Here is a 109951-nt window from a genome sequence, read left to right as displayed (position 1 = left end):
TGCTGGATGAAGCCGGGTTGTTCTACTTTTTCGAGCACAGCCTCGAAGGCCACACCTTGGTCATCGGTGACGACTCCACCGTGCTAGACGCGCTTCCCGAGCAGCCGCAGATCCGCTTTCACAGCGCCTCGGTCACCGAAACCGCCGACTCGATCACCCAATGGTGCGGCCACCGCCAGCTGCAGGCCGGCAGCATGGCGGCGCAGACCTTCGACTACCGCCAGCCACGCAACCGCCTGCCAGTGGCGATGCGCAGTATCAACCAACAGGGTGAGGTGCAGCGCTTCGAGGTCTATGACCCCGGCCAGTACACCCACAGCACGTCTGACGAAGGCGAAGCGTGGATGCGCCTGCGCATCGAGGCGTTGGAGCTGACCGGCAAACGGTTCGAGGGCACCAGCAACTGCCGCGCGATGCGCCCCGGCTACAGCTTCGAGTTGCTGCAGCACCCTGGCCATGAGCGTGGCCCGCTGGAGGAGCGCGAGTTCCTGCTGATGGAGGTGAACTGCGAAGGCCACAACAACTACCTCACCGGCCAGCAGGCCAGCTACTTCAACGCCTTCACCTGCGTGCGCAAGAAGATCCCATACCGCCCGCCGCTGGGCACGCCAAGGCCGACCATCAGCGGCCCGCAGACCGCCATCGTCGTCGGCCCGCCGGGCGAAGAAATCTTCACCGACGAACTGGGCCGGGTGAAGGTGCAGTTTCACTGGGACCGCCATGGCGGGTTCAACGAGCAGAGCTCCTGCTGGGTGCGCGTGGCACAGGCTGGGGCCAGCGGTGGGTTTGGCAGCATCCAGATCCCACGGGTAGAGGATGAGGTGGTGGTGGTGTTTCTCGACGGCAACCCGGACCGCCCACTGATCATCGGCAGCCTCTACAACAGCAGCAATACCCCGCCCTGGGCGCTGCCGGCGAACAAAACCCAAAGCGGTTTGTTGACGCGCTCGATCAAGGGCAAAGGGTCGAATGCCAATTACTTGCGCTTTGACGATAAGGGGGGCGCTGAGCAGGTGATCCTGCATGCCGAGCGCAACCTGGATACCGAAGTCGAGGCTGATGAAAAACGCGTGGTGGGTGGCAATCGGTCCATCACGGTCGGAGGCAAGCACGAGGAAACCATCCGGTTGGAAAGCAGTATTGCCGTGGAAGAAGGGTCGTATCTGGTAACCGTCGACCAAGGAGCGGTGCGGATCAGGGCGGCCACGTCCATCACGCTGCAAGTGGGGAGCAGCACTCTGGAAATGACGGCAGATGGCAAGGTCATCCTCTCTGGGGTTGAGTTGGATCTCGCCGGAAGCAGCATCATCAATCTGAACAAAAACTAGTTAGGGACAAGGAACAGTCTTATGCATCGTCCGAGCATTTATGACCGGCTTTCACAGCGGCGTGAACAACAAGAGCGACTTGAGCGTGAGCGGTTGGAACAGGAGGCATTAAAAGCAGTTCCGTCTCCGCGCTTTCTCACCAATGAGTTGAGTTTTGTTCGTCCGGAGAGATTGAAAGATCAAACTTTTCAGGTCTTTTCGATGATTGAAAGCGGACCTGGCTCATTATCGGTTGTCATAAGCAGGTCGCCAGTTGAGGTTGATTCAAAACTGGAAGAGAGGGTGCAGCAACTGCTTGGCGAAATAGATAAATCGCTATCGCACTTGCAGTGGATCGAATTCCCGAAAGTCGTAGAGGTCGCTGGAACGGATGCGAGGCGTTTGGAGTTTAAGTGGCGCCAACAAGGGCAGCCCGTACACCAGATTCAGTTTGTCTTTATCGTGCGCGATGAGTATGGGCTGTTTTTGCTTATGCAGATAACGGCGACTAGCAGCAGTCTACACGGCATGTCTCTGGATGATAGGCAGCTCTTTGAGTCGATTGTGCAAAGCGTGCAGTGCAGGGTCAGTAAAGACGGTGCGGAAGCAGGGAGGTCTGATGAGTGAGGCTGCTCGGGTGGGGGATCCGATTGAGCACACCGCAGCACTAGGTGGGCTCCTAGCAGGGTTGGCTGTCGGAGCAGTTGCGTCTGCTTTAATAGTTGGGACAGGTGGATTGGCTGCTGTGGCATTTGTTGGTGCAGGGGCAGCATTAGGAGCCGGAATTGGCCAGCTCATTGGCGGTCTGAATTATTTTGCTGACAACGCTGGAAAGATCTTATCTGGGTCGAAGGATGTCTATATAAACGGATTGCCTGCAGCGCGAGCGAATATTGATATCGTCGGTTGTGATGAACACAGCAGCGCCCCGAAAAATATCGCCCAAGGCAGCGATTCGGTTTATATCAACAGCATGCCAGCGGCGCGGGTTGGTGATAGGGCTGTATGTGATGGGAGAATATCTTCAGGCTCGGCCAATGTCTTCATAGGCGGTGGAACAGTCACGACAGATGCAATAGATCCGGAAGTAGAAGAATGGTTAGAGGTGGCGATTTATGTTGTGGGTCTCGGCTGCGCGGTGGCACTGACCGGCCCAGTCGTAGTGTCCGTTGCCTTGGCGGGAGGCTACATTGGTAACAATGTTGGAGAGTGGGCGGGAGGAGAGATTTTTGGCAACACCTCTGATGGTCAGAAGATCACAGCTTTAGCTGGGGGCTTGATTGGTGGTGGTGTGGCTGCCAGAGGAATGGTCGGATTTGAACGTAAGCATATATTCACGAGTAGAGGCTTTGGGTCGAATTTAGGCGGCGCTGGGGTTCGACCTAAAACGCTGGAAGATAAGCCTTCGAATTGGTCAGGCTTCAAATACCGGCGAGGCAAATTTCGTAAGGGTGTCCGTGAAAAGGTATGGGAGAATGCAAAGAATGAGAGCCCTGATAGACTCGTAAGGGATCCCTTGACTCAAGTTACCATGAAAAGAGTAGAGCCTTGGGACATGGGGCATAAGCCAGGGCACGAACACTGGAAGCATGTCAGAAGTGCGGAAGCTAGGGGGCTCACTAGAAAAGAGTTTCTTGACGAGTTTAATCGGGCCGGTCAGTATAGGCCGGAGCTTCCCTCTTCGAATAGAAGTCATGCGGGAGAAATAAAATCTGATTTATATTTAGGGCCATGATGAATATTCCAAGTGCGCAGTGCAAAGAAGTGGCTAAACACGCTCTAAAAATTTTTGGGGGCGACCTTAAGGTTCAGGCATTTTACAATGATACCAAAAGTGTCTCAGTGGATGTGCTGACCACGCTCGACTCTGTTCATGTTGGCGTAAAATCGATAGGAACAATAGGGCTTTCTGAAATACCGCTTTTTACAGAGGATGGACATGAGTTTGCTACGAGAGTAGAGTTGTGTGCAGGTGCGCTGACTGAAGAGATTTTCTGGGAAAAGGCAATAGCTTCCGTCGCCTTTTATGTGAGAAGGCATCAGCGAGCTGTAATGCCAGGAGACGTTGTGGTTGATGTGCTTAGTGAGTATGTCGACCATCCTAGGATGCCTCACGTGTATTTGACTATTCCTTTTATGTGGAATGACGCCTTCTTTCCAGAGCTAGGCTTTTCATCGCTCAGAATAAATTGGCTGCAATGCATTTCGATTTATGAGGAAGAGCGGGTATTCATAGAAAAATTTGGGGGAGATGCGTTTGATGACTTACTTTCCGAGCAGGAAATAAATACGCTTGATTTCAATCGCATGCCAGTTAGCTTGCCGCCGTTCATGGGTGATTAAAATTAGGCGAGTATCCAATTCTCAGTGGGGTCTAGGAAGCCAGTCTGTTAGGCTGCATTTGTGACTTGGTTATTACTCTGCGCGAATTTCAAGGCTTGCCCACAAAGCAACCCTGAACTATCCTCCGACCCGGCCATACTCATGGCTATTCATCACCCACGGACGATCATCACGGAGTTCCCCATGGAAGGTATCCCGCAATCCCAATCCACCTCTGCCAACCTCAAGCCGATATGGCAAGAGCGTTTCGCCTTCTTCGATCAGCACGGCGCGCCGACCTCCGAGTCTTACAAAGCTGCTTTCCGTGCCTTGCCTTTTCGCAAGAAGCTGCTGATCAACAATAACTTCATCGGCTTTTTCTTCGGCCCGATCTACTGGTTCGTGCTGGGGTTGTGGAAGAAGAACCTGGTCATGCTGGCGATCATGATCGCCCTTGGGTTGCTGCTGGGTGTCGTCGAGGCGGTGACGGGGAGCGAGATTCCGCGTCCGGTGGATAACGGGATCAGCATGGCGTTTGCGTTTCTTTATAGTTTCTTGAGCAACCGGGCTTATTACCTGAAGCAGACCAAAGGGCTGAATGGCTGGAACCCGTTTGAGGGGCAGCGGTTTATCTGAGTTTTTGATGGTGACAGGGTTGGCAGGAGCTTGGCGAGAAAGATCCAGTGCCTGTGAGATCGAGCGCCGCCCGCGCGGCGCATCGCGGATAAATCCGCTCCTACATCTGTTTCGGGCCAAAGGTTCCTGTGAGGGCAGCGCTGTCCGTCTTGTTTGTAGGGCTCAAGACATATGCAAAGGCGGGCAACCATGGCGTAACAGGTTCGGTACGTTGCAGCATCGCGGATAAATCCGCTCCTACATCTGTTTCGGGCCAATGGTTCCTGTGAGGGCAGCGATGTCTGCCTTGTTTGTAGGGCTCAAGACATGTGCCAAGGCGGGCAACCATGGCGTAACAGGTTCGGTACGTTGCAACAAATGTAGGAGCGGATTTATCCGCGATGCGCCGCGCGGGCGGCGCTCGGTCTCACAGGCGCAGAAATCCTCCGCCAGGCCCCCCAAGCCACCCCCTCACTTCGGATAAAGCGGCGGCAAGCTCCCACTCTCACCAGCCGGCAACAACACCTGTTCCGCCGGCGGAATCGTGCCGATCGCCCGCCACAGATCCTCACCCTGCCAATACTGCCCACTCTCGCTGTACAACGCCCCGTTCAACCCATCCAGCGCATCCGACAGCGGTACGAAACGCGCCGCCATCTCGGCCAGGGTCTCCGGCTGCTGCCGCGCCCAGGCATCGAGCGCCTGGCGGGTGGCCTGGGGGTCGTTGGCCTGGCACGCGCGCTTGAGGTCGTCCAGCAAGGTGCGTGGGCTCGGGCCGTTCTGCGCAGCACGCAACACCGCCGGTTGCGAGCGGGCGCGCCACCACAGGGCGAAGCCGAGCACCGTGGTCAGGGCGAAAAGCAGGGTGGCCAGCTGCCAGGGCCAGAGCAGGTGGCTGGCACCGCTGCTGTCGCCGACCGGGGTGTCGGCGCTCAGTGCCGGGTTGTCCTGCACGTCCAGTGTGCGCGCCGGCAGGCTGCTGTGCTCCAGGTGGTCTTCGCGGGTGTTCCACCAAGTGACTTCCACTGCCGGCAGGGCCAGATTGCCGCTGTGGGTCGGCACCAGCGCTTCGCGCTCCTCGCGGTTGGCAGTCATGCCGCGTTCGCTGATCTCGTTGCGCAGCACCGGTTGGTCCGGGTAGCGGCGCAGGCCGACGATTTCGGTGGCAGGCAACTGCGGCAGTTGGGTGCTCGACAGGCCCTCGGCGCGCAGGGTGATACTGCGCGTCAGCGAGTCGCCAATCTGTGGCTGCTGGTTGGTCGGGTCGGGATTCCAGTGCTCTTCCAGGGTCAGCTCACGTGCCGGCAGCCAGGGCACGTTGGCAGGCCAGGCTGCGGGGATGGGGCGTACGGACAGGCGTAGCGGCAATGAACTGACCTGCACCTGGCGGCCAGCCCGGGCGGTACCGGCGGGTTGCTGGCCGTTGTCGGCGGCGGTGGCGGTAAAGGTCAGTGGTGGAATCTCCAGGCTGCCGCTCTGCTGCGGGTACACCGCGTAGCGGGTTTCGATCACCCCGTGGCGCACGCCGTTGATTTCTTTTTCGTAGGTGCGCGATTCGCCCAGCGGTTCGACCTTGGCGTTCTCCAGCTGCAGCGGGCTCAGGCTGCTGTCATCGTACAGCGACACCGAATGGTAGATGCGCAGGGTCAGCACGGCCTGGGCCTGCACGTACACGTCGTTGCTGTCCAGGGTGGCCTCGACGAACACCTGCGAGGCGGTCTCCGGGCGGCTGGCGTCGGCCTGCAGCACTTGCAGGTCGATGGCCTGGCTGAACGACTGGCCCAGTTGCAGCTCGGGGATGCGCAGGCTACCGCTGCGCCGTGGCAGCAGGGTGATGATCCAGCGGGTGCTGGCGCGGGTTTCGCCGTCGAGGGTGTGCAGGCTGTTCAGCTGGCGGGTGCCGCGCACTTCGAAGTCGCTGTCCAGGGCGTGCAGGTCGGGCTTGCCGAACTGGGTCACGTCCTGGCTTTCGAGGGTCAGCTCAAGGGTTTCGCCGGCCTCCAGGCGCGTGCGGTCGACGCTCGCCTGCAGCGTGGGTAGGGCCTGGGCCATGACGGCCCACAACAGGCTGAGAACAAAGACGCCGAAGCGACTCATGGTGATTTTTCCTGATGCAATTGCTGTTCATACCAGAATTTGCGCCGCAACAGCTCCGCCGGGTTGTCGGGGATCTCACGCAGCCATTGTTCCAGGGCCTGGCGCTGTTCAGCATCGAGGTTGGTCGATACCGGGCGCGGTGGGGGCTGGGTGATGCTGTCGTCATCGCCGCCCTGGTTGCCAGGCGCCGCCTGGCTGTTGTTGTTGCCTTCACCGGGTTGCTCGGTGCTGGCTTGCTGCTCACTGCCTGGCGTGCCTTGTACGGGGCTGCTGGCCGAGCTGCTGTTGCCTTCGGTTTCGCTGCCCGGGGTACCTTGGGCCTCGCTGTTGGCCGGTTGTTCCTCGGCCTGGGCATCGCGTTGCTGCAGCAATTGCTGTACCAGCGCCTGGTTGGCCAGTGCCGGTTGCAGGTCGGGCTGGCGCTCCAGCGCCTGTTCATAGGCGTCCAGGGCAGCTTCCAGTTCGCCGCTGCGGGCCAGGGCATTGCCTCGATTGTAGTGGGCCGCGGCGCTGTCGCTGTGGGCGAAGGCCTCGGCGGCACCGGCGTAGTCACCGGCCTGGTACAGCGCCATGCCGCGCCACTGCGGGTCCTGGAAGTGCCGGGCGGCATCTGCCGGGCGTTGCTTGCGCAGCAGCATCTGGCCTTGTTGATCGGGGCGTAGCCACAGGTCGTTGAACTCGAAGGCCTGGCTGGGTTGCGGCAGGGCCAGCAGCAGCGGCAGGCAGAACAGCCAGCCGCGGCGCCCGGCACAGGCGGCCAGCAGCAACAGTGGTAGCAACAGCCAGTAACCCTGGTCGGCCCAGCTGTCCAGTTGCAGGGTCTGGCCGGCATCACGCAGGTGGCGCGGGTTGTCGAACAGGCCCAGGCCGCGCAGGTCTAGGTCGTCGATGCGAGCATGGCGGTAGCGCCCGCCGGTGCCACTGATGAAGGCTTTGAGGCTGGCGCTGTCGAGCCGCGGCAGGAGGATGCCACCCTGGTCATCCTTGAGGTATTCGCCATTGGCCTGGCGTACCGGCGCGCCGTCGCTGGTGCCGATGCCGAGCATCAGCAGGCTCGGGCCCTGGCGGCCGAGGGCCTGGGTGATGCCCTGGCGTTCCGGCGCGCTCAGTGCCGAACCGACCAATAGCAGGCGGCCTTGGCCCAGGCCGCTCTGGGCCAGCAGGGCCAGGCCTTTCTGTACGGCCAGGTCGGCGCGCTGGCCGGGCTTGGGCATGATCGACGGGTCGATGGCCTCCAGCAGGTTGCGCGTGGTACCCAGGTCGTCCGACAGCGGCACCAGGGTATGCGCACTGCCGGCATAGACGATCAGCGCGGTCTGGCTGTCGCTGCGGTGTTCGAGCAGGTCGAGGATCTTGCGCCGGGCCTGTTCCAGGCGGTTGGGGGCAACGTCTTCGGCGAGCATCTGCGGGGTCAGTTCGAGCAGGATCACCAGCGGGTCGGCCGGGCGCTGGCGGGTTTCTTCCAGGCGTTGCCAGCTCGGCCCGAGCAAGGCCAGCACCACCAGCAGCCAGGCCAGGCCCAGGGCTACCCATGGCAGCTTGCTGTTGCTACCGCTGCCGCCGCCGAGCAGCACCGGGTGGAAGGCCGGCGGCAGGATCATCTGCCAGCGCCCGGCGCGCTTGCGCCGGTGCCACAGCTTGAACAGCAGCCAGCCGAGCAGGGGCACGACCAGCAACCAGAGCGGGCGCAGCCATTGTGGCCAGAGATCGATCATCGCCGTTTCCTCAGGCGCAGGCGTTTCAGGCGCTGGCGCCATTCCGGATGAGGCTGCAGGAAGCGCGGTTTGCGCAGCACCTTGTGCAGCAGGTTGTCGGGCCATTGTGCCGCCACCACCAGCAGCACGCTGAGCAGCAGGGCCAAGGCCAGCGGCCAGGCATACAGGGCTTTGGCGGTGCGCGCCTGGGTCGGTTGCTGCGCCACCGGCTCAAGCTGGTCGAGAGTATCGCCGATGGCGTTCAGCTCGGCGCCGTCATGGGCGCGGAAGTAGGCGCCGTGGGTGATGTCGGCAATTTCCTTGAGCGACGCTTCGTCGAGGTCCAGGCTCGGGTTCAGGCCGAGCAGGCCGGGCGTGCCGCTGGCCTCGGGGTTGGCGCCGATGCCGATGGTGTAGATGCGCACGCCTTCCTGGGCTGCCAGGCGGGCGGCGGTCAGCGGGTGGATCTGCCCACCGTTGTTGGCGCCATCGGTGACCAGCACCAGCACCCGGCTTTGTGCCGGGCGTTGACGCAGGCGCTTGACCGCCAGGCCGATGGCGTCGCCGATGGCAGTGTTCTTGCCGGCGATGCCGATCTGCGCCTCGTCGAGGAAGGTGCGCACGGTGCGCCGATCGAAGGTCAGCGGTGCTTGCAGGTAGGCCTGGCTGCCGAACAGGATCAGGCCGACACGGTCGCCTTGGCGGTCCTGCAGGAAATCGCCGAGCAGGGCCTTGACCAGGTCGAGGCGGCTGATGTCTTCGTCTTTCCACTGCATGTCGGGGAAGTCCATCGAACCCGAGACATCCACCGCCACCAGCAGGTCGCGGCCGCTGGCAGCCACCGGCACTGGTTCACCGAGCCATTGCGGCCGTGCGGCGGCCAACAGCAGCAACAGCCAGATCAGCACATACGGCGCCTGCTGGCGCAGGGTGGGCAGGTTCAGGCGGGCGCGGCGCCCGGCCAGGCCTTCCAGTTCATCGAGAAAGCCAACCTTGAGCACCGGTTCACCACTGTCGGCGGCAGGCAGCAGCAGGCGCGCCAGCCACGGCAGCGGCAGCAGCACGAAGATCCACGGCCAGGCCAGTTCAAACATGTTTGCGAATCCAGGTTTCGACAGCCTGGCTGAGCCCGACGATGGCCTTGTCGTCGAGCTTGCACTCGGGCTTGTAGGCGCCTTCGACCAGCACCATCCAACGGGTCAGGCCGGCTGCCGGGCAGCGGTTGTCGAGAAACGCCAGCCACTGGCGACCGTTCAGGGTATGGCTGTTGGCGCCAGGGTAGTGGTTGCGGCACAGGCGCTTGAGCAGGGCGTTGATCTGCTGCAGCCAGGCGCCGGCCGGGGCGCCGTCGTAGGGGCGCGGCAGGCGGGCGAGTTCGGCCAGGGCTTCCAGGCGCACCGGATCGAGCGGCAGCTCGGCGCGTACCACCGGGTGCTTGCCCGGGCGCCAGCGGCGCAACCGCCACAGGCCCCAGACCAGCAGCGGCAGCAGTGCGAGCAGCAACCACCAGCCCGGTGCCGGTGGCCACAGGCCGATCGCCGGCGGTGCGATCAGCGGTTGCAGCTGGTCCAGCGGAGTCATTGACTGCTCCTGGGGCGCTGGGCGTTCAGGTACTCGCGCAGTTGCTCGATCATTTCGCTCTGGGTGCTCAGCGGCATCAACAGCACGCGCAGTTTCTGCGCCATCAGCTCCCAGCGCTCGATGCGCGCTTCGGCCTGTTGGCGGTAGGCCTGGCGCAGGTTGGCGTCGAGGGTATCGAGTTCCAGCTGGGCGCCGCGCTGGGCGAAACGCAGCAGGCCGGCAGCGGGCAGGGCGTGGTCGAGCGGGTCGGATACCGGCATCAGCAGCAGGTCGCAATGGCGCGAGAGCATGGCCAGGTGTTGCTCGGCCTGGGTGCTGAGCGAGCGTTCGTCGCAGATGACGATGGCCAGGCTACCGGGGCGCAGCACTTCACGGGCGCGGCGCAGGGCCAGGCCGAGGCTGTCGGTCTGGGGCGCGGCTTCGGTGTGCAGGGCCTGGTTGACCTTGGCCAGGCGGTTGAGCAGTTGCAGCAGGCTCTGCTTGCTGCGCCGGGGTTTGATCTCGTGGTGCTCGTTGTCGCCGAACACCAGCCCACCGATGCGGTCGTTGTGGCCCAGCGCGGCCCAGCCGAACAGCGCGGCCGCTTCGGCCGCGAGCACCGACTTGAACATCAGCCCCGAGCCGAAGAACAGGCGCTGGCTCTGTTCGACGAGGATGAAGATCGGCCGCTCGCGTTCTTCGTGGAACAGCTTGGTGTGCGGCTCCTGGGTACGTGCGGTCACACGCCAGTCGATGTTGCGCACATCGTCACCGGCCTGGTACACGCGCACCTGGTCGAAGTCCACGCCTCGCCCACGCAGCTTGGAATGGTGCAGGCCGACCAGCGGGCTGCGCTGGCCGGGGCGGGAAAACAGCTGGATCTCGCGCACGCGGTGGCGCATGTCGATCAGTTCGGCGAGGCCGATGCGGATGCCGGGTTCGGCCTGCTGCGCGGTGGGCATGGGTCAGGCGACGGCCACGACGTCGAGGATGCGCTGGACCACGCGGTCCTGGTCGATCCCCGCCGCTTCGGCTTCAAACGACAGGATGATGCGGTGACGCAGCACATCGAACAGCACTGCCTGGATGTCTTCGGGGCTGACGAAGTCGCGCCCGGCCAGCCAGGCATGGGCGCGGGCGCAGCGGTCGAGGGCGATCGAGCCCCGCGGGCTGGCGCCATAGGCGATCCAGTCGGCCAGCTCGGCGTCGAACTTGGCCGGGGTGCGGGTGGCCATGACCAGCTGCACCAGGTATTCCTCCACGGCATCGGCCATGTACAGGCCGAGGATTTCCTTGCGCGCGGCAAAGATCGCCTGCTGGCTGACCCGGCGCTCGGGCTTCACTTCACCGCCCAGCGCTTCGCCACGGGCCTGGGCCAGGATGCGGCGTTCCACGGCGGCATCGGGGAAGCCGATCTTGACGTGCATCAGGAAGCGGTCGAGCTGGGCTTCGGGCAGTGGGTAGGTACCTTCCTGTTCGATCGGGTTCTGCGTGGCCATGACCAGGAACAGCGGCGACAGGTCATAGGTGCTGCGGCCCACGCTGACCTGGCGCTCGGCCATGGCTTCGAGCAATGCTGACTGGACCTTGGCCGGGGCGCGGTTGATTTCGTCGGCCAGCACCAGGTTGTGGAAGATCGGCCCCTGCTGGAACACGAAACTGCCGGTTTCCGGGCGATAGATCTCGGTGCCGGTGATGTCGGCCGGGAGCAGGTCGGGGGTGAACTGGATGCGATGGAACTGCGCTTCGATGCCTTCGGCCAGCTCTTTGATGGCCTTGGTCTTGGCCAGGCCCGGCGCACCTTCGACCAGCATATGGCCGTCGGCCAGCAACACGATCAACAGCCGCTCGACCAGCTTTTCCTGGCCTAGGATCTGGGAGGAAAGAAAAGTGCGTAGCGCGATCAGCGCTTCACGGTGTTCCATCGGCGGCGGTTCCTGGGTCTGGGCCAGGTCGCGGGCGACCTGGCTGGGGGGGATACTTTAATCTATCCGTGATGCCGCGTCGAAATCTGCGCTCGTGGTTTGCAGTGTTCTTCGATTTTCTACCCCACCGAAGGGGTGTTTGTCTGGTGCCTTCTAAACCGGAAGGAGCATGACCGTGAACAAGCATCAGCGCATTGTGCGGATGGGGCTGTTTTTCGATGGCACCAGCAACAACCAGAACAACCTGGCACCTGTCGATGACGATGGCCGCAACTTCAATGACGACAGCTACGCCAATGCGCGGAGCAACATAGCCTTGCTGCACGCGCTCTATCCCTGCGGGGATGTCGGGCAGCAGGTGTTTTTCAAGCTTTACGTGGAGGGGATCGGCACCCTCGCCGGGGAGGCCGACACGCTTTTTGGCAAGATTACAGGAAGAGGCGCAACCGGGGTGCAGGCGCGGGTCGAGCAAACCTTGCTGAAGGTGGGTGAGCTGTTGCGCGACTACCTGGGCGACGAGCCGCAGGCCGTGCCGGAGCGGGTCGAGTTCGACCTGTTCGGTTTCAGTCGCGGGGCGGCGGCGGCCAGGCACCTGGCCAATCGGTTGGGCGCGGGCGAGCCGGGCCTGCCGGTTGAATTGCAGGTGGAGCGGCAAATCAACTTCATCGGCCTGTTCGACACGGTGGCAGCCATTGTCGCTCCGCTGCAGGGTAACTTCAGCCCTGCCAACACAGACTACGGTGGCTTGCGTCTGGGCCTGGGCAGGCATGTCGCGCGGCAGGTGGTACAGCTGGTGGCAGGGCATGAACAGCGGCATAACTTTCCGCTGGTGAGCAGTGCAAACGATATCGTTGTGCCCGGCGTGCACTCGAATATCGGCGGTGGGTACCTGGAAACCATGCGCGAGCACGTCTTGCTGTGCAAGCCGCATGTATGCCGTGTTTCGCGTACGAAGCCGGTTGAACAGACAAGTGCCTGGGCGGCAGCCAATACCCTGTTGGCATCAGCGTTCGCTGACGTGGCTGAACCACGTGCGCAGCTGCTGACCTGGGAAGAGCCGGTAGCCGGAGGCCGGGCGAGGCGTGAAGACCTGGAAAAGCTGGTGTACGCCGCCGTGTATCGTGAGCGAGAGGTGAGCGGGCACTTGTCACGCGTGTACCTGAGCATCATGCGTGAGCTTGGCGTGCGAGGCGGAGTGCCTTTCATGCCGTTGGGCGATGATGAGGCCCACCGGTTGCCGGACGAGTTGGGGGGGATCAGCGCGAAACTGCATGACCATGTGCTGGGCGCCAAGGGCGGGCCAGTGCTTTCAGCTGACGAAGAGGCGTTGCTGCAGTGGAAATATGTGCATCACTCGGCGAACTGGAACGCGCCGGGTAGTATGCGGGGCAGTCCGCTGGATGTGATTTACGTCAACCGGCCAGCGGAGGGGGGCAGGGTGGTTCATGAGAACCCGGTTGACTGAAGGGGGCTGCCTTCCTGGCGGTCCACAGGTACTCCCACTGTGCGCAAGGCTTGTGGATTCTCTGTGGCGCCGCCAGCACGGGCTTCAGTTCTTCGAGGTTGAATGCTTGCGCCCCTGGTCGCACAGGGCGAACACCACCACCAGCACCCCGGCAATCGCCAGGATCAGCGCCACGCCATCGGTGGAATGGGTCGCCGACCCGGCCACCAGGGCCAACCCGCCCAGCGGCGCCAGGCCGCCGGCTACCGCCGTGCCGATCTCGCGGCCGGTGCCAAAGCCGGACGAGCGTGTCTGGGTCGGGAACTGACGGCTGAGGAACGAACCCTGCGGGGCGAACATCATCGGCGCGAGGATGCCGGTCCCGATCGCGATGGCGATGTAGATCTGGGTGGGCTCACCGGTGCTCAACAGCTGCAGGAACGGGTAAGCGAACAGTGCCGACAGCACTCCGCCGAGCATCAGCACGGTTTTGCTGCTCCAGCGGTCGCACAACCAGCCGAAGAACGGCACGGCGAAGATCGCCACCAGGCTGGCGATGGTTACCGACAGCGAGGTGACATGCGCTTCCACGCCCTTGAACTGGGTCAGGTAGGCCAATGAGAAGGTCTTGAAGATGTAGCTCAGGGCGTTGTAGCCGATGGCCACGAAGAACACCACGGTCAGGCCCTTGAGGTCGTTCCTGAACAGCAGCTTCAACGGCGACACTTGCGGCTTGCTGCTGTCTGCCTTGTCCAGCTCTTTGAAATCCGGTGTCTCGGGGATGCTCTTGCGTACCCACAGGCCGATCGCCACCAGGGCGATGCTGGCAATGAACGGGATGCGCCAGCCACCGGCGAGGAGGAAGTCATTGCTATTCATGGTCAGCAGGTAAACGGTCAGCGACGACAGCAGCAGCCCCAGGTTCAGCCCCAGCGCCGGCCAGGCGCCCTGGCTGCCGCGCTTGCCTTCACTGGCATGTTCGTAGGAGGTGACTGCCGCGCCGGACAGCTCGGCACCTGCACCCAGGCCCTGGATGATGCGTATCACCACCAGCAGGATCGGCGCCCAGATGCCGATACTGGCATAGCTTGGAATCAGCCCGATCAGCGCCGTGCACACACCCATCATGCAGAAGGTGATCACCAGCACATGCTTGCGACCGAAGCGGTCACCCAGGTAGCCGAACAGGACGCCGCCGAAGGGGCGGGCGATGAAGCCAATGGCGAAGGTGGAGAAGGCCAGCAGCGAGGCCACCGCGGGGTCGCTGGCATCGAAGAAGATCTTCGAGAACACGATCGCCGCCATGGTCGCGTAGAGGTAGAAGTCGTACCACTCCAGCATCGAGCCGAAGATGGTCGCCGCCGCCACCTTGCGCAGGCGCTTGCGTTGCTGTTGCGGGGTCTCGTGCGCGGCCGGGGCCGCCTCATGTACCGACATGGGGGGTTCCTTATTGTCTTTGTAGTTGTGGGTGTTGCGGGTTTCAGCGGGCCTTGAGGATCTTCTCGGCGATCATCTGGCCGATGGGAATGGCCGAGGTGGCAGCCGGCGACGGGGCATTGCAGACGTGCACCATGCGTGGGGTCTCGGCGAACAGGAAGTCGTGCACCAGGGTGCCGTCGCGCATCACTGCCTGGGCGCGGATACCGGCTTCGTAAGGCAGCAGGTCCGCCACTTCCAGCGATGGGCAGTACTTGCGGCACTGCTCCAGATATCCGCGTTTGAACAGCGAGTTCTTCATCTCGGCGGTGCCGGAGCCGAGGTTGTTCCAGAGGGTCTTCCAGAAACCTGGGAAGCGCGCGTACTCGGCCACGTCGCGCCAGTTGATCGAAAACTTGCGGTAGTTCTCCCGGCCGAAACCGAGCACGGCATTTGGGCCGACGGTGACACTGCCGTCGATCATGCGCGTCAGGTGCACACCGAGAAACGGCAACTCCGGGTCAGGGATCGGGTAGATCAGGTGGTTGACGATCTGGTTCTTGCTGGCCGGCAGGCGGTAATACTCGCCGCGGAAAGGGATGATCTGGTGTTCGATCTTCACCCCGGCAAGGCGCGCCAGGCGGTCGGACTGCAGGCCGGCGCAGGCGACCAGCTGGCGGGCGCGCCAGGTCTGGCTGTCGGTGCCGATGGCGACGTGGTCGGCATGCTCCTGGATGGCGCGCACGCTGGTCGACAGGTGCACCTCGCCGCCGGCCTGACGGATCACCTTGGCCATGGCGTTGCACACCTGCGTGTAGTCGACGATGCCGGTGGCATCGAGGAACAGTGCGCCCTTGCCGACGATGTTCGGTTCACGTTCAGCCAGCGCAGCGGCATCCAGGCGCTCGACCTTCAGCCCGTTCTGCTGCGAGCGCTCATACAGCGCCTGCATGCGCTGCACTTCCAGGTCGTTTGAGGCCACCAGCAGCTTGCCGCAGACCTCGAAGGCAATGCCATGTTCGCTGCAGAAGTCCTTGGTCGCCTGGGCGCCGCGCTTGCACAGTTCAGCCTTGAGGCTGCCCGGTGCGTAGTAGATGCCCGCATGGATCACGCCACTGTTGTGGCCGGTCTGGTGGCGGCCGAGGCTGGCTTCCTTTTCCAGAATCAGCAGGGATGCGCCTGGGCGTTGCTGGAGCAGGGCCATCGCGGTGGCGAGGCCGACGATGCCGCCGCCGATGATGCAGTAGTCGTAAGTCATGCAGGGGTACCTTGGTGTTCTTGTCGGTGGATCTGCTTATCAGGTTGTCAGACTAAGTGGTGCGTAAAAAGGCCCGCGCCGGGCTGCGCCTGTATCTCCGGGGTCAGTCGAGGGCGGGGAGGTCGATCTTCAGGCGTTTGGCCGAAGCGCGCAGGTGCGCTTCGGCGCAGGCTGCGGCTGCCTGGCGGTCGCCCGCGGCAATGGCCTGGTACAGCGCCTGGTGTTCGCGGTTGGCGTCGGCAGAGCCACCCACCGAGTGAGCGGCGGAGTTTTCCCAGGCGGTGCGCCTTGCGCTGGCCAACTGGCCGCCCAGGAAGTCGTGGAAGGCCACGAAGTAATCGTTCTTGCTGGCTTCGGCAATGGCTCGGTGGAAGGCCACGTCGGCAGCCGAGGCGGTGGCGAAATCGCTGCGCTTGTCGAGCATCACTTGCAGGGCCTTGGCCATGTGGGCTAGGTCCTGTTCGTCGCGGCGGCGGGCGGCGATGGCGGCGGCCTGGGTTTCGATCCACAGGCGCATCTCGAACATCTGCACCAGGTCCGGCTTGCGGCCATGGCTGCCGGGGAAGCGGAACACGGTACCGGCAGGTGTTTGCGAGATGTAGGAACCGAGCCCGCGACGGGCGATCAGCACGCCGTCGGCCTTGAGCTGCGCCACGGCCTCGCGCACCACCGAACGGCTGACGTTCAGTTGTTCGGCCAGTTGCTGTTCGGTGGGCAGGCGCGATTCGGCGGCCAGGCGGCCGGAATCGATCTCGGCGCGGATGGCGCTGACGACCCGCTCGACCAGGGTGTCGGGGCGCTGGAGCTCTAGCATGGAAACGGTTGCCTAGTTATCAGGTTGTCAGACAATGCCTGTGGTGGGGCTGGGCTGTCAATGGTGCGTTGGGGCTGGGGTGAATGTCTGGAGAGATTCATTGCCTTTGAGATCGAGCGCCACCCGCGCGGCGCATCGCGGATGAATCCGCTCCTACATTTGTTGCAACGTGCCGAACCTGTCAGGCCATGGTTGCCTGCCTCGCGCACGTCTAGAGCCTTGCAAACAAGGCTGACAACCATGACCTCACAGGCATGGCCACGTTGCAACAAATGTAGGAGCGGATTCATCCGCGATGCGCCGCGCGGGCGGCGCTCGATCTCACCGGCGCTGAAAATCTACCGGCATGCACCCCTCAGCCTCAAAAATCTCAAAGCTCGCTGACAAAGGTACCCGTGCCATCGAGAATGTTGCGCAAGGTCAGCGCCACTTCCTCAAGGTCAGTCCCCGCCGAAGTCAGCACGATCTCCAGCGCCTCATCCCCTTTCAGCGCATCGCGATCCCCGGCCGCCACTTCGATCAGCAAGCGTTGCGCGCTCAAGGTCACCTTCAACCCATCCAGTGTCGACGGCTCGTCATCCAGGGTCAGGTCGACGGTGTCTTCGTCCGGGTAGCGGGTCAGCAGAAACATCTGCCCCTTGTCACTGTGGCAGCACAGGGTCGCCATGTTGTCCTCCTCGTCATCGCAAGGGGTGGCGAACAGCAGGGCGGTCTTGATTTGCATGGCTACAACTCAGTTCGAGGGAATGAGAGGGAATTCTGACAGCCTTGCACACATCCATAAACGTAAAGTTGCCGCCCCTTGACCGAAATTGTCGCAGCGTTGCAAGCGGTGATGACCCATCAGTCGTTAAGCTTCCGCGAGCCCTGAACTTTACGTCCGGCTTGCCATGGGTTGGCTATCGTTGATCCGTACATGGCGGACGTGCGCGACGCTTCAACTATTACAAAGCCCAAGCGGAGTACCACAGATGGCGTTCTTCACCGCAGCCAGCAAAGCCGACTTCCAGCATCAACTGCAAGCGGCCCTGGCGCAGCACATCAGCGAACAGTCCCTGCCACAAGTGGCGCTGTTCGCCGAGCAGTTCTTCGGCATCATTTCTCTGGACGAACTCACCCAGCGCCGGCTTTCGGACCTGGCCGGCTGCACCCTGTCGGCGTGGCGCATCATCGAGCGTTTCGACCCCGAGTACCCGCAAGTGCGGGTGTACAACCCCGATTACGAACGCAATGGCTGGCAATCGACCCACACCGTTGTCGAAGTACTGCACCACGACCTGCCGTTCCTGGTCGACTCGGTGCGTACCGAGCTGAACCGCCGCGGCTACAGCATCCACACGCTGCAGACCACGGTGCTGAGCGTGCGCCGAGGCGCCAAGGGCGAACTGCTCGAACTGCTGCCCAAAGGCACCCAGGGCGAGGGCGTGCGTCATGAGTCGCTGATGTACCTGGAGATCGACCGCTGTGCCAATGCCGCCGAGCTGACCGTGCTGGCCCGCGAGATCGAGCAGGTGCTGGCCGAAGTGCGCGTGGCGGTGGCCGATTTCGAGCCGATGAAAGCCAAGCTGCGGGAGGTCGTCGCCGAGGTGGAGAACACCGCCTATGGCCCGGTCCAGCATGAAAAGGGCGAGGTCAAGGCCTTCCTCGAATGGTTGCTGGACAACCACTTCACCTTCCTCGGCTATGAAGAATTCACCGTCCAGGCCGACAGTTCCGGTGGCCAGATGGTCTACGACGAACAGTCGTTCCTCGGCCTGCCGCGCCGCCTGCGGGTGGGCCTGACGGCGGAAGAGCTGCGCATCGAAGACTACGCCGTGGCCTACCTCAACGAGCCGCTGCTGCTGTCGTTCGCCAAGGCCGCGTTGCCCAGCCGTGTGCATCGCCCGGCTTACCCGGACTACGTGTCGATCCGCCAGCTGGATGCCGACGGCAAGGTCATCAAGGAACACCGTTTCATGGGCCTGTACACCTCGTCGGTGTATGGCGAGAGCGTGCATGCCATCCCTTACATCCGTGTGAAGGTCGCCGAAGTCGAGCGCCGTTCCGGCTTCGACCCGAAAGCGCACCTGGGCAAGGAGCTGGCCCAGGTGCTCGAAGTGCTGCCGCGCGACGACCTGTTCCAGACCCCGATCGACGAGCTGTTCAGCACTGTGATGTCGATCGTGCAGATCCAGGAGCGCAACAAGATCCGCGTGTTCCTGCGCAAGGACCCGTACGGGCGTTTCTGCTACTGCCTGGCCTACGTGCCGCGCGAGATCTACTCCACCGAAGTGCGGCAGAAGATCCAGCAGGTGCTGATGGAGCGCCTGAAGGCCAGCGACTGCGAGTTCTGGACGTTCTTCTCCGAATCGGTGCTGGCGCGCGTGCAGCTGATCCTGCGGGTCGACCCGAAGAACCGCATCGACATCGACCCGCAGCAGCTCGAAAACGAAGTGATCCAGGCCTGCCGCTCGTGGCATGACGACTACTCGGCGCTGGTCATCGAAAACTTCGGCGAAGCCCAGGGCACCAATATCCTCGGTGACTTCCCCAAAGGCTTCCCGGCGGGCTACCGCGAGCGCTTCCCGGCACACTCGGCCGTGGTCGACCTGCAGCACGTGCTGGCGCTGTCCGAGAGCAAACCGCTGGCGATGAGTTTCTACCAGCCGCTGACTCGCCTGGGCGAACGCCTGCTGCACTGCAAGCTGTACCACGCCGACACCCCGCTGGCGCTGTCGGACGTGCTGCCGATCCTGGAAAACCTTGGCCTGCGCGTGCTTGGCGAGTTCCCTTACCGCCTGCGCCACGCCAGCGGGCGTGAGTACTGGATCCACGACTTCGCCTTCACTTACAGCGAAGGCCTGGACCTGGACATCCAGCAGCTCAACGACATCCTGCAGGATGCCTTCGTCCACATCGTCAATGGCAATGCCGAGAACGACGCTTTCAACCGCCTGGTCCTCACTGCCGGCCTGCCATGGCGTGACGTGGCGTTGCTGCGTGCCTATGCCCGCTACCTCAAGCAGATCCGCCTGGGCTTCGACCTTGGCTACATCGCCAGCACCCTGAACAACCACACCGACATCGCCCGCGAGCTGACCCGGTTGTTCAAGACCCGCTTCTACCTGGCGCGCAAGCTCACCACTGAGGACCTGGACGACAAGCAGCAGCGCCTGGAGCAGGCGATCCTCACGGCCCTCGACGAGGTCCAGGTGCTCAACGAGGACCGCATCCTGCGGCGCTACCTGGACCTGATCAAGGCGACCCTGCGCACCAACTTCTACCAGCCGGATGCCAACGGCCAGAACAAGTCGTACTTCAGCTTCAAGTTCAACCCCAAGCTGATTCCCGAGCTGCCCAAGCCGGTGCCGAAGTTCGAGATCTTCGTCTATTCGCCACGGGTCGAAGGCGTGCACCTGCGCTTTGGCAACGTCGCCCGCGGCGGCCTGCGCTGGTCGGACCGCGAGGAAGACTTCCGCACCGAAGTGCTGGGCCTGGTCAAAGCCCAACAAGTGAAGAACTCGGTGATCGTGCCGGTTGGCGCCAAGGGCGGCTTCCTGCCGCGCCGGCTGCCGCTGGGCGGCACCCGCGACGAGATCGCCGCCGAAGGCGTGGCGTGCTACCGCATCTTCATTTCTGGCCTGCTCGATATCACCGACAACCTCAAGGACGGTGGCGTGGTGCCGCCGGCCAACGTGGTGCGTCACGATGATGATGACCCGTACCTGGTAGTAGCAGCCGACAAGGGCACCGCGACCTTCTCCGATATCGCCAACGGCATCGCCATCGACTACGGCTTCTGGCTCGGCGATGCGTTCGCCTCGGGTGGCTCGGCCGGTTATGACCACAAGAAGATGGGCATCACTGCCCGTGGCGCCTGGGTTGGCGTGCAGCGTCACTTCCGCGAGCGTGGCATCAACGTGCAGCAGGACCCGATCACTGTGATCGGCGTCGGCGACATGGCCGGTGACGTGTTCGGCAACGGCCTGCTGATGTCCGACAAACTGCAGTTGGTGGCGGCGTTCAACCACCTGCATATCTTCATCGACCCGAACCCGGACCCGGCCACCAGCTTCGTCGAGCGCAAGCGCCTGTTCGACCTGCCGCGCTCGGCCTGGAGCGACTACGACAGCAGCATCATGTCCGAAGGCGGCGGTATCTTCCCGCGCAGTGCCAAGAGCATCGCCATCACCCCGCAGATGAAGGAACGCTTCGCCATCGAGGCGGACCGCCTGACCCCGACCGAACTGTTGCACGCGTTGCTCAAGGCGCCGGTGGACCTGCTGTGGAACGGCGGCATCGGCACCTACGTGAAGGCCAGCAGCGAAAGCCACGCCGATGTCGGCGACAAGGCCAACGACGCCCTGCGGGTCAATGGCAACGAGCTGCGCTGCAAGGTGGTGGGCGAGGGCGGCAACCTCGGCATGACCCAGCTCGGCCGTGTCGAGTTCGGCCTGCACGGCGGCGCCACCAACACCGACTTCATCGACAACGCCGGTGGCGTGGACTGCTCCGACCACGAGGTCAACATCAAGATCCTGCTCAATGAAGTGGTGCAGGGTGGCGACATGACCGAGAAGCAGCGCAACCAGCTGCTCGGCAGCATGACCGACGAAGTGGCCGGCCTGGTGCTGGGCAACAACTACAAGCAGACCCAGGCGCTGTCACTGGCCGCCCGCCGCGCCCGCGAGCGGATTGCCGAGTACAAGCGCCTGATGGCCGACCTCGAAGGCCGTGGCAAGCTGGACCGGGCCATCGAGTTCCTGCCGTCCGAAGAACAGCTGGCCGAACGCTTGGCCGCCGGCCAGGGCCTGACCCGCGCCGAGCTGTCGGTGCTGATCTCGTACAGCAAGATCGACCTCAAGGAGCAGCTGCTCAAGTCGCTGGTGCCGGACGACGACTACCTGACCCGCGACATGGAGACCGCCTTCCCGCCGTCGCTGGTCAGCAAGTTCGCCGAAGCCATGCGCCGTCACCGGTTGAAGCGCGAAATCGTCAGCACCCAGATCGCCAACGACCTGGTCAACAACATGGGTATCACCTTTGTCCAGCGCCTGAAGGAGTCGACCGGCATGAGCCCGGCCAACGTCGCTGGGGCCTATGTGATCGTGCGCGACATCTTCCACCTGCCGCACTGGTTCCGCCAGATCGAGGCGCTGGACTACCAGGTGCCAGCGGAAATCCAGCTGACCCTGATGGACGAACTGATGCGCCTGGGCCGCCGCGCCACCCGCTGGTTCCTGCGCAGCCGGCGCAACGAGCAGGATGCCGGGCGTGACACCGCGCACTTCGGGCCGAAGATCGCCCAGCTGGGGCTCAAGCTCGACGAGCTGCTGGAAGGCCCGACCCGCGAACGCTGGATGGTGCGTTACCAAAGCTTCGTCGACGCCGGTGTGCCGGAGTTGCTGGCGCGCATGGTGGCCGGTACCACCCACCTGTACACCCTGCTGCCGATCATCGAAGCCTCGGACGTGACCGGGCATGACCCGGCGCAGGTGGCCAAGGCGTTCTTCGCCGTGGGCAGTGCCCTGGACCTGACCTGGTACTTGCAGGAAATCAGCAACCTGCCGGTGGAAAACAACTGGCAGGCCCTGGCCCGCGAGGCGTTCCGCGACGACATCGACCTGCAACAGCGGGCGATCACCATCTCGGTGTTGCAGATGGCCGATGGCCCGGAAGACATGGACGCCCGCGTGGCGCTGTGGGCCGAGCAGCATCGGGTGATGGTCGAGCGCTGGCGCGCCATGCTCGACGACCTGCGCAATGCCACCGGCACCGACTATGCGATGTACGCGGTGGCCAACCGCGAGCTGGTCGACCTGGCACTGAGCGGGCAGGCGGCGGTGGTGCCGTCCTGAGTCAGGTAGTGAGGTAAAAAAAGCCCCGGCAGCGATGCCGGGGCTTTTTTTGTACACCTGTGCCGGCCCTTTCGCGGGCAAGCCCGCTCCCACAGGATCTGCACCTCAGCTGATGTCGGCGCAATACCTGTGGGAGCGGGCTTGCCCGCGAAAGGGCCGGTGCAGGCTTACTTGAACCTGCGCTCCACACCTTTTTCCACGAGGATCTTCGCCGAAATCTCTTCCACCGAAAAATGCGTGGAGTTGATGTTGGGAATGTTCTCGCGACGGAACAGGTTCTCCACCTCGCGCACCTCGAACTCGCACTGGGCAAAGCTCGAATAGCGGCTGTTGGGCTTGCGCTCGTGGCGGATGGCGGTCAGGCGGTCGGGGTCGATGGTCAGGCCGAACAGCTTGTGATGGTACTTCTTCAGTACCGCCGGCAGCTGCAGGCGCTCCATGTCATCCTCGGTCAGCGGGTAGTTGGCTGCGCGGATGCCGAATTGCATGGCCATGTACAGGCAGGTCGGGGTCTTGCCGCAACGCGACACGCCGACCAGGATCAGGTCGGCCTTGTCGTAGTAGTGGGTGCGCGCGCCGTCGTCGTTATCCAGGGCGAAGTTGACCGCCTCGATCCGTTCCATGTAGTTGGAATTGCCGCCGATCGAGTGCGATTTGCCCACGGAATACGACGAATGGGCAGTCAATTCCTGCTCAAGCGGGGATAAAAACGTCGAAAAGATGTCGATCATGAAGCCGTTCGATGTCGCCAGGATCTCGCGGATGTCCTGATTGACGATGGTGTCGAAGATGATCGGCCGCATGCCATCGCGCTCAGCGGCCGTGTTGATCTGCTGCACCATGGTCCGCGCTTTTTCAGGGCTGTCGATGTACGGACGGGTGAATTTATTGAACGGAATGCTTTCGAATTGAGCGAGCAGGCTCTGGCCCAGTGTTTCGGCGGTGATGCCGGTGCCATCGGAGATGAAGAACGCGGTTCGTTTCATTTGCGATCTGGGCCTTAAGCTGATGACGTTTCTTGGATATGATAGGTTCGGTTTGCCGAATGCGGCTGTCGGCATTCTGCCATATTTTGCGAGTCTATTTTCCAGGTACAGGCCACAAGCGTCCGGCCCAGTCAACGAAGGCAGGCGGGCGCCCTTGAGCTTTTCCAATACAGTTAGTGGAGAGATCACCTTGGTAGAGTACGTAGTTTCCCTCGATAAGCTCGGCGTCCATGATGTGGAGCATGTGGGGGGCAAGAACGCATCCCTGGGCGAGATGATCAGTAACCTCGCCGGTGCCGGCGTGTCGGTGCCGGGCGGCTTTGCCACTACGGCTCAGGCGTACCGTGACTTTCTCGAACAGAGTGGCCTGAACGACAAGATTCACGCCGCGCTCGATGCCCTGGACGTGGACGACGTCAACGCCCTGGCCAAGACCGGCGCGCAGATTCGCCAGTGGGTGATGGAGGCCGAATTCCCAGCGCGTCTGGATTCGGAAATCCGTACGGCCTTCGCAGAAATGTCCAAGGGCAACGACAACATGGCCGTGGCCGTGCGTTCCTCGGCCACTGCCGAAGACCTGCCGGACGCCTCGTTCGCCGGCCAGCAGGAAACCTTCCTCAACATCCGTGGCGTCGACAACGTGATCCGCGCGGCCAAAGAAGTCTTCGCTTCGCTGTTCAACGACCGTGCCATCGCCTACCGCGTGCACCAGGGCTTCGACCACAAGCTGGTGGCCCTGTCCGCCGGCGTGCAGCGCATGGTCCGCTCGGAAACCGGCACCGCCGGCGTGATGTTCACCCTCGACACCGAGTCGGGCTTCCGTGACGTGGTGTTCATCACCGGCGCCTACGGCCTGGGTGAGACCGTGGTGCAGGGTGCGGTCAACCCTGACGAATTCTACGTGCACAAACAGACCCTGCAGGCCGGTCGCCCGGCCATCCTGCGCCGCAACCTGGGCAGCAAGGCGATCAAGATGGTCTATGGCGACGAAGCCAAGGCCGGTCGTTCGGTCAAGACCGTCGAGGTCGACCGCGCCGAACGCGCCCGCTTCTGCCTGAGCGACGACGAAGTCAACGAACTGGCCAAGCAGGCGATGATCATCGAGCAGCACTACCAGCGCCCGATGGACATCGAATGGGCCAAGGACGGTGACGACGGCAAACTGTACATCGTCCAGGCCCGCCCTGAGACGGTGAAGAGCCGCGCCAGCGCCAACGTCATGGAGCGTTACCTGCTCAAGGAAAAAGGCACCGTGCTGGTCGAAGGCCGCGCCATCGGCCAGCGCATCGGCGCCGGCAAGGTCCGCGTGATCAACGACGTGTCCGAGATGGACAAGGTGCAGCCGGGTGACGTACTGGTCTCCGACATGACCGACCCGGATTGGGAGCCGGTAATGAAGCGCGCCAGCGCCATCGTCACCAACCGTGGCGGGCGTACCTGCCATGCGGCGATCATCGCCCGTGAGCTGGGCATTCCGGCCGTGGTCGGTTGCGGCAACGCCACCCAGGTGCTCAAAGATGGCCAGGGTGTGACCGTATCCTGTGCCGAAGGCGATACCGGCTTCATCTTCGAGGGTGAGCTGGGCTTCGACGTCAAGCAGAACTCGGTAGATGCCATGCCGGAGCTGCCGTTCAAGATCATGATGAACGTCGGCAACCCGGACCGCGCCTTCGACTTCGCCCAGCTGCCTAACGCAGGTGTGGGCCTGGCGCGCCTGGAATTCATCATCAACCGCATGATCGGCGTGCACCCCAAGGCGCTGCTGAACTATGCCGGCCTGCCGCCGGAGCTGAAAGAAAGCGTCGACAAGCGCATCGCCGGCTACAACGACCCGGTCGGCTTCTATGTCGAAAAACTGGTCGAGGGCATCAGCACCCTGGCTGCGGCCTTCTACCCGAAAAAGGTCATCGTGCGCCTGTCGGACTTCAAGTCCAACGAGTACGCCAACCTGATCGGCGGCAAGCTGTACGAGCCGGAAGAAGAAAACCCGATGCTGGGCTTCCGCGGTGCCTCGCGCTACATCAGCGAATCGTTCCGTGACTGCTTCGAGCTCGAGTGCCGTGCGCTGAAGCGTGTGCGCAACGAGATGGGCCTGACCAACGTCGAGATCATGGTGCCGTTCGTGCGCACCTTGGGCGAGGCCAGCCAGGTCGTCGACCTGCTCGCCGAAAACGGCCTGGCCCGCGGCGACAACGGCCTGCGCGTGATCATGATGTGCGAGCTGCCGTCCAACGCGATCCTCGCCGAAGAGTTCCTCGAATACTTCGACGGTTTCTCGATCGGCTCCAACGACCTGACCCAGCTGACCCTGGGCCTGGACCGCGACTCGGGCATCATCGCCCACCTGTTCGACGAGCGTAACCCGGCCGTCAAGAAACTGCTGGCCAACGCCATCCAGGCGTGCAACAAGGCCGGCAAGTACATCGGTATCTGCGGTCAGGGCCCATCGGACCACCCGGACCTGGCCAAATGGCTGATGGAGCAGGGCATCGAAAGCGTGTCGCTGAACCCGGACTCGGTACTCGAGACCTGGTTCTTCCTGGCCGAAGGCCAGGGCGCGGCCTGATGCGGTAAATTGCGGGGGCGCGTCTGGCGCGCCCCCGCCTGGTTTTTTCCAGGGCGAGTTCCAGTGATGGATCCCGCCCTTTTTTGTGCACCAAGCAACCTTATGCAAAGCAGCAGCAACCTTTTTCCCGTGGCCTTGCTCAGTGCCGAGCGCCGCGGCGACCTCAGCGAAGACGTGTACCGGATCAAGGCCGGCAACAGCCCTGACCCTAGCGTCGAACTGGCCGTGACCCGCCTGGGCCTGGCTGATCAATGCCGGCCCCAGGGAGTGCCGGTGATTCTGCTGCATGGCAGTTTCTCCAACCGACGTTTCTGGTACTCGCCCAAAGGCATCGGCCTGGGTGCATATTTGGCGCGGGCCGGGTTCGATGTGTGGATCCCGGAGATGCGCGGCCATGGCCTGTCGCCGCGCAATATCGCGTGGAAGCACAACAGCGTTGCCGACTATGCCCGCGATGACCTGCCATTGATTGGCGCGTTTGTGCGCGAACAGTCTGGCCAGGCGCCGCACTGGGTCGGCCACTCCCTGGGTGGAACCACCCTGGTGGCGGCTTTGGGTGGCGGCTTTCTCAAGGCTGAACAGATGGCCAGCGTGGCGCTTTTCGGTACGCAGATCAGTCGTGTCTACTGGCCGCTGAAAGTGCCGCCGCTGACCTGGGGAGCGAAATTGCTGCTCAAGCGCTGGGGGCAGATTTCCGGGCCGCGTTTCAAGCGTGGGCCGGAGGATGAGCCAATCGGCCTGGCCCTCGAAAGCATGCGCTGGCATGGCCTGTTCGGCCGTTTTGGCGACAAGCAGGGCGACTGGTGGGCGGGGTTGGCCGAGGTGGATGTACCGCTGCTGGCGGTGGCGGGTGCCGGCGACTTCCAGGACCCGGTGTGGGCCTGCCGCAAGCTGTTCGATCAGCTTGGTGGTGCGCGCAAGCAGTTCCTGCGCCTGGGGCGCGAAGAAGGCTTCGAGGCCTTCGGGCATGTCGACATGCTGGTGAGCAAGGCGGCGCAGGCGCAGGTCTGGCCGCTGGTGGAGCGTTGGTTGCGCGATCCGCTGTTGCCGGTGCATGAGTCGACGGTGGTGTGCGAGCCTGTGCCTGCCAACTGAATCTTTTTCGCCTGTACCGGCCTCTTCGCGGGTGAACCCGCTCCCACAGGTACATCACCGTCCTCAGGACCTGTGGGAGCGGGTTTACCCGCGAAGAGGCCGGTACAGGCTGAATACACAACTGACTGCCTGGTCCCGGATGACTGCGATGGCATCTACGGTGTAGCCTTGGCCGATACCCGCTTTCGTTGTGACTGACAGGAGCTTCCCATGCAGCATTACGTAACGCCCGACCTGTGTGACGCCTACCCGGACCTGGTTCAGGTGCTGGAGCCGATGTTCAGCAACTTCGGTGGCCGCGATTCCTTCGGTGGCCAGATCGTCACCATCAAGTGCTTCGAAGACAACTCGCTGGTCAAGGAGCAGGTCGAGCTCGATGGCAAAGGCAAGGTCCTGGTAGTCGATGGCGGTGGCTCGCTGCGCCGTGCGCTGCTCGGTGACATGCTCGCGGAAAAGGCCGCGAAAAATGGCTGGGAAGGCCTGGTGATCTATGGCTGCGTGCGTGACGTCGATGTGCTGATCCAGACCGACGTCGGCGTGCAGGCCCTGGCCAGCCATCCGATGAAAACCGACAAACGCGGCATCGGCGACCTCAACGTGGCCGTGACCTTTGCCGGTGTCACCTTCCGCCCGGGTGAGTACCTGTACGCCGACAACAACGGCGTGATCATCTCGCCAAGCCCGCTGAAAATGCCGGAGTGACGCGCAGTACGCGCTGATGGAGCTTTGATGTTCGAGGAAGACAACGCGCAGTGGGGGCTGGTGCATGCCCTGGTGCTCGATGGCAAAGGGGGCGCGCGCTCGATTGCCCGGACCGAGCTGGACGACCTGCAGTTGCAGCCACAGGAAAGCCTGTGGCTGCACTGGGACCGCAGCCATCCGCAGACCCGCACCTGGCTGTTGCAGGACAGTGGCCTGAGCGAATTTGCCTGCGACCTGCTGCTGGAGGAAAACACCCGGCCGCGGTTGTTGCCGCAGCCGGGTGAGCAGCTGCTGTTGTTCCTGCGTGGGGTCAACCTCAACCCAGGCGCCGAGCCCGAGGACATGGTCTCGGTACGCATCCATGCCCAGCCGCAGCGGGTCATTTCGCTGCGCTTGCGGCCGTTGCGTGCCAGCGATGAAGTCCTTCAGCAGCTCGATGAGGGCAGGGGGCCGAAATCGGCGTCCGAACTGTTGCTGCTGATGGGCGAGTTGCTGACCGAAAAGGTTCAGAGCCTGGTCAGCGACCTTTCGGAACTGGTCGACCTGGAAGAAGAAAAGGTTGAATCCGACGAACGGTATACCCCTGAGCAGGGCAGCCTGCAGCAGATCCGTCGCCGCGCCGCAGGTTTGCGTCGCTTTCTGGCGCCACAGCGGGAGATCTATGCCCAGCTGTCGCGCAGCAAGTGCAGCTGGTTCTGCGATGCCGACGCCGATTACTGGAACGAGCTGAACAACAGCCTGATCCGTTACCTCGAAGAGCTCGAGCTGACCCGCGAACGGGCGGCGCTGGTGCTGGAGAGCGAAGACCGCCGGCGCAGCGAGCGGATGAACCGGACCATGTACCGCTTCGGCATCATCACCTGCATCTTCCTGCCCATGAGCTTCATCACCGGGCTGCTCGGCATCAACGTCGGCGGCATTCCGGGGGCGAGCAACCCGTATGGCTTCCTGCTGGCCTGCATCGTCGTGCTGGCGCTGGCGGTGGGGCAATGGTGGCTGTTCAGGCGGTTGCGCTGGGTATGAAGGTGCCGACTCCTCTTGAAACATTCGTTCCATGGCGATGTGTGACCCATCGCCCGGCCATCTCGTCTCTGAGTGACACTGCGCGAGGTGCCCATGCACGATCCGTTTGAACAATCCCTGCGCGACCTGCTCAAGGCGTCACCCTCCGGTGAGGAGCGCGATGATGCCGCATGCCTGGGTCGCGTGCTGAAAACCGCCAACCGCCAGGTCGGCGCCGGTGATCTGTTCAGCCTGCTTGGCCGTTGGAGCCAGGCGCTGCTGATTGCCGTGAACAATGGCTCGGCGCACGTTGCGCCGGTGCGTCGACACTCTACCCGCAACGCTGCCAATGGCAGCAAAGCAGATAAGGCCGATTGAATATGGAACTCGATCTCTGGACCCAGAGCCTGGTCACTGCGATGACCGCCCTATGGACCAAGGTAGCGAACTTCATCCCCAACCTGTTCGGCGCGCTGGTCGTGGTGCTGCTCGGTTTCGTGGTGGCCAAGCTGCTCGACACACTGCTTTCCAAGCTCCTGGCCAAGTTCGGTCTGGACCGCCTGATGGCCGGCACCGGGCTGACCAAGATGCTTGGCCGGGTCGGCATCCAGGTGCCGATCTCGACCCTGATTGGCAAGATCGTCTACTGGTTCGTGTTGCTGATCTTCCTCGTCTCGGCCGCAGAGTCACTGGGCCTTGAGCGGGTTTCGGCAACGCTCGACATGCTCGCCCTGTACCTGCCCAAGGTCTTTGGCGCAGCCCTGGTGCTGCTGGCTGGCGTGCTGCTGGCACAGGTGGCCAACGGCCTGGTGCGTGGCGCTGCCGAAGGTATTGGCCTGGAATACTCCGCAGGCCTGGGGCGTATCACCCAAGGCCTGGTGATCATCATCAGCATCTCGGTGGCCATCAGCCAGCTTGAGGTCAAGACCGACCTGCTCAACCACGTGATCGTCATTGGGCTGATTACCGTTGGTCTGGCCGTTGCGCTTGCCATGGGCCTTGGCAGCCGCGAAATTGCCGGGCAGATTCTGGCCGGCATCTACGTTCGCGAACTCTACCAGGTCGGCCAGCAGGTGCGGATTGGAGAGGTTGAAGGAATGATCGAAGAGATCGGCACGGTCAAGACGACGCTGTTGACCGATGATGGCGAACTGGTGTCGCTGTCCAATCGCGTGCTCCTCGAGCAGCGAGTCAGTAGCCGCTAACCGCACAAAAGCTGTTAATGTATGCCGCCGCGAAAATCGCCCCATGGGGCTGAGCGGCGACATTGACCTGACTGTCGGCCAGATCCGTTTTGAATAAAGTTCATTCGCCGCCCATGCGTTATGACCCCCGCGAACTCACCGACGAGGAGTTGGTGGCGCGTTCGCATGAGGAGCTGTATCACGTAACCCGCGCCTATGAGGAACTCATGCGGCGCTACCAGCGGACCCTGTTCAACGTCTGTGCGCGTTACCTTGGGAACGATCGCGACGCTGATGATGTCTGTCAGGAAGTGATGCTGAAGGTGCTGTACGGTCTGAAGAACTTCGAGGGCAAGTCCAAGTTCAAGACCTGGCTCTACAGCATTACCTACAACGAATGCATTACCCAGTACCGCAAGGAGCGTCGTAAACGCCGGTTGATGGATGCCTTGAGCCTGGACCCTGTAGAAGAGGCGTCCGAAGAGAAGGCACCGAAGCCGGAAGAAAAAGGCGGGCTGGACAAGTGGTTGGTGCATGTGAACCCGATCGATCGGGAAATTCTGGTGTTGCGCTTTGTCGCTGAGCTGGAATTTCAGGAGATCGCCGATATCATGCACATGGGCTTGAGCGCTACGAAAATGCGCTACAAGCGCGCGCTAGACAAGCTTCGCGAGAAATTTGCAGGTCTGGATGAAACTTAGTCCCTTGTAAATATCTCTAACGGATCGGCGAGTTCTGCTAGACTTGCCGTCGAGTTGTCCCCCGGATGTTGGTGGGACTGCTTAACTATCACCAGATGGGGATTTAACGGATGAAATTGAAAAACACCTTGGGCTTGGCCATTGGCTCGCTCGTCGCTGCTACTTCGTTCGGCGTTATGGCTCAAGGCCAGGGCGCAGTCGAAATCGAAGGTAACGTAACCAAGCAGTACTACGACAGCGAGCGTAACTTCAAGAACGACGGCACCAATCCTGGTGTTCGCCTGGGTTACTTCCTGACTGACGACGTATCCCTGGACCTGGGCTACAACGAGACTCACAACGCTCGTGGCGAAGTCTTCAACAAGGACATCAAAGGTTCCAAGGCCAAGCTGGACGCTACCTACCACTTCGGTACCGTCGGCGACGCTCTGCGTCCGTACGTTTCCGCTGGTTTCGCTCACGAGAGCCTGGGCCAGGCCACTCGTAGCGGCCGTGACCACTCCACCTTCGCCAACGTTGGCGCTGGCGCCAAGTGGTACATCACCGACATGTTCTTCGCCCGTGCCGGCGTAGAAGCCATGTACAACATCGACGACGGCAACACCGAGTGGGGTCCGACCGTTGGTGTGGGTCTGAACTTCGGTGGCAGCGGCGGCAAAGTTGCTGCAGCTCCTGCTCCAGTTGCTGAAGTCTGCTCCGACTCCGACAACGACGGCGTTTGCGACAACGTCGACAAGTGCCCAGACACCCCAGCCAACGTTACCGTTGACGCTGATGGCTGCCCGGCTGTTGCCGAAGTCGTTCGCGTTGAGCTGGACGTCAAGTTCGACTTCGACAAGTCGGTCGTCAAGCCAAACAGCTACGGCGACATCAAGAACCTGGCTGACTTCATGAAGCAGTACCCACAGACCACCACCGTGGTTGAAGGTCACACTGACTCCGTCGGCCCAGACGCTTACAACCAGAAGCTGTCCGAGCGTCGTGCCAACGCTGTCAAGCAGGTCCTGACCCAGCAGTACGGCGTAGAAGCTAGCCGTGTTGACTCGGTTGGCTACGGCGAAACCCGTCCGGTTGCCGACAACGCCACCGAAGAAGGCCGCGCTATCAACCGTCGCGTTGAAGCTCAGGTAGAAGCCCAGGCCAAGTAATTGGTTTGAAGCTTCCATGAAAAACCCGGCCTCGGCCGGGTTTTTCTTTGCCTGGAGTTTCTATTGCCTGTGCCGGGCATTACCCGGCCTCTGCTATCCATTCCTGAATAACCTGCTCCCCTACCACCTCGCCGATTACCAGGATTGCCGGGCTGCACAGCCTGAATACCCGGGCATCCTCGACCATCCCCGACACATCGCTGCGGCATTCCCGCTGCGCTGGCAACGATGCATTTTCTATCATCGCCACCGGCATCCCCGGCAACATGCCACCCTCCAACAGCCCGCGGCGGATCTGCTCCAGGCGCGCCACCCCCATGTACACCACCAACGTCGTGCCGCCCTGTGCCAGTGCTGCCCAGTTCAGCTCGCTGTCATCCTGGGTGTGTGCGGTCACCAGCGTCACCCCACGGCTGACGCCACGCGAGGTCAGCGAGATTCCGCACTGAGTGGCACCGGCCAAACCTGCGGTTATGCCGTTGACCAACTCCACGTCGATACCGTGGCCCTGCAGCCACAGTGCCTCCTCGCCGCCGCGGCCAAAGATGCACGGGTCACCGCCCTTGAGCCTGACCACACAACGCCCCTGCCGTGCATGACGCAGCATCAGGCGCTGGATGAAGGCCTGGGGCGTGGAACGACAACCGCCGCGCTTGCCTACGGCAATTACCCTGGCTTGCGGACAATGCTCCAGTATGGCCGGGTTGACCAGATCGTCGATCATCACCACCTCGGCCTGTTGCAGCGCGCGCACGGCCTTGAGCGTGAGCAGTTCAGGATCGCCAGGGCCGGCACCGACCAGCCATACTTTTGCATTCATAAACGTTTCCTCATGGACAAGGTGCTCAACCCTTGAGCAGGGCAAACAGCAGCATCAGGTTGAACAGCAGAGACAGCAGGGCCAGGGTCCGCCAGACCTTCAGCGGCTCGCGTTCGAGCAGCGGGCGCGGGCGGCTGGGCAGTTCCTGACGGTCACCGCGCTCGAGCAGCAGTAGCCACTGTTCGGCGGTTTCAAAGCGTTGCGCCGGGTCTGTTGCCACGGCTTGCAGCAGGTTGTGCTGCAGCCATTCGGGCAGGTCGGGGCGATAGCGGGATGCATTGATCGCCTGGCCGAAGCGTGGGCGCTGGAAGGCCTCGATCTCGCCGTAGGGGTAGTGCCCGGTCAGCAGCAGATAGAGCGTGACGCCGACCGCGTACAGGTCCTGGCGCGGGCTCGGCGGCTGGCCCTCAAAGGCTTCCGGGGCAATGAACGAAGGCGTGCCGGGCAGCTCGTGCAGCGGCTCCGGGGAAAGGCCGGGGCAGTATGCCAGACCGAAGTCCAGCAGGCGCAGCTGGCCGTCATCACCCAGGTGCAGGTTGTCGGGCTTGATGTCCCGGTGCAGCAGGTTGCGCCGGTGCAGTACGCCGACCGCTTGCAGCAGCTGGCGGGCGATTTCCATCCACTGCGCCAGTGGTAGCGGGCCCTGTTTGGCAACGTGTGTTGCTAGGGTCTCGCCGCTGTGCTCGCGCATTACGTAGTACAGGTGCTGACGCTGGCTGGCGGCATGCAGCTCGGGGAAGTGGCGGCCTGCGACCCGGCGCAGGAACCATTCCTCCAGCAGCAGGCCTTGTGCGGCGCCGGGTTCCTGTTCGCGGTCCTCGGGCAAGGTCTTCAGCAGCCATGGCTGGCCCTGCGCATCGCGCACGCGATAGAGCAGTGACTGGCGGCTGTGCGCCAGGCACGTTTCGACCTGCCAGCCATCGAGCAGCTGGCTTTCGCGTAGCGGGCCCGGTAATGGCCATTGCTGCAGTTGCACCAAGGTGTCGCCGAGGTTGGCCGTGCCCAGCTGGTCCACCCTAACCAGCAAGGCGCTGGCATTGTCATGGCTGCCGTTGTGGTGTGCGCTGGCAACCAGTGTGTCGGCGGCCGACTGCAGGTCGGGCTGCTCGCGCAGCACGGCCTGGATGTGTTGGTCGCCAAGGCTGGCCCATACGCCGTCGCTGAGCAGCAGGTAGCATTCACCGGCCTGCAGTTCGCCGTCCAGATAGTCGACCAGCAGATGCTGGTCCAGGCCCAGCGCGCGCTTTAGCACGTGTTGCATGCCGGGCTGGTCCCAGACGTGGTCTTGGCTCAGGCACTGCAGGCGCCCGGCATGCCAGCGATAGGCCCGACAGTCGCCCACGTGCGCCAGGGTGAAGCGGCGCCCGCGCAGTACCAGGGCGCTCAGTGTGGTGAGCAGGGGCTGGCTGCCCTGGGCGCGCAACCAGCGGTTCTGTGCCAGCAGCAGGCGGTCAAGGGCCTGGGCTACGCCCCAGGTGGCGGGCGTGGCGTAATAGTCCATGGCCAGTGCCTGCAAGCTGGCACGGGCAGCCAGGCCGCCGTCGGCGCATTGGCTGACGCCATCGGCGAGGGCGAACAGGTAACCCTTGCTGGCGGCCAGCTCCGGCGCCGGCGTGACCAGGCGCAGGGCGTCCTGGTTCTCCGTGCGTGGCCCGGTGGCGCTGGCTTGGGCAAAGCTCAGTTGCAGGCTCATGGCGCCGCCTCAGACCCGTGCCGCGGTAACCGCTGCCGAGCCCCAGGTGGTGCGCCAGCGTTGCTTGACCCCATGCAGGCCGAACCAGGCGAGCAGACCAAGGCTGGCGAACAGCCACAGGCCCAGCTGATAGTCACCGCTGTGCTGCTTGATGGCGCCAAGGCCCGCTGCCAGCAGGAAGCCGCCGATGCCACCGGCCATGCCGATCAGCCCGGTCATCACGCCGATCTCCTGGCGGAAGCGTTGCGGCACCAGCTGGAACACTGCGCCGTTGCCAGCGCCGAGGCCGAGCATGGCACTGACGAACAACGCTAGGGCCGCTGCGGCGCTCGGCAGGTTGAAGCCGACCGCAGCGATGCAGATGGCGGCCACGCTGTACATGCCGAGCAGGGTGCGGATGCCGCCGAAACGATCGGCCAAAGCGCCACCCAACGGGCGCATCAGGCTGCCGGCGAACACGCAGGCCGCGGTGTAGTAGCCGGCGGTGACCGGGCTCAGGGCGTATTGGTCGCTGAAATAGCCGGGCAGGGCGCTGGCCAGGCCGATGAAGCCACCGAAGGTGACGCTGTAGAAGAACATGAACCACCAGCTGTCACGGTCGCCCAAGGCCTTTAGATAGTCGGCTGCCGCCTTGGGTTTGGGCCGTTGTGGGGCGTTGCGGGCGAGCAGGGCGAACAGCGTCAGGGCCAGCAGCAGTGGCAGCACGGCAAAGCCGAACACATTGTTCCAGCCAAACCCGGCGGCCAGCACCGGGGCCAGCAGTGCGGCGAACACCGTACCGGAGTTGCCCGCCCCCGCGATGCCCATGGCCTTGCCTTGGTGCTGCGGCGGATACCACTGCGAGGCCAGCGGCAGCGACACGGCAAACGAAGCGCCGGCAACACCGAGGAACACGCCCAACAGCAGGGCCTGCTCATAGCTGTGCACGCCCAGGTACCAGGCGCCGGCGAGGGCGACGATGACGATCACCTGGCCGATCAGGCCGGCGGTTTTCGGCGAAAGGCGGTCGACCAGCACACCCATGACGAAGCGCAGCACCGCACCGGCGAGAATCGGCGTGGCCACCATCAGGCCGCGTTGCTGGGCGCTCAGTTGCAGGTCGGCGGCGATCTGTACCGCCAGCGGGCCAAGCAGGTACCAGACCATGAAGCTCAGGTCGAAATACAGGAACGCGGCGAACAGCGTGGGCACATGCCCGGATTTCCAGAAGCTGGTACTCATCGAACACCTCACTCGGCTATGCAACGGAAACGAAAAAGACGCCGCTACCCGGTCCACTGGCGTGGAGGGGAGAGCGACGTCTTTGTCGGGAGTTAATGAGGCAACCGCCGTTGGCTACCGGTGGAATATCTTCAGCAAGAGCTGGGCCAACTTTTATCGCGTGTGCCAGCCTTTTCGCGGCTGCGCAACGGGCGCCGCGTCAGCCGAGCATTTCATGCATGGCAATGATCTGCTCGGCCACCTGGATGAGCTTCTGCTGCCGGCTCATGGCCTGCCGGCGCATCAGGGTGTAGGCCTGTTCCTCGTTGCAGTCCTTCATCTTCATCAGCAGCCCCTTGGCCTGTTCGATGCGCTTGCGCTCGGCCAGTTGCTGGTCGCGCGCCAGCAGCTGGGCCTTGAGGGCCTGGTCACTCTCGAAGCGAGCCATGGCCACATCGAGAATGGGCTGCAGCCGCGCGGCATGAATGCCTTCGACGATGTAGGCGCTGACCCCGGCCTGGATCGCCTGGCGCATCACCGCCGGGTCATGTTCGTCGGTGAACAGCACGATTGGCCGTGGCTGGTTGCGGCTGACCAGCACCACCTGTTCCATGACGTCGCGGTCGGGTGAGTCGGTATCGATCAGCACGACGTCCGGGTGCACCGTTTCGACGCAGGCGGGCAGGTCAATGGTCAAGTCTGGCGCCTCGATTACCTCGAAGCCTGCTTCGCGCAATGCCGCCTTGAGGCGGCCAAGCTTGTTCCGGGTATCGTCGATCAGCAGGATGCGCAGCATGGTGATGGCCCTCACAGACCGACTCGGGCACCGGGCGTATCGCCCAAGGCGTGCAGGCGGAAACTGCGGGCGTAGGCATACGGATCAGTGCCGTCCCAGCGCGTGCCATCGATCAGCAGGCTGCTGCGCATGGCTGACTCGGGGCAGGGCACGCCAAGTGCGCCGGCGGCCTCGCTGTACAACTGCAATTGCTGCACCTGGCGAGCCACGCCGAGGTAGTCAGGGTCGTCGCGCAGCAGGCCCCAGCGGCGGAACTGGGTCATGAACCACATGCCATCCGACAGGTATGGCAGGTTGGCGCGGCCCTGGTCGAACAGGCGCAGGGCATGCCGATCGTGCCAGGCGTTGCCCAGGCCGTCCTGATAATCACCCTGCAGGCGTGGCTCGATGTTCTCGAGGGGCGTGTCGAGGTAGGCGCTGCCGCTGAGCAGCTGCGCGGTGCTGCGCAGGTTCTCAGGGCTCTGTTCGATGAACCGGCTGGCAGCGAGCACCGCCTTGACCAGCGCGCGTGCGCTGTTGGGGTAGTGCTCGACAAAGGCGCGGGCGCTGGCCAGTACCTTTTCCGGGTGGTCGGGCCAGATCGACTGGCTGGTGGCCAGGGTGAAGCCCTGGCCTTGGCTGACGGCGGCAGCGGCCCAAGGTTCGCCGACGCAGAAGCCGTCGATGCGCCCGGCCTGGATATGCGCCGCCATCTGGGCCGGTGGCACCACCACGCTGGTGACGTCGTGCAACGGGTGGATGCCTTGGCTGGCCAGCCAGTAATACAGCCACATGGCGTGGGTGCCGGTGGGGAAGGTCTGGGCGAAGGTCAGTCGCGCGCCATGCTGGTGCACCCGTTGGGCCAGTGCTTCAGGGCTGGTCACGCCCTGGCGCTGCAGGGCCGGCGACAGGTTGATGGCCTGGGCATTCTGGTTCAGCCCCATGAGTACTGCCATGTCGCTGGCCGGCACACCGCCGATGCCCAGGTGCACGGCGTAGACCAGGCCGTAGAGGCAATGGGCGGCGTCCAGTTCGCCGCTGGCCAGCTTGTCGCGCAAGCCGGCCCAGGAGCCCTGGCGCTTGAGGTTGAGGGTCAGGCCGTGTTGCTGGGCGAAGCCCTGGGTGGCGGCGACCACCACCGAGGCGCAATCGGTCAGGGCCATGTAGCCGATGTTGAGGCTGGGTTTTTCCGGCGCGTCGCTGCCGTTTACCCAGGCTAGAGGTGCTGTATTCACGAAGGTCCTCGCCCGTACTGAATAGGCTGTAGGCAAGGGAAGTAGCAACCCATGTGCCAAGCCCCTGTCATGCCGGGCGCGCGCTGGCTATAATCGCTGCCTCACTCACCCCGAGCCTTGCCCGCCCATGTATACCCTGGCCCGCCAGCTGCTGTTCAAGCTTTCCCCGGAAACCTCCCATGACCTGTCCCTGGACCTGATCGGCGCCGGTGGCCGGCTTGGGCTCAACGGTGTGCTGTGCAAGCAGCCGGCCGCACTGCCGGTGACCGTGATGGGCTTGAACTTCGCCAACCCGGTAGGGCTGGCGGCGGGCCTGGACAAGAACGGCGCGGCCATCGACGGCTTTGCCCAGCTGGGCTTCGGCTTCGTCGAGATCGGCACCGTGACCCCGCGTCCGCAGCCGGGCAACCCCAAGCCGCGGTTGTTCCGCCTGCCGCAGGCGACGGCGATCATCAACCGCATGGGCTTCAACAACCTGGGCGTCGATCACCTGCTCGAACGCGTGCGTGCTTCGCGCTACAACGGCGTGTTGGGGATCAACATCGGCAAGAATTTCGATACCCCGGTCGAGCGTGCGGTCGATGACTACCTGATCTGCCTGAACAAGGTGTATACCGAAGCCAGCTACATCACCGTCAACGTCAGCTCGCCGAACACCCCTGGCCTGCGTAGCCTGCAGTTCGGCGACTCGCTCAAGCAGCTGCTCGATGCCCTGGCCGAGCGCCGTGAGCAGCTGGCCACCGAGCATGGCAAGCGCGTGCCGCTGGCCATCAAGATTGCGCCGGACATGAGCGACGAAGAAACCGCGCTGGTGGCCGCGGCGCTGATGGAGTCGGGCATGGATGCGGTGATTGCCACCAACACCACCCTGGGCCGCGAGGGCGTTGAAGGGCTGGAGCATGGTGGCGAGGCCGGTGGCCTGTCGGGTGCGCCAGTGCTGGAGAAGAGCACCCATATCGTCAAGGTGCTGGCCAGCGAGCTCGGTGGCAAGCTGCCGATCATCGCCGCCGGGGGTATTACCGAAGGCCGGCATGCGGCAGAGAAAATCGCCGCTGGGGCGAGCCTGGTGCAGATCTACTCGGGCTTCATCTACAAGGGGCCAGCGCTGATCCGTGAAGCGGTGGATGCGATCGCGGCAATGCCCAAGGCCTGAAGGCAGGCATAAAAAAGGGCCCCTTCAAGGGGCCCCTGGGCCGAAGCCCGCCGCCCGGATAGGGCGCGCATGGTGACTCGAATTCAGTGTCCTCGTTCAGCCAACGGCGTGATTTTCGTTGAGTCTATGGATGCCAGCGGTGCCAGTCATTCCGTCCCAGTTATCACCGCGACCTTCGCGCCAGCCGTTAATCCAGGCTTGGCGAACTGAAGGAAGTGTAAAGGGGCAAAGTTCGCGGGATTTGCCGGTGACCCCGTATTGGTAGCCACGTGAATATGCTCTTTCCAACGGATCACGCTTAAGTCTTCTCATAGGGTGTTGCCCTCACTTGTTGACTGTAATGTCCCGTCGGCCTCTCCGAGGCCGGGCAGAGTCTTTCTGCCGGTTTGCGCTCGCTGCCGGCGTGGCGAGCTGAAGGTGCCGCCTCGTTGCGATGCGGCCTGAGACCAGTTCTAACGAATGCAGGTCACTGTGTGAATGATCGATTTGTCATAAGCACGTAACCTTTCCAAGGGTGAGGGGATAAGTAAATAAATGCGACTCAACCTTGTTTGGCGCTGAGCCCGCAATGATCGGGGTTTGCCGAACCTTGACGTCATTTCGCCAGCGTTGCGGCGGCATGACAGAAATAATTGGTAATGCGACGAAGGGTCACGCTGGGCCCCAAGTCGACGGAAATTATTGGAACTGCCTGATGATCTAAGCTGTTTCTGCCACCCGGCGAGCGGCAGATCGATCAGGCGGCCCGGCCGCCTTGCTGCGATGAAGCAGTGGGGAAGGCCACTCGGACGCTTGCTGGAAGGGCGTTCGGGCAAACATCGGCAAGGCGATGCGTCGCCTTGTCACTCACATAGCCCAAGGCGCTGGAATACTCATGTCGGACCGTTTCGAACTTTACCTCACCTGCCCCAAAGGCCTGGAAGGCCTGCTTGCCGAAGAGGCCCGAGGCCTCGGCCTCGACGATGTGCGTGAGCACACCTCGGCCATTCGCGGCGCCGCCGACATGGAAACCGCCTACCGCCTGTGCCTCTGGTCGCGCCTGGCCAACCGCGTGCTGCTGGTGCTCAAGCGTTTCTCGATGAAGAACGCTGACGACCTCTATGATGGCGTGCACGCCGTCGACTGGGCCGACCATTTGGCTGCGGACGGCACCTTGGCCGTGGAATTCAGTGGCCACGGTTCGGGCATCGACAATACCCATTTCGGTGCCCTCAAGGTCAAGGACGCGATCGTCGACAAGCTGCGCAACCGTGAAGGCCTGCGCCCGTCGGTGGAAAAGGTCGACCCGGATGTGCGCGTGCACCTGCGCCTGGACCGTGGCGAGGCGATCCTGTCCCTAGACCTGTCTGGTCACAGCCTGCACCAGCGTGGCTACCGCCTGCAGCAAGGCGCTGCGCCACTGAAGGAAAACCTGGCGGCTGCGGTGCTGATCCGCGCCGGCTGGCCGCGCATCGCTGCCGAAGGGGGCGCCCTGGCCGACCCGATGTGCGGTGTCGGTACCTTCCTGGTGGAGGCGGCAATGATCGCTGCCGACATCGCGCCCAACCTCAAGCGTGAGCGCTGGGGCTTCAGTGCCTGGCTCGGCCATGTGCCGGCCACCTGGCGCAAGGTCCACGAAGAGGGTCTGGCCCGCGCGCAAGCCGGCCTGGCCAAGCCGCCACTGTGGATTCGCGGCTATGAAGCCGACCCGCGGCTGATCCAGCCGGGGCGCAACAACGTCGAGCGCGCAGGGCTGGGCGACTGGGTGAAGATCTACCAGGGCGAAGTCAGCACCTTCGAGCCGCGCCCGGACCAGAACCAGAAAGGCCTGGTCATCAGCAACCCGCCGTACGGCGAGCGCCTGGGTGACGAAGCCAGCCTGCTGTACCTCTACCAGAACTTTGGCGAGCGCCTGCGCCAGGCCTGCATGGGCTGGGAAGCGGCGGTGTTCACCGGCGCGCCGGAGCTGGGCAAGCGCATGGGCATTCGCAGCCACAAGCAGTATGCCTTCTGGAACGGCGCCTTGCCGTGCAAGCTGCTGCTGTTCAAGGTCCAGCCTGACCAGTTCGTCACCGGCGAGCGTCGCGAGGCCCAGGCCGACAATGGCGAGGCGCGCCGCCCTGCGGCAGTTGCCAGTGAGCCGGCACGCCTGTCGGAAGGCGCGCAGATGTTCGCCAACCGCCTGCAGAAAAACCTCAAGCAGCTTGGCAAGTGGGCCCGCCGTGAACAGGTCGATTGCTACCGCCTGTACGATGCCGACATGCCTGAATATGCCTTGGCGGTCGACCTCTATCAGGACTGGGTGCACGTGCAGGAGTACGCCGCCCCTCGCTCGATCGACCCGGACAAGGCTCAGGCGCGCCTGCTCGATGCCCTGGCGGCCATTCCCCAGGCACTGAACATCGACCCGCAGCGTGTGGTGCTCAAGCGCCGCGAGCGCCAGAGCGGCACCCGCCAGTACGAGCGCCAGGCTACCGAAGGGCGTTTCCTGGAGGTCAATGAAGGCGGCGTGAAGCTGCTGGTCAACCTCACTGACTACCTCGACACCGGGCTGTTCCTCGACCACCGCCCGATGCGCATGCGCATTCAGCGCGAGGCCAACGGCAAGCGCTTCCTCAACCTGTTCTGCTACACCGCCACGGCCACCGTGCACGCGGCCAAGGGCGGTGCGCGCAGCACCACCAGTGTCGACCTGTCGAAGACCTACCTGGACTGGGCGCGGCGCAACCTGTCGCTGAACGGCTTCTCTGAGCGTAACCGCCTGGAGCAGGGCGATGTCATGGCCTGGCTGGAAGGCAACCGCGACAGCTACGACCTGATCTTCATCGACCCGCCGACCTTCTCCAACTCCAAACGCATGGAAGGGGTATTCGACGTTCAGCGTGACCATGTGCAACTGCTCGACCTGGCCATGGCCCGCCTGGCACCCGGTGGCGTGCTGTATTTCTCCAACAACTTCCGCAAGTTCCAGCTCGATGAGCATGTGAGCACGCGCTATGCGGTCGAGGAAATCAGTGCCCAGACGCTGGACCCGGATTTCGCCCGCAACAACCGCATCCACCGCGCCTGGCGCCTGCAACTGCGTTAATTCGACGAGGCGCATTGCGCGCCTAATGGCCAATAGCTATAACTCAGCACAGGGCCAGAGAATTCGCAGGACGCTGACGTGATGAGATCGATCTATGTCGAAGTGGGGCGTGCGTGCGAAGGTGCTGGGCCTGTGCAGCGAGGCGCTGGCTGCCTGGGCGGTGGCGCTGGTGGCGTTGGTGGCCGGCGCCCTGCTGTCGGCTGCCCTGGCGTTGGCCGCGCAGGCATTCTACAAGCAGCAGTTGCGCCAGCGCTTCGAGCTGCTGGCCAGCGAGCGCCATAGCCGCATTGCCGAGCGTTTCGACGACCAGGAGCAACGCCTGGATGGCTTGCGACGCTTCTTTACCTATTCCAACAACATCACCCCGAGCGAATTCGATGGCTACGCCCGACCTTTGCTGAAGCGGACCCAGGCCTATTCCTGGGCGCCGCGTGTCGAAGCCGGGCAGCGGCGCGAGTTCGAACGCCAGGCCAGTGCCTGGCTGGGGCAGGATTACCAGATCCGTGAACTGGATGGTGCAGGTAACTGGCATCCATCGCCACAGCGCGACCATTACTACCCGGTGCTCTACACCCAGGCCGACGCGTTGCAGGGCCAGCCCTACGGGCTCGACCTGCGCAGTCAGCCGGCCCGCGAGCAGACCTTGGCGCGGGCACTGCAGCCAGGCAGCATGGCGGTTTCCGAACCGCTGGACATGCTCAACGTCGCGCCCGACCTCAGCCGTGGGTTGCTGATGGTCGCACCGGTGTTCGCCGCGGCACGGCCGGATGACCCGCCAGCGGGATATGTCATGGCCTTGCTGAACATGCGTCAGCTGATCACAGAAGGCCAGCCCGTCGCCGCGGATGACAACCTGGTGGTGCGCATCATCGATCCGAGCGGTCGCGATGGCCATGAAGTGCTGTTCGACTCGCAGAACCCGGTGGCGGCGCTGGCCTTGGCCAGCACGCAGTTGCTGCACCTTGCCGACCATCATTTTCAGCTCGACATTCGCCCGAGCCAGGCCTTCCTGCAGGCCAACCAATCCACCGCCGCCCTGGCCGTCGGGTTTCTCGGCGGGCTGTTGAGCCTGTTGCTGAGCGCTTTGCTCTACAGCCTGTTCAGCCAGCGCCAGCGTGCCTTGACCCTGGTCGAGCAGCGCACGGCGGAGCTGCGGGTCAGCGAGCAGTCGTTGCGCGATACCCACAACCAGTTGCGCAGTGTGCTGGATGCCGCAACCCAGGTGGCCATCATCGCGACCAGCCTCAAGGGCGAAGTCAGCACCTTCAACGCCGGTGCCGAACGCATGCTGGGTTATGCGGCCAGTGAAGCCATCGGGCACCTGCAACTGGAAGACCTGGTGATGCCTGAAGAGCTCAGCCAGCGCGCCCATGCCTTGAGCCTGCGCTATGGCCGGCACATCGCCGGTGGCCAGGCAATGTTCGCCGAGACCATCCAGGACAGTGGTGGTGAGCCGGGCGAGTGGACCTTGGTGCGCAAGGATGGCAGCCATTTGCTGGCCAACATGTTGGTGACCGCCGTGCTCGACGAGCAGGGGCTCTGGGTCGGCTACCTGGCGATCTGCATCGATGTCACCGAGCGGCGTCGTGTGCACGAGGCGTTGGCCCTGCGTGACCGTTTGCTGGAGAAGCTCAGCGCGGAAGTGCCTGGCGGGATCTATCAGTACCAGCTGGATGCCGATGGCCATTCCTGCTTCCCCTATGCCAGTCAGGGGCTGTTCGACATCTACGAGGTCGACTTGCAGCTGCTGCGCCAGGACGCCACGGCGGTCTTCGAGCGTATTCACCCTGATGACCTGGAGCGCGTGCGCCGGTCGGTGCGTTATTCCGCCGAACACCTCTCGCCGTGGCGCGAAGAGTACCGGGTGTGCCTGCCGCGTGCAGGCTTGCGCTGGGTGCGTGGCGAAGCGACGCCGGAGCCTGGCGAGGGCGGCTGCACGCTGTGGCACGGCTACCTTACTGACATTTCAGACCTGAAAGGGGTCGAGGAAGAATTGCGTGCCTTGTCGGTGACCGATGCGCTGACCGGTATTCATAACCGCCGCTATTTCCAGGAGCGACTCAAGGTCGAACTGGACCGCGCCCAGCGTGATGGGCTGGACCTGGCGGTGATCATGCTCGATATCGACCATTTCAAACGGATCAACGATCAGTACGGCCATGCCGTGGGTGACCATGTGTTGCGCAGCTTGTGCCAACGGATCGGTCAGCGTTTGCGCCGCACCGATGTGTTCTGTCGGTTGGGTGGGGAGGAGTTCATGGTGCTGTGCCCGGGCAGCAATGCCGAGCAGGCGCGGATGCTGGCCATGGAGCTGTGGCAAGGGGTGCGCGGTGTGCCGGTCGAAGGCGTGGGCAAGGTGACTGCGAGCTTTGGTGTGGCCGGTTGGCGGCTGGGGGAGGGGGCCGATGCCTTGCTGCTGCGCGCGGATGCCGGTGTGTACGCGGCCAAGCAGGCCGGCCGAGACAGGGTCGAGGCAGAGTTGACCTGAAGTTTTCTTACTGTCTGTACTGGCCTCTTCGCGGGCTTGCCCGCGAAGAGGCCAGTACAGGCTAAGTGCGTATCAAGGCGCTGCTGCCGTTGCGCTGTTGTTCAGCTTCGGCTGGCGATACAGATCGAGCAGCACCTGGTCGAGCACCTGCGAGGCACCCCACGGCTTCGGATCGTTGAGGATCGCCGCCACCGCCCAGGTATTGCCGTTGCTGTCGCGGCTGAAACCGGCGATCGCCCGCACGGTGTTCAGGGTGCCGGTCTTGATGTGCCCTTCACCGGTCATGGCGGTGCGCTTGAGGCGTTTGCGCATGGTGCCGTCCATGCCCACCAGCGGCATCGAGCTGATGAACTCGGCGGAGTAAGGGCTGTTCCACGCGGCCTGCAGCAGTGCCGCCATCTCGCGGGTGCTAACCCGCTCCGCGCGCGACAGGCCGGAGCCGTTTTCCATCACCAGGTGCGGCGCGGTGATCCCTTTCTTCGCCAGCCACTGGCGCACCACGCGTTGCGCGGCACGGGCATCGTCACCATCGGCGTCGGTGCGGAACTGTGCTCCCAGGCTCAGGAACAGCTGCTGGGCCATGGTGTTGTTGCTGTATTTGTTGATGTCGCGGATCACTTCCACCAGGTCGGGCGAGAAGGCACGGGCCAGCAGGCGTGCGCTCTTCGGCACGTTTTCGAAGCGGTCGCGGCCCTGGATGCTGCCACCCAGCTCGTTCCAGATCGCCCGCACGGCGCCGGCGGCGTAGGTCGGGTGGTCAAGCAACGACAGGTAGGTCTGCGAGTTGCAGCCATCGCCCAGCTGGCCGGTGACGGTCACGCTGATGCCATCGGCCTGCTGCACCGGGTTGTAGCGCACATCGCCGCTGCACTGCTTGGCGGCCACGGCCTTGACCTGGTTGTCGATATGGATGCTGGCGATCGGCGGTTCGACCGCAACGGTAACCTTGCCACCGTCGTTGCGGGCAACGAAGCGCAGGGCCTTGAGGTTGATCATCAGCGAGTCGGGCTTGACCAGGAATGGCTTGTTGACGTCGCCGCCGTCATCGTCGAACTGCGGCAGGTTGGGCTGCACGAAGTGGCTGCGGTCCAGCACCAGGTCGCCGGTAACGGTGCGTACGCCATTGGCGCGCAGGTCACGCATCAGCAGCCAGAGCTTTTCCATGTTCAACTTGGGGTCGCCACCGCCCTTGAGGTACAGGTTGCCATTGAGCACGCCGTTGTTCAGGGTGCCATCGGTGTAGAACTCGGTTTTCCACTGGAAGGTCGGGCCGAGCAGTTCGAGGGCGGCGTAGGTGGTGACCAGCTTCATGGTCGAGGCCGGGTTGACCGAGACATCGGCGTTGAACACGGTGGCCGAGCCTGGGCCGTTCAGTGGCAGCATGACCAGCGACAGTGCGCTGTCCTGCAGCTTGTTGGCCTTGAGCGCCTGCTGGACTTTCGGTGGCAGGGTAGTATTGACGGCGGCAGCCTGGCTGGGTAATGCGAGCGGCAGCAGCAGGCTGGCGAGAACGAGGGGGCGGAGCTTTTTGATCATATGGATTAAAGACCCTGCGCACGAGGGAAAAAGACAATGGGGCTGTAAGAGATGATCACCCCAGGACGAAATACAGAGCGCATTATGCCCCAAGCGCAGCATTCATGCGCCACGTTCGACGGAAAAGCGCCTTTGTAGCGCGGAAGCTGTTAAAGTGCCGCGCGTTATTACTCAAGAGGATTGTTTCATGGCTACCAACCGTTCCCGTCGTCTGCGCAAGAAGCTGTGCGTTGATGAATTCCAGGAGCTGGGTTTCGAGCTGAACCTGGGTTTCAAGGAAGACCTGTCTGACGAAGCCATCGATGCCTTCCTCGACGCCTTCCTGGCAGAAGCCATGGATGCCAACGGTCTGGACTACGTCGGCGGCGATGATTTCGGCCTGGTCTGCCTGGCCAACCGCGGCTCGGTCAGCGAAGAGCAGCGCGCCACTGTCGAAGCCTGGCTCAAAGGCCGTAGTGAACTGACCAACATCGAAGTCAGCCCGCTGCTGGACGCCTGGTATCCGGAAAAGCCGATCAACCCGGCTTCCTGATGCGTGATTGAGCGGCGCCCGGCACGGGCGTCGCTCCTTCAAGCCCTGGTCAGCTCCCTGGCCAGCGCTTTCTCGGCGCGGCGCATATGCCGTGCCAGTGCCTGTCGCTGCAGTTTGATACCGGCCGCAGGTAGATGTTGCTCCTCCAGGGCCGCGCAGGCCTTCATCATGCCCTTTGCTTCCAGCATCCTTGCCGCGCTGAGGATCTTGTGTGCCTGCTCGCGGATCTCGGCTGCCTGATGGAGCGGGTCTAGCCCCATGAGCAGTGCCAGGTCTTCCCGCAGGCTTGCCTGCACGGCGGTGAGAAAAAGGGCGCGGCTTTCGGCGTTGTCGCCGACGATGCCGGCCAGGCCCGCAAGGTTGAACGGCGGGGTAGCGAGTTGCCGTCGATGGGGCGTGATCCTGGCCAGGCATTGGCTGAGGGTACGCAGGCTGATGGGTTTGAGCAGGCAATCGTCCATACCGGCGCTAAGGCATTTCTGCCTGACTTCCGGTTGAGCATTAGCGGTGTAGCCCAGGATGACGCAACGCGGGCGCCCGTTCTGGCGCTCTTCGCAACGAACGGCGGTGGCAACCTGGTAGCCATTCATGTGCGGCATATTGCAATCGAGCACCAACACGTCAAACGGGGTTTGGCGCCATTTTTCCAGGCCTTCATGGCCTTCGCTGGCGCTGGCATGGCTGAGCCCCAGGTAGTTCAGTTGCTGCGCCATCAGCATCAGGTTGGCGGGGTGGTCGTCGATCACCAGCACCTTCAGGTCGGGCGCGGGTGCTTCGACCTGTTCCACCTCCAATGCGGGTGCCACCGGGGTATCCACGCGCTCCAGCGGCAACATCAGGCGAACCTGGGTGCCAAAGCCCGGATGGCTCTTGATGCTCAGGTTGCCCCCCATCATCTCGCACAGACTGCGGCAGATAGCCAGGCCCAGCCCAGTACCTGCACGGGCGCCCTGGCTATGGGGATTGGCCTGGACGAACGGGTTGAACAGCCGCTGCAGATCTTCGTCATCAATACCGATGCCGCTGTCACGCACTTCGAGCTCCAGTGTTGACGGTACGCCCGGGCCTTCGTCACGCAAGCTAAGGGTGACGTGGATCTGCCCTCGCTCGGTAAACTTGATGGCATTGCTGACAAGGTTGGACAGGATCTGCTTGAAGCGCAGTGGGTCGAGCAAGGCATGGCCGCGCGCGCTGGGGCTGATGCTGACCACCAGGGACAGGTTCTTCTGCCGGGCCTGACCATCGAACACGCGGCCAACCGACTCGACCAGTGCGGCAGGATCGACCGCTTCTGGGCTCAGTGACAGGTGGCCGGACTCGATACGCACGATATCCAGGATGTCGCCGATCAGGCCAAGCAGGTCCCTGGCCGAGTGGTGGGCGACTTCCAGCGAGGTGGGGTCTGCTTGCCCCTGCAGGGCGCGCCTCAGCGCCAGTTCGAGCATGCCGATTACCGCATTCATCGGCGTGCGGATCTCATGGCTGATGGTGGCAAGGAAGGTGCTCTTGGCGCGGTTTGCGTCGTCGGCCAGACGCTTGGCTTCGCGCAGCTCCTGCACCAGCTTGCGGCGTTCGCTGATGTCGATCCAGCCGCCAATGATCCCTTGCACTTCACCCAGCGAATCACGATAGGGCAGGATCCAGTGGTAGATGGTGAGCTGCTTGTCCTTGATGCGTAAAGGACGGTCGATGATCAGCGGCACGCCGGCAGCCATCACCTGCTGGTAGTCTGCCTGGATCTGACGGGTGTTCTCGGCGTCCGAGAACGGGCTCTCGTCCAGGCGCCTGCCAATTACTGCCTCCAGGTTGGACTGGACGGCCTCCAGGTAGCTGGCATTGCAGCTCTGCAGGCGACCTTCGCGGTCGCGCACATACATCGGGTGCGGAGTGCCGTTGAGCAGTGCACCCATGAACTCCAGCTGATCGTTCAGCGCGCGTTCGGCGCGTTGGCGATGTTTGATCTGCCCCCGCAGGTGGGCGTTCCAGATCAGCGCCAGCAGCAGCAACAGGCCAGTGCCCAGCAGCACTTGCAGGATCAGGCGGCGCAAGGCTGGCCAGTTGGCATCTTCATGGACATCGTAGCCGCGCCAGCGATTGTTTATGACCCCCAGCTCTTCCGGTGAAATACTCAGCAGGGCCTTGTCGAGGATCGCGGCAAGCGGCATGTCCTGTTCGCTGGTGGCCATGGCGAAGACGGCCGGCTCGCTGCCCACCGTGTTGCGAATGATCAGGTCGTTATTGCCGGCCAAGATGTGATTGGCATCGATCAAGGGGGTAATCACAGCGTCGACGGCGCCACTTTTGAGCAGCGCCACGGAATAGTAGGGGCTCTCGGTCTCGATCCAGTTGACCCGCGGGAATCGGGTTGCCAGCAGGTCGTCGAGGTTGCTGTAACGGGAGATGGCAACGCGCTGCCCGCTCAGTTGCTCCAGAGAGCCGAACTGTTCATCTTCGGTGCGGGTGACCAGCACATGCGGGCTTTCGAGGTACGGCCGGCTCAGGTGCAGAGGTTTGTCGGTGATCCCGTCGCTGGCAAGCGCAGCAATCATGTTGACCCGCCCGTTTTCCAGGCGGGCGAGCATGTCGGCAGTGCCATTGGCCCGTTGCACCTCGAAGCGCAGGCCGGTACGCAGGCGTATCAGGTCCAGCAGGTCGGCGGTTATCCCGCGAAAATGGCCATTTCCATCGAAATAGGAAAGTGGCGCCGCCGTTTCGTCGATGGCGACCTGCATGACCGGGTGGCTGAGCAGCCACTGCTCCTCCTCGGGCGACAGCTGGAGTGTTCGATCACTCAGCAGCAAGTCGCCGCCCGCGCTCCAGCGCTTGTAGATGCTGGCTCGCACGGCGCTGGACTGGCGGTCGAGCGTCGCATTGACCAGGGTTATGAGCTGTACGTCATCAGCGCGCATCGCGAAACTGAAACCGATGTTTTCGTGCTGGCCGAAACTGGCCATGCGCAAGCGTGGAAGGTGGCCGCGATTGAGTTGGTAGTGGGTCGAAATGGTGTCGCCGATGTACACATCAGCCTGGCCAAAAGCCACGGCGTTGAGGGCCTGGGTCGAGGAGCCGAACGCCAGTACTTCGGCTTTGGGGTAAGCCGCATGGACATTCTCCTGGGGCAGGTAGTGGTAGAGCATGCCCAGGCGCATGTCGGCCAGGCCCCCGTTGAGGGGGCGTTGTTCATCTTCCCGTGTGACCAGCACGGGTTGATCGACGGCATAGGGGTGCGAAAGTGCCAGTCCCTCGGTTGCCGCTTCGTACCCATTGGCGCTGCCGAGCAGGTCGATATCGCCGCGTTTGAGCGCCTGAACGGCCGCTTGCCGGTGGGGGTAGCGCACGACCTGGACCGGCAGGCGCAGCGCCTTGCCGATCAGGTTGGCGTATTCGGCGGTGAGGCCCTGGTAGACCTGGCCGCCACTGGTGATGTCAAAGGGTGGATAGTCGGGGGCCGAGGTGCCCAGGATCAGCGCATGGCGGCCCTGCAGCCACTGCCGTTGCTGATCCGTCAATGTCGGGCTCAGTGTCATCGTTGAGGAGCGCGCCAGCAGTGTATAGGGCACGGCTTCATGGGAGGCGGCCTGCGCCAGGTTGCAGCCCAGCGCCAGGACGATGAGCAGGCGGGTAATCACTTGCACCATCAAGACCTCAGACCAGCGCGTTGCGTTTGGCCATTTCGATCAGATCGACCAAGGAGTCAGCTTGCAGTTTCTGCATGAGTCGCTTCTTGTAGGTACTGACGGTCTTGTTGCTGAGGAACATGCCTTTGGCGATCTCCTGATTACTGCGGCCCTGGGCGAAAAGTTGCAGGACCATGAGTTCTCGATCATTAACGAGTCGGAAAAGTCGCAAGTCGCAGTCCGCTGTTTCGTGGTTGTTGTGAATGGCCTGGCTGGGAAAGTAGTTATACCCGGCGATTACGGCCTTGATTGCACTCAGCAGTTCGTTCAGATCTTCCCGATCAATTTCAACCAGAAATGACACGGTTGACCGTATCTGGCATAGATTTCAGGGATGTTCGAACCTGATTTTTCAAAAAAATTTATGTTGCTGAATAGGTGTTGCTATAGGGTTAAAGTAAGTGAATGGTTTGGGGTGGGTTCTGTAGTAATGACTCAAAGCGAAGTAATGCGCAAGATTGTCAGTAACACGGTTTCCATATCTTCTGTTTGGAGATTGCCAATCTGAGATGTTGTTAGAGGTTGCAGAAAAATTAGCAGACAAAATCCCAGTAATCCCATGGCGCAGTGAGAATGCTGGTTTTATGGCCGGAGGAAATGGAGGCGATTTGTTGGCAGTAATATTTAATGGAGTTTTGATAGGAGCGTTAGCGATATTGCTTCTGGCTGTTGTGGTGCGAGAGAATAAGATATGAGTTAATATTCGCTTTTAGAGCCATTTCTTGGAATTTGACTGATGGCCGAGAAGGGCCATTTTAGGGGTATTTTCCTTTTTTTGTTTATTGGTTAAGTTGCTCTTGTGTGTTTTTAGGCTGTTCCATTGTTTTCTTGATGATTTCGTTTGCAGTCATGTTGATAAAAAGTCCCTGTCGTGAGTTAGTTAAATGGAAGGCGTGGAAGTGCCTAAGGTTGCGCGATCTTTAGATGTGAACTTACAGGGTTGTGACTGAGGTAATTTAATACATTATCAAGGCGTAATAATGGTTTGGCGATTAACCCAGATACATCCATTTCTACTTTTAAAACTCCGCGCGCGATTAAACACCTGCTGGTATCAGTTTTGTAAAAATACAAGCGATCAGCCATTGCGCAGGTGATGTAAGTTTGAAGAATGCATTGGATTTTTTCGAAGTCTTCTTTTGTTAGATATTTTTCTCCGTTGAATTTTGTTGTTGATACGAAGCCTTTTATCACAAATGTTCCAACGAAATCATTGTTCGTCATTTGGTATTGCTCGAGAGCTTGGCTGAGTAAAGTACAGGTTGGTGAAATATGGCGCACGATAGATGACGTTTGGCTCGCTGCCTCTTTGATCATGGTCACAAGTGGGGAGTCTACAGGTGTTTCGGTGTCTAGGAATGATAGTATATAATGGCTGAATCGATAGAACTTTGCTGTGCTGCTTGTGGCTGGCATTTTGCTAGAGGCATATTTGTATAGTGTGTCAATAAGTTTAGGTGTTGGGCGTGATGGAAACCCTAAAAAGGAAAGTAGTTGTTCAAGGATTGAAAACTTTTTAAAAAAAAGGTCCACCGTACCTGGGCGGAAGTAGATTGTTCGTCTTCCCTGCAGGTGGCTAATGAAGTTGTGATGCGCGAGGAACACTATAGTGTCTTCATTAACACCGGTACGTTTGCGGGCGCTGTCGATGGTTAAAATAGTTTGTGGCTCGTTAGAGCTTTCTAAGGACAAAATGGACTTGATCTTTGAGATTTCGCTTTTTTTGTATAGCAGGTCAACTCTGATCAGGCCGGTTTCCGGAAAGACTATTGGCTGAACGCTTAATGCCTGCAATGCATCGCATAGCATAAATGAAGGTATTTTTAGTTCTTTTCCGACAGTTTTGCTGTTGACGTATTTTTTTCGAAATTTTAAAAGCTCGGTATTGGGGATGTAAATCTTATTCTTGGATATCAAGCAGTTTCGCAGGTAATGCCATTTTATTAGTTGGTGCAGGGTTGTGCTTTGAATTTTTAGAAGTTTAGTTGCTTCAGTGCATGTTGAGTAGTTTTTGAAGAATATGGGGTCGGCCGGCATTTTAGGAAGAATGAGTCGGAAGGACTGGCGGGTGTGCTCTACATTGTCATTCAACAGGGTCTTTATTGCCTGAATGTCATCCATGGTAAACAAGCAATTTGACCAGTGAAGTCCGTAACTATAGGTGGGTTCAAGGTTAAGTTCTATGATGGCTCTATGGAGCTTTCTCAGTTCGATGCCGCAAGTCCCTGCAATGTAACGAGGCGGTTGTAGTCGACTGAGGAGGGCGTCGATTTCATCTGCGAGGAAGAATTTTTTACTGTGAGTTCCTGAGTAATACGAGATTAGACCATGTCGGGCATAGGTCTGTATTACTTGCGGCTTGACACAGAGTCGACAAGCAGCTTCTTTGGCAGTGCAAAGTTCTGCTTTTGGTTTAGGTAGGCGTCCTGCACCCATGTCTTGATATTGTTCATGTGCCGCGTATGCTGCGTAAATGTCATCAATGGTGAAGAGTCTTTTCGTTGGGTTCAGACTTAAGCGTAATTGCCTAGGGTTGGGGAAATAAACTCCTTCGTTTTGCAGTTTGCGTTTGATTTGTTTGAAGGTTAATAGGAAGGGTGTGGTACTGTGAATTGTTTCACGGGTTGCAGTGTTCTGTGCTAAAAACATGCTAGTGGCTGCAGTTGTTGCAGGGGTGTGTATGCCTGAAAAGCGTGCGATTATCCACGATTTATCAATTTCAGGATAAGTGTTATGTAAGGAGGTAAAGTGTTGTAGTAGTCCTTGAGCGTCGCCATTAGCAATTAGCATTGCTGCTTCATTTATCTGGCAGCGGGTCGCATCAGGAGCGGCAGGTGCTTTGGGCGTTGGGCTGCCCAGGTGACGTACTATTAGGAAAATCTTGTCAAAGTAAGCTTGGTTCTGCGCTCTTAGGCTTTGCATCAGGTATTCTTCAGGACTGCAGTCTCTAGACGAAGCTGAGCGGCATGTGAGCATATTGTCGCAGTAATGACATCGTCCAGATAGCGCGTGCCACCATTTTATGGCACCTCCGCATGCTGGGCATCGCATCAAGTATTTTTTCTGGTGATAAGGGCAGAACTCTGCCAGTGTGAAGTCTTGAATTTGGCGCTGCCAACCTTCTTTAAAGCATTCGTCACAGAAGGCAAATGACCTCAGTCGTAGGTATCTTATAGGTACTTCAACTCCGCTAACTACCAGATGTCGCGCGTGAGCGCGTTTTACTATTTGGTAAAAACTCTCAAGAAGGGGAGTAGCAAAGGTGTCTGCTTCTTCAGCCAGGAACCGAGTAATCGGAGCTGTTTGAGTTATCGCGAGATGATCCAGTGCTGATTGCCCCACGCAAACTGAGCTAAACTCATGAATTGAGTGAAAACCGTGAGCCAGTGTTGCTCTTCTGATTAAGCTGTATGGGCTTTCATCAGTAAGCGGCATTGGCACGTAGAAGAGCTTGTTCATCGTTGTATACTGATATCAGCTCAAGACATTGGCTCAGCGTTAACTCAAAGGGATTGGTCTCGCTGAGCTGTTTTGGAAGGTCAAGGCTGCGGCATGCCTCAACAAAATCCTGGCGAGAAAGAAAATTTGAATTTCGGTTTAGGACGTTGCAAGCTGCTTCGTACACAATTTGGCGAAGGTATTCCAAATCTCCAACGCTTGCCACGTAGAGCGACGCCATGACCGTGAGATCATGAAGATGGATTTCTCCCCCGTAATTCATGAGTCTGTATAGTTGTTGATCGAGAACTTTAAGTGTCATGCGATAGTCGGATGTATTGAGCTCGCTGAATGTAAAGTGCTCCAGATAGGCGACGTAGCAATACCTTCTAATAAATGGTGAGAAAGTATCTTTTTTTTCCTTGAGTAGAAGCTTACACTGTTCAGTGCCTGCTAGCATGATGGGGATTCCGCTCCTGCTTAGCAGGGTCACCAGCCAATCTAGCGTCACGCCGCGAGACTTATCCGCTTCCGGTTTTAGCAGTCGCTGGATTTCGTCCAAGATGATGACTTTGACCCGGCATTTTTTCAGGCGATCGAGAAGTAATTCGTTAAGTGCATGTACGTCGCCATGTGCCGGGTAAATCCCTAGCTTTTTGAGTAGCGTGGTACATATGCCCTTGATCGTCACCGGAGCTGGCACCGTGCAATTAAGAGCGGTTATGATTTTGTATATGCCATCTTCATCTCGCTCCGTATACGGTGGTTCAAAAGAATCGGTGAATAACTCGCAAAGGCGGGATTTTCCCGAGCCCGACGGCCCGATGATGAAGGCGCAGCTCGCCGTTTTACGCAACTCAGTTGCTTGCAAGGCCTTGCAAAGTTGCGAGTAGGCAAATTGATAACTGGGAAAGAACACGGTCTGTTTACTGAATTCGCTCAGGGCTTGGACCTTCGATTCATCAATCATGTTTGGTCACCAGGCTCGCGTAATCCGATGGGGTACCAGGATGCAATTGGCGCCTACTGTTGCCGTCAGCCTCTAGAGCAACAGAGGGTACGGGTAAATTCCGCTTCGATTTGAAGTCTCCATGCTCTTCCGCGCGCTTGTATGTTTTCCGTTGAGTTTTGGTTTTGGCGCTGGTCAGCTCACGAATGATCTCAACCCTTGCCACGCATGCGGCTCTGTAATTGGGGGACTGCTTGCGGGCTCTGAGACGAGCTTTGATTAATTTATGCAGATGCATGGTCAGACCATTTTGATAATCGGGATCGACCGCCATGACTGTGAATAGTTCGCTCGGCGAACTGGGATCGCAAACCCATGCCGTACCAAGCTCGGAGATGTCATACAGCAACCGCAGTCGCCGTCGTTCTCTTGGGTGCAGGGTCGCCAGATAACTTACAGCGGGACCCGTCCAAGCCAGTCCGTTGTAGCGCAATCGGCCATTGTTGGGTTTGACGTAGGTGACGCACAGTAGGTGGCGCCTCAGGTCCTCTTCGCTGTACCGTTTCTGTTCGAAAGCGATGGAATTGACCTGCTCTTCATCCCAAGCTTCTTGGGGCGATTTTCCCAAGCCGTCATGGAAACCTGGATGGTAGACCGTGTTAAGCCAATTCTCGAAATTGTTTTTAACGTCGTTCAGTGTCAGGCAGGCATTGGCTTCGGAGTCATAGGGATTTGGACCCGAGAATGTCGTTCCGGGCATGCAATGCGCGATGGAGGTGGTCCAGGTCTTGAAGAAACTTTCGACGTGCGGTTTTTGATCCGGATTTCTAGGTTCACAATACGTCACATCTCCGCCCAAGTCCTTGAGAACCCTTTTCAGTCGGGCGTTTGCGAATTCGCTGCCATTGTCCAAGCGATAGCGGCGAGCCAGTCCGCCAAAGGGGTTGCTACTCAACAGAGAGTGTTTGATCGCGCGGATCGTCTTCTCGACGCTCGGCGGATTGTAGGAAATGTCCCATCCCAAAATGATTCGCGTGCGTACTTCGATCAGTACGGTCAGAAAAAGACGCCCGATGAGCTGGCCTTTTTCATCGACCGTTTCCACGTCGAACGTGTGCGTATCGCTTTCGACTAAGTCAAACACTGCATAGGGTCGTCTACACTTACGGCTCCATTTCTGTTTTTTTATGGCTTGACGGTAACCGAGCTGGTGACAGTCGGTCTCGTACCGGTCCATCTCGGTAATGATACGGTAGAGTGTGCTAGCCGAGGGACAGGTCAGCTGATCGTGAGGTGGCCGTTTTTCATTGCAGGTCTCAATGGCACTCTGGATTGCGATAATGAGGTCGGTCTTCTTGCATGGCGTTTGTGTAAAAAACAATTGCGCTATATTGACCTTGATGATCTCTTGCACGATCTCGGGCTGCTTGAGCACACGGCGGATTGGCGAACTTCGGGTTCGGGGAACGAGAGCGAGCTTATTCTCGCCCATGCTCAGGTAAGCCTTGACCCATAAGTAAAGGGCGCCATAGCTCGGTCTCGTTTCGCCTTCCTGCTTGGCAAGTTCGGTAAGCAGAGCCAGTACTGGTTGGCGAGGCAGATGGCCGCCCCAGTGCTCTATCACCGGTAATACATAGCGTAATCGTTTAGCCAGAGCGGTCTGCTGGTGAGGATTCAAGGCGTCGAGAATCAGATCTGCTCGTGGAGCGAAGGGTGCCTCTTGGGTTTTGACTAAGGTGCCTTTACACCAGGCCTTTGCTAACCGCTCATATGATTGAATCACGATCTGCTTACTGAACTTGAGCGAGCGCAGCTGATAGCGACTACCCTCCGCCACGACCACCTGGTAATCCGAACCGTAATATTGATAGTGCTCGCCGACGTGTATTGTCAGGGTATCCATCTCAGTCACCATACCCAGCTCAATAAGTTTAGCGGCCGGTGCAGATGGCAATGCAACCGTTGATGAAATAGCGCGCAAGTTAGGTCAGCTTGCGAAACGCCGTGCTTTAGCAGGAAAGCGATGGAGGCGCATTTTTTTGGTTGCTCCTGAAGCAGGCGAAGCATATACGGTACACGAGCGAGATTGCCGTCGTAGCCCAGGTGATAGAGCATCCGAAGGTTGTGGATCTGCACAGGATGATCGAACTGACACTGTTCAACGCATTCGAATCGCAAGTCGTTTTGACTGAACAATTGCTCGAGTAGGGCCCGCCGTATCTGCCAATTTCTATTGCGGGCACCTGCATCGCTTTTCACTTCGTACACAACCTGGTTGCCGTCCACCAAAGTCGCCAGAAAGTCGGGGGTGTAACGGGTTTTCGATTTGCTAAAGCGAATGGTGAAGGGTTGCGATTGATAGGCAGCGACGGCTGGCTGGTATTCCAAGTGAATACAGAAATCAGCCTCCAGCAAGGTTTCGCAGCCAACCGAGATTCTGTTCTTGCGAGAGGCAACAAAAGTCACCAGCTTACGGGACCTTCCAAATCTCAGCGGCCTGGGCAACACAAGTGTATAGCCTGGATGTGGCGCATTCAGTTCATATGGCGTAACCATAAGCTGAACTCCTGGAGCGTAGGCAATAATGGAGGTTCTCATTACTTACCAGCGAGGCGATGACGTTCACGGTTCAAAATGGCGTGGACGAACTCGTCGGCATTATCAAAGCGAAAACGCCTGTTCAGCGCCTCCAACTGGCGGCGTTGCGCCGCCCGCTTCGCTTCGAGGGCGGCGAATACTCGAAAACCCCAAAACAACGCATTTTGCGAAGCCGGAATTGCCGCAGCCCCTATTATGCAACCTGATTGCGGATCGAATATCACCACTTGCAGATTACCCAGCATGAGGTGCATGGCTTCAGAAGTCGGGTGATTGCTCCCCGTGCGTCTGCAGCTGGGGTAATGCGGGGCATGCCCACGCTGGCTTAGTGGGACAAATTCTATGGGATTAAACCATGAAGCACCTTGCGTGAACACATGAGCGAGCCAAGCGAGGGTGTGAGTGCTTGCTTGCAGCCCCAAGGGCTCCAACGACTTTGAAGGCGTAAACCGGAGCTCGACGCCGGTACTAGATCGGATGGTTTGGCCGTTGTCGAGCCAGAGTCGGCAGTAACGAGGCTTCATAATCACACTCCACCTTTGCCATGCGTGCGTGAAGTACCGGACATGTTCGTATTATTGAACGGATTTCGTACCAGTACGACTCCGGGTAAGTAGTCCGACGACTGACTGCAAAGCTCTGAATGTACGGAAAATTCCTTGAGTATTATCTTTTGATGTTGTGATTTGACCGGTTCACTCCTGGCAGCTAAGCGCAAACCTGCTTCACTTTTTTGAGGTTCCTCTGCTGAATACGCCGCCATGAATCGTCAATCACTCGTCCGACCTATCAAAGGAGTGGTGTTGAGCCACTCGGTGCCAGCCTTGGCAGGTGTGGAGATGAGTAGCCGCGGGCTGGCACAGTTCGGAGATGCTGTCACGCAGCGATTTCATCCATATCTGTCATCGCGTGGCGCGTGCAACCAAAAATACACGGCACATTGGGAAGGCAGTCTGCCGCAAGAGCGCTTTTTGAAAGAGTGGCAGGCTGTGCTTCCGGCATTGCAGGACGTGGTCACAAACCCCTTGTGGGATGTTTTGGAAACGCTTTCGGACAAGCGCCGGCACACCGACGGTCAGGCGCTGAGCCTGCACCTGGGGTCCGGCTACGTGTTTCCTAATCCGGCGCCAGTGCTCATGCGGCGTCTGTGCGAGTGTCCCGATTGGCACAACCTCGGGTGCGTGATCGCCATAATGGGTTCGACAGACTGGCGGCTTCGCCCGCATCGGCGTTGGTGCAGCAACCATTTCCTTCTGTACTTGGCACTGGTCTGTAAGTGCGAGCCCTGTTGTTGCGCCCGTCAGCGATTGTACGAACTGCTGCATGCGCTGCTCGAACAGCACTCCTTTGAGCCTATTGTGGGCTGGCCCTCTGCGTTCGCAGGCTTCGAACAGCTGGGGGACGGATTGGATCAGGTTGCGGGCGTATTACAGGACCTTCATTGCTTCGAACGTTGGGACTTGTCTGGCTGTACGGCAGTGCACCTTCTGCTGTCGCGGGCTCAGCCTACGTCATCGCCATCGTCCTGGTCGCAACTGGCGAAAGAAGTGGTGCCGTCGAAGCTGCTTAGGCGGGTCGCAGAGGCGCTCAAGCGCCACCAGCGGGATCGGTACCGGCTCGATGCGGGCGTCTAACCAAGCTTAAGCCGGCATCGCTTGCGATTATCGGCCAGTAGCGGCTGGTCGTTGTAGGAGCCTCACCCTTCCAGTGGTTTCGCTGCAGGGGGCTCGCTGAGGAGTTCTTGCAGTTCGCTAACCCGCTGTTTTTGGGCGCGTAGCTCCCGATGGACGTGGCGATCTTTGAGGATATGGCGTTTCACCCGTTCGCGAAGGCTGGCATTCGCCGCCGACAACGTGTTGAGGCGCTCTTGGGCCAGACGCAGTGCAGCGTCAGTGTCCTGGTGCAGTTGACGGAGATGCGCTTGATCCTGGTCACGGCGGTGCGCTTGTTGCCGTTCGGCGCGCAATTCGCCGACCAGTCGCTCATTGTCCCGGGACAAGCTGCTCAGCTCTTCCAACTTGTGCTGCAGGTCCAATCGGACTTCACGCAGCTCGTGCTGCAGTTGCTGCATCTGGGTGTCATGCCGCTGGAGCTCTTCTTGGCGTTGGGTCAGGTGTTGTTGGCGGTAATGGGCGAGGGCTTCACGCGCTTGGCGCAATTTGTCCTCCAACGTGTGCACCCGCAGGGCGCGCTCCTCCAGTAATTGCTGCCAGTCGTGGTCGACCTGTATCAAGCGCCGACGCTCGCCTTCGGCTTCGCGCAGGTGAGCTTGCAGCGTTCGCTCATGGGCGCGCAGCGCCTCCAGTTCACGGAGCAGGGTGGCGTGGGCCTGCTGCAATTGGTCGAGCTGCGCCTGTTGCTGGAGGCGTTGCTGCTCCTGGGCGATGCGTTCTAGGGCGAGCTGGCGACGGTCCTCGGCGACATGCTCGGCGGCCAGCGCATTAAGGCGGGCGCTGAGGTCCGCGACATAGCCCTGCAGTTCCTCATCCGGGGTTGGCGGGCGCTGCGCCCGTTCGCCGGCACTGAGTTCCTTCAGGTAGCGCTGAATGGTGCTTTTGGAGCCGGTATTGCCGAGCTGGACGCGCACCGCATCGATGCTCGGATGCACGCCGCGGGCGAGCAGGGCTTCGCGAGCGATTCTGACCACAGCCAGGTTGATGCCACCGCGCGCCATGGCGGCTCTCCTACGATTTCGTACTGGTTTACGGAGTATGCGATTACAGCTGTAACGGTGCCCGAAACGCGACAGGCATCCGGACGGAATGGCGTTCGAGAATGCAGATTTCTCGAACCTGATAGGCGTTTTGCGGGATTGAGCGCGTGAGCGCGGTACACGGGAGATCAGGTGAGCGACGCGGAGCGGTATCAGCAGGCGGCACGCCGGGCCAGCACCGCGCGCCGCTACGCCCAGGCCATCGAGCACTTCGAAGGGGAGTGGGGCGGGCTGCTGCCGGCGTCGAGCGTCAGCGTGGTGCGCTACCTGGCGGCCTTCGGTGCACGGCTGTCGGCCAGCACGTTGCGCACGCACCTCGCGGCACTCGCCCAGTGGCATCAGCAGCGCGGCTTTGTCGACCCGACCAAGGCGGCCCAGGTGCGCGACACCCTGCGCGGCATCCAGGCGCTGCACCCGCAGCCGGTGAAACAGGCACCGGCGTTGCAGCTCAAGGTGCTGGAAGCCAGCATTGAGGGCTTGAGCGCCGACGTGCACAGTGCACCACCCGCGCTTCGACTGCGTGCCGCCCGCGACCAGGCGCTGATCCTGCTCGGTTTCTGGCGTGCCTTTCGTGGCGACGAGCTTTGCCGGCTGCAGGCCGAGCACGTGCGGATCGAGGTGGGAGAAGGCATGCACGTGTTTCTGCCAAGCAGCAAGACCGACCGCGACAACCGCGGGCGCAATCTGACGATGCCGGCGCTGAAACGCCTATGTCCGGTCCAAGCCACCGAACAGTGGCTAACGCTCAGCGGTATCGAGCAAGGCCCACTGTTTCGTGGCATTGATCGCTGGGGGCATCTCAGCGAGCAGCCACTTAATGCCAACAGTGTGTCGCGTCTATTGCGCCGGGCGCTATTGCGCAGCGGGATTGAGGCCGAGGGCTATTCGGCGCATTCGCTGCGTCGTGGCTTCGCGACCTGGGCCAGCCGCAATCAGTGGAGCACCGAGGCATTGATGGCCTATGTCGGTTGGCGTGATGTGCAATCGGCCGCGCGCTACATTGAGCCCCACGCCCCGTTCGCTGAGTGGCTACTTTGAAGGGGCATGACGTAAGTATTTACTCATTATTTTCTCGAGCTCCAAATATTGAAAGCCAACTTCCTGTCATGAGTAAGTCGTTTCATTTCACGAGTTGTCAGGGTGCATCTGTCTCTTGATTATGGTAACATTTAATGAATAATCTTGGGGTGGGTGCGGTAGTTTGCGTTCGTATGTTGCGGGCATGCGATAACATGTCAGCGTTCAGAGTTTCACAAGTTTTTATAAGCTTTGATAATGTGGAGTAAATATGCTTGAAGAGGTTGTGATGAGGCGCGCTGCTGATGGAAGAATATACGCGGTTCATAAGAAAGAAGATTCTAAATTGAAAAAGTCGACCGTCGGCGCGATCGTTGCGTACATTGCCTGTTTATTGTTTCTCTATGGACTGCTGTCATTCGGTCGGCCAGAGTTGATTGAGATCGCCTTCTCCAATCCGGTAGCTTTGTTTTCCTTGGTGCTGGGTGCAGGTGTTGCGGTCGTGGTGTTCACAGTGCAGCTGAGCCTGTTGGGAAGCGCCACATTCCAAAAAGTGAGTTCCCCAGAGGGCAGAGTTAAGTTGGGCAACTCGCTGGGTAAACTATCGGCTTGGATCATCAAAGCCACCACTGGCATAAGCTTCGCCACAGTAGACGAAGTCCAAATAAATAAGGAGGTTCCAACGCAGCGCGATGAGGTTCGAGAGGAACATTTCAGCTACGGTGCAGCGGGCGCTGATACACCTTTCGAAAAATATGTTTCTAAAATTATTCGATCGCTTGCTGCACATGCAGAGGCTTCGGAAAACACTGCCTCGAAGTTGCTCGATAAAGGCGTCGCCTTTATGGCGGGAGGGATCGTATTTTATGTCTTGGCTATTGTTATTTGGCAGGTCTTTAAAAATATACTGAATCCCGATGAGCACATCATGTACGTCGGAATGGCGGCCTGTTCAATGACGTTCGTTGTCATTGAGTTCCTTGCTGCCTGGTTCTTTAAGCAATATCGTTATTATGTGGAGATTTCGCTCGCATGTCTTCGAGTTCGCTCTGTATATGACCGCTTTTTGCTGGGTTATTATGCTGTTCGGGAATTTGATTCGGAAGAGAAACTAGGTGCCTGTGAGAAAATGGTGGCAATGCTTGAGGAGGATGTGAAATGGCCCACTCCAAAAAGCGCTATTGAAACGGATTTCAATTACATGCTGGAGTCCATGAGTAGTGCGCACACTTCAATCGAAAAGCTTAAAGGGATTTTTCGACCGGCTCATGGGGTTGAAAAAGCTCCCGAAAAACCGTCAGTAGTAAAATAAACTGGCGAAAGGCAATGACGCCAGCGGGCCCCGAAATGGAGGCCCTCCTGGTTTTTAAATCCACTATGTAGTGGCCCGTTCTCGAGCAGAGATAGCTTCCGCGGTCGAGGCTTACAGCCACTGATCTGGCTTTCCGTAATTCGGGTCCACGGTCAAGTGGAGCGTCAATGACGCTCCATCTTAGAATTCAACTTGATCACACCTGTCTTCCACCCGCTCACTGGGCGCAGTAGGTAGCATCACTTTTTGATTGGTCACCGTCTCAATATTGGTATTTTCATTAACTAATACGAATTTCAATCCAAGCACGTCGGCCTTTTTTGCTGCATCCCCTAATTTTACGTTCCATCGGTGTTCCATAAAGTCAAGCAAGTAAATGCCTCGACGCAAAATCTCAACGCCGGTCCACTCAGCGCAGGCTGAAACCTGAATCTCCGACAGGCAACCGTACCGGTAGCCAACCTGATTCGTCTCCGAACCTTTTTTGTCATGGAACGACTTGTTGCTTAGCGAGGCGTTTTTTGCGTGCGAAACTGGCAGCAGATTGCCGATGGAGTTCTTCAGCGCGTTTCGCTCTTTGATGGAATAGACTTTGCCATTGATAGCTTCGTTCCAATAGCCGGCACTTATTTTCTGCGGGTAGATGTGCTCAATCGTCTTGTGATCTCGATTGAAATCTTCTCTGCCCCCATCCTCGGACCATTTTAAAAGCTGCCTGCTGGTCTTTGAGGCGAGGCGTAAATGTTGCTCGTATTCGTACATAAAGTAACGAAGCTGTCTCCAGTTGTAATAGCCGCTGTTTAAGTTTTTGCCAAGAGCTTTGATTGCGTCATGGAATTCTTTAGATTTGGCAAATTTGTCAGTGGGTTCAGAAAGTGCTTTTCTAACTTCGTTCAGTGACACTTTTTCGGAAAATACTTTTGCGGTGATGTCGGTTATGTCGATGTCGAAGTAGTAGGCCTTCAGTTTTGATAGAAAGCCGAATCTCTCGATGATTGTCAGTAGCTCTTCGCGTTCAGTGCATTTCGGGAATTTGTGAAGCACCGCTGTACATAGTTTGAAAATATCTCCACTGCCTAAGCGGTTGATTTGCGTTAGCCGCTCCTTTTCGACATCGCTCCACTCGCTGTCATCAGGATGTGCAGTCAGATAATACGTCTTTACGAGCTCTTTTATGCTCTGCGAGTACTCAAAAACCGTGCTTATATTCAAGGGGTGTTGCTTAGTGTAAGCTGCCGTCTCGTCATCAGTCGCCGGGATAAGCTCGATTTCGCTCAGCCTTTTTGGTGTAAAGAAGTCATCCAGCAGGTAGTCTTTGTAGTCGTCGCCATAATTGAAATAACGGCGAACACGGTAAGGTGTCGAAAATTTCTCCTGAAGGAGCTCACTGAAGTAGCACAAGAAGTGGGTTCTGAGAAAGTCATCATCTAGCTGGCTTTTGTTTATTTTTCCTAAATAATGATATATCGCTTTCCAGCTTTCGTTGATTGCTTTTCTGAGTTGAACGCTTTCAGATTGTTCAACATCGAATTTCGTCGATAAATATATAAGCCTGTTCTTCAGTAGCTCTAAATGAGAGAGTGGCTTGCCTCTGTTGTTCATGGTTTCGAATGTGACGAAAACATCCAGATCTTTCTCAATGTAAAATATGTTGAACTGGAGGTGCTGAGTGAGGGTGGTGAATACATACTCCAGGTCTTCTTTTGAAAGGTCTTTAATTTTCTCAAGGAAGAATTCTTTAGCGTTCTTAAGGTTTTTTGTGTATATCGTTTCTTCGATAGTGGAATGGTTTATTGAGGAGTCACCGAAGATGACTTGCTTGAGAAATTCATGACTGGGGTTGTCTTTTTCGTAGCCAAATATATAGGATCGAGATATGCCTTTGCCCTTTGGTTCGCAAATGTACTTCTTTTTAATGTCGGATTTTTCTGTGTAATTGATCAGTTCGGCGTCGTCGGTCGAGTCTAAAATGCATTGCAGTAGTATGATGGCCGTGGTTAGGCGTTGTTGTCCATCGACTACGTACATGGGGTTATAATGCTTGGATTCAATTATCCAGGTGTCATCTTCCCAGTTTTTGTAGTTTTCAGCGCTGACGGGTTCAAGCGTTAATACACCGGTATAGTGGCTCTTGTTGTCAGGCAGTTGTTCTATGTCGCTCCAGAAATCCTTGAGATGTTTGGATTCCCAAGAGTATCCCCTTTGGTAGTCAGGAATTCTGAAAATCACCTCGGAGAAGATTTTTGAAAGAGACTTTAGTTCTGATTGCATTGACTGATCCTTGTGTGTGCGGCGGGCGGTTCTGCACTGCAGATGGGCTCGATAACTAGGACTTTTAACTGATTGTTGATGGCTACTCAATATCAATTTTCGTTGAGGCCGCGCACACCGAGCTCGTCATTTGATGGAGAAAGTGCGTTGACTGTTAAAGTTGGGGATTCTTCGGCGTGCTACGTGGCGCCAGATCCCAGATCTGAATGCTGAACGGGATTGGCGATTTGTGCGGATCCCGCTCTTGAGCGCAGTACACAGGAGGTCAGGTGAGCGACGCCGAGCGGTATCAGCAGGCAGCACGCTGGGTGAGCACGAGCCGCCGCTACGCCCAAGCCATCGAGCACTTCGAAAGGGAGTGAGCTGGGCTGCTGCCGGCGTCCAGCGCCAGCGTGGTGCGCTGCTTGGCAGCCGACAGTGCACGGCTGTCGGCGAGCATGCTGCGGACGCACCTGCCGGCACTCGCCCAGTGGCGCCAGCAACATGGTTTCACTGACCCCGCGCAAGGCGGCGCAGGTGCGCGACACCCTGCGCGGCATTCAGGCACTGCACCCGCAGCCGCTTAACCACGCTCCGGAGGTGGCCTATTTGCCATGCTTGGATTAGACCTGATGCAGCTGTCTATCGAGCGTTGACCAGACTTAGAAGTGGCAGTCGCTGCAGCAGGTTTTTCGGATGCTAAGCTCCCACACCGCCGAGAAGGCCGGAGGGCAGTTGTACTGCCGAAGGTGCAGTATGACCTAGAGCCAGACTTCATCATCAGTGAGGCTCTCGAGCGCCGCATCCTAGGGCTTCAAGTTGGTATTCGTTTACTGCCTGAAACTGCGATTCGGCGATTCTTCGCAACCGCTCGACTTGTTCGGCAGGACTGCCGGAGGCCTGGGCTTCGTGGTATCGCCTCATCGCTTCCACGGCGTCGGTATACATTCGATGGTCAGGGTGAAGAACCGATGGTTTGTGCGTCATTCGCCTGCGCCTCAATGGATGGTCGATGGGTAATGCCCGGCGTTAACCAGCTGAAAATCAATTACCGCCTTGTAGAGTGAGTCAGCCAGCAGCCGAAGACGCTCCACTTCAGGCTCGGACACACCCGCATCCTCGGCTTCATGCAACTGGCGCAGTGCCTCAAGTGCTTGTCGCAACAGCGGCTCTCCAGCCTCTGCCATCCCAATTAGGGTACGTTTCACGGCAGCGTCCTCGATGACGTTACTCCAGAACAATACGCCCTGAGCCGAACGCTTTGCTAGGTTGGTATGAGTGACGCACAGTCACTAGAGCTTAACCCAACGCAACGTTGCTACCTACGATGTGTTCAATCCGCAGTTGATTGACTTCCCAGAATTCCCGGGCAACACCGCAGCAGGCGATCGAATCGTCCGCCAATCATCAACTTCCACTCAGGAGTGATCGTAATGAGGTCCTGGAGACACAAGCCTGCAATGGAGATATGCGTATCAGCGTCTGGGTTACCTTCGGACGGCAGTACGCGACGGATGTCGGCGACCAGGCGCTGCGGGTAGACCGGGAAGCTCGCCGCCTTCAGCGATCTGTGCTTCGTTCGCTTCACGGATCGCCATCAGGCGAGTGAGGTCCCACGGTGTCGTTCAGCGCTTCGCTGATCTGCCAGACGGTGTTGCTCTGAGCCGCAGCTTTTTGAGGATGATGCTGGCGGCATGACTGATGGCGGCACCAAAGCCCCAATACTGGAGTTTGAGTGAGGTCTTCTGACACTTGCACTGCTGCTTAAAAAACCACCTGTGAGATGTCTCGACTCTGCTGCCTCTTTGGAGCAGCCTGATCGCCATGAATGGCGGTATAGCCCAACGTATCCGGGGCTTGTAAACCTATTTTTTTCACTGTTAACCACTGTGGTTTACAGTGAAAAAAATAGGTTTACAAGGTGTCGCAAATAACCGTGGCGATCTCGGCACATCACGATGCTGGGCAATGTTGAGTTGCTAACGTGCGAGCAGTCGACGGCTCTCATGCCCCGGGTGAGCAGTGGAGACCTCGATCTGGCGTTGGTCTCACGTGACGACTCCAGGCGTGGTGCATTTCTCTTTCAGGAAACGATGGTTTGGGTAGGGTGGCCCAACTTGAGCTGTGGCGCAGAGATCCGCTGCCTGCCGCTGTTTATGATCCCGCCAGACGCCTGGCGTGGTGCCGTGCTGTTGAAGCGCTCAACACGCAGGGGGTGGTTTAAGGAGGTCTATGACAGCTCAAGCCGGTCAGATTGCTGCAGTTGAAAGCGGAATTGCCATATCGGCGCTGGCCATGTGCACAGCGCCTGAGCATCTGCAAATCTTGGGAACAGGATCTCGGCCCCTTAGAGCCAATGAATGCTGCGGTCTACCAAAACGAAGCGTCTCAGGGTGCTGAGGCAGTCGATAGTGTGCGAGACGTTCTGATAACACACCTTCGTGATCGCCATCTTTTATGATCACATTGACAAATGCCCGCTTCTGGCCGATTTCTGCCTATGCCCACCGTCAGCCAAGGGCCACGATGATCATCCTCTTGCTCACGCAAGGCGCCTCTGGTTAAGTTCCACCACCTTAGGGCCGATCTACCTCTCTGCGTTTTTGCTCCGTCGAATCCTCTTCCCAACGACAGATTCATGCTAGCTGCTACCTAAGTTGGCTGGGAGAAGTCCCACCCAAGGCTTGCTCGGGATCTACTACACTGAGAAGAAGGCAGCGTAGTTGAAAGAGGCAGGCGATCATGCAACAAGTTGACGCAAGTGAAATCTGGCGGGACTTGGGCTCTGCGTACTTTCGTGAGCTATCGACGTTCGGTGCCATGCAAGATGCTGTGTTACTTAAAATGCTCACAACAGGTCGAGTGCTGCAACTCAAGTCTGGAGAAGTGCTGTATTCAGTGGGTGAGAAAACCGCCTATTTTTACATAGTACTGCAGGGGAGCATTAATAATTTCATACCTGGTCAGGATGGCTCGATGGTTCTCTCGCGTCATCATGAGCCCGGTGATGATTTGGGATTCGTACATATGATAAGTTTGAATGACCGCACTGCAACTGCTATAGCAGAGCAGGATACGGTTATTCTAGAAATTAGCATTGAGCAGTTTTTTGAGCTTCATCAAACAGCACCTGAGGCTTTTGGTGTGCTGCTTCTTAATCTTGCTCGAGGAATGGCTCGTACTATTATTAGGATGGCCGACAAAATTGCTGAGCTGGATAAGCGTATTTATATAGCTGAGCGCAAATAATTTTACAGGACCTAATGAATGCAAAATTCCCCAGTGAAATAATTTCACCCGCGATAAGTGATTTCGCTTCCTAAGCGTCAATGCCGCTTAGCTTTACGTATTCTGAAAAAAATTAAAGCTAGAGATATCAACGCTAGAGGTGCCATAGACAGCATTGCCTCTCGGGCTGTTACATGTGCGCCGATCACGTTAAGCCCGTTATAGGCTAATTTGAATAAATTCAGTAGATAGTAAGTTATCGCAATGATCGAGAGGCCTTCAACGGCACGTTGAATTTTTACCTGAGCATCGGCTCTGGCATTCAATCCTCTCAGTATCTCTGCGTTCTGTTCCTCCATTTCTACCTGTACTCGAGCTTGGAGGAGGTCACCCAGGTTCGCTACGTTCTTGGCCATTTGCTCCAATCGCTGCTCTGTGGCCGCGCAGTAACGCACAGTTGGTTTGAAGCGTCGTTCGATGAATACCCCTACCCGCTGGCAATCACCGACGTGGGATTCTCTGAGCTCGCCCAAGCGTTCAAAGACCAGCTGGGCGTAGGCTTGAGTGGCTCCGAATCGATGGCGGGTAGTGACCGTCCGGCTGACCACTTGGCGGGACAAATGAGCTATTGCTTCTAGCAGCCCTTTTGAATCACCGGGATCGTTACGCGCGCTTCGCTCGGACAGGCTGACCAACATAGTGTCAAAACGGTCCAGCTCTTGACTCAGTTTTTTCGCTGTACCAAGGGAAAGCGAAGCCATCATCCGATATGTTTCAATCTCCAATAGGCGTCTGATCATGCGCCCTTGACGGTAGGCATTAAGGCGACGGTTGATGAACAGGAACCGGTTGATACCGTCTTCCGTCAGACGAAAATCGCTCCATACAGCTGCATCACCACCCCCCACGCAGGAACCACATGGATCTTTGAATCCATACTGACAGACGTCGAGGCCCTGGTCGCTGCGCACGACGATCTGTATAGCGTTTATGATTTGGCCGCAGTAGGGCGATATGGCTTCCGTCAACGCTGGCGGCATCTCTGGCCAATCCGGGTCATCGATGCTCCGGGATGCCACCAGCGTCAGCGTAAAAAACTCACTGTGCTGTTCCCACTTGAATGGATAACCGGCGAAGCTCGTGATGCCTTGAGCGGTCTCTGTGCTTTCTGTCGCAATGCCGCAGCGCTTCAGGACTTCTTTGCAGTCAGAACTGTCTCCGATAAGTGCGACATGAAAGACGTGCGCAGGCCCATTGAAGTAAAGGGAGGGGCGGGCATGGAGTTCGTTGTGTAAGGCAGAGCGTTGAGGATGCATAAGAAACCCAGCCTGAAATGATTGCCGACTCTCGAATGGGGGCCGCCGTCCCGCGAGGGTTACCTGCCGTCGGCGGCCGCCCCGTTAGATTGCCAAAGCTCGTTCCCGAAGTTCAGTGTTCAATATGCGATCGTTTTCGCTGTAATCGACCGGGCAGTCGATCACATGCACACCTGGGTTAGAGATGCAGTGATCCAGTAACGGCAACAAGGCGTCAGCGCATTCCACGCGGTGCCCTTGTGCGCCGTAGGCTTCGGCGTATTTGACGAAGTCCGGGTTGCCGTAGTCCAGGCCAAAATCGGTGAAGCCCATGTTGGCCTGCTTCCAGCGGATCATCCCGTAGCCGTCGTCACGCAGGATCACCACAGTGATGTGCATGCCCAGACGAACTGCAGTTTCCAGCTCCTGGCTGTTCATCATGAAGCCGCCGTCGCCACATACCGAGATCACCGGACGGTCCGGGTACACCAGGTGTGCGGCCATTGCCGATGGCAGGCCGGCGCCCATGGTGGCTAGGGCGTTGTCGAGCAGCACGGTGTTCGGCCTGTGCGCTTTGTAATTACGGGCGAACCAAATCTTGTAGATGCCGTTGTCCAGGGCAACGATGCCTTCGGATGGCAGCACGCGACGGATGTCGGCGACCAGGCGCTGGGGGTAGACCGGGAAGCGGTTGTCGTCGGCGCCTTCGGCGATCTGCATTTCGTTGGCTTCACGGATCGCCATCAGGCGGGTGAAGTCCCAGTGCGCGGTGTCGTTCAACGCTTCACTGATCTGCCACACGGCGTTGGCGATGTCCCCGATCACTTCCACCTGTGGGAAGTACACGGCGTCGACTTCGGCGGAGCGGAAGCTGATGTGGATGACTTCGGTGCCACCACGGACCATGAAGAATGGCGGCTTCTCGATCACGTCATGGCCGATGTTGATGATCAGGTCGGCGGCTTCGATGGCACGGTGAACGAAGTCACCGGACGACAGCGCAGCGTTGCCCAAGAACCGCGGGTGACGCTCGTCGACCACGCCTTTACCCATCTGGGTGGTGATGAACGGAATGCCAGTCTTGTCGATCAGCTGCTTGAGGACCTTGGCGGTCATCTTGCGGTTGGCGCCGGCGCCGATTACCAGAATGGGGTTACGAGCATTCAGTAATTTTTCGACGGCAGCGGCAATGGCCTTATGTTCAGCCAGAGGTCGGCGAGTGTGACTCGGTGGGATCGGCAGCGACTCAGTTTGCTCGGCGGCGATGTCTTCTGGCAGCTCCAGGTGCACAGCGCCCGGCTTTTCATCTTCAGCCAGGCGGAATGCTTCGCGCATACGGGCCGGGATGTTGTCGGCCGAGGCGAACTGGTGAGTGTACTTGGTGATGGGGTCCATCATGCCGCACACGTCAATGATCTGGAAGCGGCCCTGCTTGGACTTCTTGATCGGCTTCTGGCCGGTAATCATCATCATCGGCATGCCGCCCAGGTAGGCGTATGCACTGGCGGTTACTAGGTTGGTCGCGCCAGGGCCCAGGGTCGACAGGCTGACGCCGGTCTTGCCGGTCAGCCGGCCATAGGTGGCAGCCATGAAGCCCGCAGACTGCTCGTGGCGGGTCAGTACCAGCTTAATTTTCGACTTGCGCAGGGATTCCAGCAGGTCGAGGTTTTCCTCGCCAGGAATGCCGAACACATACTCGACACCTTCGTTTTCCAGGCATTGCACGACGACATCAGCGGCCTTGGCCATTTGGGCTGTTACCTTAGTTGTACTTAGTAAAAGCAGGCAGGTATCGCCCGCAGGTTCACGGCTTGCGTGTGAGGTGAAGCCACCCGATTCGACCCAGCATGGTCTGTCATGCCTGCTCAAAACCCCGGTAGCAGCGCCGCACCACTCAATCATTTGAGCGTCGGCAACCTAGGCTGCCTCGACATTCATCGTTGCAATAATTCCGTATGCGAAACGCTTCAGGACGGGGCTTGTCTGGCTGCCGCTAATGTCGGTGTTGAGCCACTGAGCCTGGTTGAACAGCATGCCAATGACAGCGTCTGCAGCCATCGAAAGCGTGATATGCGGCAGGTGGGATGTTCTGATGAGGTCCTTGATGATGTCCGACAGCAACTGAATGTATTCGGCTTTTAGGGCATTGAAATCTTCGGCTTGCGCTTCGGTTAGGTTGATCTGCTCACGAGCAAGCAGGACTGCTCTGCTATTTGCGCTCTGCTTGAAAGCCAGGAAGGTATCAATGAAGCAGTTCAGCCGTTCATTTGCCTGCGCTTTCCGGCGGAGGTTCTGCCGTGTGTAGAACAGCAGTTCACTGATGGCGTCCTCCATAAGCTCATAAAGGAGGGCCTGCTTACTTTCGATGTGGTGATAAAGAGATCCAGCTTTTATGCCAACGTGATCTGCCAAATCCCGCAATCCGATTGCTTGATAGCCGTAAGCTGCAAAGAGCTCGCAAGCACCCTCTAAGATGCGGTCGCGGGCGTTTTTCACGTCGGGAGCTGTCATGACCGAGGCCCTTTTTGTACGTCGCTATTGGCGGGTTGGTTGACTAAATGTAAGACAACAGGCATCTTACAGTAAAGCTTTTATCGGAGGAGCTTGGCATGAACGATCAAACCGTGGTGATTGTGGGTGGCGCGTCGGGTCTGGGCCTTGAAACGGCTCGATTGATGGTTAAGCGGGGAGCGAGCAAGATCGGTCTGATCGACCGCAACGAGCAGCTTCTCGTGCAGGCTGCTGAGGAGCTGCGTGGTCAGGGCGCTGAGGTGGCGACTGCTATTGGCGACATCGCAAGACAGGAAACTGCCCACGCTGCGTTCCAGCAGATCGTGAACGCGCTTGGCCGTGTGCATTGCCTGGTGAACAGCGCCGCCATTTACCCTCGTAAGGACATCCTGGAGATTACGGATGAGGAGTGGGATCTGGAGAACGCAGTCAACATCAAGGGCACTTACCACATGATGGTGGCTGCGGTGCGTCACATGCAGCAGTACGTCGCGGCCCCGGCAGTGACTGGCCGTATCGTCAATGTCACCTCGGTGGATGCCTTCAAAGCTCACCCGCAGAATGCCCACTACGCAGCAACCAAGGCTGCAGTTGTGAGCCTCACCAAGTCGTTCGCACAGGCGTGTGCAAAGGATCAGATTCTCGTCAACTCGGTCGCTCCGGCAGGCTTCGCGACTGAACGTGCTAAACAACTTGGCTTCTTGGGTGAACTTGCCGCAGCTAATCCGCTGGGCCGTGCGGCTGAACCGGCTGAGATTGCTGAATGGATCGTGATGATGGGCAGCAGCCGTAACAGCTATGCAACCGGCGAAAACGTAATCGTCAGCGGGGGCTACATCTATGCCTAATACAGCATTGCCCGCAGGCTACCGACGCGCGCTAGTCACTGGTGCTACTAGTGGTATCGGTAAGGCAATCGTGTTGGCCTTGCGCGATGCAGGCTTGGAAGTCATCGCAGTAGGCCGGAGTCGCGAAGCACTAGCGGAGCTGGCTAGCGAATCAGGGGTCACCACTCTTGAGGCTGACGTTCGCGATGTAGCCGCGTTTAAGGCTGCCCTGGAAGGGCAGTCCATTGATGTCTTGGTCAATAACGCCGGCATTCTTTCTACGCGGGCGTCCTTCCAGGAAATCGAAGAGACTGAAATCGACAACATGCTCGATATCAATCTCAAGGCGCCGCTTTACCTCGCGCGGCAAGTCCTTCCTGGGATGGTGGAGCGACACACCGGTCATCTCTTCTTCATCGGCTCCAGCGCTGGGCGAGCTCCACATCCAGGGGCTGCGGTATACGGCGCTTCCAAAGCAGGCGTCAGCTTGTTCTGCGATGCGTTGCGTTGCGATCTCTTGGGAACAGGTGTTCGTGTTACAGAGATTGCGCCGGGCCGGGTCCAGACGCAGCTGTATCGCACGGCAATGGGCATGCAAGCAGCCGGGAGCGAGCTTTACGACGGCTATGAGTCAATTCAGCCGCAGGATATCGCTGAGCTGCTGCTCGCCGCCTTGCGCATGCCAGCTGCCGTTGATGTATCCCGTCTTGAAGTCTTCCCAACCGCGCAAGCTGTTGGTGGGGCAAGGATGGTCAAGACACTTGGCTAACGCCGTGTCATGAAGCGAGGCGGGTAATACGCGAGGCCACCCTTTGCAAGAAAACGGTCGGAGCTTTCCGGTCTTCTTGGGAGGGTGGCCTTTATTTTAGGTCTGATCATTTTTTTATGACCATTTGACCTCAAATCTCGGCGTCGAACCCCTTGACCACCTGTAAGACAACATATAACTTACATTGAAGCCGGCCATTTAGTGGGCGGATACAACTACAAAGCAGGGGATATGACGATGACTGCGACATCATGCCGGGTCGGCGTGGACATTGGCGGCACCTTTACCGATATCGCGCTGGATGTGGACGGCGTGCTCCATTCGACCAAGATCCTGACCGACTACGAGTTGCCTGAGCGAGCGATCCTGACCGGCGTCAAGCAGGTCGTAGAAGCCGCGGGCCTCGCCCTCTCGGACATCCACCAGCTGATCCATGGTACGACCCTGGCCACCAATGCCCTGATCGAGCGCCGCGGTGCACGCACTGCCTTCATCACCACTGAAGGTTTCCGCGATACGCTGGAAATGCGCACCGAGAACCGCTTCGAGCAGTACGACATCAACATCGCCCTGCCGCCACCGCTTATTCCTCGTGAAGACCGTTTCACCCTGCGCGAGCGCTTGGGTGTGAAGGGCAACGTTCTTATTGCACCTGCCAAGGCTGAAATTGAGGCTTTGGTTGAAGAAATCGCTCAGGGTGACTACGAAAGTGTCGCGATCGGGTTCATCCACAGTTATGTAAACGGTGCACACGAGCGTCAGTTGCGCGACGCGCTGCAGGCGCGCTTGCCTCAGCTGTCTATTTCGATTTCCAGCGAAGTTTCGCCACAGATGCGCGAGTTCGAGCGCTTCAATACTGTGTGCGCAAACGCGTACGTCAAGCCATTGATTAAGTCCTACCTGGACCGTCTGGTTGTCACGCTCAAGAAAGAAGGCGCGGACTGCCCGGTGTTTATGATCCACTCCGGCGGCGGCATCATTTCGGTTGAAAGTGCTGCTGAATTCCCGGTTCGTCTGGTCGAGTCGGGGCCAGCTGGCGGCGCTATCTTCGCTGCGGATATCGCGCGCCGTTACAAGCTCGACTCGGTTGTTTCCTTCGACATGGGTGGTACGACTGCCAAGATCTGTTTGATCGAAAACCAGGTACCGAAAACCGCAAAAACCTTCGAAGTGGCACGGACCTACCGTTTCAAGAAGGGTAGCGGCATGCCGATTTCCATCCCAGTCGTGGAGATGGTCGAGATTGGCGCCGGTGGTGGTTCTATCGCTAGCATCGACAGTATGCGCCAGATCCGCGTAGGCCCTCACAGTGCTGCGTCCGAACCTGGTCCAGCCTGTTACAACCGAGGCGGCCTTGAGCCGACCATCACCGACGCCAACCTGCTGCTGGGTCGACTGGACGCTGACAACTTCGCTGGCGGGGCTCTGCGCCTGTCCACCGAGCAAGGTTCAGCAGCCATGGGGCGGGTGATCGGTAACCCGCTGGGCATGGACCCAGACACTGCAGCCTTTGGTGTCTGCGAGGTAGTTGACGAAAACATGGCTAACGCGGGTCGCGTCCATGCAGTCGAGAGCGGAAAAGATATCGCCGATTACACCATGATCACCTTTGGCGGCGGCGGCCCACTGCATGCGGCGCGCCTATGTGAAAAGATGGGTGTATCTCGTTTCGTGGTGCCAGCCGGTGCAGGCGTCGGTTCTGCAATTGGCTTCCTGCGCGCGCCGTTCGGTTACGAAGCCGTTCGAAGCTCTTTTGTTCGTCTTTCGGAGTTTGATGCAGCCGCAGTCAACAATCTGATCGAAGAAATGAAAGCTGAGTCCATGGGCTTCCTGCGCCAAGGTATGCCAGAAGGCGAGGCTGAAATGGATTGCACTGCGTTCATGCGTTACGTCGGCCAAGGTTGGGAAATCCCTGTTGGTTTGCCGTTCAAAGCGTTCACTGCAGCTGACACTGTCCAGTTCAAGGCTCTCTTTGAAGAAGCCTACACCCGCTTCTTCGGTCGCCCAATCGAAGGACCAGACATTGAAATTGTCAGCTGGTCGGTCAAAGCGAGCTCGCCGCTTCCTCCTGTGAAACACATCGACGAAGTCGCAGCCGCGTATCGTGCTCAAGAAGTCTCTCGCCGCAAAGTATTCGACGTCGCTGCTGGTGGCTTTGTAGAAGCAGGCATCCACCCGCGCGAAGAGCTGCAGATCGGTGCGCGCGTCGATGGCCCGGCCATTATTGTCGAGCGCGAGACCTCCACTTTCGTCACTTCGAACTTCACCGCCACGGTCCAGCCCGACGGCTGCCTCCTGGTTGTTCGTCGCTAACGCCCCACATCGGAAGAAAGAACCATGAGCGAAACCATGATCGACATTCAAATGCAGGTGATGTGGAACCGGCTGGTCTCGGTGGTCGAAGAGCAGGCCCTGACGCTGATCCGTACTGCCTTCTCCACTAGCGTTCGCGAGGCAGGTGACCTGTCCGCTGGTGTATTCGACCGTGCAGGCAACATGCTGGCCCAAGCTGTGACCGGTACGCCTGGTCACGTGAATACCATGGCCGAGGCGGTGGTGCACTTCATCAACGATATCGGCGCAGACAATATCTTTGAAGGCGACGTTTACGTGACCAACGACCCGTGGAAGGGCACTGGTCACTTGCATGACATCACCATCGTTTCGCCTTCGTTCTACAAGGGAAAACTGATCGGCTACTTCGCCAGTACCGCCCACGTCGTGGATATCGGCGGCCGCGGTTTTGGCCCTGATGCGCGCGAAGTGTATGAAGAAGGTCTGATGATCCCTGTGCTCAAGCTCTTTGAGCGCGGCCAGGTGAATCGCGATTTCATCAACATCCTGCGTAACAACGTGCGGGAAAACGATCGCGTCGTCGGCGACTTTTATGCCCTGTCGGCTTGTAACGAGACTGGTCACAAGCGTCTGTTGGACATGCTGGAGGAGTTCCAACTGGACGATCTGGAGCACATCGGTGGCTTCATCCTGGAGCACAGCCGTCGCGCTACTCTGGAGTGTTTCAAGTCGCTTCCGCACGGTACTTTCACCAATAGCATGACCCTGGATGGGTACGATGTGCCGGTGACCCTGGCCGTGACCCTCACTGTGGGCCCTGACGGCATTACCACCGACTTCACCGGTACCTCCGGCATGAGTCAGTTCGGTATCAACGTTCCGCTGGGTTATGCCAAGGCTTATGCCTGCTACGGCTTGAAGTGCATCGTTGCCCCCGAAATTCCAAACAACTCTGCCTCGCTGGCACCTTTCGAAGTCACCGCACCGGAAGGCTGCATCCTGAATGCTAAGCATCCAGCGCCAGTGTCCGTGCGTCATGTCCTGGGCCACTTCGTTCCAGACCTGGTCCTCGGAGCATTGCACAAATGCTTGCCAGGTAAGGTACCAGCTGAAGGCGCCAGTGCCCTGTGGAACCTGCACCTGAGCGTACGTCCGCTGGAGAGCAATCCGAACGGTCGCAACGCAGAAATGTTGATGTTCAACAGCGGTGGTATGGGCGCTCGCTCGGCAATGGATGGTTTGAGCGCGACCGCTTTCCCGAGCGGTGTGCATACCATGCCCGTGGAAGCTACCGAACATGCGGGGCCGGTCGTCGTCTGGCGAAAAGAGCTGCGTGAAGGCTCGGGTGGTGCAGGTGAGCTGCGTGGTGGTCTGGGTCAGGAGATTGAAGTTTCCGCTGCTGAGGGTTACAGCTTCCGCTTCAGCGCCATGTTCGACCGTATCCAGCATGCTGCTCGCGGTCTGGAGGGTGGTAAGTCAGGCGCACAGGGCTTTGTCGGTCTGGATGACGGCACTGTACTGCGAGGTAAAGGCCAGCAGTTTGTACCGGCCGATCGCCGCCTGGTCTTGAGCCTCCCTGGTGGTGGTGGCTATGGCGACCCGTTGAAGCGCGATCGTGATCAAGTAGCGCGCGATGTTCGCTTCGGTTACATCAGCGCCCAACAGGCGCGTGAAGACTACGGCTTCGAAGCCGCTCAGGAGCGATGAGCCATGGAAATCCAAAGCAGCCGCGTTCGCGCGGTCAAAAGTTCGCCGAGCATGGCTGTGTCGGTCCTGGCTAAGCAGATGCTCGCCAAGGGCGAACCGGTGATCAACTTGAGCCTGGGTGAGCCTGACTTCAATGTGCCGGCCCACGTCATTGAAGCCGCTCACCAAGCCATGCTGGCTGGTAACAATCACTACACCGCTCCCAATGGCCTTGAAGAGTTGCGCCAAGCCATTGTGGACAAGTTTGAACGGGAAAATGGCCTCACGTACGGGTTGGACGAAATTTGCGTGGGCAACGGTGCCAAGCAGCTTCTGTTCAATGCCTTCCTGGCCACGTTGGAGCCTGGTGATGAAGTGATTACACCAGCGCCGTATTGGGTCTCCTACACCGATATGGCCATGCTAAATGGCGGGGTACCCAAGGTTATTCCTTGCGGAGCAGAGTATGGCTTCAAGCTCGATCCTGAGCGCCTGGAGGCAGCCATCACCCCACGCACTCGTTGGCTGATGCTGAACTCGCCCAACAATCCCTGTGGCGCTATTTACACCCGAGAGGAGTTCGCTGCGCTCGGTGCTGTGCTCGAACGCCACCCACATGTACTAGTGATCTCAGATGAGATCTACGAACACATTGTCCTGGGTGACAAGCCGTTTGTTTCCTTCGTAGTCGCATGCCCGCAACTGCGCGAGCGGACGTTGCTGATCAACGGTGTGTCAAAAGCTTATGCCATGACTGGCTATCGCCTGGGATATGCCGCGGGTTCGAAAGAACTGATCGTGGCCATGAACAAGACCCAGTCGCAGACCACAACCTGCCCATCGGTGATTTCACAATTGGCCGCAGCTGCAGCGCTTAATGGACCCCAGGACTTCGTTCGTGCAGCAAATCGTGAGTACCAGGCTCGTGGGGCACTGGTCGTGCGAGGCCTTGCGGAAATCGAGGGCTTGGCTCTGCAGATGCCAGAAGGGGCGTTTTATGCCTTCCCAAATGTTGCTGCGTTCATTGGTAAGCGCACCCCTGATGGTCAGGTCATTTCGAACGATGCGGATCTCTCAGCCTATCTGTTGAGAGTGGGCAAGGTTGCGACCGTACCTGGATCCGCTTTCGGGCTGGAGCCATATGTACGTCTTTCCTTCGCCACCTCCCAGCAGGAGCTGGAGCAGGCCCTGGGTCAGCTGCGCGAAGCTTTCGCTGCGCTGGTCTGAAAACTGAATGATTTGAGGTAGAACATGAGCAAGCCGTTCAAACGATTGCTGATCACTGGCGCCGCTGGGCGCCTGGGCAGCGTCCTACGCAAACATCTCGCTGCCTTCGCCGATGAGCTGCGTCTGACTGACATCGCCGACATGGGCCAGGCTGCTTCGCATGAAGAATTGATCCGTTGCGATCTTGGAAATTTCGATGATGTTTTGCCTCTGACTGAAGGCGTGGACGCCATTGTCCATGCCGGCGGTGTGCCAGTTGAGAACACTTTCGACGCAATCCTCAACGGCAATATCGTCGGGACCTACAACATTTACGAAGCTGCGCGACGTAACGGTGTGAAGCGAGTGGTTTACACCAGCTCGAACCATGCGATTGGCTTCTACGACCGTACTGAGACCATTGATGCCAGCGTTCCTCACCGGCCTGACAGTCTCTACGGTCTCAGTAAATGCTTCGCAGAGGATCTTGGCCGCTACTACTGGGACAAATTTGGAATCGAGTCGGTGAACCTGCGAATTGGTTCCTCGTTCCCCGAGCCTCTCGATCGTCGAATGCTTGCCACCTGGCTGTCGTTCAATGATTTTGCCCAGCTGACCGAGCGCTCTTTGCTGGCTCCACGCGTGCGCCACATGGTGGTCTACGGCATGTCGAAGAATCGCGAGTCCTTGTGGGACAACCGCATGGCCTCCTCGATTGGCTATGAACCTAAAGACAGCGCCGACGACTATCGCGAGAAAGTCTTTGCGGAGCATCCGCCCCTGGATCCTAACGAACCCTCGGCCAGGTATCACGGCGGTAGCTTCGCCGGGGCCGGGCATTTCGAAGACCCAAAGTAACCTCCACATCACAAGAGAGCTTATTCCATGGCTTCCACAGCAAAACAGCAGAACTACGATGTGGTGATCGTTGGCGGCGCGGTCAACGGTAGTTCCACCGCCTATTTTCTGGCCAACAACCCAGACTTCAAGGGTTCGGTACTGGTGATTGAGCGTGACTGGACCTACAACAAGTCGGCGACTGCGCTTTCGAGCAGCTCGATTCGTCAGCAGTTTTCCAATCCGATCAATATTGAAATTTCCAAGTTCGGTGCTGAATTCGTTCGCAACTTCCCTGACGTGATGGAAGTGGACGGAGATCGTCCTAACTTGGCCTTCCATGAAAATGGTTACCTGTTCTTGGGCGACAACCGTGGCTATGAGGTGCTGCAGCGCCTGCACGATACCCAGGTCTCCCACGGTGCCGACGTCCACCTTCTGGACCCAGAACACCTGAAGCGCAAATTCCCTTGGGTAAATACCGACGGTTTGGCGGGTGCGAGTTATGGCCAAACCGGTGAAGGCTGGTTCGATAGCTTGGGCATGCTCAATGGCTTCCGTCGTAAAGCTCGCTCGATGGGTATCGAGTACATTGAAAACGAGGTCGCTAGCATTCAGCGCGAAGGTGATCGCATTACCGGCGTACAGCTCGCCAGCGGTGAGCGAATCGGTTGTGGTTTGCTGGTCAATTGCGCCGGAACTCGCGGGACCAAGGTTGCCCGTATGGCCGGCCTGGATATTCCGGTCGAGCCACGTCGCCGCTCGTTGTTTGTCTTCGATTGCCGCACGCCGCTCGAAGGTACGGTACCACTGACGATCGATCCGACTGGCGTCTTCTTCCGCCCGGAGGGCAAGTTCTACCTTGGTGGCACCTATCCGAAGAACGATCCAGAGGTGGATTTCGAAGATTTTGAAGTCCTGCACGACGAGTTCGACGAAGAGGTTTGGCCAATCCTGGCCGAGCGCGTGCCTGCCTTTGAAGGCATCAAAGTCGTCAACTACTGGGCTGGGCATTACGACTTCTGTGTGCTGGACCACAACGCCATTGTGGGGCCGCATAACGAAGTAAGTAACTTCCTGTTCTGCAACGGTTTCAGCGGCCATGGGCTGCAGCAAGCCCCCGCAATTGGCCGCGGCCTGTCCGAGCTGATCACCTACGGCGGTTATCGCTCGCTGGACCTCAGTGCGCTGTCCTATCAGCGCGTGATCGATAACAAGCCATTCCTGGAAGACTCGGTCATTTGACCCCAGGCCTGAGGAGAACAACACAATGAATAATCCATCCAAAGGCAAGCGCAGTGGCGGTCAGGTTTTGGTCGATGCACTGCGAGTTAACGGCGTAGACCGAGCGTTCTGCGTACCGGGTGAAAGCTATCTCGATGTGCTGAATGCCCTTCACGACGTGAAAGACGAGATTCAATTAATCGTCTGCCGCCAAGAAGGTGGGGCGTCCTACATGGCCGAGGCTTACGGCAAACTCACTGGTAAGCCTGGCATCTGCATGGTCACCCGCGGGCCCGGGGCAACCAACGCTTCGGTTGGCGTGCATACCGCTTTCCAAGATTCAACGCCGATGATCCTCTTCATCGGCCAGGTTGCCCGGGATCAAATCGAGCGCGAAGCTTTCCAGGAAGTGGACTACCGCCGCATGTTCGGCCAGATGGCCAAATGGGTTGTCCAGATCGACGACGCTGCTCGAATTCCTGAACTGGTAAACCAGGCGTTCCAGCGTGCAATCAGTGGCCGGCCAGGTCCGGTAGTCGTAGCACTGCCGGAAGATATGTTGACCGATTTGGTGGATGTGCCCGATGCACGACCAGCAAAGCGTGTCGAAGCCGCTCCTGCTCCGGGTCAAATGAGCGAGCTGCAAACTTTGCTGGCGAAGGCAAAGAAGCCACTGGTAATTGCCGGCGGTGGTGCTTGGAATGATGACGCCGTCGCTGACCTACAGCGATTCGTGCAAAAGCAGAACTTGCCATTGGCTGCTTCGTTCCGCTGCCAGGATCTGTTCGACAATACAGATCCGCACTATGCAGGGGATATGGGATTGGCTGCCGGGCCAGTGCTCGTCGATGCGGTGAAGCAGTCTGATCTGCTGATCGTGATCGGTGCGCGTTTAGGCGAAATGACCACTGGTGGATATGCGCTGGTGGACATTCCGGTTCCTCAGCAAACCCTGATCCATGTACACCCAAGCGCTGAAGAAATCGGACGCGTTTATCAGCCTACTCTGGGTATTAACGCAGGTCCTGCTAGCTTCCTCAGTCAAGCTGCCGACTTGCCGCCGGTACAACCTGCTGCATTCACCGACTGGGTCAGCAGCTTGAATCGTGGGTATCGCGGTAACTTCGAAACACCTCGTTCGCCGGGCGATGTGCAGATGAGCGAGGTGATTTCGTGGTTGAACAAGTCTTTGCCGATCGACAGCATTCTGACCTGCGGTGCGGGTAACTACACCGGATGGGTGCACCGTGGCTATCAGCACCAGACATTCCGGACGCTGCTGGGCCCAACCAACGGTTCCATGGGCTATGGCGTCCCGGCGGCTGTCGCGGCGAAGCTGACATATCCTCGACGTACCGTCGTAGCCTTCGCCGGCGATGGGTGCTTCCTGATGAATGGTCAGGAGCTGGCAACTGCTGCGCACTATGACGCACGCCTGATTGTGATCGTTGTGAACAACGGGATGTACGGCACCATTCGGATGCACCAGGAGCGTAGCTACCCAGGCCGCGTGTCCGGGACCGAATTGCATAACCCTGACTTCGCAGCATTGGCTCGTGCGTTCGGCCTGCATGGCGAGACGGTCACCCGAACTGAGGACTTCGCCGCTGCGTTTGAGCGCTGCCAGGAGTCGGGTAAACCAGCGCTGATTGAAGTGCAGGTCGATCCCGAAGCTCTGACCCCTCGGATGACGCTCAGCCAAATCCGCGAAAAGGCTCTGGCCTCCAAGTAAGGTTCACCTCAAGTGGGGCGCGGTGCAGGCCCCACTTTTTTTTATTTCTTCGAACGAGCTAATCGACATGAAACTTGCCGATTCTGGTTTGCTGCGTGAAGTTTGCTACATCAACGGTGATTGGGTGCCGGCAGACAGCGGCCAGCGAATCAACGTAATTAACCCCGCCACTGGCGAGACGTTGGGAACCATCCCTCGAATGGGCGCTGCTGAGACGCGTCGTGCCATAGAGGGCGCCGAAAGGGCGCTGCCTGCGTGGCGTGCGCTGACCGCTAAAGAGCGGGCCACTCGCTTGCAAGCTTGGTTCCACGAAATCATGAACCATCAGGAAGACCTCGCTCAGATCATGACCGCTGAGCAGGGAAAGCCGCTAGCCGAGTCTCGTGGTGAGATCGCTTTCGCTGCGGCTTACGTTGAGTTCTATGCCGAGGAGGGGAAGCGGATTTATGGAGACGTTATCCCTTCTCCAAGCGGAGATCGTCGACTGCTCGTGACCAAGGAGCCTATCGGTGTATGTGCAGCGATCACGCCATGGAATTTCCCGGCCGCGATGATCACTCGCAAAGCTGCGCCTGCGTTAGCAGCCGGATGCACCCTGGTGCTCAAACCTGCATCACAAACTCCTTTCAGTGCTCTGGCACTGTGTGTGCTGGCTGAGCGCGCAGGTATCCCGGCAGGTGTGCTGAGTGTGGTCACGGGTGACTCGGCAGCCATTGGTGGCGAGATTACAGCCAGCCCTATCGTGCGAAAGCTGTCCTTCACCGGCTCTACGCCAATCGGTATCCAACTGCTGCAGCAATCCGCAGCGACGGTGAAGAAGGTGACAATGGAACTGGGCGGTAACGCTCCTTTTATTGTCTTCGATGACGCCGATCTGGAGAAAGCGGTAGAAGGAGCGTTGATCGCGAAATTCAGGAACAGCGGCCAAACATGTGTGTGCGCCAACCGCTTCTACATTCAGGATGGAATTTATGATCGCTTCGTTGAGCGCTTCGCTGAGCGTGTCAACGAGTTGGTAGTCGGGAAGGGCGACCAGCCTGGCACTCAGGTGGGGCCAATGATTGATGGCCGCGCAGCGACAGGTGTAGAGCAGATGGTTGCAGAGGCTGTTGAGGCAGGCGCTCGCGTTGTTACCGGTGGACGCCGTCACGCGCTGGGCGAGGCTTTCTTCGAACCAACCTTGTTAGCCGATGTGCATCCGCAGATGCGTGTAGCTCGGGAAGAGATCTTCGGGCCGGTCGCACCAATCTTCCGCTTCACCACGGAGGAAGAAGTAATTGTTGAGGCCAACAATACGGAATTCGGCCTGGCATGCTACCTCTACGCCAGAGACGTCGGCCGTATTTGGCGAGTCTCGGAAGCGCTCGAATATGGCATGGTCGGGGTGAACGTCGGGGTGGTGGCAACCGAGGTTGCTCCATTCGGAGGGGTGAAGTCCTCCGGGCTCGGACGTGAAGGCTCTCGTTACGGGATTGAGGACTATCTCGAGATCAAGTACGTCTGTCTCGGGCTTTAACTGTCCCACTTCAGATTCAAACCGATTGCTGCGCCAGATTGGCTACGCGTCGGTTTGGACTGAAGTGTCTAGAGGCATACACCATGGCGGAGCGATTAATTGCTTTCCGCCAACAGCCGTTGATAGCGAGAAAGACTTTCCTCAAGGTGCTTGCGCAGTGCATTTCGTGCGCCTGTCACGTCACCCATGGTGATAGCCGATAAGATGGCACCGTGCTCTCGTCCAATTTTTTTGATGTGCGCCAGACGATTTTTTCCGCCAACCTGGCTGTGCTTGAGATTCAGATCCAGGATGATATCCGGGCCTAGTGCTTCAAGCAGCTGAGCGAAGTGAGGGTTGTTGGTTGCCTTGGCGATAGCGAGGTGAAATTCAAAGTCAGCCTTCGCTTCTTCTTCGAGATTTGAGCCATCCAGAGCGTTGAAGCGATCGAACGCTTCAGTAATCATCGCCAGGCTTGCAGGGGTTCGTCGTTCGGCTGCGCGGGCTACAGATTCAGTCTCGATGCCGAGGCGCAATTCCAGTACGTGCGCAGCAGCGCGAACATCATCGACGATGCTGCTGATGGCGAACCCAATTCTTTTTACGTCCTGCTCTACAACGAAAACACCAACGCCTTGTCGAGCTATGAGCCGGCCGCCTAAGCGCAATGACGCCACGGCTTCGCGGATGACGGGGCGACTGACGTTAAATTCTTTGCAAAGGGCTTGCTCGGACGGAAGCTTCTCTCCTGGGCCATAAATGCCAGAGTCGATGCGATTCGACAGCTCGCGGATAACGGATTCTGCGAGGTTACCCCTCCGAGTGTTGATTACTGCATCCATTGTTGGGTCTCCACAAAAGCTAGGGTGTCACGGTCAATAATCTACGGCATGATATTATGCTTGTATGTTATCAAATAACTGACCAATCGGGTGGATTTTAGGATAGCCCCGCCCATCCGCAACCAAGGCCTCTAATACGCAGGTTGCAGCGGCACTGCTCCTGTGAATTCTCAAAAGACTGCCAAACGGTCAGTGTACCCGGTGACGTCTTGCACTTCTGATCACGCCATGATGGCTTAGTCAAGCCAGCGGAATCTACGTTGACTGCTACCTCGCCTAGCAGGTCCGGGCTAGCTGTCCAGCATTGCCTGGTACCGGGAAAGACTTTCATCAAGGTGCTTGCGTACTGCTGCCCGCGCCCCAGCTACGTCGCCCAGGCTGATCGCCGACAGGATTGCCCCATGCTCACGAGCGATTTTACGGGTGTGCGCTTGCCTGTTGCTGCCTCGGACTTGTCGATGCTTGAGGTGCAGGTCCAAGATGATCTCGGGACCTAATGCTTCGAGTAGCTCGGTGAAATGGGGGTTGTTAGTCGCTCGGGCAATAGCTAAATGAAACTGGAAGTCGGCTTCGGCTTCCTCCTGGAGTGAAACATCTTCTAGGGCGTTGAAGCGATCATACGCTTCCGTAATCAATGCCAAGCTGGCTGGGCTGCGTCGTTCGGCAGCGCGGGCTACTGATTCACTCTCGACACCAAGACGTAGCTCAAGAATCTGTGCTGCGGCTCTCACATCGTCGACGACGCCGTCGATAGCGAAGCCAATTTTTTTTATGTCCTGCCCAACAACAAATACTCCGACACCCTGGCGGGCAAGCAGGCGTCCTCCTAGCCTCAGTGACGCCACGGCCTCTCTTACCACTGGCCGGCTGACACTGAACTCTCTGCATAGCTCTTGTTCCGACGGAAGTTTGTCACCTGGCCCCCATGTGCCGTTGTCGATCCGGTGAGTGAGCTCTTGAATTACCGTCTCGGCCAGATTTGCTCGTCGTGATCCCAAAGTCTCACTCATATCGATTTCTCCTCCTTCTGCAGATTTGATCACCAAAATTTCTTTTTTCTTCGACAACGGCTTTCAGAGTCGCCAACGGATGAGCTCGATCGCGCATGTTTGAAGGGTTTGTCAGCATTTTGGTGATTCCTGCTCCCGTTTTTCTGCGCCGTTGGTGTTTCACCCGACGGCCCCCGGTCGTGCCCTCATCATAGCCCTATTGACAGTTAGCTGCTGACTGTTATCTTACAAGTGCATTGTCGTTTCCGCCAATGCATGTGGTGAGCGATGGCGAGGGCTCGTATTGCTTTCTGGCTCCTCACCCGCTTGCTCAGTGTCCCGACGTTGATACGACTACTACTGGGAGCACCAGAAATGAAGAAAAACAACAAAGAACGTGGGCTGACCGCGCTCGCGTCTGCGATTACCTTGATCATGAGTATGGGAACGACGCAGGCGGCAGAAAGCCAAGTCGTGAAAATCGGATTCGCCGGCCCTCTGACCGGTCCATCGGCGCACCAGGGACAGGACGTCGAGCACGGGATCCAAATTGCTATCGAGGAGGCCAACCAGCAGCACCTGAAAATTGGCGACAAAGAAGCAGAGTTCAAGCTGGTTTCCGAAGACGATGTTGCAGATCCTCGTACTGGCACCGCAGTAGCCCAGAGGCTGGTGGACTCTAAGGTTGCCGTAGTCATTGGTCACTACAACTCAGGGACCAGTATTCCCGCTTCGAAGATCTATGGCGCTGCTGGCATTCCGCAAATCTCGCCTTCGGCCACAAACCCAGCTCTGACGCAGCAAGGGATCCCCTCGGTATTCCGCGTGGTCAACGACGATGCAACGCTCGGCCGATATGCGGGTAATTACCTGGTCAGCAAGCTGGAAGCCAAGCGTATCGCAATTTTTGACGACCGCACCGCTTACGGGCAGGGGCTGGCGGATGAGGTTACCAAGGCAGTGAAAGCTGCGGGTGGCAACGTAGTGGTCCGCGAATACACGAACGACAAATCGACAGACTTCAACGCCATTCTTACGACTGCCAAAGCTCAAAAGGCTGACGCAGTGTTCTTCGCAGCGCTCGATTATCAAGCAGCGCCGATGGCGAAGCAGATGAAAAATCTGGGCTTGAAAGCACGCTTCATGAACATCGGCAACCTTCCAAATGACTCCTTCAAGCAGATGGCTGGTAGCGCAGCTGAAGGTGTTTACGCCTGGAACTACGGTACGCCTCTGTTAGAGATGCCAAAAGGCGCCGCCTTCGAGCAGAAGCTCAAGGATAAGTTTGGCGTTGGTGTGGTCCAGTCCTCGCCAGCAGCCTATGACGCTACCTGGGCGGCGATTAACGCCATGGTGAAAGCGGGATCTGCAGATCCTAAGGTTTATCTGCCGGTGCTCAAGACCGAAACCTATGAAGGCGTAACTGGAAACATCGCTTTTGATGAGAAGGGCAATCTGAAAAACCCAGCAGCCACCGTCTTCCAGTTCGAAGGTGGCGCATGGAAAACGCTGGCTGTTCAACGGGATTGAACGACGTAAAGCCCTCGGATAATTAGCAGGCGAGCCTGCAAAAAAACAAAAAGACTTTATCCATCTGCCAGTCCCGACAACACAGCTAACGCCTGTGTTGTCGTCAACGCAGTTTCGAGGATTCAGCTCGTGGACGGTAATTTCGATATTCTGTTGCAACAGGTGCTCAACGGTCTTGTGCTGGGCAGCATTTATGCTCTTGTAGCGCTGGGCTACACCATGGTTTACGGCATCATCGGCTTGATCAACTTCGCCCATGGCGAAGTCGTCATGGTCGGTGCAATGGTGACCATCTCCGTTCTCACGATGCTTGCCGGCGCAGGATTTGCCCCCGGTATCGTAACCCTTCTGATTGCCATCATGGCTGCCGCAGTGGTCTGCATGCTGTTGGCGCAAGGCATGGAAAAATACGCCTACCGACCGTTGCGCAAAGCGCCTCGACTGACCCCTTTGATTCTGGCGATTGGTATCTCCATCGCTTTGCAGAATCTGGCGATGATGATCTGGGGGCGGGGTTATAAAACCTTCCCTGAGGTCGTGGAAACGCAGCCGGTTAATGTCTTCGGCGCAACTATGACCAATGTCCAGCTAGCCATCATGCTCATTGCTGTTGTGATCATGTTCGGCCTCTGGCTTTTGGTTGATAAGACCCGCTTGGGTAAGGCCATGCGCGCAACTGCACAGAACCAGGAAGTTGCAGGGCTCATGGGCATCAACATCAACAGGGTCATCTCTGCGACCTTTTTGATCGGTGCCAGTCTGGGCGCCATTGCGGGCGTGATGCGCGCGATCAACTACGGACAAGCCGATGCGTACATGGGACTGCTGCTTGGTCTCAAGGCGTTCTCAGCGGCTGTGCTCGGTGGTATCGGCAACCTATTTGGTGCTATGGCAGGTGGCCTGCTGCTGGGTCTCATCGAATCGCTAGCGGCAGGCTATACCGGTCAACTCACCGGAGGATTTTTGGGGGCCAACTATCAAGACATCTTTGCGTTCGCAGTCCTGATTTTGGTGCTGCTGTTCCGGCCCAACGGTCTGCTTGGTGAACGCCAGGCTGATCGGGCATAAGAGGGCAACTCACCATGAAAAGTCCTAAAGCTCAGTATCTGTTGCTCATTCTTGCGTTCGTAGCTCTGCCTTTCATCGTCGATGCGATACCGGTGTTGGGCCCTACCTGGGTTCGTATTCTTGGTTTCGCGATGCTCTACGTTTTGCTTGCACTGGGCCTCAACATCGTTATCGGGTACGCCGGTCTTCTGGACATGGGATACATCGGCTTCTATGCAATCGGAGCCTATTTGTACGCCCTGCTGGCTTCGCCCCACCTGAATATGGTTGGCATCACGGCGGGGATCCTGGACTGGCCCCTTTGGGTCATCATTCCGGTCGCAGCAGTGGTTGCCGCGGTATGTGGGGTGCTCATCGGAGCGCCTGTGCTGAAACTTCGGGGCGACTATCTCGCCATTGTGACGCTTGGCTTCGGCGAGATTATTCGGATCTTCATGAATAACCTCGACCAGCCAGTGAATCTCACAAATGGTCCTCAGGGCATCAGCAACATTGCCCCTTTGCACATTGATGGGGGACCCTGGATCCACGCAGCGGGAGAAGGAAAAGCGCCTCTGCTTTCCCTGCAACAGAACTGGAGCCTGTTTGGACTCGATGTCTCTCCGGTGATCAGCTACTACCTGTTCTTCCTTTTCATCGTGGTTCTCTGCATCGTCTTGTCCAAGCGATTGGAAGTGTCACGTATCGGTCGCGCTTGGATGGCGCTGCGCGAGGACGAGGTCGCTGCAGAGGCTATGGGGCTCAATAAGCGAAACCTCAAGCTACTGGCCTTCGCGATGGGTGCCACGTTCGGTGGGGTTTCGGGTGTGCTGTTCTCCAGCTATCAGGGATTCGTTAGTCCGGAATCGTTCACACTCATGGAGTCAATTATGGTTCTCGCCATGGTTGTTCTGGGCGGTATGGGCTCGATCAGAGGCGTCGTGCTTGGGGCGCTCATTCTTTCGGTTATGCCTGAGCTGTTCCGCGATCTGGTGAACTGGGTCCAGCCTTGGGTAATGGATAACGTCACCTTCATCAGTCGCGATATTTTGCGCAATGTCCTCGATGCCTCAACTCTGCGGATGCTTGTGTTCGGCTTCGCTCTCATCTTGGTCATGCGCTTTAGACCTGAAGGGTTGTGGCCATCCGATCGTCGTCGTGCCGAGCTTCAGGAAGGTGATCCTGAGCTTGAAACCCCAACTGCAGCCTTGAGTACCGTTGTCCACGCACCGGCTACGCAAGCGTCTTTTGAACATACGGCTAAAGAGGCGAACAAGGCATGAGCGACGTCCTTCTGGAGCTTCATCAGGTCAGCAAATTTTTCGGCGGCCTGCAAGCACTGCACGGTATCGATCTCAATATCCGTAGGGGCGAAATCCGCGGCTTGCTCGGCCCCAACGGGGCAGGCAAGACCACGCTTTTCAACGTACTGACTGGGCTTTATCAAGCCGAGCAGGGCAGGGTAGTTTTCGACGGTAAACCGTTGCGGATTAGCAAACCTCATAAAGTGGTGGAAGCTGGGATATCACGAACCTTCCAGAACATTCGTCTCTTTCACAACATGACCGCGCTCGAGAACGTGATGATCGGCCGACACGTTCGTACCCATAGTGGCGTTTTCGGGGCGATCCTGCGGACACCGGCATGCGTGAGGGAAGAGCGTGAAATTCGGCAAGCCGCCAGGCATTGGCTGAACTATGTGGGTATCGCTCATCTTTCTGGCGAATTGGCAAAGAATCTCTCTTATGGCGATCAGCGTCGCTTGGAGATTGCCCGCGCACTGGCTACTGAGCCCAAGCTGATCGCCTTGGATGAGCCTGCTGCGGGCATGAATGCTTCGGAGACAGAGGGCTTACGCCAACTCATGTGCAAGATGCAGGCTGACGGCAAAACGGTGTTGTTGATTGAGCACGATGTGAAACTTGTGATGGGGCTGTGCGATCAAGTAACCGTTTTGGAATTTGGACGCAAAATCGCTGATGGACTCCCTGCTGATGTGCAGAAGGATCCGAGAGTCATTGAGGCTTACCTGGGTTCGGAGGCCGTAGCATGAAAAGCATACTGCAAGTGAATGATCTCAAGGTTTCCTACGGGGCTATTCAGGCCATCAAAGGCATTGATCTCCAGGTCACTGAAGGCGAGATGGTCGCTCTCATTGGTGCGAACGGGGCGGGCAAAACCACCACCCTTAAAACATTGGCTGGTCTCCTGAAACCCAGCGCAGGTCAGATCACCTTTGCTGGCAAAACACACGCAACCATCAAGAGTCACGATTTGATCCGGGAAGGGTTAGCACTCGTGCCTGAGGGGAGAGGAATTTTCCCCAAGCTGACTGTGCACGAAAACCTCGAAATGGGCGCTTTTTCGCGCACAGATGGCAAAGATGCTGTCAACGCAGATATCGAACGTATGTATGCAATTTTCCCTCGTTTGAAAGAGCGCGCTCATCAACTCGCGGGGACGATGTCCGGTGGTGAGCAGCAAATGCTCGCTATCTCACGAGCTCTGATGGGGCGACCGAAACTCTTGCTGCTTGATGAGCCATCGATGGGCTTGGCACCGATCATCGTGCAGAAGATTTTCGAAACGATTCGCGACGTAGTGAAAGGCGGAGTGACGTTGCTTCTGGTGGAGCAGAACGCGCGACTAGCGCTGCAGACGTGTGATCGTGCCTACGTGATTGACTCAGGGCGCATTGCCTTGACCGGAGCTTGCCAAGATTTGCTGCATGACAAACAGGTGCAGAAAGCTTACCTCGGTGAGTGAAGCGAATATTCAGCAGCGACAATAATTGTAAGCGTGATTTGAATAAAAAGCCTGAACGGGGATGTTGTTTTGAGCGATATAGAACGTTACGAGTTTGATACCCGCGTCCATCACGTCGTCAAGCATAACGGCTTAGTGTATTTGACTGGGCAAGTGGGAACTCCTGGCCAATCAGCGGCTGAGCAGACTCGCGAAGTACTTAACAAAATTGACAGGCTTCTGGAGATTGCCGGTTCCGATAAGACGAAGATCCTTAACGCCGTCCTCTGGTTGGATGATCTTAGAGATTTTGATGAGGTCAATAAAGTTTGGGATGCTTGGGTTGTGAAAGAACAAGCGCCAGCACGTTCGAGCGGCCAGGTCAGAATGGCCAAGCCCGGGATGCTGGTGGAAATCATCATCACTGCAGCTGTTTGAGTCTAGCGCTACCAGTCAGTGAAATCTCGATTCTATGGCTTGACTGAGCTTAGAAAAATAATGACAAAACTCGCCACAGCACCGCTGTGGCGCAGTTGATCGAAGGTTTAGATGATGTCGTTTCATACTGATGAGCAGAGCTCCCTTCAGCATGGCTTGACCTCGCGTCAAGTGTCCATGATTTCCATTGCTGGAATCATTGGGGCCGGCCTATTCATAGGCTCCTCCAGCGCCATCGCAGCGGCTGGTCCCGCAATTCTCATTTCCTACGCTATGACCGGTTTACTAGTGCTTCTGGTGATGCGGATGCTTGGTGAGATGGCCGTAGCCAATCCAAACAGTGGTTCGTTCTCGACCTACGCAGGGGAGGCAATCGGGCCCTGGGCGGGTTTCACCATCGGTTGGCTTTACTGGTGGTTCTGGGTCTTGATCATACCCGTCGAGGCGATAGCTGGAGGGGACATTCTCCACACATATTTCCCCTCTATTCCGTCTTGGGTTTTTGCATTTGCAATAATGCTTATTCTGGCTTGTAGCAATCTAGTCAGTGTTAAGAATTTCGGCGAATTCGAGTTCTGGTTCGCACTGATCAAAGTTCTAGCCATCATCGCGTTTATCGTTGTCGGGGCGATGGCCGTTTTAGGCGTTTGGCCTCTAGCAGAAGTTTCAGGTCTGTCGAAGTTGACCTCGAATGGTGGTTTCATGCCGAACGGATGGGGAGCAGTGCTTGGAGGAGTGTTGATTACGATATTCTCATTCTTCGGCGCGGAGGTGGTGACAATTGCTGCAGCTGAGACCACCAATCCTCAAGAAAAGATTCGTCGCGCCACGAAGCTGGTTGTTTATCGAATTGCCGTGTTCTATCTTGTATCAATATTCCTAGTGATCGCACTAGTGGCATGGGATGACCCTCGTTTAGTTGAGGTCGGGTCGTTCCAACGCGTGCTTGAGGTGCTGCATGTGCCGGCGGCTAAAGTAATCGTGGACCTAGTGGTACTGGTAGCGGTGACCAGCTGCATGAATTCAGGGCTATATACTGCATCGCGTATGCTTTATTCTCTCGGGTCAAGAGGGGAGGCGCTGCCGATTACTAGGTATGTGTCCAGGAATGGAGCTCCTACTGTTGCAGTCCTGCTGTCCACACTTGCCGGTTTTGCCGGATGTTTGCTGAATTATCTTTTTCCTGGAAAGGTATTTAGTTTTTTGTTGTCAACTACTGGGGCAATGGCGCTGCTGGTGTACTTAGTAATCGCGGTGTCGCAGTTGCGAATGCGAGCTCGGGCAGAGCGTAATGGCGTCCAGTTGTCATTCAAGATGTGGCTTTTCCCGTGGCTTACATGGGTCGTAATTGGCGCGATATTAATGGTTTTAGGTTATATGTTAACCAATGAGCTATATCGATATCAGGCATTTATGACGGCCGGAGTGGCATTGTTTATTATGGCGGTCTACGTTATTCGACGGTGGAAGGCTAGTCGCGCTGAGCGTGATAATGCACTTGTGCTAGAGCAAAGTCATCGCTAGTTAGTGAGCCAGCGAGCAGCGGTTAGTTCTACCGCTGCTTCTGGCTGGCGTCTCGACTAACAAATGGCGTCCTCAGGTTAAAGATTGATGCTAGGCGCGCTCCAGATCAAGCACGAATACATCGACACGTCCTTCGCCAGCTGACTTGCTTCCGGTAATAAGAATTTCCCGCAATTGCTCAGCTGTCTGAGGGGTTAACATTCCTCGTGGTGGATTTCTAAGGCGCTTGTTGGCTGCTTGCTGATCGCCAAACCAAAGGACGAGATAGATGCCCTGGTTTTCTGCTCGCCAATCTGGTGTGTAGAGCGCATCTAGCTGCTTGTCTGCCCCCCTCCAGAGTTCCGAGTGCCACTGTCCCTTCACTTCCACCGGCACTCGGAGTGTACCCGCCGAGCAGGCAATATCGACTTCTTTGTCAGCAGCGACGTGAGCCTCAGGATCAAACGTGATCAATTTCGATCCCTGGCGGAGCAGCCCCAGTAGGTGATCACGACAGCGTTCCTCTGCAAAAGGTACACCACTATCATCATAGAAGCCGCGCCACGATTCGGCGTCGTCGCTCTTGATCTTAGCTTGGGCAATCGAGAGCTCCTCGAGTACTAAAGCCTGTAGATCGGCTACGGTCACAGGAGGAAGATTACACAATATGGCGTTTATCGTTTCAAGTGTCGGCGGGGCATAAATTGCCTCGACACACATGCGCGATTGCTCTGCAACAACAATTTTGATTGATTCCGTATAGCCGTCGCTCGGAGCATTCCTTAAACGCGCCAAAGCAGCGACCGCATCTTCGCAGATATCATTACCAAGTCGATGTATGAGATGGGTCAGATAGTTGCTTGCGTCCCAAGGGTTTGTATCGCCCGCGGTAGTTCCAATTGGACGTTCTACCTTTGGCCAGCACGTACGAAAGGTTGCGATAATCCATTCAAGCTGCATGCGACTATGTTTGACGGTACCCTCGCCGAAACGGCCACCTGTGCGATTCCGCAAATGCCAAAGCAGCTCGGGTTCAATCGGTGAATTATTAAGCCGCGCCAGAGTTGGCTCATCACCAATGACAATGCCAACCGCTTCCCAGTTGCGCCTTCTCTCATGGTCAGTCAGACCCAAGCGACCTGCGGCGGCGCGGCGTAACGCCTCGAATCGTCCTGTGCGGATAAGCCGATCAATCAATTCTGTTTCCGGTTCGATCGGCATATCTGGAAAGCGTGCTAACCATTCTGTAGCTAGCTCGGCAGCAAGCTCAGCATGACGTTCGTCTCGCATAAGCGCATACAGGCCATCCACGGACGTACACTTAGCCTGAAGCTGAGGCTCATGGTACAGCCGCATCGCATCCCCCCAAATGCCGCGAACCTGGATAGTCGCCTCAATCGCATCTTTCAAGCCAAAAATTCCAGCGTGATCGTCAATGCGGGAGCGGCGCAGTTCGAACATACCTGCCATCAGACGCTCATCAGACAGATCGTCGAACCCGATAGCTTTCCGAAAACGCTCGGCGAGTGCGGAGACGATAATATAGCCGGCTTCATAGTACCGACCCTGTGCGAGGCTTTCCGCCATGTCGTGCGCCGTGGGCATGGCTGGATCGAGCAGCATAAAAGCTTCGAAACCTACATGCGCAACTTCCCCGATATCGTCTCCAAGCCATTGAGAGACTCGCTTGTGGGCTGGCACATCCTCTCCAATGTCATTGAACAGGTTGAGATAAGCTTTGGCAGGGTCGATGATTGAGCGGTAGTTTCCTCGTCGCACCTCCTCGATATGAGTCGCATAGTACTTGCGGTGTTCTGCATGCGCTTCAGTTTGCTTTTCGTGGCGAGCCCGTTCCCTTTCAGCTTGCTTGATCTGCCACTCTGACAAAACCGGCACACCAAGATTCTCAATCCATTCTGATAGCTCAGCGGAGTGCGCAGCGAAGCGCCTCGCAGCTGCGCGAACCTCAGAATAGTTATCTTCACCAGGCGGTGTGAGCTGAACCAAATCGCGCCAGCGCTCATCACTGTGATCCAAATGATCAAGCGTATCGAGTAACGCAGTCACATCCGCGGCGCTGGGAGCAAAGGCGGACGACCGCTCGTTCAATCGCCAGGCTCGCTGCCAGGGATTGTGATTACTCGGTTGTTCGAGCAACACATATCGCTGTATGGCCTGGCGTAAGCCATCTTCGCGCCGAATGAGGGCCTCGAGCTGCTGACGAGATTCGCGGTGATATCCGACGCTAGCATCAAATGGTTCTAGCCAAGCCCAGAGCTTTTGGGCAGTGACGCCACCGGCTTCCACGCGACGTGCGATAAGGTGATATGCGAAATCAGTTAGGACGTCATTTCCGGGGCGGTCGTACCGTTTGCCAAGTGTTTGTGCTGCTACGGCTAAGCGGTCAAGAACCCCTTCAATCCTAGAGTCAGGAAGCCGCGTTTTTAAGCCTAGCAATACGCCAACTGTACTGCTGTCTTTGAGGGCATGGGCGACCACTAACTCAACGATAAGTCTGTCCTCCACCCGCTCGTAGCCAGTATCATCAGCCAGCTCGATGGCCAAACGAATCGATAGCTCATCATCATATCTGTGTAGTGCATGCAGGATAGACGACCAATCATTTTCACCATCTATTTCGGAAAGAGCCTCGCCTGCGGCCCTTCGGATCGCGAAAATCGCCTTTGAGTCGAGAATGATTTTTCGCAAATCATCTGTTAACTGCGATGCAATCTTTTGTCCCTTGACTGCTTCGAGCACAAGAAGGCATAGACCAAACGGCGTGCCCGGCGATGTAATCAGCCGCCGTATGTCCCCGATTAGCTCGGCTTGTGTGATACCACGTACGGAATAGGGTCTCCAATCCCGAAAACGAGGATTGTCTGCAGCCAGGAGCTCTAGCGCTTGAAGTAGCGAACGAGCTTGCTCGACTGTGAGATCGTCTGCGTCACCATACTCGATTATGCCCATTGGATCAGTGGAAATTACCGCCGGAGCAAGAGCCGGGTCATGAGCGAGCCACGCATGAATGCCACGTAAACTTGCCGGCACGAGACCGTGGCTGTGGAACATTGAAAGCAGGCGTCTGCGTTTATGCGTGGTGTCAGCCTGTTTCACAAGCCATCGAGCCCCTAAGTATTCGCCGACACGACGATGGAGATAGCCGAAGCGATCAGCGCCATCGGATTTGAATAAGCGTGTGCCAAGCATTGCCCCTATGTACTCGCCCCCAGGAAGGCTAGATACATCGGCAAGCTGCAACTCGCCTTCAGCAGAGTTGGCTGCGGATGTTCGGACGATGGCTTCGCTGCCAGTAAGGATCAAGCCAGCGAAGGCAGCGCCTGCGGCGTCGAGGCCTGATTCTCGTGCGACTTGGTCGTGGGCCTTTGAATCCCGGTGTTCGACCCGCAACACCTCAACTGCTCGGCTGAAGAGTTCGCTACGTGTCTCAGGCAGTCTTCCCGCTCCGGCGACACGGGAGATGAGTTCGAGGGTCTGCGGATTACCGAGTAGTCCGTTGAGCCCGCGCGTGTTGAAATGTTCGATCACCGTCCTGGCAGTGCTGGCCCCAAGCGAGGCGCTTAGGAAGCTTGCCACGTCATCATCATCAAAGGGCTCTAGATGCAGCTCAAGCGGCTCCTCTGCGTACTGTTCCCGTATGGCCTCTATTCCGGTGGCGCTACGCCAGTCTGCGACACGGCAAGCCAGAACAAAGTTTGGGTAGCCAAGTCTTCCGAGCTGGCGTAGCACCAAGTCCACCGCATCACCCTCTTTTTGGGCGTTTACTTCGTCAAGAGCATCAATCACCAAAGTCTTGGCGTCGTTAAGTAGTGATCTCGGGTCATGACGATTGATCAGTTTGCGAGCGGTGCAGTGTGCATATCCAGGAGCATCAGCAAGCCATTCGAGCAGATGTGACTTGCCCATTCCCGCTTCTCCGAGAATAAGTAAAGGTTCGGTCCTTTCACGCAACTCGCCCTGGGTTAGCGTGGCGCGGTCGTTTTGGGTTTCGTACCAAAGCGTCCGTTCGATGATCTCTTGCACCTTCAAGTTTGCGCATTCACTCATGTCGTTCCGACGCCTCGCCTGGGGCCCAAACCTGATTCTATCCTGTCGAGATTCAAGGCCTGCCTTATAGAACATCAAATTAGCATTTTGTATGGCACATTGCCCTTCGCGAATTCGAGCCCACGCTTGGCCAATCTGTCAATGGGCGGACGGATACAAGTCAGTATGTGGCTAGAGCGGTGTCAATCCTCACCTGCAGAAGTCAGAAAAACTGTCAATGCTTGCAGACAGAATTGACTGTCAATGTCGAACGCTAAGAGTGCCTTAATGCATTGATTTGCGCGAATTTTTTTGTCAATCTACTGAAGGTTAGATGGTGCCAAGCTTTGCTGGCCTTGCCTCCTTTTCCCGCCTGATTTACCGGATTGAAGGCAGGCCGCTTGTCGCCAAGACCGCGAACCAGATATCGGTTGGTCCGATCCTGGTTTGAGATCAGTTCAATAAATGTGAAAAAAATCAAATTATCTTGAAAATGACCGCTTCCTGCTTGCATACATAACCCGCTGCACCTGAGTGCATGCAGCGTACGGCGAACAGCGCCGGAGACTGTGCGGTGAGGATCAGAACCTTCATTGGAAGGTCCATGGCCTGGAAGCGCGAAAGTACCTCCAGGCCGTCAAGCCTGGGGATGCTGATGTCCAGAATCACCAATTCAGGCTGTGTTTCACGAATCATCTGCATGGCATCTACGCCGTTGTCCGATTCGCCCACAACCTTGTAGTTCTGGTTTTCGAGCAACATGCGGACAGCAAGGCGGATGACAGGATGGTCATCGACAATAAATACAGTATTCATGTTCAAGTTCCCTGCGGCGGATGACGGAGGCAGGAGGCACCTTACCCCAGTTGCAAGTCATCGGGGATATGCGGCAAGGAGAATCGCTATATATGGGAAACGGCTTACAGCTGAGTACAGATTGAGCTACGAAATGTAAGAATTTACTTCGCTGTCAAAGGTGATTTGGTGACTTTTTGTTTGCCTGTTTAGTGGGTGTTTAATCCGTTGGCGCTATTGTAGGAAGTTTCTGAAGGTAAGTGGCGTCGCCCGGTATTGCACCGGGCGACACGTCCGCATGTTCAGGTCGGGCTTGAGTGCCCGGTCATTTCCCGAGCCATCTCGCTGGCATAGCTGTCGGTCATGCCGGCGATGAAATCGATCATGCGCAGGAACGCCTTGTGCAGCGAGTCGTGCGGGTTGGGGGCGTTGTTGCCGATCAGGTCGAGCACACGGCGGCTCTTGAACGAAGGCGCGCGCCCGCCGTGCTGTTCCAGGGCGGCACCACAGAACGTGTTGAGCAGGATTTCCAGCGTGGTGTAGGCGCCGATCTCGTGCAGCGTCTTGCGTTTGTCCTGGAAAATCTTGTTGCGCGCCATGTCTTTGGCTTGCAGTACGCAGCGCTTGGCCGGGCCGTGCATGTGCTCGACCAGGTCGCCGCTCAAACGCCCGCTCAGCAGTGCCTGCTGTTGCTCGACGAACGCGCGGGCAGCGGCGTTGGTCAGGTGCTCGATAGCCTTGCCACGCAGTATTGCCAGTTTGCGTCGCCGGGAGTCGGCAGGGCCAAGCTGACGATAGGTTTCCGGCAGGTCGTCACCGACCAGGTCGAGCAACAGCGCTTCGACTTCGGCGTAGTGCAGCAACTCCATCTCCAGGCCGTCTTCCAGGTCGATCAGGGCGTAGCAGATGTCATCTGCTGCCTCCATCAGGTAGACCAGCGGGTGGCGGGCCCAGCGCTGTTCCTCGAGCAGCGGCAGGCCGAGCTTGCGGGCAATCTGCTCCAGCAGCGGTAGCTCGCTCTGGTAGCAGCCGAACTTGTGCTTCTTGTACCCGAGGGCATCGGCATGCCGGGCCGTCCAAGGGTATTTGAGGTAGGTACCCAGGGTGGCGTAGGTGAGCCGGGTGCCGCCATCGAACTGGTGGTATTCGAGCTGGGTCAGCACGCGAAAGCCTTGGGCGTTGCCCTCGAAGTTGAGGAAGTCGGCACGCTCGTCGTCGCTCATGTCGTCCAGCCAGCCACGCCCGGCCGCCTGCTGAAACCAGTGGCGAATGGCATCTTCACCGGAGTGGCCGAACGGCGGGTTGCCGATGTCGTGAGCCAGGCAGGCCGACTGCACGATCATGCCCAGGTCGCTGGGTTCGCACCACTCGGGCAGGCTGGCGCGCAGCGTTTCGCCGACGCGCATGCCCAGTGAGCGGCCGACGCAGCTGACCTCCAGGGAATGGGTCAGGCGCGTGTGGATATGGTCGTTGCTGGTAACGGGGTGGACCTGGGTCTTGCGCCCGAGGCGGCGAAAGGCCCCTGAGAAGATGATCCGGTCATGGTCTTTGTGGAAGGGGCTGCGGCCCAGTTCTTCGGCACTGTAAAGGGCTTTGCCGAGGCGTTCGCGGGTGAGCAGGGTGTGCCAGTCCAAGGCGCGGTCTCCTGTCGATCGAAGGGTATAGCTTCCGGTGTCGTGGGCAGGCGTGCAAGGGGCAGATCGAGACCGGCCCTGTGGGATCAGGACCGGTAGGGGCGTTCAAGGGCGGCGGTTGCCTTGCAGGTAGAGGCGTATCAGCGGCAGCAGGCTGGTGCCCAGCCGGACCAGGCGGCTCAGGTTACCGCTGCGCACCCCTTTACCGGTCAGAAAGCCCAGCGCCACCACGGCACCAATGCCCCACAACGGCGCATGCTTGATTCCCAACCCGTCCTGCAGCGAGCTGCCCATGCCGCGCAGGCGCTGCAAGGGTTGCAGCAACTGGCCGGATTCGTGGCGAATCTCCTGGCGGTGCATTTCCAGGCGCAGGCGCAGCAGCGCCTTGCGCAGTTCCCGTGGGTTACGGCTATTCGGTAGTTCAGGCAGGCTCATGGCAACAGGCGCTCCCGGTCCTTGGCCAGTTCGTCGAGGGTCGCACCAAACGGTGATGACTCGTCGAACACTGCAGCTTTCAGGCGCAGGCCGCAATACAGCGCTGCTGCGCCATAGAAAACGCACAGGCCGATGATGCCGGCCAGGCGATAGCTGTCCCACAGCAGCACCAGCAGCAAGCCGGACAAGGCCGTCAGCAACAGCAGCGCGAACACCAGTGCCAGGCCGGCGAACAGCAGCAGGCTCAGGGTGCGTGCTTTCTGTTCCTGCAGTTCGATGCCAAACAGTTCGATGTGGCTGTGCAGCAGTCCCAGCAGCGCCGCGCCCAGGCGTTTGCCCGAGGCGCTGGTGCCAATGCTGTCATTCTCCATGGGGGCTCCTTAGCGCCGATTGGCCAGCAGGCCGATCAACAAGCCGACGCCAGCGGCAATACCAATGGCCTGCCAGGGGTTTTCCTGGACGTACTGTTCGGCGCTGCCGAGCGCTGCCTGGCCGCGCTCACGCACCGAGTCCTGGGTCAGTTGCAGGGTTTCGCGGGCCTGGGTCAGGCGGTCGTGGATCTGCTCGCGCAGCTCGTCGGCCTGGTCGCCTGCCAGGTTGGCAGTATCGGCCAGCAGTTTCTCGGTATCGCGGACCAAGGCCTGGAAGTCAGCCATCAATATCTCTTGTGCAGTCTTTGCCGATTTGCTGGCCATTGTGCTCTCCCTGTGTCGATGTGCGGGTGTGTAGGTCATTCGAGTGACCGGGTATGTGGAAGGTTCACTAGCGGCGCTGGTATGGGCCTTGCTACTGAGATTTGCCACAACGCGGGGCGTAACCCGGTGCGGTGCGCCGAACCAGGGCGTCGACCCTGGCGGATACCGATAAACCTTAACCCAATCCACGACAAACCCAAGAAAAAACCACGCAGGCCGCGCCCGGTTCAGCAATACCGGGTAAAAGCTGGCACCGATTCGGTGCAGGGATGCAGGTTCTTGAACTGTCCTGGTGCTTTTTTCAGCAGGTCTGCCTCTTTCATGGAAAACATGCACAGCGCGATGGACTCCCTCGTCCACGGCTCCAACACCCTGTTCATCCTCATGGGCGCCATTCTGGTGCTTGCCATGCACGCCGGCTTCGCCTTTCTCGAAGTGGGCACCGTGCGCCACAAGAACCAGGTCAACGCGCTGTCGAAGATCCTCAGCGATTTCGCCATCTCCGCGTTGGTGTATTTCTTCATCGGCTACTGGATCGCCTATGGCGTGAACTTCCTGCAGCCGGCGTCACAACTGGCTGCCGACCACGGCTATGCGCTGGTCAAATGCTTTTTCCTGCTGACCTTCGCAGCGGCGATTCCCGCGATCATCTCGGGGGGGATCGCCGAACGTGCGCGCTTCGCGCCGCAGCTGTGCGCCACGGCGCTCATCGTGGCGTTCATCTACCCCTTCTTCGAAGGTGTGGTGTGGAATGGCAACTTCGGCGTGCAGGCTTGGCTGCAGGCCCGCTTCGGTGCGCCGTTCCACGACTTTGCCGGCTCGGTGGTGGTGCATGCCATGGGCGGCTGGCTGGCGCTGGCGGCGGTACTGTTGCTGGGCGCGCGGCGCGGGCGCTATCGCGACGGTCGCCTGGTGGCCTTTGCGCCGTCGAGCATTCCGTTCCTGGCGCTGGGCTCGTGGATCCTGATCATCGGCTGGTTCGGCTTCAACGTGATGAGTGCCCAGACCTTGCAGGGGGTCAGCGGCCTGGTGGCGATCAACTCGCTGATGGCCATGGTCGGCGGCACCCTGGCGGCCTTGCTGGCCGGGCGCAACGACCCAGGTTTCCTGCACAACGGGCCGCTGGCGGGCCTGGTGGCGATCTGTGCAGGCTCTGACCTCATGCACCCCATCGGTGCGCTGGTCACCGGCCTGGTGGCGGGGGTGCTGTTCGTCTGGAGTTTCACTGCTGCGCAGAACCGCTGGAAGATCGACGATGTGCTCGGTGTCTGGCCGCTGCACGGCCTGTGCGGCTTGTGGGGAGGCATTGCCTGCGGTGTTTTTGGCCAGACAGTGCTCGGTGGCATGGGGGGTGTCAGCCTGATCAGCCAGCTGCTGGGCAGCCTGGCAGGCGTGCTGGTCGCACTGACCGGTGGATTTGCCGTGTACGGCCTGATTCGCCAGTTGCATGGGCTGCGCTTGAGCCATGAGCAGGAGTTCCAGGGCGCAGACCTGTCGCTGCACCGGATCGGTGCCACCAGCCAGGATTGAGCAAGGTCAGGTGCACAGGGGGCAGGACGGACCTAGAATAGGCTTCTTCCCACAGCCAAATCGAGCCTTGCCCCATGCTGCCTGAATGCCAACTCTTCGGCACCGTTGGGTGCCACTTGTGCGAAGTGGCCGAAGCCGTGCTCATGCCCTTTGTTGATCACGGCTTGCTGATCGAACTGGTCGATATCGCCGATGACGAGGCGCTGTTCGAGCGCTACGGGTTGATCATTCCTGTGCTGCGACGCGGCGATACTGCTGCCGAGCTGCATTGGCCATTCGACGCCGAGCAGGTGGTAGCATTCCTTGCAACCTGATGGGCAGAGGGAATATTTGCCTTCCTGCATCGCCTGGCGGTCAGAAACGATGATGAGGCGCCGATGAAGCGTTATCGGCCCTTTGCACTCATCGAGAAAGCAGCCATGTTCCTCACGCCACACTTTACCCTCAACGAAATGACCGCTTCGCAGATTGCTGCGAGAGAAGGTCTGGACAACACGCCTCCACCTGAAGTGATCAGCAATCTGCGCCTGCTCTGCGAGGTGCTCGAGCAGGTACGTACGTTATTCGGCCGGCCCATCATCATTAACAGCGGATACCGTAGCGCAGCGGTGAATGCGCGCGTTGGTGGTGCGCAAAAGAGCCAGCACATCAGTGGCCTGGCGGCGGATTTCACGGTGGTCGACGTACACAACCGTGACGTGGTTCGGCGGCTGAGTGAGAGCGCCGTGGCGTTCGACCAGTTGATCCTGGAGTTCGACAGCTGGGTTCATCTTTCGGTTTGTGCGGCGGCACCGCGCCGTGAGGTGCTGACCATTCGCAAGGGCACGGGCTATCTGCCAGGGCTGCAGTGAGGGGCGGGCCGATTGACGCGGGTGTGTCGCTCTCCGTATGCTGTATATAAATACAGTATCGAGGTGAATCCATGCTCAACGTCGAGCAACTCAAGTACAGCGTCAACCGTATGCCGGTGGAGCGGGTGTACGACGCCGTACTGGAATTGCGCCTCGAAGGCCTGGTCACCGATGACCGCACGCCATTCGGCAAGGTGCATTTCAACACCTGTTTTGCAGAGATCGAGGCCTTGTTCCAGCGCGCTGGTTACCACCGTGGGCTGGATGTCGTTGGGTACCAGGGCCTGGTCTATGCACTCTATGACCCAGGGCGCTGGGAGGCCGTGCAGGTGCTGCGCTGGTTGAAGGCGTACAGCGAGGGGGTACACGAGGCTGGTTGAGGCGCCGGGCTTGGGGGATAATGCGCAGCCTTATTGCTTGAGCCTTGCCATGACCACGCCTTTCGACCCCGCCCACCAGCAAGCCAGCACGGTTTGCCTGCCGCCCGGCAACTGGGCCACGGTGCTCGATTGCCTGTGCGATCATTTCAAGGCCATCGAGCGCAATCAGTGGCTCGATCGCTTCGCGCGCGGCCGGGTGCTCGATGCACAAGGCAGGGCGATTGCCGCCGACTTGCCCTACCGTCGCGGCATGCGCATTCACTATTTCCGCGAAGTACCCAACGAGCGGCCGATTCCGGTGCAGGAAACCATCCTGCATGTCGATGAGCACCTGGTGGTGGCCGACAAACCGCACTTTCTGCCGGTGACACCGACGGGGGAGTACGTCGAGCAAACCCTGTTGCGTCGCCTGATCAGGCGCCTGGGCAACCCTCACCTGGTGCCATTGCATCGCATCGACCGCCATACCGCCGGGCTGGTGCTGTTTTCCGCCAATCCGCAGACGCGCAGTGCATATCAGCGGTTGTTCCCGGAGCGGCGTATCGACAAGCGCTATCAAGCCATCGCTGGCGCCTTGGCGCAGCATGCATTCCCCTTGGTGCACAAGAGTCGCCTGGTGCATGGCGAACCGTTTTTCCGCATGCATGAAGTGGCAGGGGAGGCCAACAGCGAGACCTTGGCCGAGGTGCTGGAGAAGAATGGCGAGTTATGGCGCTACGGGCTTTCGCCGGTAACAGGCAAGACCCATCAGCTGCGAGTGCACATGGCGGCGTTGGGGGCGGCAATCTGCAATGACCCGTTCTACCCCGAGTTGCTCCAGGAAGAAGACGACTATCAGCGGCCATTGAAGCTGCTGGCGCAGAGCTTGCGATTTGCCGATCCGTTGACTGGCGAAGATCGTTACTTCGAGAGCCGGCTGACGCTGGACTGGTAAGGTTTGCAGCGGGTAAGGCCTCATCGCCGGCAAGCTGGCGATGAGGCCATTACAGGCCGGCAACCGGCCTAGCGGTTGAAGCGCTCCACCAGCGAGTACTGGCTGCCGGCAGTGCTGGTCAGCTCTTCACTGAGCTGCGCCGAATGCTGCGCCTGGACGGCTGTCTGGTCCGCCAGCTCGGCGATGGTGCTGATGTTGCGGCTGATCTCGTCGGCCACCGCAGTCTGCTCTTCGGTGGCGGCGGCGATCTGGGTTGCCATGTCGGTGATGTTGGCCACCGCTTCGCTGATCCCGACCAGTGCCTGGTCGGCCTGCATGACACGGTCTACGCCTTCCTGGGCCTGGCGATGGCCGGCTTCCATGGTCTGTACGGCGTTGTTGGCCGTCTGTTGCAGCTTGGCGATCAGGCCGTGAATCTGCCCGGTCGATTCGGCGGTGCGTTGGGCCAACTGGCGTACCTCGTCGGCGACCACGGCAAAACCACGGCCCATCTCACCGGCACGGGCCGCTTCGATGGCAGCGTTGAGCGCCAGCAGGTTAGTCTGGTCGGCAATGCCCTTGATCACGTCGACCACGCCACCGATTTCGTCGCTGTCCTTGGCCAGTTGGGTCACGGTCTGGCCGGTTTCGCCCACGGCTGTCGACAAGCGCTCGATGGCATCGCGGGTTTCACCGGCAATCTGCCGGCCCTGGCTGGTCAGGCGGTTGGCTTCCTGGGTGGCGTCAGCAGTGCGTTGCACGTGGTTGGCCACTTCCTGGGTGGTGGCGGCCATCTGGTTGACGGCGGCAGCGACCTGTTCGGTCTCCACACGCTGCCGCTCCAGGCCCGAAGAGCTCTTGTGGGCCAAGGCATCAGACTGGCGGGCCTGGTCGCTGAGGTGCTCGGCACTGTCCTGCAGGCGGGTCAGGCAGGTTTTCATGCGCGCGTCCTGGCTGAGCATGGCCATCTCAAGGCGTGCCTGCACCCCACGGCTGTCGGTGAACATCTGCGCGATCAGCGGGTCGGAGGTGGTCTGTTCGGCCAGGCGCAGCAGGCGCTTGAGGCCACGCTGCTGCCAGCCCAGGCCGAGCAGCCCGAGCGGTACCGACAGGCCGGCAGCCAGCGCAAAGCCCCACCAATGGCCGAGCCAGTTGCCGATCAGGAAACCAACCTGGCTGACAAGGATGAACGGCAGCCAGTCCTGCAGCACCGGCAGCCAGCGGTCACGGCGCGGGATGGCAGTCTTGCCCTCGTTGATGCGCTGGTACAGGGCTTCGGCGCGGCGGATCTGCTCGGCGGTGGGCTTGACCCGCACCGACTCGAAGCCGACGACCTGGTTGTTCTCGAAAATCGGAGTGACGTAGGCGTTTACCCAATAGTGATCGCCGGATTTGCAACGGTTCTTGACGATGCCCATCCACGGCAAGCCTTGCTTGAGGGTTTGCCACATGTGGGCGAACACCGCAGTCGGTACATCGGGGTGGCGAACCAGGTTGTGGGGGGCGCCAATCAGCTCATCGCGGGTGAACCCGCTGATCTCGATGAATGCATCGTTGCAGTAGGTGATCACACCTTTGGCATTGGTGGTGGAGATCAACCGTTGTTGGGCAGGGAAGGTCCGTTCCCTTTGGGTAATCGGCTGGTTGTTACGCATGGCTTGAGTAATCCGCAAGGCTTTCGACTGATATCGGCAAGCCACTGGTTTTATTGAATGGATATTTAATTTACTTGATCTGGGGCAGTTGGCCGGTATCCAGGGTGCGCTATGAAAACCGGGGTTTTCGCAGTAGATGCGGCTTTATTGCCTTTGTTTGTGACCGTTTTGTGATAGTTAGCACTCATGATGACTGACCGGCCATTAAAGTGCTACTGCGATGTGCCTGGCTTGGGATTTTCAGCGCCTGTGAGATCGAGCGCCGCCCGCGCGGCGCATCGCGGATGAATCCGCTCCTACATTTGTTGCAACGTGCCGAACCTGTTACGCCATGGTAGCCAGCCTTGGCGTAGGTCTTGAGCCGTGCAAACTGGCTGACAACCATGGCCTCACAGGCATGGCCACGTTGCAACACATGGAGCGGATTCATCCGCGACGCGCCGCGCGGGCGGCGCTCGATCTCACAGGCGCTACACCTTCCAAGCCAATCAGTTGCGTATCATCTGCCGCAACACGTAGTGCAAAATCCCGCCCGACTTGAAGTATTCCACCTCATTGAGCGTATCGATCCGGCACAGCACTTCGATCTGCTGCTGTTGCCCATCCTCGCGCGTGATACGCAGCGGCAAGCTCATGCCTGGCTTGAGTGTGGCGCCAGCCAAGCCCAACACATCGATCCGCTCCTTGCCGGTCAACCCCAACTGCTTGCGGTCGTCGCCAGCCTTGAACTGCAGCGGCAGCACGCCCATGCCCACCAGATTGGAGCGGTGGATACGCTCGAAACTCTCCGCCAGCACCGCCTTGACCCCCAGCAGGTTGGTACCCTTGGCCGCCCAGTCGCGGCTGGAGCCGGTGCCATATTCCTGGCCGGCGATCACCACCAACGGCGTGCCCTTGGCCTGGTAACGCATGGCCGCGTCATAGATCGACAGTTTCTCGCCGGTGGGCACATACAGCGTGTTGCCACCTTCTTCGCCGCCAAGCATCTCGTTGCGGATGCGGATGTTGGCGAAGGTGCCGCGCATCATCACTTCGTGGTTGCCGCGCCGTGAGCCATAGGAGTTGAAATCGCGCGGTTGCACGCCCTTCTCGCGCAGGTAGTGCCCGGCGGGGCTGTCGGCCTTGATATTGCCGGCCGGGGAGATATGGTCGGTGGTCACCGAGTCGCCGAGCAGGGCGAGGATATGTGCCCCTTGAATGTCCTTGATCTCGGGCAGCGGCCCGCCGATGTCATCGAAGAACGGTGGGTGCTGAATATAGGTGGAATCGTGCTGCCATACGTAAGTCGCCGCCTGCGGCACTTCGATGGCTTGCCACTGGGCGTCGCCGGCGAACACCTCGGCATACTCTTTGTGGAACATGGCCGTGTCGACCTTGGCGACGGCTTCGGCTATTTCCTGCTGGGTGGGCCAGATGTCGCGCAGGTACACCGGTTGGCCATCCTTGCCAATGCCCAACGCATCCTTGGTCAGGTCCACACGCACGCTACCGGCCAGGGCGTAGGCCACCACCAGCGGTGGCGAGGCCAACCAGTTGGTCTTGACCAGCGGGTGCACGCGGCCTTCGAAGTTACGGTTGCCCGACAGCACCGAAGCGACGGTGAGGTCGGCGTTGCCGATGGCTTTTTCAACGGCTTCATCCAGCGGGCCGGAGTTGCCGATGCAGGTGGTGCAGCCGTAGCCGACGAGGTCGAAGCCGAGCTGGTCGAGGTAGGGGGTGAGCCCGGCGGCATTGTAGTAGTCGGTCACCACCTTGGAGCCGGGCGCCAGCGAGCTCTTGACCCACGGTTTGCGCTGCAGGCCTTTTTCCAGGGCCTTTTTCGCCACCAACCCTGCCGCCATCATCACGCTGGGGTTGGAAGTGTTGGTGCAGGAGGTGATCGCGGCGATCACCACGGCGCCATGACGCAGGGTGTGTGTCTGGCCGTCGTGGCTGTAGTCGATCTCGCCGGCCTGGTCGGCATTGCCCACCGCCACGCCACCACCGCCTTCGCTTTCCAGGCGGCCGACTTCCTTGGCCAGCACCTTGGGCTGCTGTTCGATGAAGTGGTTGAAGGCCTGGCTGACCTGGCCCAGCGCGACTCTGTCCTGGGGCCGCTTGGGCCCGGCCAGGCTGGCCTCGACCTCACCCATGTCCAGCGCCAGGGTGTCGCTGAACAACGGCTCCTGCCCTGGCAGGCGCCACAGGCCCTGGGCCTTGCAGTATTGCTCGACCAGATGCACGGCTTCGCCAGGGCGTCCGGACAGGCGCAGGTAATCGAGGGTCACCTCATCGACCGGGAAGAAGCCACAGGTGGCGCCATACTCCGGTGCCATGTTGGCGATGGTCGCGCGGTCGGCCAGCGGCAGGTCGGCCAGGCCGTCACCGTAGAATTCGACGAACTTGCCGACCACGCCTTTCTTGCGCAGCATTTGCGTCACGGTCAGCACCAGGTCGGTGGCGGTGATGCCTTCGCGCAGCTTGCCGGTGAGTTTGAAGCCGATCACTTCCGGGATCAGCATCGACACTGGCTGGCCAAGCATGGCGGCTTCCGCCTCGATGCCACCTACGCCCCAGCCGAGTACGCCGAGGCCGTTGATCATGGTGGTGTGCGAGTCGGTACCGACCAGGGTGTCAGGGAAGGCGTAGGTGCGGCCATCGGCGTCGCGGGTCCAGACCGTGCGCCCAAGGTATTCCAGGTTGACCTGGTGGCAGATGCCGGTGCCCGGCGGTACCACGCGGAAGTTGTCGAAGGCGCTCTGGCCCCAGCGCAGGAAGGCGTAGCGCTCGCCGTTGCGCTGCATCTCGATGTCGACGTTCTCGGTGAAGGCCTGTGGCGTGGCGTAGCGGTCGACCATCACCGAATGGTCGATCACCAGGTCCACCGGCGACAGTGGGTTGATCCGCTGTGGGTCGCCACCGGCCTTGGCCATGGCGGCGCGCATCGCGGCCAGGTCGACCACCGCTGGCACGCCGGTGAAATCCTGCATCAGCACCCGTGCCGGGCGGTACTGGATTTCGCGATCGGAGCGCCGGTCCTGCAGCCAGCCGGCGAGGGCGCGCAGGTCATCGGTGCCGACGGTCTCGCCGTCTTCCCAGCGCAGCAGGTTTTCCAGCAGTACCTTGAGCGACATGGGCAGGCGTTGCAGGTCGCCCAGCTGCTGGCTGGCGGCGGCGAGGCTGTAATAGTGGTAGGTGCGGTCACCCACCTGGAGGGTCTTGAGGGTGTTCAGGCTATCGAGCGAGGGCATTGCCAACTCCTTGTGCGGCGGGGCCCGGCACTGCCGATTGTGGCCGGTGCCACCGCGCTGTTTTGGCCCGCACGGCACGGACCTGGCTGAATGGTCAGGTTAGCTCTGTTTGGCGCCCCTGACTCTTTTCTGGACCGGCGGGGCATGTCGCAGGTTCCGATCTTCCTTTATCATCGCCGCCCTGCCAGCGCCCGTGGTGCGCCAGCCGTAGTGGAGTAAGAGATGAGTACCCTGTTCATGCATTGCCGGCCCGGTTTCGAGGGTGAGGTCTGCGCCGAGATCAGCGAACATGCCGCCCAGCTGGGTGTGGCTGGTTATGCCAAGGGCAAGCCGCAGAGCGCTTGTGCCGAGTTCGTCTGTGCTGAGGCCGAAGGTGCCGAACGTCTGATGGCGCAGTTGCGCTTCGCGCAACTGATCTTCCCGCGCCAGTGGGCCCGCGGCACGTACATCGAGTTGCCGGAGACTGACCGCATCAGCGTGCTGCTGGAGCATCTGGCCGGGCAACCGGTGTTTGGCAGTCTGTGGCTGGAGGTGCTGGACAGCAACGAAGGCAAGGAGCTGTCGACCTTCTGCCGTAAGTTCGAGGTGCCGTTGCGCAAGGCCCTGGAAAAGGCCGGGCGGCTGGTCGACAACCCCAGCCTGCCGCGCCTGTTGCTGACTTTCATCAGCGGTCGCCGGGTATTCGTTGGCGTGGCCGAGGCGAACAACAGTGCGCTGTGGCCGATGGGCATCCCGCGCCTGAAGTTCCCGCGTGAGGCACCCAGCCGTTCGACCCTCAAGCTGGAGGAGGCCTGGCACCAGTTCATTCCGCGCGATCACTGGGAGCAGCGCCTGGGCGACGACATGACTGGGGTTGACCTGGGTGCTTCGCCGGGTGGCTGGACTTATCAGCTGGTGCGCCGTGGCATGCTGGTCACTGCCATCGACAACGGGCCGATGGCCGAGAGCCTGATGGACACCGGGCTGGTGCAACACCTGATGGCCGATGGTTTCACCTGGCAGCCGAAGCAGCCGGTGGACTGGATGGTCTGCGATATCGTCGAGAAGCCGGCGCGTACCACCTCGCTGATCGAGACCTGGCTGGGTGAGGGGTTGTGCCGCGAAGCGGTGGTCAACCTGAAGTTGCCGATGAAGCAGCGCTATGCCGAGGTGCGCCGCTTGCTTGACCGCATGGAAGCGACGTTCAAGGCGCGCAAGGTCAAGGTGTCGATTGCCTGCAAGCAGCTGTATCACGACCGAGAGGAAGTGACTTGCCACCTGCGCAGACTGGACCTCAAACCACGCTGAAATAGCTCGCTCTTGCTCTTGCTCTTGCTCTTGCTCTGCTTTTGCTTTTGCTTCTAAGCGCGCGGTAGTTCAGGCGACGCAGAGTGCGACTTCAGGAGGCCGAACGCAGGCGTCTGGAGGGCCAGGGTGCGTAGCACCCCTTCGGCGTAGCCGAAGGCGCGAGATGTAGACTTG

The 109951-nt window shown here is 59.1% G+C and carries 86 protein-coding genes and 3 pseudogenes; 46 read left to right on the top strand and 43 right to left on the bottom strand.

Going from position 1 to position 109951, the window contains the following annotated elements; genetic code table 11:
- The 5 genes from tssI to ACIPZ5_RS24200 all read left to right on the top strand — a co-directional run.
- Positions 1 to 1328 (top strand): type VI secretion system tip protein TssI/VgrG (gene tssI, locus ACIPZ5_RS24220; RefSeq protein ID WP_400811018.1); only part of this gene is annotated, 1328 nt, incomplete at its 5' end.
- Between the two features lie 21 nt (positions 1329 to 1349).
- A complete protein-coding gene (locus ACIPZ5_RS24215) occupies positions 1350 to 1934 on the top strand; it encodes a DcrB-related protein (protein ID WP_400811016.1) in 585 nt (194 codons plus the stop codon).
- The gene (locus ACIPZ5_RS24210; RefSeq protein ID WP_400811014.1) at positions 1927 to 3042 is read left to right on the top strand and encodes a PAAR domain-containing protein; all 1116 of its coding nucleotides are present in this window, start codon (positions 1927 to 1929) and stop codon (positions 3040 to 3042) included. Before ACIPZ5_RS24215 ends, ACIPZ5_RS24210 begins: the two co-directional genes overlap by 8 nt.
- Positions 3039 to 3650 (top strand): suppressor of fused domain protein, encoded by a 612-nt coding sequence (locus tag ACIPZ5_RS24205; protein ID WP_400811012.1) that lies wholly within the window; start codon positions 3039 to 3041, stop codon positions 3648 to 3650. The genes ACIPZ5_RS24210 and ACIPZ5_RS24205 overlap by 4 nt, the downstream gene beginning before the upstream one ends.
- A gap of 183 nt (positions 3651 to 3833) precedes the next feature.
- Positions 3834 to 4265, top strand: a complete 432-nt coding sequence (locus ACIPZ5_RS24200) for a DUF2628 domain-containing protein (protein ID WP_400811010.1) — start codon at positions 3834 to 3836, stop codon at positions 4263 to 4265.
- A gap of 450 nt (positions 4266 to 4715) precedes the next feature.
- Here the strand turns inward: ACIPZ5_RS24200 and ACIPZ5_RS24195 are convergent, their stop codons facing one another.
- Genes ACIPZ5_RS24195 through ACIPZ5_RS24170 form a run of 6 tightly spaced genes read right to left on the bottom strand, consistent with a single transcriptional unit; the run spans position 4716 to position 11520 of the window.
- Positions 4716 to 6341: a BatD family protein gene (locus tag ACIPZ5_RS24195; protein WP_400811008.1), complete on the bottom strand. Its 1626-nt coding sequence runs from the start codon at positions 6339 to 6341 to the stop codon at positions 4716 to 4718.
- Complete coding sequence (locus tag ACIPZ5_RS24190; RefSeq protein WP_400811006.1) at positions 6338 to 8056, bottom strand: tetratricopeptide repeat protein; 1719 nt, start codon at positions 8054 to 8056, stop codon at positions 6338 to 6340. Before ACIPZ5_RS24190 ends, ACIPZ5_RS24195 begins: the two co-directional genes overlap by 4 nt.
- Positions 8053 to 9129: a VWA domain-containing protein gene (locus ACIPZ5_RS24185; protein ID WP_313713999.1), complete on the bottom strand. Its 1077-nt coding sequence runs from the start codon at positions 9127 to 9129 to the stop codon at positions 8053 to 8055. Before ACIPZ5_RS24185 ends, ACIPZ5_RS24190 begins: the two co-directional genes overlap by 4 nt.
- A complete protein-coding gene (locus ACIPZ5_RS24180; protein ID WP_400811004.1) occupies positions 9122 to 9616 on the bottom strand; it encodes a DUF4381 domain-containing protein in 495 nt (164 codons plus the stop codon). The genes ACIPZ5_RS24185 and ACIPZ5_RS24180 overlap by 8 nt, the downstream gene beginning before the upstream one ends.
- A complete protein-coding gene (locus ACIPZ5_RS24175) occupies positions 9613 to 10557 on the bottom strand; it encodes a DUF58 domain-containing protein (RefSeq protein WP_261940979.1) in 945 nt (314 codons plus the stop codon). The genes ACIPZ5_RS24180 and ACIPZ5_RS24175 overlap by 4 nt, the downstream gene beginning before the upstream one ends.
- A gap of 3 nt (positions 10558 to 10560) precedes the next feature.
- Positions 10561 to 11520 (bottom strand): MoxR family ATPase, encoded by a 960-nt coding sequence (locus tag ACIPZ5_RS24170; RefSeq protein WP_027919334.1) that lies wholly within the window; start codon positions 11518 to 11520, stop codon positions 10561 to 10563.
- A 202-nt stretch (positions 11521 to 11722) separates the two neighbouring features.
- On the opposite strand from ACIPZ5_RS24170, the gene ACIPZ5_RS24165 reads away from it, so the two are divergent.
- The gene (locus ACIPZ5_RS24165) at positions 11723 to 12985 is read left to right on the top strand and encodes a T6SS phospholipase effector Tle1-like catalytic domain-containing protein (RefSeq protein WP_400811022.1); all 1263 of its coding nucleotides are present in this window, start codon (positions 11723 to 11725) and stop codon (positions 12983 to 12985) included.
- 84 nt (positions 12986 to 13069) lie between these two features.
- Here the strand turns inward: ACIPZ5_RS24165 and ACIPZ5_RS24160 are convergent, their stop codons facing one another.
- From ACIPZ5_RS24160 to ACIPZ5_RS24145, 4 genes are all read right to left on the bottom strand, one after another.
- Positions 13070 to 14401 (bottom strand): MFS transporter, encoded by a 1332-nt coding sequence (locus ACIPZ5_RS24160; protein WP_400811002.1) that lies wholly within the window; start codon positions 14399 to 14401, stop codon positions 13070 to 13072.
- A 43-nt stretch (positions 14402 to 14444) separates the two neighbouring features.
- Complete coding sequence (gene lhgO, locus ACIPZ5_RS24155) at positions 14445 to 15638, bottom strand: L-2-hydroxyglutarate oxidase (RefSeq protein WP_261940977.1); 1194 nt, start codon at positions 15636 to 15638, stop codon at positions 14445 to 14447.
- Between the two features lie 103 nt (positions 15639 to 15741).
- Positions 15742 to 16452 (bottom strand): FCD domain-containing protein, encoded by a 711-nt coding sequence (locus ACIPZ5_RS24150; protein WP_343600293.1) that lies wholly within the window; start codon positions 16450 to 16452, stop codon positions 15742 to 15744.
- 370 nt (positions 16453 to 16822) lie between these two features.
- Positions 16823 to 17176: a hypothetical protein gene (locus ACIPZ5_RS24145; RefSeq protein WP_060508113.1), complete on the bottom strand. Its 354-nt coding sequence runs from the start codon at positions 17174 to 17176 to the stop codon at positions 16823 to 16825.
- A 247-nt stretch (positions 17177 to 17423) separates the two neighbouring features.
- Here ACIPZ5_RS24145 and ACIPZ5_RS24140 point away from each other — a divergent pair, with 247 nt between their 5' ends.
- Positions 17424 to 22289 carry an NAD-glutamate dehydrogenase gene (locus ACIPZ5_RS24140; RefSeq protein WP_343599708.1) on the top strand — a complete coding sequence of 1622 codons (4866 nt, stop codon included), beginning with the start codon at positions 17424 to 17426 and terminating at the stop codon, positions 22287 to 22289.
- Positions 22290 to 22456: 167 nt separating this feature from the next.
- On the opposite strand, the gene ACIPZ5_RS24135 is transcribed toward ACIPZ5_RS24140, so the two are convergent.
- The gene (locus ACIPZ5_RS24135) at positions 22457 to 23275 is read right to left on the bottom strand and encodes a pyruvate, water dikinase regulatory protein (RefSeq protein WP_313713993.1); all 819 of its coding nucleotides are present in this window, start codon (positions 23273 to 23275) and stop codon (positions 22457 to 22459) included.
- Positions 23276 to 23465: 190 nt separating this feature from the next.
- Between ACIPZ5_RS24135 and ppsA the strand changes: the two genes are divergently transcribed.
- The 8 genes from ppsA to ACIPZ5_RS24095 all read left to right on the top strand — a co-directional run bounded on the left by ppsA (position 23466) and on the right by ACIPZ5_RS24095 (position 31673).
- Positions 23466 to 25841, top strand: coding sequence for a phosphoenolpyruvate synthase (ppsA, locus tag ACIPZ5_RS24130; protein ID WP_400810999.1), 2376 nt, complete (start codon positions 23466 to 23468; stop codon positions 25839 to 25841).
- A gap of 102 nt (positions 25842 to 25943) precedes the next feature.
- A complete protein-coding gene (locus ACIPZ5_RS24125; RefSeq protein WP_400810997.1) occupies positions 25944 to 26936 on the top strand; it encodes an alpha/beta fold hydrolase in 993 nt (330 codons plus the stop codon).
- Positions 26937 to 27146: 210 nt separating this feature from the next.
- Complete coding sequence (gene rraA / locus ACIPZ5_RS24120) at positions 27147 to 27638, top strand: ribonuclease E activity regulator RraA (protein WP_054883439.1); 492 nt, start codon at positions 27147 to 27149, stop codon at positions 27636 to 27638.
- Between the two features lie 27 nt (positions 27639 to 27665).
- Entirely contained in the window at positions 27666 to 28661 is a 996-nt protein-coding gene (locus tag ACIPZ5_RS24115) for a zinc transporter ZntB (protein ID WP_400810995.1), read from the top strand.
- A 93-nt stretch (positions 28662 to 28754) separates the two neighbouring features.
- The gene (locus ACIPZ5_RS24110; RefSeq protein WP_261940970.1) at positions 28755 to 29018 is read left to right on the top strand and encodes a CrfX protein; all 264 of its coding nucleotides are present in this window, start codon (positions 28755 to 28757) and stop codon (positions 29016 to 29018) included.
- Between the two features lie 2 nt (positions 29019 to 29020).
- Positions 29021 to 29845, top strand: coding sequence for a mechanosensitive ion channel family protein (locus ACIPZ5_RS24105; RefSeq protein ID WP_343599699.1), 825 nt, complete (start codon positions 29021 to 29023; stop codon positions 29843 to 29845).
- Between the two features lie 113 nt (positions 29846 to 29958).
- Positions 29959 to 30525, top strand: coding sequence for an RNA polymerase sigma factor SigX (sigX, locus tag ACIPZ5_RS24100; protein WP_033696348.1), 567 nt, complete (start codon positions 29959 to 29961; stop codon positions 30523 to 30525).
- A gap of 110 nt (positions 30526 to 30635) precedes the next feature.
- A complete protein-coding gene (locus ACIPZ5_RS24095; protein ID WP_313713390.1) occupies positions 30636 to 31673 on the top strand; it encodes an OmpA family protein in 1038 nt (345 codons plus the stop codon).
- A 79-nt stretch (positions 31674 to 31752) separates the two neighbouring features.
- On the opposite strand, the gene cobA is transcribed toward ACIPZ5_RS24095, so the two are convergent.
- The 5 genes from cobA to ACIPZ5_RS24070 all read right to left on the bottom strand — a co-directional run bounded on the left by cobA (position 31753) and on the right by ACIPZ5_RS24070 (position 37396).
- Complete coding sequence (cobA, locus tag ACIPZ5_RS24090; protein WP_400810992.1) at positions 31753 to 32493, bottom strand: uroporphyrinogen-III C-methyltransferase; 741 nt, start codon at positions 32491 to 32493, stop codon at positions 31753 to 31755.
- A gap of 25 nt (positions 32494 to 32518) precedes the next feature.
- Entirely contained in the window at positions 32519 to 34186 is a 1668-nt protein-coding gene (locus tag ACIPZ5_RS24085) for a protein kinase (protein WP_400810990.1), read from the bottom strand.
- Positions 34187 to 34195: 9 nt separating this feature from the next.
- Entirely contained in the window at positions 34196 to 35407 is a 1212-nt protein-coding gene (locus tag ACIPZ5_RS24080; protein ID WP_343599690.1) for a nitrate/nitrite transporter, read from the bottom strand.
- A 199-nt stretch (positions 35408 to 35606) separates the two neighbouring features.
- Positions 35607 to 36182, bottom strand: a complete 576-nt coding sequence (locus tag ACIPZ5_RS24075; protein WP_343599688.1) for an ANTAR domain-containing protein — start codon at positions 36180 to 36182, stop codon at positions 35607 to 35609.
- A gap of 11 nt (positions 36183 to 36193) precedes the next feature.
- A complete protein-coding gene (locus ACIPZ5_RS24070; RefSeq protein WP_343599686.1) occupies positions 36194 to 37396 on the bottom strand; it encodes a CmpA/NrtA family ABC transporter substrate-binding protein in 1203 nt (400 codons plus the stop codon).
- 127 nt (positions 37397 to 37523) lie between these two features.
- On the opposite strand from ACIPZ5_RS24070, the gene ACIPZ5_RS24065 reads away from it, so the two are divergent.
- Positions 37524 to 38549, top strand: coding sequence for a quinone-dependent dihydroorotate dehydrogenase (locus ACIPZ5_RS24065; protein ID WP_343599684.1), 1026 nt, complete (start codon positions 37524 to 37526; stop codon positions 38547 to 38549).
- A 96-nt stretch (positions 38550 to 38645) separates the two neighbouring features.
- Here ACIPZ5_RS24065 and rmf read toward each other — a convergent pair whose 3' ends face one another.
- A complete protein-coding gene (gene rmf, locus ACIPZ5_RS24060; RefSeq protein WP_079227119.1) occupies positions 38646 to 38861 on the bottom strand; it encodes a ribosome modulation factor in 216 nt (71 codons plus the stop codon).
- Positions 38862 to 39423: 562 nt separating this feature from the next.
- On the opposite strand from rmf, the gene rlmKL reads away from it, so the two are divergent.
- Positions 39424 to 41616 (top strand): bifunctional 23S rRNA (guanine(2069)-N(7))-methyltransferase RlmK/23S rRNA (guanine(2445)-N(2))-methyltransferase RlmL, encoded by a 2193-nt coding sequence (rlmKL, locus tag ACIPZ5_RS24055; RefSeq protein WP_343599682.1) that lies wholly within the window; start codon positions 39424 to 39426, stop codon positions 41614 to 41616.
- A 94-nt stretch (positions 41617 to 41710) separates the two neighbouring features.
- Entirely contained in the window at positions 41711 to 44104 is a 2394-nt protein-coding gene (locus ACIPZ5_RS24050) for a diguanylate cyclase (protein WP_343599680.1), read from the top strand.
- 72 nt (positions 44105 to 44176) lie between these two features.
- Here the strand turns inward: ACIPZ5_RS24050 and dacB are convergent, their stop codons facing one another.
- Positions 44177 to 45640, bottom strand: coding sequence for a D-alanyl-D-alanine carboxypeptidase/D-alanyl-D-alanine-endopeptidase (gene dacB, locus ACIPZ5_RS24045; protein WP_400810986.1), 1464 nt, complete (start codon positions 45638 to 45640; stop codon positions 44177 to 44179).
- 187 nt (positions 45641 to 45827) lie between these two features.
- On the opposite strand from dacB, the gene ACIPZ5_RS24040 reads away from it, so the two are divergent.
- Entirely contained in the window at positions 45828 to 46172 is a 345-nt protein-coding gene (locus ACIPZ5_RS24040) for a YggL family protein (RefSeq protein ID WP_085674884.1), read from the top strand.
- Between the two features lie 38 nt (positions 46173 to 46210).
- On the opposite strand, the gene ACIPZ5_RS24035 is transcribed toward ACIPZ5_RS24040, so the two are convergent.
- The 7 genes and pseudogenes from ACIPZ5_RS24035 to ACIPZ5_RS24005 form a co-directional block, all read right to left on the bottom strand.
- Complete coding sequence (locus ACIPZ5_RS24035; protein WP_343599676.1) at positions 46211 to 49810, bottom strand: ATP-binding protein; 3600 nt, start codon at positions 49808 to 49810, stop codon at positions 46211 to 46213.
- Positions 49811 to 49817: 7 nt separating this feature from the next.
- Positions 49818 to 50129: pseudogene (locus ACIPZ5_RS24030) on the bottom strand (LuxR C-terminal-related transcriptional regulator); the annotation flags it as partial.
- Between the two features lie 623 nt (positions 50130 to 50752).
- Positions 50753 to 53308, bottom strand: coding sequence for a TniQ family protein (locus tag ACIPZ5_RS24025; protein WP_400810984.1), 2556 nt, complete (start codon positions 53306 to 53308; stop codon positions 50753 to 50755).
- Positions 53271 to 54257, bottom strand: a complete 987-nt coding sequence (locus ACIPZ5_RS24020; protein ID WP_400810982.1) for an ATP-binding protein — start codon at positions 54255 to 54257, stop codon at positions 53271 to 53273. The genes ACIPZ5_RS24025 and ACIPZ5_RS24020 overlap by 38 nt, the downstream gene beginning before the upstream one ends.
- Positions 54250 to 56139, bottom strand: a complete 1890-nt coding sequence (locus ACIPZ5_RS24015) for a transposase (protein WP_400810980.1) — start codon at positions 56137 to 56139, stop codon at positions 54250 to 54252. Before ACIPZ5_RS24015 ends, ACIPZ5_RS24020 begins: the two co-directional genes overlap by 8 nt.
- A 5-nt stretch (positions 56140 to 56144) precedes the next feature.
- Positions 56145 to 56792, bottom strand: a complete 648-nt coding sequence (locus tag ACIPZ5_RS24010; RefSeq protein ID WP_400810978.1) for a Tn7 transposase TnsA N-terminal domain-containing protein — start codon at positions 56790 to 56792, stop codon at positions 56145 to 56147.
- A gap of 41 nt (positions 56793 to 56833) precedes the next feature.
- Entirely contained in the window at positions 56834 to 57088 is a 255-nt protein-coding gene (locus ACIPZ5_RS24005; RefSeq protein WP_400810976.1) for a hypothetical protein, read from the bottom strand.
- Between the two features lie 549 nt (positions 57089 to 57637).
- On the opposite strand from ACIPZ5_RS24005, the gene ACIPZ5_RS24000 reads away from it, so the two are divergent.
- Complete coding sequence (locus ACIPZ5_RS24000) at positions 57638 to 58468, top strand: hypothetical protein (protein WP_400810974.1); 831 nt, start codon at positions 57638 to 57640, stop codon at positions 58466 to 58468.
- Between the two features lie 62 nt (positions 58469 to 58530).
- On the opposite strand, the gene ACIPZ5_RS23995 is transcribed toward ACIPZ5_RS24000, so the two are convergent.
- The gene (locus tag ACIPZ5_RS23995) at positions 58531 to 59508 is read right to left on the bottom strand and encodes a DNA-binding protein (protein ID WP_400810972.1); all 978 of its coding nucleotides are present in this window, start codon (positions 59506 to 59508) and stop codon (positions 58531 to 58533) included.
- Positions 59509 to 59679: 171 nt separating this feature from the next.
- On the opposite strand from ACIPZ5_RS23995, the gene ACIPZ5_RS23990 reads away from it, so the two are divergent.
- Together ACIPZ5_RS23990 and ACIPZ5_RS23985 are read left to right on the top strand one after the other, a co-directional pair.
- A complete protein-coding gene (locus ACIPZ5_RS23990; protein ID WP_400810970.1) occupies positions 59680 to 60585 on the top strand; it encodes a site-specific integrase in 906 nt (301 codons plus the stop codon).
- Between the two features lie 250 nt (positions 60586 to 60835).
- Entirely contained in the window at positions 60836 to 61876 is a 1041-nt protein-coding gene (locus ACIPZ5_RS23985) for a hypothetical protein (protein WP_400810968.1), read from the top strand.
- Between the two features lie 180 nt (positions 61877 to 62056).
- Here ACIPZ5_RS23985 and ACIPZ5_RS23980 read toward each other — a convergent pair whose 3' ends face one another.
- Positions 62057 to 64147 (bottom strand): DUF262 domain-containing protein, encoded by a 2091-nt coding sequence (locus ACIPZ5_RS23980; protein ID WP_400810966.1) that lies wholly within the window; start codon positions 64145 to 64147, stop codon positions 62057 to 62059.
- A gap of 483 nt (positions 64148 to 64630) precedes the next feature.
- Here ACIPZ5_RS23980 and ACIPZ5_RS23975 point away from each other — a divergent pair, with 483 nt between their 5' ends.
- Positions 64631 to 64753 carry a hypothetical protein gene (locus ACIPZ5_RS23975; protein ID WP_400810964.1) on the top strand — a complete coding sequence of 41 codons (123 nt, stop codon included), beginning with the start codon at positions 64631 to 64633 and terminating at the stop codon, positions 64751 to 64753.
- Between the two features lie 153 nt (positions 64754 to 64906).
- Here ACIPZ5_RS23975 and ACIPZ5_RS23970 read toward each other — a convergent pair whose 3' ends face one another.
- The 3 genes and pseudogenes from ACIPZ5_RS23970 to ACIPZ5_RS23960 all read right to left on the bottom strand — a co-directional run.
- Positions 64907 to 65113 (bottom strand): hypothetical protein, encoded by a 207-nt coding sequence (locus ACIPZ5_RS23970; protein WP_400810962.1) that lies wholly within the window; start codon positions 65111 to 65113, stop codon positions 64907 to 64909.
- A gap of 11 nt (positions 65114 to 65124) precedes the next feature.
- On the bottom strand, positions 65125 to 65334 hold the full coding sequence (locus tag ACIPZ5_RS23965; protein ID WP_400810960.1) for a hypothetical protein: 210 nt from the start codon (positions 65332 to 65334) through the stop codon (positions 65125 to 65127).
- A gap of 281 nt (positions 65335 to 65615) precedes the next feature.
- Positions 65616 to 65785, bottom strand: a pseudogene (locus ACIPZ5_RS23960) (acetolactate synthase large subunit); the annotation flags it as partial.
- 1083 nt (positions 65786 to 66868) lie between these two features.
- On the opposite strand from ACIPZ5_RS23960, the gene ACIPZ5_RS23955 reads away from it, so the two are divergent.
- Positions 66869 to 67375, top strand: coding sequence for a Crp/Fnr family transcriptional regulator (locus ACIPZ5_RS23955; protein WP_400810958.1), 507 nt, complete (start codon positions 66869 to 66871; stop codon positions 67373 to 67375).
- Positions 67376 to 67452: 77 nt separating this feature from the next.
- On the opposite strand, the gene ACIPZ5_RS23950 is transcribed toward ACIPZ5_RS23955, so the two are convergent.
- The 3 genes from ACIPZ5_RS23950 to ACIPZ5_RS23940 form a co-directional block, all read right to left on the bottom strand.
- Positions 67453 to 68670, bottom strand: a complete 1218-nt coding sequence (locus tag ACIPZ5_RS23950; RefSeq protein WP_400810956.1) for a DUF3422 domain-containing protein — start codon at positions 68668 to 68670, stop codon at positions 67453 to 67455.
- 84 nt (positions 68671 to 68754) lie between these two features.
- On the bottom strand, positions 68755 to 70398 hold the full coding sequence (locus tag ACIPZ5_RS23945) for an acetolactate synthase large subunit (RefSeq protein WP_400810954.1): 1644 nt from the start codon (positions 70396 to 70398) through the stop codon (positions 68755 to 68757).
- 168 nt (positions 70399 to 70566) lie between these two features.
- Positions 70567 to 71160 (bottom strand): TetR/AcrR family transcriptional regulator, encoded by a 594-nt coding sequence (locus ACIPZ5_RS23940; RefSeq protein ID WP_400810952.1) that lies wholly within the window; start codon positions 71158 to 71160, stop codon positions 70567 to 70569.
- Between the two features lie 98 nt (positions 71161 to 71258).
- On the opposite strand from ACIPZ5_RS23940, the gene ACIPZ5_RS23935 reads away from it, so the two are divergent.
- From ACIPZ5_RS23935 to ACIPZ5_RS23895, 9 genes are all read left to right on the top strand, one after another.
- The gene (locus ACIPZ5_RS23935; RefSeq protein ID WP_400810950.1) at positions 71259 to 72008 is read left to right on the top strand and encodes an SDR family NAD(P)-dependent oxidoreductase; all 750 of its coding nucleotides are present in this window, start codon (positions 71259 to 71261) and stop codon (positions 72006 to 72008) included.
- Positions 72001 to 72756 carry an SDR family oxidoreductase gene (locus ACIPZ5_RS23930; RefSeq protein ID WP_400810948.1) on the top strand — a complete coding sequence of 252 codons (756 nt, stop codon included), beginning with the start codon at positions 72001 to 72003 and terminating at the stop codon, positions 72754 to 72756. Before ACIPZ5_RS23935 ends, ACIPZ5_RS23930 begins: the two co-directional genes overlap by 8 nt.
- Before the next feature lie 231 nt (positions 72757 to 72987).
- Positions 72988 to 75069 (top strand): hydantoinase/oxoprolinase family protein, encoded by a 2082-nt coding sequence (locus ACIPZ5_RS23925; RefSeq protein ID WP_400810946.1) that lies wholly within the window; start codon positions 72988 to 72990, stop codon positions 75067 to 75069.
- Positions 75070 to 75093: 24 nt separating this feature from the next.
- Entirely contained in the window at positions 75094 to 76758 is a 1665-nt protein-coding gene (locus tag ACIPZ5_RS23920) for a hydantoinase B/oxoprolinase family protein (RefSeq protein WP_400810944.1), read from the top strand.
- Between the two features lie 3 nt (positions 76759 to 76761).
- Positions 76762 to 77964 (top strand): pyridoxal phosphate-dependent aminotransferase, encoded by a 1203-nt coding sequence (locus ACIPZ5_RS23915; protein ID WP_400810942.1) that lies wholly within the window; start codon positions 76762 to 76764, stop codon positions 77962 to 77964.
- A gap of 24 nt (positions 77965 to 77988) precedes the next feature.
- The gene (locus tag ACIPZ5_RS23910; protein WP_400810940.1) at positions 77989 to 78801 is read left to right on the top strand and encodes an NAD-dependent epimerase/dehydratase family protein; all 813 of its coding nucleotides are present in this window, start codon (positions 77989 to 77991) and stop codon (positions 78799 to 78801) included.
- A gap of 27 nt (positions 78802 to 78828) precedes the next feature.
- Complete coding sequence (locus tag ACIPZ5_RS23905) at positions 78829 to 80025, top strand: NAD(P)/FAD-dependent oxidoreductase (protein ID WP_400810938.1); 1197 nt, start codon at positions 78829 to 78831, stop codon at positions 80023 to 80025.
- A 25-nt stretch (positions 80026 to 80050) separates the two neighbouring features.
- Entirely contained in the window at positions 80051 to 81736 is a 1686-nt protein-coding gene (locus ACIPZ5_RS23900) for a thiamine pyrophosphate-binding protein (protein ID WP_400810936.1), read from the top strand.
- Positions 81737 to 81803: 67 nt separating this feature from the next.
- A complete protein-coding gene (locus ACIPZ5_RS23895; RefSeq protein ID WP_400810934.1) occupies positions 81804 to 83252 on the top strand; it encodes an NAD-dependent succinate-semialdehyde dehydrogenase in 1449 nt (482 codons plus the stop codon).
- Positions 83253 to 83347: 95 nt separating this feature from the next.
- Here ACIPZ5_RS23895 and ACIPZ5_RS23890 read toward each other — a convergent pair whose 3' ends face one another.
- Positions 83348 to 84073 (bottom strand): FadR/GntR family transcriptional regulator, encoded by a 726-nt coding sequence (locus ACIPZ5_RS23890; protein ID WP_400810932.1) that lies wholly within the window; start codon positions 84071 to 84073, stop codon positions 83348 to 83350.
- A gap of 290 nt (positions 84074 to 84363) precedes the next feature.
- Entirely contained in the window at positions 84364 to 85083 is a 720-nt protein-coding gene (locus ACIPZ5_RS23885) for a FadR/GntR family transcriptional regulator (protein WP_400810930.1), read from the bottom strand.
- Positions 85084 to 85437: 354 nt separating this feature from the next.
- On the opposite strand from ACIPZ5_RS23885, the gene ACIPZ5_RS23880 reads away from it, so the two are divergent.
- From ACIPZ5_RS23880 to ACIPZ5_RS23850, 7 genes are all read left to right on the top strand, one after another.
- Complete coding sequence (locus ACIPZ5_RS23880) at positions 85438 to 86592, top strand: branched-chain amino acid ABC transporter substrate-binding protein (protein ID WP_400810928.1); 1155 nt, start codon at positions 85438 to 85440, stop codon at positions 86590 to 86592.
- A 129-nt stretch (positions 86593 to 86721) separates the two neighbouring features.
- Positions 86722 to 87660, top strand: coding sequence for a branched-chain amino acid ABC transporter permease (locus tag ACIPZ5_RS23875; protein ID WP_400810926.1), 939 nt, complete (start codon positions 86722 to 86724; stop codon positions 87658 to 87660).
- A 14-nt stretch (positions 87661 to 87674) separates the two neighbouring features.
- Positions 87675 to 88922, top strand: a complete 1248-nt coding sequence (locus ACIPZ5_RS23870) for an ABC transporter ATP-binding protein (RefSeq protein WP_400810924.1) — start codon at positions 87675 to 87677, stop codon at positions 88920 to 88922.
- Entirely contained in the window at positions 88919 to 89692 is a 774-nt protein-coding gene (locus ACIPZ5_RS23865) for an ABC transporter ATP-binding protein (RefSeq protein WP_400810922.1), read from the top strand. Before ACIPZ5_RS23870 ends, ACIPZ5_RS23865 begins: the two co-directional genes overlap by 4 nt.
- Complete coding sequence (locus ACIPZ5_RS23860; RefSeq protein WP_400810920.1) at positions 89689 to 90405, top strand: ABC transporter ATP-binding protein; 717 nt, start codon at positions 89689 to 89691, stop codon at positions 90403 to 90405. The genes ACIPZ5_RS23865 and ACIPZ5_RS23860 overlap by 4 nt, the downstream gene beginning before the upstream one ends.
- A gap of 69 nt (positions 90406 to 90474) precedes the next feature.
- A complete protein-coding gene (locus tag ACIPZ5_RS23855) occupies positions 90475 to 90822 on the top strand; it encodes a RidA family protein (RefSeq protein WP_400810918.1) in 348 nt (115 codons plus the stop codon).
- Positions 90823 to 90936: 114 nt separating this feature from the next.
- On the top strand, positions 90937 to 92346 hold the full coding sequence (locus ACIPZ5_RS23850; RefSeq protein ID WP_400811020.1) for an amino acid permease: 1410 nt from the start codon (positions 90937 to 90939) through the stop codon (positions 92344 to 92346).
- A 90-nt stretch (positions 92347 to 92436) separates the two neighbouring features.
- On the opposite strand, the gene ACIPZ5_RS23845 is transcribed toward ACIPZ5_RS23850, so the two are convergent.
- From ACIPZ5_RS23845 to ACIPZ5_RS23820, 6 genes and pseudogenes are all read right to left on the bottom strand, one after another.
- Positions 92437 to 96393: an NACHT domain-containing protein gene (locus ACIPZ5_RS23845; protein WP_400810916.1), complete on the bottom strand. Its 3957-nt coding sequence runs from the start codon at positions 96391 to 96393 to the stop codon at positions 92437 to 92439.
- 480 nt (positions 96394 to 96873) lie between these two features.
- Positions 96874 to 97188, bottom strand: a pseudogene (locus ACIPZ5_RS23840) (response regulator transcription factor); the annotation flags it as partial.
- A gap of 281 nt (positions 97189 to 97469) precedes the next feature.
- Positions 97470 to 98801 carry a deoxyguanosinetriphosphate triphosphohydrolase gene (locus tag ACIPZ5_RS23835; RefSeq protein WP_343599673.1) on the bottom strand — a complete coding sequence of 444 codons (1332 nt, stop codon included), beginning with the start codon at positions 98799 to 98801 and terminating at the stop codon, positions 97470 to 97472.
- A 105-nt stretch (positions 98802 to 98906) separates the two neighbouring features.
- The gene (locus ACIPZ5_RS23830) at positions 98907 to 99236 is read right to left on the bottom strand and encodes a hypothetical protein (RefSeq protein WP_343599672.1); all 330 of its coding nucleotides are present in this window, start codon (positions 99234 to 99236) and stop codon (positions 98907 to 98909) included.
- A complete protein-coding gene (locus tag ACIPZ5_RS23825; RefSeq protein ID WP_152955821.1) occupies positions 99233 to 99607 on the bottom strand; it encodes a phage holin family protein in 375 nt (124 codons plus the stop codon). Before ACIPZ5_RS23825 ends, ACIPZ5_RS23830 begins: the two co-directional genes overlap by 4 nt.
- A gap of 9 nt (positions 99608 to 99616) precedes the next feature.
- A complete protein-coding gene (locus tag ACIPZ5_RS23820; protein ID WP_060508089.1) occupies positions 99617 to 99931 on the bottom strand; it encodes a YqjD family protein in 315 nt (104 codons plus the stop codon).
- 321 nt (positions 99932 to 100252) lie between these two features.
- Between ACIPZ5_RS23820 and ACIPZ5_RS23815 the strand changes: the two genes are divergently transcribed.
- The 5 genes from ACIPZ5_RS23815 to ACIPZ5_RS23795 all read left to right on the top strand — a co-directional run bounded on the left by ACIPZ5_RS23815 (position 100253) and on the right by ACIPZ5_RS23795 (position 103626).
- Positions 100253 to 101461: an ammonium transporter gene (locus ACIPZ5_RS23815; RefSeq protein ID WP_343599666.1), complete on the top strand. Its 1209-nt coding sequence runs from the start codon at positions 100253 to 100255 to the stop codon at positions 101459 to 101461.
- A gap of 74 nt (positions 101462 to 101535) precedes the next feature.
- Positions 101536 to 101775 (top strand): glutaredoxin family protein, encoded by a 240-nt coding sequence (locus ACIPZ5_RS23810; protein WP_261940954.1) that lies wholly within the window; start codon positions 101536 to 101538, stop codon positions 101773 to 101775.
- Positions 101776 to 101880: 105 nt separating this feature from the next.
- A complete protein-coding gene (locus ACIPZ5_RS23805; RefSeq protein WP_343599712.1) occupies positions 101881 to 102312 on the top strand; it encodes a D-Ala-D-Ala carboxypeptidase family metallohydrolase in 432 nt (143 codons plus the stop codon).
- Positions 102313 to 102383: 71 nt separating this feature from the next.
- Complete coding sequence (locus ACIPZ5_RS23800) at positions 102384 to 102692, top strand: transcriptional regulator (RefSeq protein ID WP_343599664.1); 309 nt, start codon at positions 102384 to 102386, stop codon at positions 102690 to 102692.
- Between the two features lie 49 nt (positions 102693 to 102741).
- Positions 102742 to 103626 carry a pseudouridine synthase gene (locus ACIPZ5_RS23795; protein WP_343599662.1) on the top strand — a complete coding sequence of 295 codons (885 nt, stop codon included), beginning with the start codon at positions 102742 to 102744 and terminating at the stop codon, positions 103624 to 103626.
- A gap of 68 nt (positions 103627 to 103694) precedes the next feature.
- On the opposite strand, the gene ACIPZ5_RS23790 is transcribed toward ACIPZ5_RS23795, so the two are convergent.
- Both ACIPZ5_RS23790 and acnA read right to left on the bottom strand, forming a co-directional pair.
- The gene (locus ACIPZ5_RS23790) at positions 103695 to 105260 is read right to left on the bottom strand and encodes a PAS domain-containing methyl-accepting chemotaxis protein (RefSeq protein WP_343599660.1); all 1566 of its coding nucleotides are present in this window, start codon (positions 105258 to 105260) and stop codon (positions 103695 to 103697) included.
- Positions 105261 to 105748: 488 nt separating this feature from the next.
- On the bottom strand, positions 105749 to 108490 hold the full coding sequence (gene acnA / locus ACIPZ5_RS23785; protein WP_400810912.1) for an aconitate hydratase AcnA: 2742 nt from the start codon (positions 108488 to 108490) through the stop codon (positions 105749 to 105751).
- A 222-nt stretch (positions 108491 to 108712) separates the two neighbouring features.
- Here acnA and rlmM point away from each other — a divergent pair, with 222 nt between their 5' ends.
- Complete coding sequence (gene rlmM / locus ACIPZ5_RS23780) at positions 108713 to 109777, top strand: 23S rRNA (cytidine(2498)-2'-O)-methyltransferase RlmM (protein WP_343599656.1); 1065 nt, start codon at positions 108713 to 108715, stop codon at positions 109775 to 109777.
- Positions 109778 to 109951 lie beyond the last annotated feature (174 nt).

Source organism: Pseudomonas sp. NPDC089428 (assembly GCF_044749325.1).
Taxonomy (GTDB): domain Bacteria; phylum Pseudomonadota; class Gammaproteobacteria; order Pseudomonadales; family Pseudomonadaceae; genus Aquipseudomonas.
Note: the sequence above shows the minus strand (reverse complement) of the source record. Positions and strands in the feature narration are given on the sequence as shown.

What these genes read in the sequence shown, in the direction of transcription:
- ACIPZ5_RS24215 (WP_400811016.1), top strand. Translation starts at nt 1,350, where the DNA reads ATGCATCGTCCGAGCATTTATGACCGGCTTTCACAGCGGCGTGAACAA.
- ACIPZ5_RS24210 (WP_400811014.1), top strand. Translation starts at nt 1,927, where the DNA reads ATGAGTGAGGCTGCTCGGGTGGGGGATCCGATTGAGCACACCGCAGCA.
- ACIPZ5_RS24205 (WP_400811012.1), top strand. Translation starts at nt 3,039, where the DNA reads ATGATGAATATTCCAAGTGCGCAGTGCAAAGAAGTGGCTAAACACGCT.
- ACIPZ5_RS24200 (WP_400811010.1), top strand. Translation starts at nt 3,834, where the DNA reads ATGGAAGGTATCCCGCAATCCCAATCCACCTCTGCCAACCTCAAGCCG.
- ACIPZ5_RS24195 (WP_400811008.1), bottom strand. Translation starts at nt 6,341, where the DNA reads ATGAGTCGCTTCGGCGTCTTTGTTCTCAGCCTGTTGTGGGCCGTCATG.
- ACIPZ5_RS24190 (WP_400811006.1), bottom strand. Translation starts at nt 8,056, where the DNA reads ATGATCGATCTCTGGCCACAATGGCTGCGCCCGCTCTGGTTGCTGGTC.
- ACIPZ5_RS24185 (WP_313713999.1), bottom strand. Translation starts at nt 9,129, where the DNA reads ATGTTTGAACTGGCCTGGCCGTGGATCTTCGTGCTGCTGCCGCTGCCG.
- ACIPZ5_RS24180 (WP_400811004.1), bottom strand. Translation starts at nt 9,616, where the DNA reads ATGACTCCGCTGGACCAGCTGCAACCGCTGATCGCACCGCCGGCGATC.
- ACIPZ5_RS24175 (WP_261940979.1), bottom strand. Translation starts at nt 10,557, where the DNA reads ATGCCCACCGCGCAGCAGGCCGAACCCGGCATCCGCATCGGCCTCGCC.
- ACIPZ5_RS24170 (WP_027919334.1), bottom strand. Translation starts at nt 11,520, where the DNA reads ATGGAACACCGTGAAGCGCTGATCGCGCTACGCACTTTTCTTTCCTCC.
- ACIPZ5_RS24165 (WP_400811022.1), top strand. Translation starts at nt 11,723, where the DNA reads ATGGGGCTGTTTTTCGATGGCACCAGCAACAACCAGAACAACCTGGCA.
- ACIPZ5_RS24160 (WP_400811002.1), bottom strand. Translation starts at nt 14,401, where the DNA reads ATGTCGGTACATGAGGCGGCCCCGGCCGCGCACGAGACCCCGCAACAG.
- lhgO (WP_261940977.1), bottom strand. Translation starts at nt 15,638, where the DNA reads ATGACTTACGACTACTGCATCATCGGCGGCGGCATCGTCGGCCTCGCC.
- ACIPZ5_RS24150 (WP_343600293.1), bottom strand. Translation starts at nt 16,452, where the DNA reads ATGCTAGAGCTCCAGCGCCCCGACACCCTGGTCGAGCGGGTCGTCAGC.
- ACIPZ5_RS24145 (WP_060508113.1), bottom strand. Translation starts at nt 17,176, where the DNA reads ATGCAAATCAAGACCGCCCTGCTGTTCGCCACCCCTTGCGATGACGAG.
- ACIPZ5_RS24140 (WP_343599708.1), top strand. Translation starts at nt 17,424, where the DNA reads ATGGCGTTCTTCACCGCAGCCAGCAAAGCCGACTTCCAGCATCAACTG.
- ACIPZ5_RS24135 (WP_313713993.1), bottom strand. Translation starts at nt 23,275, where the DNA reads ATGAAACGAACCGCGTTCTTCATCTCCGATGGCACCGGCATCACCGCC.
- ACIPZ5_RS24125 (WP_400810997.1), top strand. Translation starts at nt 25,944, where the DNA reads ATGCAAAGCAGCAGCAACCTTTTTCCCGTGGCCTTGCTCAGTGCCGAG.
- rraA (WP_054883439.1), top strand. Translation starts at nt 27,147, where the DNA reads ATGCAGCATTACGTAACGCCCGACCTGTGTGACGCCTACCCGGACCTG.
- ACIPZ5_RS24115 (WP_400810995.1), top strand. Translation starts at nt 27,666, where the DNA reads ATGTTCGAGGAAGACAACGCGCAGTGGGGGCTGGTGCATGCCCTGGTG.
- ACIPZ5_RS24110 (WP_261940970.1), top strand. Translation starts at nt 28,755, where the DNA reads ATGCACGATCCGTTTGAACAATCCCTGCGCGACCTGCTCAAGGCGTCA.
- ACIPZ5_RS24105 (WP_343599699.1), top strand. Translation starts at nt 29,021, where the DNA reads ATGGAACTCGATCTCTGGACCCAGAGCCTGGTCACTGCGATGACCGCC.
- sigX (WP_033696348.1), top strand. Translation starts at nt 29,959, where the DNA reads ATGCGTTATGACCCCCGCGAACTCACCGACGAGGAGTTGGTGGCGCGT.
- ACIPZ5_RS24095 (WP_313713390.1), top strand. Translation starts at nt 30,636, where the DNA reads ATGAAATTGAAAAACACCTTGGGCTTGGCCATTGGCTCGCTCGTCGCT.
- cobA (WP_400810992.1), bottom strand. Translation starts at nt 32,493, where the DNA reads ATGAATGCAAAAGTATGGCTGGTCGGTGCCGGCCCTGGCGATCCTGAA.
- ACIPZ5_RS24085 (WP_400810990.1), bottom strand. Translation starts at nt 34,186, where the DNA reads ATGAGCCTGCAACTGAGCTTTGCCCAAGCCAGCGCCACCGGGCCACGC.
- ACIPZ5_RS24080 (WP_343599690.1), bottom strand. Translation starts at nt 35,407, where the DNA reads ATGAGTACCAGCTTCTGGAAATCCGGGCATGTGCCCACGCTGTTCGCC.
- ACIPZ5_RS24075 (WP_343599688.1), bottom strand. Translation starts at nt 36,182, where the DNA reads ATGCTGCGCATCCTGCTGATCGACGATACCCGGAACAAGCTTGGCCGC.
- ACIPZ5_RS24065 (WP_343599684.1), top strand. Translation starts at nt 37,524, where the DNA reads ATGTATACCCTGGCCCGCCAGCTGCTGTTCAAGCTTTCCCCGGAAACC.
- rmf (WP_079227119.1), bottom strand. Translation starts at nt 38,861, where the DNA reads ATGAGAAGACTTAAGCGTGATCCGTTGGAAAGAGCATATTCACGTGGC.
- rlmKL (WP_343599682.1), top strand. Translation starts at nt 39,424, where the DNA reads ATGTCGGACCGTTTCGAACTTTACCTCACCTGCCCCAAAGGCCTGGAA.
- ACIPZ5_RS24050 (WP_343599680.1), top strand. Translation starts at nt 41,711, where the DNA reads ATGTCGAAGTGGGGCGTGCGTGCGAAGGTGCTGGGCCTGTGCAGCGAG.
- dacB (WP_400810986.1), bottom strand. Translation starts at nt 45,640, where the DNA reads ATGATCAAAAAGCTCCGCCCCCTCGTTCTCGCCAGCCTGCTGCTGCCG.
- ACIPZ5_RS24040 (WP_085674884.1), top strand. Translation starts at nt 45,828, where the DNA reads ATGGCTACCAACCGTTCCCGTCGTCTGCGCAAGAAGCTGTGCGTTGAT.
- ACIPZ5_RS24035 (WP_343599676.1), bottom strand. Translation starts at nt 49,810, where the DNA reads ATGGTGCAAGTGATTACCCGCCTGCTCATCGTCCTGGCGCTGGGCTGC.
- ACIPZ5_RS24025 (WP_400810984.1), bottom strand. Translation starts at nt 53,308, where the DNA reads ATGAACAAGCTCTTCTACGTGCCAATGCCGCTTACTGATGAAAGCCCA.
- ACIPZ5_RS24020 (WP_400810982.1), bottom strand. Translation starts at nt 54,257, where the DNA reads ATGATTGATGAATCGAAGGTCCAAGCCCTGAGCGAATTCAGTAAACAG.
- ACIPZ5_RS24015 (WP_400810980.1), bottom strand. Translation starts at nt 56,139, where the DNA reads ATGGATACCCTGACAATACACGTCGGCGAGCACTATCAATATTACGGT.
- ACIPZ5_RS24010 (WP_400810978.1), bottom strand. Translation starts at nt 56,792, where the DNA reads ATGGTTACGCCATATGAACTGAATGCGCCACATCCAGGCTATACACTT.
- ACIPZ5_RS24005 (WP_400810976.1), bottom strand. Translation starts at nt 57,088, where the DNA reads ATGCACCTCATGCTGGGTAATCTGCAAGTGGTGATATTCGATCCGCAA.
- ACIPZ5_RS23995 (WP_400810972.1), bottom strand. Translation starts at nt 59,508, where the DNA reads ATGGCGCGCGGTGGCATCAACCTGGCTGTGGTCAGAATCGCTCGCGAA.
- ACIPZ5_RS23985 (WP_400810968.1), top strand. Translation starts at nt 60,836, where the DNA reads ATGCTTGAAGAGGTTGTGATGAGGCGCGCTGCTGATGGAAGAATATAC.
- ACIPZ5_RS23980 (WP_400810966.1), bottom strand. Translation starts at nt 64,147, where the DNA reads ATGCAATCAGAACTAAAGTCTCTTTCAAAAATCTTCTCCGAGGTGATT.
- ACIPZ5_RS23975 (WP_400810964.1), top strand. Translation starts at nt 64,631, where the DNA reads ATGGTTTCACTGACCCCGCGCAAGGCGGCGCAGGTGCGCGACACCCTG.
- ACIPZ5_RS23970 (WP_400810962.1), bottom strand. Translation starts at nt 65,113, where the DNA reads ATGACGCACAAACCATCGGTTCTTCACCCTGACCATCGAATGTATACC.
- ACIPZ5_RS23955 (WP_400810958.1), top strand. Translation starts at nt 66,869, where the DNA reads ATGCAACAAGTTGACGCAAGTGAAATCTGGCGGGACTTGGGCTCTGCG.
- ACIPZ5_RS23950 (WP_400810956.1), bottom strand. Translation starts at nt 68,670, where the DNA reads ATGCATCCTCAACGCTCTGCCTTACACAACGAACTCCATGCCCGCCCC.
- ACIPZ5_RS23945 (WP_400810954.1), bottom strand. Translation starts at nt 70,398, where the DNA reads ATGGCCAAGGCCGCTGATGTCGTCGTGCAATGCCTGGAAAACGAAGGT.
- ACIPZ5_RS23940 (WP_400810952.1), bottom strand. Translation starts at nt 71,160, where the DNA reads ATGACAGCTCCCGACGTGAAAAACGCCCGCGACCGCATCTTAGAGGGT.
- ACIPZ5_RS23935 (WP_400810950.1), top strand. Translation starts at nt 71,259, where the DNA reads ATGAACGATCAAACCGTGGTGATTGTGGGTGGCGCGTCGGGTCTGGGC.
- ACIPZ5_RS23930 (WP_400810948.1), top strand. Translation starts at nt 72,001, where the DNA reads ATGCCTAATACAGCATTGCCCGCAGGCTACCGACGCGCGCTAGTCACT.
- ACIPZ5_RS23925 (WP_400810946.1), top strand. Translation starts at nt 72,988, where the DNA reads ATGACGATGACTGCGACATCATGCCGGGTCGGCGTGGACATTGGCGGC.
- ACIPZ5_RS23920 (WP_400810944.1), top strand. Translation starts at nt 75,094, where the DNA reads ATGAGCGAAACCATGATCGACATTCAAATGCAGGTGATGTGGAACCGG.
- ACIPZ5_RS23915 (WP_400810942.1), top strand. Translation starts at nt 76,762, where the DNA reads ATGGAAATCCAAAGCAGCCGCGTTCGCGCGGTCAAAAGTTCGCCGAGC.
- ACIPZ5_RS23910 (WP_400810940.1), top strand. Translation starts at nt 77,989, where the DNA reads ATGAGCAAGCCGTTCAAACGATTGCTGATCACTGGCGCCGCTGGGCGC.
- ACIPZ5_RS23905 (WP_400810938.1), top strand. Translation starts at nt 78,829, where the DNA reads ATGGCTTCCACAGCAAAACAGCAGAACTACGATGTGGTGATCGTTGGC.
- ACIPZ5_RS23900 (WP_400810936.1), top strand. Translation starts at nt 80,051, where the DNA reads ATGAATAATCCATCCAAAGGCAAGCGCAGTGGCGGTCAGGTTTTGGTC.
- ACIPZ5_RS23895 (WP_400810934.1), top strand. Translation starts at nt 81,804, where the DNA reads ATGAAACTTGCCGATTCTGGTTTGCTGCGTGAAGTTTGCTACATCAAC.
- ACIPZ5_RS23890 (WP_400810932.1), bottom strand. Translation starts at nt 84,073, where the DNA reads ATGGATGCAGTAATCAACACTCGGAGGGGTAACCTCGCAGAATCCGTT.
- ACIPZ5_RS23885 (WP_400810930.1), bottom strand. Translation starts at nt 85,083, where the DNA reads ATGAGTGAGACTTTGGGATCACGACGAGCAAATCTGGCCGAGACGGTA.
- ACIPZ5_RS23880 (WP_400810928.1), top strand. Translation starts at nt 85,438, where the DNA reads ATGAAGAAAAACAACAAAGAACGTGGGCTGACCGCGCTCGCGTCTGCG.
- ACIPZ5_RS23870 (WP_400810924.1), top strand. Translation starts at nt 87,675, where the DNA reads ATGAAAAGTCCTAAAGCTCAGTATCTGTTGCTCATTCTTGCGTTCGTA.
- ACIPZ5_RS23865 (WP_400810922.1), top strand. Translation starts at nt 88,919, where the DNA reads ATGAGCGACGTCCTTCTGGAGCTTCATCAGGTCAGCAAATTTTTCGGC.
- ACIPZ5_RS23860 (WP_400810920.1), top strand. Translation starts at nt 89,689, where the DNA reads ATGAAAAGCATACTGCAAGTGAATGATCTCAAGGTTTCCTACGGGGCT.
- ACIPZ5_RS23850 (WP_400811020.1), top strand. Translation starts at nt 90,937, where the DNA reads ATGTCGTTTCATACTGATGAGCAGAGCTCCCTTCAGCATGGCTTGACC.
- ACIPZ5_RS23845 (WP_400810916.1), bottom strand. Translation starts at nt 96,393, where the DNA reads ATGAGTGAATGCGCAAACTTGAAGGTGCAAGAGATCATCGAACGGACG.
- ACIPZ5_RS23830 (WP_343599672.1), bottom strand. Translation starts at nt 99,236, where the DNA reads ATGAGCCTGCCTGAACTACCGAATAGCCGTAACCCACGGGAACTGCGC.
- ACIPZ5_RS23825 (WP_152955821.1), bottom strand. Translation starts at nt 99,607, where the DNA reads ATGGAGAATGACAGCATTGGCACCAGCGCCTCGGGCAAACGCCTGGGC.
- ACIPZ5_RS23820 (WP_060508089.1), bottom strand. Translation starts at nt 99,931, where the DNA reads ATGGCCAGCAAATCGGCAAAGACTGCACAAGAGATATTGATGGCTGAC.
- ACIPZ5_RS23815 (WP_343599666.1), top strand. Translation starts at nt 100,253, where the DNA reads ATGGAAAACATGCACAGCGCGATGGACTCCCTCGTCCACGGCTCCAAC.
- ACIPZ5_RS23810 (WP_261940954.1), top strand. Translation starts at nt 101,536, where the DNA reads ATGCTGCCTGAATGCCAACTCTTCGGCACCGTTGGGTGCCACTTGTGC.
- ACIPZ5_RS23805 (WP_343599712.1), top strand. Translation starts at nt 101,881, where the DNA reads ATGTTCCTCACGCCACACTTTACCCTCAACGAAATGACCGCTTCGCAG.
- ACIPZ5_RS23800 (WP_343599664.1), top strand. Translation starts at nt 102,384, where the DNA reads ATGCTCAACGTCGAGCAACTCAAGTACAGCGTCAACCGTATGCCGGTG.
- ACIPZ5_RS23795 (WP_343599662.1), top strand. Translation starts at nt 102,742, where the DNA reads ATGACCACGCCTTTCGACCCCGCCCACCAGCAAGCCAGCACGGTTTGC.
- ACIPZ5_RS23790 (WP_343599660.1), bottom strand. Translation starts at nt 105,260, where the DNA reads ATGCGTAACAACCAGCCGATTACCCAAAGGGAACGGACCTTCCCTGCC.
- acnA (WP_400810912.1), bottom strand. Translation starts at nt 108,490, where the DNA reads ATGCCCTCGCTCGATAGCCTGAACACCCTCAAGACCCTCCAGGTGGGT.
- rlmM (WP_343599656.1), top strand. Translation starts at nt 108,713, where the DNA reads ATGAGTACCCTGTTCATGCATTGCCGGCCCGGTTTCGAGGGTGAGGTC.